Source organism: Myceligenerans indicum (genome assembly GCF_016742955.1).
Classification (GTDB): Bacteria; Actinomycetota; Actinomycetes; order Actinomycetales; family Cellulomonadaceae; genus Myceligenerans; species Myceligenerans indicum.
On sequence record NZ_JABBYC010000005.1, the window covers coordinates 57,672 to 173,014 of the forward strand.

100 protein-coding genes and 8 tRNA genes (2 of these 108 cut by a window edge) are annotated in these 115,343 nt (G+C 71.2%); 79 read left to right on the forward strand and 29 right to left on the reverse strand.

The features are described from left to right. Positions 1–818: the start of a glycogen debranching protein GlgX gene (gene glgX / locus HGK34_RS05205; RefSeq protein WP_201845516.1), read on the reverse strand. The gene continues 1,366 nt to the left of window position 1, outside the view; only the first 818 of its 2,184 coding nucleotides appear in the window; it begins with the start codon at positions 816–818; the stop codon falls past the left edge of the window. A 212-nt stretch (positions 819–1,030) separates the two neighbouring features. On the opposite strand from glgX, the gene HGK34_RS05210 reads away from it, so the two are divergent. The 9 genes from HGK34_RS05210 to HGK34_RS05250 all read left to right on the forward strand — a co-directional run bounded on the left by HGK34_RS05210 (position 1,031) and on the right by HGK34_RS05250 (position 11,276). Then, positions 1,031–1,309, forward strand: a complete 279-nt coding sequence (locus HGK34_RS05210; protein ID WP_201845517.1) for a hypothetical protein — start codon at positions 1,031–1,033, stop codon at positions 1,307–1,309. Between the two features lie 23 nt (positions 1,310–1,332). Continuing rightward, on the forward strand, positions 1,333–1,608 hold the full coding sequence (locus HGK34_RS05215; RefSeq protein ID WP_201845518.1) for a hypothetical protein: 276 nt from the start codon (positions 1,333–1,335) through the stop codon (positions 1,606–1,608). A gap of 66 nt (positions 1,609–1,674) precedes the next feature. Further along, positions 1,675–4,533: a VanW family protein gene (locus HGK34_RS05220; protein ID WP_201845519.1), complete on the forward strand. Its 2,859-nt coding sequence runs from the start codon at positions 1,675–1,677 to the stop codon at positions 4,531–4,533. Positions 4,534–4,727: 194 nt separating this feature from the next. After that, positions 4,728–6,227 carry a fumarylacetoacetate hydrolase family protein gene (locus HGK34_RS05225; RefSeq protein WP_201845520.1) on the forward strand — a complete coding sequence of 500 codons (1,500 nt, stop codon included), beginning with the start codon at positions 4,728–4,730 and terminating at the stop codon, positions 6,225–6,227. A 17-nt stretch (positions 6,228–6,244) separates the two neighbouring features. Further along, positions 6,245–6,910 (forward strand): GntR family transcriptional regulator, encoded by a 666-nt coding sequence (locus HGK34_RS05230; RefSeq protein ID WP_201845613.1) that lies wholly within the window; start codon positions 6,245–6,247, stop codon positions 6,908–6,910. A 20-nt stretch (positions 6,911–6,930) separates the two neighbouring features. Next, a complete protein-coding gene (gene hpaE, locus HGK34_RS05235) occupies positions 6,931–8,463 on the forward strand; it encodes a 5-carboxymethyl-2-hydroxymuconate semialdehyde dehydrogenase (protein ID WP_201845521.1) in 1,533 nt (510 codons plus the stop codon). A gap of 42 nt (positions 8,464–8,505) precedes the next feature. Further along, the gene (hpaD, locus tag HGK34_RS05240; RefSeq protein ID WP_201845522.1) at positions 8,506–9,666 is read left to right on the forward strand and encodes a 3,4-dihydroxyphenylacetate 2,3-dioxygenase; all 1,161 of its coding nucleotides are present in this window, start codon (positions 8,506–8,508) and stop codon (positions 9,664–9,666) included. A gap of 36 nt (positions 9,667–9,702) precedes the next feature. Continuing rightward, entirely contained in the window at positions 9,703–10,488 is a 786-nt protein-coding gene (locus tag HGK34_RS05245) for a fumarylacetoacetate hydrolase family protein (RefSeq protein WP_201845523.1), read from the forward strand. Continuing rightward, positions 10,473–11,276, forward strand: a complete 804-nt coding sequence (locus tag HGK34_RS05250) for an HpcH/HpaI aldolase family protein (RefSeq protein WP_201845524.1) — start codon at positions 10,473–10,475, stop codon at positions 11,274–11,276. Before HGK34_RS05245 ends, HGK34_RS05250 begins: the two co-directional genes overlap by 16 nt. 27 nt (positions 11,277–11,303) lie before the next feature. Here HGK34_RS05250 and HGK34_RS05255 read toward each other — a convergent pair whose 3' ends face one another. From HGK34_RS05255 to HGK34_RS05275, 5 genes are all read right to left on the reverse strand, one after another. Beyond that, positions 11,304–11,627, reverse strand: a complete 324-nt coding sequence (locus HGK34_RS05255; RefSeq protein WP_201845525.1) for a DUF2277 domain-containing protein — start codon at positions 11,625–11,627, stop codon at positions 11,304–11,306. A 326-nt stretch (positions 11,628–11,953) separates the two neighbouring features. Next, positions 11,954–12,025, reverse strand: a tRNA-Val gene (locus tag HGK34_RS05260). Position 12,026: 1 nt separating this feature from the next. After that, positions 12,027–12,097, reverse strand: a tRNA-Cys gene (locus tag HGK34_RS05265). A gap of 23 nt (positions 12,098–12,120) precedes the next feature. Then, positions 12,121–12,193, reverse strand: a tRNA-Gly gene (locus HGK34_RS05270). Between the two features lie 208 nt (positions 12,194–12,401). Further along, entirely contained in the window at positions 12,402–13,274 is an 873-nt protein-coding gene (locus HGK34_RS05275) for a S1 family peptidase (RefSeq protein WP_201845526.1), read from the reverse strand. 310 nt (positions 13,275–13,584) lie between these two features. Between HGK34_RS05275 and HGK34_RS05280 the strand changes: the two genes are divergently transcribed. From HGK34_RS05280 to HGK34_RS05300, 5 genes are all read left to right on the forward strand, one after another. Beyond that, positions 13,585–14,637: a LacI family DNA-binding transcriptional regulator gene (locus tag HGK34_RS05280; RefSeq protein ID WP_201845527.1), complete on the forward strand. Its 1,053-nt coding sequence runs from the start codon at positions 13,585–13,587 to the stop codon at positions 14,635–14,637. Positions 14,638–14,729: 92 nt separating this feature from the next. Beyond that, entirely contained in the window at positions 14,730–16,001 is a 1,272-nt protein-coding gene (locus tag HGK34_RS05285) for a sugar ABC transporter substrate-binding protein (protein ID WP_244666433.1), read from the forward strand. A gap of 66 nt (positions 16,002–16,067) precedes the next feature. After that, on the forward strand, positions 16,068–17,030 hold the full coding sequence (locus tag HGK34_RS05290) for a carbohydrate ABC transporter permease (RefSeq protein ID WP_372433072.1): 963 nt from the start codon (positions 16,068–16,070) through the stop codon (positions 17,028–17,030). A gap of 2 nt (positions 17,031–17,032) precedes the next feature. Beyond that, positions 17,033–17,962 carry a carbohydrate ABC transporter permease gene (locus HGK34_RS05295; RefSeq protein ID WP_372433073.1) on the forward strand — a complete coding sequence of 310 codons (930 nt, stop codon included), beginning with the start codon at positions 17,033–17,035 and terminating at the stop codon, positions 17,960–17,962. A 2-nt stretch (positions 17,963–17,964) separates the two neighbouring features. Then, positions 17,965–18,924, forward strand: a complete 960-nt coding sequence (locus HGK34_RS05300; RefSeq protein WP_201845529.1) for a glycoside hydrolase family 68 protein — start codon at positions 17,965–17,967, stop codon at positions 18,922–18,924. 340 nt (positions 18,925–19,264) lie between these two features. Here the strand turns inward: HGK34_RS05300 and HGK34_RS05305 are convergent. From HGK34_RS05305 to HGK34_RS05315, 3 genes are all read right to left on the reverse strand, one after another. Further along, a tRNA-Val gene (locus HGK34_RS05305) sits at positions 19,265–19,338 on the reverse strand. 54 nt (positions 19,339–19,392) lie between these two features. Further along, positions 19,393–20,247 (reverse strand): aminotransferase class IV, encoded by an 855-nt coding sequence (locus HGK34_RS05310; RefSeq protein WP_201845530.1) that lies wholly within the window; start codon positions 20,245–20,247, stop codon positions 19,393–19,395. Continuing rightward, positions 20,244–21,548: a chorismate-binding protein gene (locus HGK34_RS05315; RefSeq protein WP_201845531.1), complete on the reverse strand. Its 1,305-nt coding sequence runs from the start codon at positions 21,546–21,548 to the stop codon at positions 20,244–20,246. Before HGK34_RS05315 ends, HGK34_RS05310 begins: the two co-directional genes overlap by 4 nt. 105 nt (positions 21,549–21,653) lie before the next feature. Here HGK34_RS05315 and HGK34_RS05320 point away from each other — a divergent pair. The 5 genes from HGK34_RS05320 (at position 21,654) to HGK34_RS05340 (ending at position 22,760) form a co-directional block, all read left to right on the forward strand. Next, positions 21,654–21,726 (forward strand) — tRNA-Gly (locus HGK34_RS05320). 42 nt (positions 21,727–21,768) lie between these two features. Next, positions 21,769–21,839, forward strand: a tRNA-Cys gene (locus tag HGK34_RS05325). 11 nt (positions 21,840–21,850) lie between these two features. Next, positions 21,851–21,925 (forward strand) — tRNA-Val (locus HGK34_RS05330). 12 nt (positions 21,926–21,937) lie between these two features. Further along, positions 21,938–22,011, forward strand: a tRNA-Val gene (locus HGK34_RS05335). Between the two features lie 272 nt (positions 22,012–22,283). Next, positions 22,284–22,760, forward strand: coding sequence for a GNAT family N-acetyltransferase (locus HGK34_RS05340; protein ID WP_201845532.1), 477 nt, complete (start codon positions 22,284–22,286; stop codon positions 22,758–22,760). On the opposite strand, the gene HGK34_RS05345 is transcribed toward HGK34_RS05340, so the two are convergent. The 4 genes from HGK34_RS05345 to HGK34_RS05360 all read right to left on the reverse strand — a co-directional run bounded on the left by HGK34_RS05345 (position 22,733) and on the right by HGK34_RS05360 (position 26,492). Then, on the reverse strand, positions 22,733–23,680 hold the full coding sequence (locus tag HGK34_RS05345) for a bifunctional helix-turn-helix transcriptional regulator/GNAT family N-acetyltransferase (RefSeq protein ID WP_201845533.1): 948 nt from the start codon (positions 23,678–23,680) through the stop codon (positions 22,733–22,735). The two genes, HGK34_RS05340 and HGK34_RS05345, sit on opposite strands and share 28 nt — an antisense overlap. A gap of 98 nt (positions 23,681–23,778) precedes the next feature. Continuing rightward, complete coding sequence (locus HGK34_RS05350; protein WP_307815784.1) at positions 23,779–25,038, reverse strand: Dyp-type peroxidase; 1,260 nt, start codon at positions 25,036–25,038, stop codon at positions 23,779–23,781. Beyond that, on the reverse strand, positions 25,035–25,643 hold the full coding sequence (locus HGK34_RS05355; protein WP_201845534.1) for a copper chaperone PCu(A)C: 609 nt from the start codon (positions 25,641–25,643) through the stop codon (positions 25,035–25,037). Before HGK34_RS05355 ends, HGK34_RS05350 begins: the two co-directional genes overlap by 4 nt. A gap of 207 nt (positions 25,644–25,850) precedes the next feature. After that, a complete protein-coding gene (locus HGK34_RS05360; protein WP_201845535.1) occupies positions 25,851–26,492 on the reverse strand; it encodes a hypothetical protein in 642 nt (213 codons plus the stop codon). 227 nt (positions 26,493–26,719) lie between these two features. Here HGK34_RS05360 and HGK34_RS05365 point away from each other — a divergent pair, with 227 nt between their 5' ends. The 18 genes from HGK34_RS05365 (at position 26,720) to HGK34_RS05450 (ending at position 45,340) form a co-directional block, all read left to right on the forward strand. Continuing rightward, positions 26,720–27,544, forward strand: a complete 825-nt coding sequence (locus HGK34_RS05365) for a tyrosine-protein phosphatase (protein WP_201845536.1) — start codon at positions 26,720–26,722, stop codon at positions 27,542–27,544. 186 nt (positions 27,545–27,730) lie between these two features. Next, on the forward strand, positions 27,731–27,916 hold the full coding sequence (locus HGK34_RS05370) for a hypothetical protein (RefSeq protein ID WP_201845537.1): 186 nt from the start codon (positions 27,731–27,733) through the stop codon (positions 27,914–27,916). Positions 27,917–28,102: 186 nt separating this feature from the next. After that, a complete protein-coding gene (locus tag HGK34_RS05375) occupies positions 28,103–28,501 on the forward strand; it encodes a hypothetical protein (RefSeq protein WP_201845538.1) in 399 nt (132 codons plus the stop codon). Positions 28,502–28,631: 130 nt separating this feature from the next. Beyond that, positions 28,632–30,674: a threonine--tRNA ligase gene (gene thrS / locus HGK34_RS05380; protein WP_201845539.1), complete on the forward strand. Its 2,043-nt coding sequence runs from the start codon at positions 28,632–28,634 to the stop codon at positions 30,672–30,674. A 199-nt stretch (positions 30,675–30,873) separates the two neighbouring features. After that, positions 30,874–31,443, forward strand: a complete 570-nt coding sequence (locus HGK34_RS05385; protein ID WP_307815800.1) for an HIT family protein — start codon at positions 30,874–30,876, stop codon at positions 31,441–31,443. 34 nt (positions 31,444–31,477) lie between these two features. Continuing rightward, positions 31,478–32,098, forward strand: a complete 621-nt coding sequence (gene pgsA, locus HGK34_RS05390) for a phosphatidylinositol phosphate synthase (RefSeq protein WP_201845540.1) — start codon at positions 31,478–31,480, stop codon at positions 32,096–32,098. Next, positions 32,095–33,141, forward strand: coding sequence for a phosphatidylinositol mannoside acyltransferase (locus HGK34_RS05395; protein ID WP_307815785.1), 1,047 nt, complete (start codon positions 32,095–32,097; stop codon positions 33,139–33,141). The genes pgsA and HGK34_RS05395 overlap by 4 nt, the downstream gene beginning before the upstream one ends. 91 nt (positions 33,142–33,232) lie before the next feature. Then, the gene (locus tag HGK34_RS05400; RefSeq protein WP_307815801.1) at positions 33,233–34,426 is read left to right on the forward strand and encodes a glycosyltransferase family 4 protein; all 1,194 of its coding nucleotides are present in this window, start codon (positions 33,233–33,235) and stop codon (positions 34,424–34,426) included. Continuing rightward, positions 34,423–35,019: a hypothetical protein gene (locus HGK34_RS05405; protein WP_201845542.1), complete on the forward strand. Its 597-nt coding sequence runs from the start codon at positions 34,423–34,425 to the stop codon at positions 35,017–35,019. The genes HGK34_RS05400 and HGK34_RS05405 overlap by 4 nt, the downstream gene beginning before the upstream one ends. A 59-nt stretch (positions 35,020–35,078) precedes the next feature. Then, positions 35,079–35,993 carry a pyridoxal 5'-phosphate synthase lyase subunit PdxS gene (pdxS, locus tag HGK34_RS05410; protein WP_307815786.1) on the forward strand — a complete coding sequence of 305 codons (915 nt, stop codon included), beginning with the start codon at positions 35,079–35,081 and terminating at the stop codon, positions 35,991–35,993. A 197-nt stretch (positions 35,994–36,190) separates the two neighbouring features. After that, entirely contained in the window at positions 36,191–36,913 is a 723-nt protein-coding gene (locus HGK34_RS05415) for an NUDIX hydrolase (protein ID WP_307815787.1), read from the forward strand. A gap of 9 nt (positions 36,914–36,922) precedes the next feature. Next, complete coding sequence (locus HGK34_RS05420) at positions 36,923–38,077, forward strand: 5'-methylthioadenosine/S-adenosylhomocysteine nucleosidase family protein (RefSeq protein WP_201845543.1); 1,155 nt, start codon at positions 36,923–36,925, stop codon at positions 38,075–38,077. Further along, on the forward strand, positions 38,074–40,104 hold the full coding sequence (locus HGK34_RS05425; protein WP_201845544.1) for a hypothetical protein: 2,031 nt from the start codon (positions 38,074–38,076) through the stop codon (positions 40,102–40,104). Before HGK34_RS05420 ends, HGK34_RS05425 begins: the two co-directional genes overlap by 4 nt. Before the next feature lie 159 nt (positions 40,105–40,263). Continuing rightward, positions 40,264–40,971, forward strand: coding sequence for a hypothetical protein (locus HGK34_RS05430; protein WP_201845545.1), 708 nt, complete (start codon positions 40,264–40,266; stop codon positions 40,969–40,971). A gap of 214 nt (positions 40,972–41,185) precedes the next feature. Next, entirely contained in the window at positions 41,186–41,548 is a 363-nt protein-coding gene (locus HGK34_RS05435) for an excisionase family DNA-binding protein (RefSeq protein WP_201845546.1), read from the forward strand. A gap of 444 nt (positions 41,549–41,992) precedes the next feature. Then, positions 41,993–43,240 carry an ATP-binding protein gene (locus HGK34_RS05440; protein WP_201845547.1) on the forward strand — a complete coding sequence of 416 codons (1,248 nt, stop codon included), beginning with the start codon at positions 41,993–41,995 and terminating at the stop codon, positions 43,238–43,240. A 259-nt stretch (positions 43,241–43,499) separates the two neighbouring features. Next, positions 43,500–44,081: a Wadjet anti-phage system protein JetD domain-containing protein gene (locus tag HGK34_RS23725; protein WP_372433076.1), complete on the forward strand. Its 582-nt coding sequence runs from the start codon at positions 43,500–43,502 to the stop codon at positions 44,079–44,081. After that, complete coding sequence (locus HGK34_RS05450; protein WP_201845549.1) at positions 44,078–45,340, forward strand: ATP-binding protein; 1,263 nt, start codon at positions 44,078–44,080, stop codon at positions 45,338–45,340. Before HGK34_RS23725 ends, HGK34_RS05450 begins: the two co-directional genes overlap by 4 nt. Positions 45,341–45,431: 91 nt before the next feature. Here HGK34_RS05450 and HGK34_RS05455 read toward each other — a convergent pair whose 3' ends face one another. Next, on the reverse strand, positions 45,432–46,202 hold the full coding sequence (locus HGK34_RS05455; RefSeq protein ID WP_307815789.1) for a class I SAM-dependent methyltransferase: 771 nt from the start codon (positions 46,200–46,202) through the stop codon (positions 45,432–45,434). A 128-nt stretch (positions 46,203–46,330) separates the two neighbouring features. Further along, positions 46,331–47,584 (reverse strand): hypothetical protein, encoded by a 1,254-nt coding sequence (locus tag HGK34_RS05460; RefSeq protein WP_201845550.1) that lies wholly within the window; start codon positions 47,582–47,584, stop codon positions 46,331–46,333. Positions 47,585–47,764: 180 nt separating this feature from the next. On the opposite strand from HGK34_RS05460, the gene HGK34_RS05465 reads away from it, so the two are divergent. Further along, positions 47,765–48,394, forward strand: a complete 630-nt coding sequence (locus tag HGK34_RS05465; protein WP_201845551.1) for a MarC family protein — start codon at positions 47,765–47,767, stop codon at positions 48,392–48,394. A 350-nt stretch (positions 48,395–48,744) separates the two neighbouring features. Here HGK34_RS05465 and HGK34_RS05470 read toward each other — a convergent pair whose 3' ends face one another. Next, positions 48,745–49,443, reverse strand: coding sequence for a hypothetical protein (locus HGK34_RS05470; RefSeq protein ID WP_201845552.1), 699 nt, complete (start codon positions 49,441–49,443; stop codon positions 48,745–48,747). Further along, the gene (locus tag HGK34_RS22510) at positions 49,440–49,919 is read right to left on the reverse strand and encodes a hypothetical protein (protein ID WP_244666436.1); all 480 of its coding nucleotides are present in this window, start codon (positions 49,917–49,919) and stop codon (positions 49,440–49,442) included. The genes HGK34_RS05470 and HGK34_RS22510 overlap by 4 nt, the downstream gene beginning before the upstream one ends. A gap of 480 nt (positions 49,920–50,399) precedes the next feature. On the opposite strand from HGK34_RS22510, the gene hrpB reads away from it, so the two are divergent. After that, a complete protein-coding gene (gene hrpB / locus HGK34_RS05480; RefSeq protein WP_201845553.1) occupies positions 50,400–52,922 on the forward strand; it encodes an ATP-dependent helicase HrpB in 2,523 nt (840 codons plus the stop codon). Positions 52,923–52,946: 24 nt separating this feature from the next. Here hrpB and HGK34_RS05485 read toward each other — a convergent pair whose 3' ends face one another. Next, positions 52,947–53,591 carry a TetR/AcrR family transcriptional regulator gene (locus tag HGK34_RS05485; protein WP_201845554.1) on the reverse strand — a complete coding sequence of 215 codons (645 nt, stop codon included), beginning with the start codon at positions 53,589–53,591 and terminating at the stop codon, positions 52,947–52,949. 87 nt (positions 53,592–53,678) lie between these two features. On the opposite strand from HGK34_RS05485, the gene HGK34_RS05490 reads away from it, so the two are divergent. The 17 genes from HGK34_RS05490 to HGK34_RS05570 all read left to right on the forward strand — a co-directional run bounded on the left by HGK34_RS05490 (position 53,679) and on the right by HGK34_RS05570 (position 73,791). After that, entirely contained in the window at positions 53,679–54,305 is a 627-nt protein-coding gene (locus HGK34_RS05490) for an FMN-dependent NADH-azoreductase (protein ID WP_201845555.1), read from the forward strand. Between the two features lie 27 nt (positions 54,306–54,332). After that, a complete protein-coding gene (locus HGK34_RS05495; RefSeq protein WP_201845556.1) occupies positions 54,333–54,470 on the forward strand; it encodes a hypothetical protein in 138 nt (45 codons plus the stop codon). Between the two features lie 82 nt (positions 54,471–54,552). Further along, positions 54,553–55,176: an NUDIX hydrolase gene (locus tag HGK34_RS05500; RefSeq protein WP_201845557.1), complete on the forward strand. Its 624-nt coding sequence runs from the start codon at positions 54,553–54,555 to the stop codon at positions 55,174–55,176. A 170-nt stretch (positions 55,177–55,346) separates the two neighbouring features. Continuing rightward, the gene (locus HGK34_RS23460; RefSeq protein WP_201845558.1) at positions 55,347–57,935 is read left to right on the forward strand and encodes a tetratricopeptide repeat protein; all 2,589 of its coding nucleotides are present in this window, start codon (positions 55,347–55,349) and stop codon (positions 57,933–57,935) included. Positions 57,936–57,949: 14 nt separating this feature from the next. Next, a complete protein-coding gene (locus tag HGK34_RS05510; protein ID WP_201845559.1) occupies positions 57,950–60,490 on the forward strand; it encodes a DUF3856 domain-containing protein in 2,541 nt (846 codons plus the stop codon). A gap of 34 nt (positions 60,491–60,524) precedes the next feature. Then, positions 60,525–61,172, forward strand: coding sequence for a pyridoxal 5'-phosphate synthase glutaminase subunit PdxT (gene pdxT / locus HGK34_RS05515; protein ID WP_201845560.1), 648 nt, complete (start codon positions 60,525–60,527; stop codon positions 61,170–61,172). An 84-nt stretch (positions 61,173–61,256) separates the two neighbouring features. Beyond that, the gene (locus HGK34_RS05520; RefSeq protein ID WP_201845561.1) at positions 61,257–62,018 is read left to right on the forward strand and encodes a YebC/PmpR family DNA-binding transcriptional regulator; all 762 of its coding nucleotides are present in this window, start codon (positions 61,257–61,259) and stop codon (positions 62,016–62,018) included. Between the two features lie 53 nt (positions 62,019–62,071). After that, a complete protein-coding gene (gene ruvC, locus HGK34_RS05525; protein ID WP_201845562.1) occupies positions 62,072–62,632 on the forward strand; it encodes a crossover junction endodeoxyribonuclease RuvC in 561 nt (186 codons plus the stop codon). 216 nt (positions 62,633–62,848) lie between these two features. Then, positions 62,849–63,490, forward strand: coding sequence for a Holliday junction branch migration protein RuvA (gene ruvA, locus HGK34_RS05530; RefSeq protein WP_201845563.1), 642 nt, complete (start codon positions 62,849–62,851; stop codon positions 63,488–63,490). Positions 63,491–63,554: 64 nt separating this feature from the next. Next, positions 63,555–64,613, forward strand: a complete 1,059-nt coding sequence (gene ruvB / locus HGK34_RS05535; RefSeq protein WP_244666456.1) for a Holliday junction branch migration DNA helicase RuvB — start codon at positions 63,555–63,557, stop codon at positions 64,611–64,613. 42 nt (positions 64,614–64,655) lie between these two features. Next, positions 64,656–65,102: a preprotein translocase subunit YajC gene (gene yajC / locus HGK34_RS05540; RefSeq protein ID WP_307815791.1), complete on the forward strand. Its 447-nt coding sequence runs from the start codon at positions 64,656–64,658 to the stop codon at positions 65,100–65,102. A 132-nt stretch (positions 65,103–65,234) separates the two neighbouring features. After that, positions 65,235–67,112, forward strand: a complete 1,878-nt coding sequence (gene secD, locus HGK34_RS05545) for a protein translocase subunit SecD (RefSeq protein ID WP_201845565.1) — start codon at positions 65,235–65,237, stop codon at positions 67,110–67,112. Next, positions 67,112–68,206, forward strand: a complete 1,095-nt coding sequence (secF, locus tag HGK34_RS05550; RefSeq protein WP_201845566.1) for a protein translocase subunit SecF — start codon at positions 67,112–67,114, stop codon at positions 68,204–68,206. The genes secD and secF overlap by 1 nt, the downstream gene beginning before the upstream one ends. 114 nt (positions 68,207–68,320) lie before the next feature. Beyond that, positions 68,321–68,905, forward strand: coding sequence for an adenine phosphoribosyltransferase (locus HGK34_RS05555; protein ID WP_201845567.1), 585 nt, complete (start codon positions 68,321–68,323; stop codon positions 68,903–68,905). Positions 68,906–68,972: 67 nt separating this feature from the next. Further along, complete coding sequence (locus tag HGK34_RS05560) at positions 68,973–71,297, forward strand: RelA/SpoT family protein (protein ID WP_201845568.1); 2,325 nt, start codon at positions 68,973–68,975, stop codon at positions 71,295–71,297. A 109-nt stretch (positions 71,298–71,406) separates the two neighbouring features. Further along, the gene (locus HGK34_RS05565; protein ID WP_201845625.1) at positions 71,407–72,597 is read left to right on the forward strand and encodes an ATP-dependent DNA ligase; all 1,191 of its coding nucleotides are present in this window, start codon (positions 71,407–71,409) and stop codon (positions 72,595–72,597) included. A 93-nt stretch (positions 72,598–72,690) separates the two neighbouring features. Next, entirely contained in the window at positions 72,691–73,791 is a 1,101-nt protein-coding gene (locus HGK34_RS05570; RefSeq protein WP_201845569.1) for a DNA polymerase domain-containing protein, read from the forward strand. Between the two features lie 17 nt (positions 73,792–73,808). Here HGK34_RS05570 and HGK34_RS05575 read toward each other — a convergent pair whose 3' ends face one another. The 3 genes from HGK34_RS05575 to HGK34_RS05585 all read right to left on the reverse strand — a co-directional run bounded on the left by HGK34_RS05575 (position 73,809) and on the right by HGK34_RS05585 (position 77,309). Next, positions 73,809–74,522: a hypothetical protein gene (locus HGK34_RS05575; protein WP_201845570.1), complete on the reverse strand. Its 714-nt coding sequence runs from the start codon at positions 74,520–74,522 to the stop codon at positions 73,809–73,811. A 109-nt stretch (positions 74,523–74,631) separates the two neighbouring features. Then, a complete protein-coding gene (locus HGK34_RS05580; protein ID WP_201845571.1) occupies positions 74,632–76,533 on the reverse strand; it encodes a DUF349 domain-containing protein in 1,902 nt (633 codons plus the stop codon). Next, entirely contained in the window at positions 76,530–77,309 is a 780-nt protein-coding gene (locus tag HGK34_RS05585) for a peptidylprolyl isomerase (RefSeq protein ID WP_372433077.1), read from the reverse strand. The genes HGK34_RS05580 and HGK34_RS05585 overlap by 4 nt, the downstream gene beginning before the upstream one ends. 247 nt (positions 77,310–77,556) lie before the next feature. Between HGK34_RS05585 and hisS the strand changes: the two genes are divergently transcribed. From hisS to HGK34_RS05600, 3 genes are all read left to right on the forward strand, one after another. Next, positions 77,557–78,978 carry a histidine--tRNA ligase gene (hisS, locus tag HGK34_RS05590; RefSeq protein WP_201845573.1) on the forward strand — a complete coding sequence of 474 codons (1,422 nt, stop codon included), beginning with the start codon at positions 77,557–77,559 and terminating at the stop codon, positions 78,976–78,978. Between the two features lie 264 nt (positions 78,979–79,242). After that, a complete protein-coding gene (locus HGK34_RS05595) occupies positions 79,243–80,463 on the forward strand; it encodes a S8 family peptidase (protein ID WP_307815794.1) in 1,221 nt (406 codons plus the stop codon). A 126-nt stretch (positions 80,464–80,589) separates the two neighbouring features. Further along, positions 80,590–82,242 carry an Rv2578c family radical SAM protein gene (locus HGK34_RS05600; RefSeq protein ID WP_207193226.1) on the forward strand — a complete coding sequence of 551 codons (1,653 nt, stop codon included), beginning with the start codon at positions 80,590–80,592 and terminating at the stop codon, positions 82,240–82,242. A gap of 90 nt (positions 82,243–82,332) precedes the next feature. Here HGK34_RS05600 and HGK34_RS05605 read toward each other — a convergent pair whose 3' ends face one another. Continuing rightward, complete coding sequence (locus tag HGK34_RS05605; protein ID WP_201845574.1) at positions 82,333–82,692, reverse strand: DoxX family protein; 360 nt, start codon at positions 82,690–82,692, stop codon at positions 82,333–82,335. A 261-nt stretch (positions 82,693–82,953) separates the two neighbouring features. On the opposite strand from HGK34_RS05605, the gene HGK34_RS05610 reads away from it, so the two are divergent. Both HGK34_RS05610 and HGK34_RS05615 read left to right on the forward strand, forming a co-directional pair. Further along, positions 82,954–84,639: a discoidin domain-containing protein gene (locus HGK34_RS05610; RefSeq protein ID WP_201845575.1), complete on the forward strand. Its 1,686-nt coding sequence runs from the start codon at positions 82,954–82,956 to the stop codon at positions 84,637–84,639. A 214-nt stretch (positions 84,640–84,853) separates the two neighbouring features. After that, positions 84,854–85,930, forward strand: coding sequence for a LacI family DNA-binding transcriptional regulator (locus HGK34_RS05615; protein ID WP_201845576.1), 1,077 nt, complete (start codon positions 84,854–84,856; stop codon positions 85,928–85,930). 46 nt (positions 85,931–85,976) lie between these two features. Here the strand turns inward: HGK34_RS05615 and HGK34_RS05620 are convergent, their stop codons facing one another. Then, a complete protein-coding gene (locus HGK34_RS05620) occupies positions 85,977–87,017 on the reverse strand; it encodes a LacI family DNA-binding transcriptional regulator (protein WP_307815795.1) in 1,041 nt (346 codons plus the stop codon). Positions 87,018–87,320: 303 nt separating this feature from the next. Between HGK34_RS05620 and HGK34_RS05625 the strand changes: the two genes are divergently transcribed. Continuing rightward, positions 87,321–89,648, forward strand: a complete 2,328-nt coding sequence (locus HGK34_RS05625; RefSeq protein WP_201845578.1) for a discoidin domain-containing protein — start codon at positions 87,321–87,323, stop codon at positions 89,646–89,648. A gap of 122 nt (positions 89,649–89,770) precedes the next feature. Further along, entirely contained in the window at positions 89,771–91,117 is a 1,347-nt protein-coding gene (locus tag HGK34_RS05630; protein WP_201845579.1) for a DUF1996 domain-containing protein, read from the forward strand. Positions 91,118–91,206: 89 nt separating this feature from the next. Here the strand turns inward: HGK34_RS05630 and HGK34_RS05635 are convergent, their stop codons facing one another. Next, on the reverse strand, positions 91,207–91,836 hold the full coding sequence (locus HGK34_RS05635) for a TetR/AcrR family transcriptional regulator (RefSeq protein WP_201845580.1): 630 nt from the start codon (positions 91,834–91,836) through the stop codon (positions 91,207–91,209). A 181-nt stretch (positions 91,837–92,017) separates the two neighbouring features. On the opposite strand from HGK34_RS05635, the gene HGK34_RS05640 reads away from it, so the two are divergent. The 6 genes from HGK34_RS05640 (at position 92,018) to HGK34_RS05665 (ending at position 99,617) form a co-directional block, all read left to right on the forward strand. Next, positions 92,018–93,709, forward strand: coding sequence for an ABC transporter substrate-binding protein (locus tag HGK34_RS05640; RefSeq protein WP_307815796.1), 1,692 nt, complete (start codon positions 92,018–92,020; stop codon positions 93,707–93,709). 126 nt (positions 93,710–93,835) lie between these two features. Next, a complete protein-coding gene (locus HGK34_RS05645) occupies positions 93,836–94,690 on the forward strand; it encodes an ABC transporter ATP-binding protein (protein WP_201845581.1) in 855 nt (284 codons plus the stop codon). Continuing rightward, positions 94,687–95,499, forward strand: coding sequence for an ABC transporter ATP-binding protein (locus tag HGK34_RS05650; RefSeq protein WP_201845582.1), 813 nt, complete (start codon positions 94,687–94,689; stop codon positions 95,497–95,499). The genes HGK34_RS05645 and HGK34_RS05650 overlap by 4 nt, the downstream gene beginning before the upstream one ends. Further along, entirely contained in the window at positions 95,496–96,479 is a 984-nt protein-coding gene (locus tag HGK34_RS05655) for an ABC transporter permease (protein ID WP_201845583.1), read from the forward strand. Before HGK34_RS05650 ends, HGK34_RS05655 begins: the two co-directional genes overlap by 4 nt. Before the next feature lies 1 nt (position 96,480). Further along, complete coding sequence (locus HGK34_RS05660; RefSeq protein WP_201845584.1) at positions 96,481–97,359, forward strand: ABC transporter permease; 879 nt, start codon at positions 96,481–96,483, stop codon at positions 97,357–97,359. Next, positions 97,356–99,617, forward strand: coding sequence for an exo-beta-d-1,3/1,6-glucosidase (locus HGK34_RS05665; protein WP_307815797.1), 2,262 nt, complete (start codon positions 97,356–97,358; stop codon positions 99,615–99,617). The genes HGK34_RS05660 and HGK34_RS05665 overlap by 4 nt, the downstream gene beginning before the upstream one ends. Positions 99,618–99,729: 112 nt before the next feature. Here HGK34_RS05665 and HGK34_RS05670 read toward each other — a convergent pair whose 3' ends face one another. Together HGK34_RS05670 and HGK34_RS05675 are read right to left on the reverse strand one after the other, a co-directional pair. Then, positions 99,730–100,734 (reverse strand): DUF2332 domain-containing protein, encoded by a 1,005-nt coding sequence (locus tag HGK34_RS05670; protein ID WP_201845585.1) that lies wholly within the window; start codon positions 100,732–100,734, stop codon positions 99,730–99,732. A 12-nt stretch (positions 100,735–100,746) separates the two neighbouring features. After that, a complete protein-coding gene (locus HGK34_RS05675) occupies positions 100,747–101,217 on the reverse strand; it encodes a PPOX class F420-dependent oxidoreductase (RefSeq protein ID WP_201845586.1) in 471 nt (156 codons plus the stop codon). A gap of 368 nt (positions 101,218–101,585) precedes the next feature. On the opposite strand from HGK34_RS05675, the gene HGK34_RS05680 reads away from it, so the two are divergent. The 9 genes from HGK34_RS05680 to HGK34_RS05720 all read left to right on the forward strand — a co-directional run bounded on the left by HGK34_RS05680 (position 101,586) and on the right by HGK34_RS05720 (position 111,604). Beyond that, positions 101,586–102,539 carry a hypothetical protein gene (locus HGK34_RS05680; RefSeq protein ID WP_201845587.1) on the forward strand — a complete coding sequence of 318 codons (954 nt, stop codon included), beginning with the start codon at positions 101,586–101,588 and terminating at the stop codon, positions 102,537–102,539. Next, a complete protein-coding gene (locus HGK34_RS05685) occupies positions 102,536–104,326 on the forward strand; it encodes a M16 family metallopeptidase (RefSeq protein WP_201845588.1) in 1,791 nt (596 codons plus the stop codon). Before HGK34_RS05680 ends, HGK34_RS05685 begins: the two co-directional genes overlap by 4 nt. 157 nt (positions 104,327–104,483) lie before the next feature. After that, positions 104,484–106,286, forward strand: coding sequence for an aspartate--tRNA ligase (gene aspS / locus HGK34_RS05690; protein WP_201845589.1), 1,803 nt, complete (start codon positions 104,484–104,486; stop codon positions 106,284–106,286). Continuing rightward, positions 106,283–107,128: a GNAT family N-acetyltransferase gene (locus HGK34_RS23465; protein WP_201845590.1), complete on the forward strand. Its 846-nt coding sequence runs from the start codon at positions 106,283–106,285 to the stop codon at positions 107,126–107,128. Before aspS ends, HGK34_RS23465 begins: the two co-directional genes overlap by 4 nt. Positions 107,129–107,314: 186 nt before the next feature. Beyond that, positions 107,315–107,881 (forward strand): DUF4190 domain-containing protein, encoded by a 567-nt coding sequence (locus HGK34_RS05700; RefSeq protein WP_201845591.1) that lies wholly within the window; start codon positions 107,315–107,317, stop codon positions 107,879–107,881. A gap of 130 nt (positions 107,882–108,011) precedes the next feature. Further along, on the forward strand, positions 108,012–108,560 hold the full coding sequence (locus tag HGK34_RS05705) for a DUF4190 domain-containing protein (protein WP_201845592.1): 549 nt from the start codon (positions 108,012–108,014) through the stop codon (positions 108,558–108,560). Between the two features lie 18 nt (positions 108,561–108,578). After that, positions 108,579–109,112 (forward strand): DUF4190 domain-containing protein, encoded by a 534-nt coding sequence (locus tag HGK34_RS23150; RefSeq protein ID WP_201845593.1) that lies wholly within the window; start codon positions 108,579–108,581, stop codon positions 109,110–109,112. Positions 109,113–109,160: 48 nt separating this feature from the next. Next, the gene (locus tag HGK34_RS05715; RefSeq protein ID WP_201845594.1) at positions 109,161–110,618 is read left to right on the forward strand and encodes an FAD-dependent oxidoreductase; all 1,458 of its coding nucleotides are present in this window, start codon (positions 109,161–109,163) and stop codon (positions 110,616–110,618) included. A gap of 5 nt (positions 110,619–110,623) precedes the next feature. Then, positions 110,624–111,604, forward strand: coding sequence for a phosphotransferase family protein (locus HGK34_RS05720; protein ID WP_201845595.1), 981 nt, complete (start codon positions 110,624–110,626; stop codon positions 111,602–111,604). 46 nt (positions 111,605–111,650) lie between these two features. Here HGK34_RS05720 and HGK34_RS05725 read toward each other — a convergent pair whose 3' ends face one another. Next, on the reverse strand, positions 111,651–112,424 hold the full coding sequence (locus tag HGK34_RS05725; protein WP_201845596.1) for a CD225/dispanin family protein: 774 nt from the start codon (positions 112,422–112,424) through the stop codon (positions 111,651–111,653). Next, the gene (locus HGK34_RS05730; RefSeq protein WP_201845597.1) at positions 112,421–113,212 is read right to left on the reverse strand and encodes a septum formation family protein; all 792 of its coding nucleotides are present in this window, start codon (positions 113,210–113,212) and stop codon (positions 112,421–112,423) included. Before HGK34_RS05730 ends, HGK34_RS05725 begins: the two co-directional genes overlap by 4 nt. 414 nt (positions 113,213–113,626) lie before the next feature. On the opposite strand from HGK34_RS05730, the gene HGK34_RS05735 reads away from it, so the two are divergent. Next, positions 113,627–115,273, forward strand: coding sequence for an ATP-binding cassette domain-containing protein (locus HGK34_RS05735; protein WP_201845598.1), 1,647 nt, complete (start codon positions 113,627–113,629; stop codon positions 115,271–115,273). Here HGK34_RS05735 and HGK34_RS05740 read toward each other — a convergent pair. Beyond that, a protein-coding gene (locus tag HGK34_RS05740) for a DUF6314 family protein (protein WP_201845599.1) crosses the window boundary here: on the reverse strand, positions 115,260–115,343 show its final stretch. It continues 378 nt past the right edge of the window; the window shows 84 of its 462 coding nt (coding positions 379–462); the start codon falls outside the window, past its right edge; it ends in the stop codon at positions 115,260–115,262. The genes HGK34_RS05735 and HGK34_RS05740 overlap by 14 nt on opposite strands.

A 115,343-nucleotide genomic window follows, 5' to 3' on the forward strand; every position in this document is an offset into this window, starting at 1 on the left:
TCGAGCAGTACCTCGATCCCGGCCTCGTGCAGGGCCTTGACCATGGCCTTGAACTCCATGACCTGCTGGCCGCGGGTGCCGTAGCCGGCGTACCCGTTGTGCGGGGCGAAGTACCCGATCGTGTTGTAGCCCCAGTAGTTCGTCAGGCCCTTCGCCCGCAGGGACGGGTCGGTGACGAACTGGTGCACGGGCATGAGCTCGACGGCGGTCACGCCCAGGCCCACCAGGTGGTCGAGCACGGCTGGCTGGGCCAGGGCCGCGTAGGTGCCGCGCAGCTCGGGCGGCACGTCCGGGTGGCGCATCGTCATGCCGCGCACGTGGGCCTCGTAGATGACGCTGTCGTGGTAGTCCGTGGCCGGAGGCCGGTCGTGGCCCCAGTCGAAGAACGGGTTGACCACCACCGAGGCCATCGTGTGCCCGGCGGAGTCCGACGTCGTGGGCGATACGCCGCGCGACGTGGCCTCGGTGGGCCGGTCGAGCGGGTAGGAGAACAGGGAGGCGTCGCCGTCCAGGATCCCGTCCATCGCCTTGGCGTAGGGGTCCAGCAGGAGCTTGGCCGGGTTGCAGCGGTGGCCGCGGGCTGGATCGTACGGCCCGTGCACCCGGTAGCCGTAGCGCGTCCCGGGGCCGACGCCGGGCAGGTAGACGTGCCAGACGTGGGCGTCCACCTCGGTCACGTCGACACAGGTCTCGGAGCCGTCGTCCCACACGAGGCAGAGCTGCACGCGCTCGGCGACGCCGGAGTAGAGCGCGAAGTTGGTGCCGGTGCCGTCGAAGGTGGCCCCCAGGGGGTACGGACGGCCGGGCCAGGTCTGCATGTGCAGCATCATCACACCCTGCTGTCGCCGTGCCCAGCATGTTCGCCAGGTGTCGTGCGGAGGTTTCGTGCGCGCGCCGGTGCGGCGCCGGACGGCGTGTCGCCGTGTTGTTGCTGGTCAGAGTGCGGACACAGTGTGTCGAGGACGTGACGTGCCCGTGGGTGATCGCGGCAGGGTGGGCAGCGGGCGAGTCGGGCTGCGAGGATCGGACCATGGTGACCGAGGCGGGGGAGTCGCAGACGAACGGTTCGGATGCGGGAACCGAGACCGACTGGGGTGAGCTGACGGCGTCGAACGCGGAGCAGGGCGACGAGTCCTTGGCATCGTACGCCAGGATCGCGCCGCGTCCGCCGAAGCGGCGTCCTACCCGGCGAGAGGTGTTGGGTGGTGGCGATGCGACGAAGGCGCCGAAGCGTCTCGCGGCCGGCGAGCTCCACCCGATGACGGGGGACTCGAGCGGCGTCTCCTGGGACGACCCGGAGGAGCTGTAGCGCCACCCGCGTAACCTGTGCGGGTGGAAGACACCGCACCCGTCAGCGCCGCGATGCATCGCGCCAAGGCCGATGCCCGCGCCTCCCACGTCACCGTGGGAGAACTGCGGCACCTCACGGGCGGCCGCGTGGAGACCGACTGCTCCTGCGGGATGGTCCTGACCAACGGACCCGACTGGTCGCTCGACGAGCACATCCGCCTCCACCGTGCCGAGGCGCGCTATCTGGCCGTCAGCCGGGTGGCGCCACCTGGGATGCCGCGACTGATCGAGGTGGGTGCCGACCGGCGGCCTCGCTGACGAGCCCGTCGCCAGGTCTGCGACAATCTCCCCATTCTTCCCCAGTTGAACAGCGGAGATCGATCGATGGACCGACCCTCGGAGCGTCGCAGGACGCTTGACCCGACGACGTCGACGGAGCGGGAGCCCGCGTCACCGGCCCCGGAGAGACCGGACGAGACGGCTCGGGCCGAACCTCCCGGTGGGGACGATCCGGGAACCGGCAAGCGGGAACCCGACGCGGCCGACGACGGTGAGCGGGACGGCGGTTCCCGCGGGGACGCGGCGGGACGGGGCGAGGCGGACGACGCCGCAGCCGTCGCGGACGCCTCCGACGGCCTGGGGGACGGCCCGGCGAGCGACGGGACCCGAGCCGCCGCGGGGGATGATGCCACCGGTGACGACGCCGCGGGCGAGTCCGCGCCCGGCGACGACGCCTCGGGCGACGATGCCTCGGGCGGCGACACCACGGACGCCGCCGGCGCACCAGCCGCCTCTGCCGACGCGGCTGGTGACGGGGCCGCCGGACCGGCCGGCGACGGGCACGCTGAAGCGGGCGTCGACGTTCCTGCCGGAACGGCTGACGACGAAGCGGCCGACGACGGACCGGTTGCCGAACCGTCCGATAACGGACCAGTTGCCGAATCGGCTGCCGACGGACCGGCCGACGACGGACCGGCCGACGACGAAGGGGCCGACGACGAAGCGGCCGACGACGGACCGGCCGAAGCTGCCGGTGACACCCCGGCCGAAGCGGCGGACAATGTCGGTGAGGCGCCCGAAGGCGCGCCGGACGAGGCGCCCGGAACCCCGCACGGCGGCGGTGCTCCGGCACTGCCGCCGGAGGACGCCGAGCGGCCCGCGGCGGCGGACACGGGCGACGGGAACACCCGCGCGCCCGTCGATATGCAGATGGTTGCCCTCTCGCTGGTGGAGGCCGCGACGGAGGACGCCGCCGCGGCGAGCCCCGCGTCCACGTCGCAGGGCCCCGGCGGAGCGGTGTCCGCGGAGCCCGAGATCTCCGAGCCCGTTCCGCCCTTCCCGATGCCCGTCCGGCCCGCATCCTCGGCGCGGAATCCCTACGGGACCGCCCGGGCTGCCGTCGAACGGACCGTCCGTGACCTGCGCTCCTGGTGGACCGGTGGCGGGGCGGATGGTGGGCGGGCCGCCGAGGCCGCGACGCGGAACCGCCGGGTGGTGATCGGGACGGCGGCCGGTGTCGTCGGCCTGCTGACCGTGTACGCGGGCCTGGCTGCCGCGCAGGCCGACGTCGTGCCGGGTGGGACCACGGTCGCCGGAGTCGATGTCGGCGGGCAGCACACGGCCGAGGCGGCCGAGACGCTTGCCGGTGCGTTCGCGGGACCGGCGGCCGAGCCGGTGGAACTGGTCGCCGGAGAGGCGGCGACGACGCTCGACCCCGTTGCGGCCGGGCTCTCGGTGGACGCGCCCGCCACCGCGGAGTCGCTCACCGGTTTCAGCCTGAGTCCCGTGCGCATGTGGCGCCATCTGTTCGGTGCCGGGCCCGCGGGCCCGGTGGTCCACGTGAACGCCGAGGCGTTCGCGACCGCCCTCGACGGCCTGGAGGAAGCGACGGCGATCGCTCCGGTCGACGGCGCGATCGAGTTCACCGACGACCGGCCGGCCGCGACCCCGGCCCGCGACGGGGCGCAGCTCGACGCCGCAGCGGCCGGGCGGGTGATCACCTCCGCCTGGCTGGTCGTGGACGGGCCGGTGGAACTGCCGACGCTCCCGGTCTCACCCCAGATCACGCAGGAGGAGACTGATGCCGCGCTCGCACGGGCGGAGAAGATCGTCTCCGGTCCCGTCGAGGTGAGTGTCGGCGGCCAGCAGGCGCAGCTCCCGCCCGAGGTGCTGGCGTCGGCGGTGAGCTTCGTGGCGGACGACGGCGAGCTGGTCCCCCGGTTCGACGGAGCGACGCTGCGCCAGGCGATCGTCGAGCGGACCGACGACCTCCTCAGCTCGGCCGAGGGCGCCCAGTTCGGGTTCGAGTCCGGCACGCCTGAGGTGGTCGGGGGCGATCTCGGCACCACTCTCGCCGACGAGCCTCTGCGCGCCGCGATCCGGACCGCGGCTCTCGGGGACGACCGCGCGGCGGCGCTCGAGGTTGTGCGGCAGACTCCCGAGAACTCGACGCAGGCGCTGCGGGCGATGGGCATCGACGAGGTCGTCGCGGAGTTCTCCACCCCGCTGACCAGCGACTACGTGCGCACCAAGAACCTGGTCCGGGGTGCTCAGATGATCACCGGGGACCTCATCCGCCCCGGAGAGACGTACTCGCTGGTGTCGGCGTTGTCCCCGATCAGCCTGGCCAACGGGTACGTGAAGTCGGGGATGATCATCGGCGGCCACCACATCGACGGTGTCGGGGGCGGGCTGTCGCAGATGGCCACGACCACCTACAACGCGGCGATGATCGCGGGGTTCGAGGACGTGGAACATCACACGCACTCGTACTGGTTCGAGCGCTATCCCGCGGGGCGTGAGGCGACGATCGCCGTCGGCAGCAAGGACATGCGGGTCAAGAACAACACGCCGTACGGCGCCGTGCTGCAGTCGTGGGTGGCCGACAACCAGCTGCACGTGCGGATCTGGAGCACGAAGTACTACGAGAACACGTGGATCGAGGGCGCGAAGCGCAACATCGTGCCGCGCAGCGTGGTGCGCAGCACGGATCCAGGATGCATCGCCTACCCGGGCGGCCAGCCGGGCTTCACGATCACCGTCGGCCGCAAGGTCGAGCGGGTGGACGACGGCAAGGTGGTCATCGACCGGTCCTACACCACCACGTACGGGGCCGACAACGCGCTGGCCTGCGTGACGCCCGAGCCGCCGACGCCGCCGGAGGATCCGGGCGACCAGAGCTCTCCGACCCCGCCGGATCCGGGCGGCGACACGGCTCCGACTCCTCCGGGTCCGGACGCCTGACGCGGTGTCCGGGAGCGGTCCGTACGACGCTCCCGGACACCCGGACACCCGGACACCCGGACACCCGGACACCCGGACACCCGGACACCCGGACACGCGGGCCCGGGCCGCCCTCTCGTCGATCCCCTGGGTGATTTCCCGTCGTCGTCGCGATGATATACGATATGAAATATCGTTGGAGAGCGAGGGGGCTCATGACCACCGACCCACGTCAGGCGGACGCCGTCGATCCGCGCTTCGCCGTCCTGCCCGGCCGTCCGGGCAAGATCATCGCGGTGCATCTCAGCTACGCGTCGCGCGCGGAACAACGCGGCCGCCGGCCGGCACACCCGTCGTACTTCCTCAAGCCGTCGAGCTCGCTCGCCGCGTCGGGCAGCAGCGTCGAGCGTCCGGCGGGAACCGAACTGCTCGCCTTCGAGGGCGAGATCGCGCTGGTCATCGGGACCACGGCCCGGAACGTGGCGTGTGAGGACGCGTGGGCGCACGTCGGCTGGGTGAGCGCGGCCAACGACTTCGGCCTCTACGACCTGCGCGCGGGCGACCGCGGCTCGAACCTCCGCGCGAAGGGGCGCGACGGCTACACCCCGCTGGGCCCGTCGCTCGTCGAGGCGAGTTCTCTCGACCCCGCCGCCCTTCGCGTGCGCACCTGGGTGAACGGAGAGCTGGTCCAGGACGACACCACGGCCGGGCTCATCTTCCCGCTCTCCCAGATCGTCGCGGACCTGGCGCAGCACCTCACGCTGGAGGCAGGCGACGTCATCCTTGCCGGGACACCCGCGGGCTCCTCCGTCGTCGTCCCTGGAGACGTCGTCGAGGTGGAGGTCGACGCTCCGGACGTGGCAGGCCTGCCGACGTCGGGCCGGCTGGTCACGACCGTCACGCAGGGGGACAGGGGCTTCGACGAGGCACTGGGCTCCCTTCCGGCGGCGGACGACGTGCAGCGGGCAGAGGCCTGGGGCTCGCGTGAGGCCGCGGGTCTCGCGCCGGCCGGCCGCGAGGACCTGTCCCCGGCGCTGCGGGCCAAGCTCGAGGAGGCGCCCGTCGCGGGCCTGTCGCAGCAGCTGCGCAAACGGGGGATCGACAACGTCACGATCGACGGTGTCCGGGCGATGCACACCGAGGCGAAGGTCGTGGGGCGGGCCCGTACGCTGCGCTTCGTGCCGAACCGGGAGGATCTGTTCGCGAGCCACGGCGGCGGCTACAACGCCCAGAAGCGCGCGTTCGACGACGTCGGGGAGGGCGAGGTCCTCGTGATCGAGGCGCGGGGCGAGACCGGGTCCGGGACGCTCGGCGACATCCTCGCGATCCGTGCCCACGCACGCGGCGCGGCCGGCATCGTGACCGACGGCGGTGTCCGCGACCACGCCGCCGTCGCCGCGGTCGGCATCCCGGTCTACTCCGCCGGCCCTCACCCCGCCGTTCTCGGCCGCAAGCACGTGCCGTGGGACGCCGACCTCACCGTCGCGTGCGGCGGCACCACCGTTCAGCCCGGCGACATCATCGTCGGGGACGGCGACGGCGTGGTCGTGATCCCGCCGGGCCTCGCCGACGAGATCGCCGATGCCGCACTGGCACAGGAGGCCGAGGACGCCTGGATCGCCGAACAGGTCGAGGCGGGGCATCCGGTCGACGGTCTCTTCCCCATGAACGCCGAGTGGAAGGCGAGGTACCTCGCGTGGCGTACGAAGAGCTGACCTCGGCGCCGCCGGACATGAGCAAGTCGCAGCGCGCGTACCACTGGATCAAGGAGCGGATCGCCGGCCAGGACTTCACCCCCGGCTACCGGCTCGTCCTGCGCAGCATCGCCAAGGAGCTCGACATGAGTGTCGTGCCCGTCCGTGAGGCGATCCGCCAGCTCGAGGCCGAGGGGCTGGTGACCTTCGAGCGCAACGTCGGCGCCCAGGTGTCGATGGTCGACGACACCCGGTACCGCGCCAGCATGCAGGCTCTGTCGATCCTCGAGAGCGCGGCGACGGCCCTCGCGGCCCGCCGGCTCACCGCCGCGGACCTCCGGCACGCCCGCGAGGTCAACGCGCGCATGATCGAGTCGCTGTCCGACTTCGACCCGAGCGCGTTCACGCGGCTCAACCAGGAGTTCCACGCCGCGCTCTACCAGAAGTGCACCAACGCCCGCGTGCTGGAACTGGTCGAGTCGGAGTGGGCTCGGCTCGCGCACCTGCGCGAGTCCACCTTCAGCTTCGTCCCGGGCCGGGCGCGGCAGTCCGTGCAGGAGCACGAGCACATCGTCCGGCTCATAGAGAGCGGCGCGCCGCTCGGCGAGATCGAGGAGGCCGCCCGCCGGCACCGGTCGGCGACCCTCGACGCCTACCTGATCCACGAGCACCCCGACGAGACGCCCGGCCTTTCCGCACTCTGAACCGCACCGAGGAGAACCTGATGACCGACGCAGCCGAGCTCGCGACGCAGAGGCACGTCCCCGCCGACCTTCCCGAGCGCATCCAGCACTACATCGGCGGCGTGTTCACCGACTCCGTCGACGGCGCCACGTTCGACGTGCTGGACCCTGTCTCCAACGAGACCTACCTGCGGGCGGCCGCGGGCCGCCGGGCCGACGTCGATGCCGCCGTCGCTGCCGCACGCCGGGCCTTCGCCGACGGCCCGTGGCCCAGGATGCTTCCGCGTGAACGTTCGCGCGTGCTGCACCGGATCGCCGACATCGTCGAGTCGCGTGACGCACGGCTCGCCGAGCTGGAGTCGTTCGACTCCGGCCTGCCGATCACGCAGGCCCTCGGCCAGGCGCGCCGCGCGGCCGAGAACTTCCGGTTCTTCGCGGACCTGATCGTCGCCCAGTCCGACGACACCTACAAGGTGCCCGGGCGGCAGCTCAACTACGTCAACCGCAAGCCGATCGGCGTCGCCGGCCTGATCACTCCGTGGAACACGCCGTTCATGCTGGAGTCGTGGAAGCTCGCGCCCGCGATCGCCACCGGCAACACCGTCGTCCTCAAGCCGGCCGAGTTCACCCCGCTCTCGGCGTCCCTGTGGGCCGGGATCTTCGAGGAGGCGGGGCTGCCGCGCGGCGTGTTCAATCTCGTCAACGGCCTCGGTGAGGAAGCGGGCGACGCGCTGGTCAGGCACCCGGACGTCCCCCTGATCTCGTTCACCGGCGAGAGCCGGACCGGGCAGATCATCTTCGCGAACGCGGCCCCGTACCTCAAGGGCCTGTCGATGGAGCTCGGGGGCAAGTCCCCGGCCGTCGTCTTCGCCGACGCCGACCTGGACGCAGCGATCGACGCGACGATCTTCGGCGTCTTCTCCCTCAACGGCGAGCGCTGCACCGCCGGTTCACGCATCCTCGTCGAGCGCGCCGTCTACGACGAGTTCGTCGAGCGCTACGCCGCGCAGGCGAAGCGGGTCCGCGTCGGCCACCCGCACGACCCCGCCACCGAGGTGGGCGCGCTGGTGCACCCCGAGCACTTCGAGAAGGTGATGAGCTACATCGAGCTGGGCCGCACCGAGGGGCGGCTCGTCGCCGGAGGCGGCCGCCCCGAGGGCCTTGCGGAAGGCAACTTCGTGGCCCCCACGGTGTTCGCCGACGTGAAGCCCGAGGCCCGGATCTTCCAGGAGGAGATCTTCGGCCCCGTCGTCGCGATCACGCCGTTCGACACCGAGGCCGAGGCGCTCGAGCTCGCCAACGGCGTCAGGTACGGCCTGGCCGCCTACGTCTGGACGAACGACCTCAAGCGGGCGCACAACTTCTCGCAGGCCGTGGAGGCCGGGATGGTCTGGCTCAACTCCAACAACGTGCGGGACCTGCGTACCCCGTTCGGCGGCGTCAAGGCGTCCGGCCTGGGTCACGAGGGCGGCTACCGCTCGATCGACTTCTACACCGACCAGCAGGCCGTACACATCACGCTCGGCGCGGTCCACAGTCCCACCTTCGGCAGGGCGGACGGCCCCGGCCACTGACGGCCGGCAGCCCATCGACTCCCATACATGCGAGGACGCATCATGAGCATCGACAAGACCCGCACCTCCTCCGGCTTCCTGGTCTCGCAGGAAGCCCCGATCCACAGCGACAACCCCGTCCCGACACCGCAGGCGCCCGCGCCCGACATCGTGCGCTGCGCGTACATGGAGCTCGTGGTCACCGATCTGGCGGCGTCCCGGCAGTTCTACGTGGACGTGCTGGGGCTGGTGGTGACCGAGGAGGACGAGAACACCGTCTGTCTGCGGTCCATGGAGGAGTTCATCCACCACAACCTGGTGCTGCGCCAGGGGCCCGTGGCCGCGGTCGCGGCGTTCAGCTACCGGGTCCGCACACCGGAGGATCTCGACAAGGCGGTCGCGTTCTACACGGAGCTCGGCTGCCGCGTGGAGCGCCGGGCCGAGGGCTGGACCCGGGGCGTGGGGGACTCGGTGCGTGTCACAGACCCGCTGGGCTTCCCGCAGGAGTTCTTCCACGACGTCGAGCACGTCGAGCGGCTCGCGTGGCGCTACGACCTGTACGGCCCGGGAACGCTCGTGCGTCTCGACCACTTCAACCAGGTCACCCCGGACGTGCCGCGCGCCGTGAACTTCATGCAGTCGCTCGGCTTCCGTGTCACGGAGGACATCCAGGACGACGAGGGCACCGTCTACGCCGCCTGGATGCGTCGCAAGCCGACCGTGCACGACACGGCGATGACCGGCGGCGACGGACCTCGTATGCACCACGTCGCGTTCGCCACGCACGAGAAGCACAACATCCTGGCGATCTGCGACAAGCTCGGTGCGCTGCGCCGCTCGGACTGCATCGAGCGCGGCCCGGGCCGCCACGGTGTGTCGAACGCGTTCTACCTGTACCTGCGCGACCCGGACGGCCACCGGGTGGAGATCTACACGCAGGACTACTACACGGGCGACCCCGACAACCCGGTGGTCACCTGGGACGTGCACGACAACCAGCGCCGTGACTGGTGGGGCAACCCCGTGGTGCCGAGCTGGTACACGGAGGCGTCGACCGTGCTCGACCTGGACGGGAACCCGCAGCCGGTGGTCGCCCGCACCGACGACTCCGAGATGGCGGTCACGATCGGCGCCGACGGGTTCTCCTACACCCGGCAGGACGAGGCCGCGGACTCGTTGCCGGAGTACAAGCAGGGTGAGTACAAGCTCGGCCATCAGCTCTGAGCCCGTAGGCCACGAGGAGGATCGAGAGGAACCAGGATGCTCAGCAAGGACGTCGTCGCCGCCATCGCCGGGGAACTGGCCGAGGCCGACCGCACGCACGCCGTGATCCCACGGATCACCGCTCGTCACCCCGAGGCGACGATCGAGGACTCCTATGCGATCCAAGGTGTCTGGCGCGACCGGATGCTCGCGGCCGGACGCCGCCTCGTCGGCCGCAAGATCGGTCTCACCTCCAGGGCGATGCAGCAGGCCACGGGTATCAGTGAGCCCGACTACGGCGTGATGTTCGACGACACGGTGTACTCCAGCGGCGCCGAGATCCCGGTCGACCTGTTCTCGAACGTGCGCGTCGAGGTCGAGCTCGCCTTCGTGCTGGCCGCGCCCCTGGAGGGGCCCGGCGCCACGCTCAAGGACGTCCTCGCCGCCACCGACCACGTGGTGCCGGCACTCGAGGTGCTCAACTCGCACATCGAGCTCGAGGGCCGCACGATCGTCGACACGATCAGCGACAACGCCGCCTACGGCGCCATGGTGCTCGGCGAGACGCGCAGGCGCCCCGACGAGGTCGACCTGCGCTGGGTACCCGGGCTCCTGTACCGCAACGGGGAGATCGAGGAGACCGGCGTCGCAGCGGGCGTGCTCGGTCATCCAGCGCGTGGCGTGGCCTGGCTCGCCGACAAGTTCCACCACCATGGTGCCCGCCTGGAGGCGGGCGAGATCATTCTGGCAGGCTCGTTCACGCGGCCCCTGTGGGTCTCGCGTGGCGACGAGGTGCTGGCCGACTACGGACCGATGGGAACCGTCACATGTCGTTTCGTCTGACCCCGACCTTCCGCGACAGGCTCACCGGTTCCGGCCGCCCGCTGGCCGGAGTCTGGCTGTGTTCCGGTTCCCCGCTGGTGGCCGAGATCTGTGCGGGCTCCGGCCTGGACTGGACCCTCATCGACATGGAGCATGCCCCGAACGGGCTCGAGTCGGTGCTCGCGCAGCTACAGGCGGTGGCGGGCCACCCGATCACGCCGGTGGTGCGCGTGCCCGTGGGTGACGCGGTGATCATCAAGCAGGTTCTCGATCTCGGGGCGCAGAACGTGCTGGTACCGATGGTGAACTCCGCCGCGGACGCGGAGGCCGCGGTTGCGGCGGTGCGGTATCCGCCGCGCGGGCGCCGCGGCGTCGGGTCGGCGCTCGGCCGCTCCGCGCGGTGGAACCGCGTGGGCGGGTATCTCGCCGACGCGGATGACCACGTCTCGCTGTTCGTGCAGGTGGAGACCGCCGATGCCGTCGCGTCGGCCGCGGAGATCGCCGCGGTCGACGGCGTCGACGGCGTCTTCGTCGGCCCCAGCGATCTCGCGGCGTCGATGGGTGTGCTCGGAGAGCAGACCCATCCTGAGGTCGTCGCCGCCGTGCATGCGACGTTCGACGCCGTCCGCGCCGCCGGGAAGCCCGTCGGTGTGAACGCCTTCGACCCCGCGGTCGCGGACGCGTACCTGGAGGCGGGTGCCTCGTTCGTGCTGGTCGGTGCCGACGTCACGTTGCTCGCCCGGGGATCCGAGGCGCTTGCCGCGCGCTTCGTGCCCGGCCAGGCGTCACGCGGGCGCGGCTCCGCCTGACTTCGCCCTGGACGGCACAGGGACGGCTCAGTGCTGGTGGGCGATCCCGAGCTCGTGCATCCGCTCGTGCTCCTCACGGGCACGCTGTCGCGCGGCGATGCGTTCCTGCACCTCAGCGCGGCGCAGGGGTGGGACCGTGCGGGGTGGCTGCCGGCGGGCGGGCAGTTCGTCGAGCAGGCGCGTGACGATCGCGGCGATCTCCTCGGTGGCCTGTTCGACCGGCTCCCGCGTCGCGTCGCTGACCTTGGTCACTCCGGTCACCTTGCGGACGAACTGGAGTGCTGCGGCGGTGATCTCGTCGTCGGTGGCGGGCGGTTCGAGCCCGCGCAGGGTCGTGATGTTGCGGCACATGTTCCCGACGGTACGCCGGACCACCACCGGACAACAGGAGCGGACGGGGGCACGTTGACCGAGGGTGTCACGCCGTCTGGGGGTGCGGGGGCTTGGCCCCTGCAGGGAATGACGAGGCGGAGTGGTTCGGTTTCGCCGAACACGCTTCGTCCATCCGTCTGGGGGTGCGGGGGCTTGGCCCCTGCAGGAAATGACGAGGCGGAGTGGTTCGGTTTCGCCGAACACACTCCGTCCATCCGTCTGGGGGTGCGGGGGCTTGGCCCCTGCAGGAAATGACGAGGCGGAGTGGTTCGGTTTCGCCGAACACACTCCGCCCATCCGTCTCGTGCGCGATACTGGGATCGAACCAGTGACCTCTTCCGTGTCAGGGAAGCGCGCTACCGCTGCGCCAATCGCGCGAGGTGGGTACGGGATTCGAACCCGTGTATACGGCTTTGCAGGCCGCTGCCTCGCCTCTCGGCCAACCCACCGCGAGGGCTTTCACCCACGTCAGAGCGGACGACGAGACTCGAACTCGCGACCCTCACCATGGCAAGGTGATGCTCTACCAACTGAGCTACGTCCGCACGATTCCGGCTCGCTTCCCGCGAACCGGCGCTCCAGAAGATTACGGGACGCACCGGCCAAAGGTCCAATCGGAACCACGGTCCACGAGCAGGTTTACGTCACACGGGCCGTGCGGCCGGGGAATCCGGCCGCACGGCCCGTTCGACTGCTCGGGTCAGCTTCGCCCGGGCGCCGGTGGGTGGGGCTCACCCTGCCGGGGGCTGTGTGTCAGTAGACGTCGACCCCGTACTTGTCCAGCGCCTCGGTCACCGGCTGGAAGAACGTGGTGCCGCCGGTGCGGCAGTCACCGCTTCCGCCGGAGGTGAGGCCGATGGCCTTGCTGCCGTCGTACAGCGGGCCGCCGGAGTCGCCGGGCTCGGCGCAGACCGTGGTCTGGATCAGGCCGCGCACGGTGCCGCCACCCTGGTAGCGCACGGTGACGTTCAGGCCCGTGACGGTGCCGCTGTGCGTGCCGGTGGTGGAGCCGGTGCGGGTGACCCGCTCGCCCACGTAGGCGTCGGCGGCGGTGTAGCCGCCGGGGTGGCTCAGTGACGTGTTGTCGTAGCTCACGAGTGCGTAGTCGTTGCCGGGGAAGCTTGCGGAGACGGTGTCGCCGATCAGCGTGGACTGTGAGGAGTCGGCGTACCAGGTGCGCACGGCCTTGCCGCAGTGTCCCGCGGTGAGGAAGTAGTAGTCGCTGCCCGAGCGGACGTTGAAGCCGAGCGAGCAGCGGTAGCCCCCGCCGTAGATCGCGTCGCCGGCCGACAGCAGGGGAGTGAACTCGCCCTGTGTCCGCTCGACGGTGACCGCCTTCGCGTTGACGCCTGCCTCCTTCCGGATCGTGGCCAGGTCTGCCGCGCTGACGGTCGAGTCCGCGGTGACGACGACCTTGCCGCTCGTCCTGTCGGTGTACCAGGCGATGCCGTCGACGCCGGACCCCGCGACCGCGCTGTTCGCCGCGGCGAGCTGCGACGCCGTGGGCGGGAGGTCTGCGGGCTGCGCCGCCGCCGACGAGGCGACGGCGCCCGACATCGCCAGGCCGAGCCCGGCGGCGATCGCCACGATCCTGGCGCGGATTCCGGTTGGGGAGATGCTGGTCATGTTCCCTCCAGAAGGACAGGGGCGATGCGGTCTGCACGCCCGGTCGGTGAGCGGACGCACTCCGTTGTGCGTCGTGGCCGCTCAACGGGGAAGTGTGCAGGAACTGTGAGGCAGAGCACAAGGGTTTGTCCTGAATTGCACAAGGTTTGTCCATCCGTCGGTGCTGTCGCTCATGCCCGCCGCGGCCGGTTCGCCTCGGGCGAGCGCCAAGTGATGAGGGCGTCTGCCGAGGCGGGGGCTTGACGTCCGGGCGAGACGTGTGCAGACTGCAGTCAATCGATTTACCACGCCGTCGTGGGGAGGGTTAGGAATGGCACGGGTCCGGATCTCGGACGTCGCCGCAGCAGCCGGTGTCTCGACGAGCACCGTCTCGCTCGTCCTCAACGACCGCGCCACGCGGATCTCCCAGGAGACGCGGGAACGGGTGCGGGAGGCGGCGGCCGCCGTCGGCTACACGCCGAACCCGATAGCCCGGGGGCTGCGTACGCAGCGCACGCGGACCATCGGCCTCGTCTCCGACGAGATCGCGACGACGCCGTTCGCCGGGCGGATGCTCGCGGGCGCCCAGGACGCCGCTCGGGAGAACGCCCACCTGCTCTTCCTCGTGGACACCGGTGCGGACCGGGCGGTCGAGCAGGAGGCAATCCGGGCGCTCGTCGATCAGCAGGTCGACGCGATCATCTACGCGTGCATGTGGCACCGGGTCGTCGAGCCGCCCGCAGGGCTTCCGCCCCGGTCGGTGTTCCTCGACTGCCGGCCCGCGTCCGGCGGGCATCCCGCAGTGGTTCCGGACGAGCTCGCCGGCGGGCGTTCCGCCGTTCGTGAACTCGTCGCGGCCGGCCACCGGCGCATCGCCTGGGTCGACGTCGAGGAGCAGGATCCGCCGGTCGCGTCGGAACTGCGACACCGGGGATACCTGGACGTGCTGGACGAGGCCGGGATCGTGCCGGACCCCGCATGGCACGTGCGCGGGGTGGGCTCGGCGGCGGGAGGCCGTGGGGCCGCGGAGCGGCTCCTGGACCTGCCCGCGGATCGCAGGCCCACGGCATTCTTCTGCTTCAACGACAGGATGGCCGCCGGTGTGTACGTCGCCGCGCGCCATCGCGGGCTGGAGATCCCGCGCGACATCTCCGTCGTCGGCTACGACGACCAACAGCTGGTCGCCGGGGAGGTCGATCCTCCCCTCACGACCATCGCCCTGCCCCATGAAGAGATGGGCAGATGGGCGGTCGAGGTCGCTCTCGGCGTCCGGGAAGCCCCGGAGCCGGATCCGACCCACCTCATGCCGTGCCCGATGGTTCATCGGGACTCGGTGAGCTCGCCGCCGGCAGCAGCAGCCAACTCCGGCCGGCGACGAGCGTGAAACACCCATGACCGCCGAGCGGTCACAGAGCGGTGTCCCGACGTAGGGGTCGGGTCACCAGGAGAGGAATCACGATGTACCGCAGATCCCCCATGAAGATCGTAACCGTGTGCGCGGCCGGAGCCCTCGCGCTCACCGCGTGCGGCCAGGCCGGTCAGGGAGGTACCACCACCGAGGACGGTCGTGAGCAGCTGACCATGTGGACCCACTCCGCGGGCAACCCCGCGGAGCTGGAGGTGTACGAACAGATCATCGAGGACTTCAACGCCTCGCAGGACCAGTACGAGGTGGTCTCGGAGTCGTTCCCTCAGGGGGCGTACAACGACGCCATCGTCGCGGCCGCCGCCGCGGACGACCTGCCCTGCCTGCTCGACATGGACGGCCCCATCGTGGCGAACTGGGCCTGGGCCGGCTACCTCCAGCCGCTCGAGTTCCCCGCCGAGATCACCGGCTCCCTGCTGCCGACCGCCGTCGGCACCTATCAGGGTGACATCTACAGCGCCGGCTACTGGGACGCCGCGCTCGCGGTGTTCGCCCGCCAGTCGGTGCTGGAGAAGAACGACATCCGCATCCCCACCGTGGACGACCCGTGGACGGTCGACGAGTTCGACGACGCCCTGGAGACCCTCCAGGCTGCCGGGTACGAGACCCCGCTGGACATCGGCGCCGAGGACAAGGGCGAGTGGTGGTCCTACGCCTACTCCCCGATGCTGCAGAGCGCGGGCGGTGACGAGATCGACCGCGACACCTACCTGAGCGCGGACGGCGCCCTCAACGGGCCCGAGGCCGTCGACTTCTTCACCTGGTTCCAGGAGGCCTTCGACAAGGGCTGGGCCAGCGCCGACGGCACCATCGGGAACGAGGAGTTCAACGCGGACGAGGTGGCCCTGAGCTACACCGGCGTCTGGAACGCCATGGACTCGCTCGAGGCCGCGGGCGACGACCTGCTGATCCTGCCCCCGCCGGACTTCGGCACCGGTCCCAGGATCGGCGGCGGGTCGTGGCAGTGGGGTATCTCGTCGTCCTGCGCGTCTCCCGAGGGCGCGCGTGCGTACCTGGAGTTCAGCTTCAAGGACGAGTACATCGCCCAGTTCAGCGACAAGCAGGTGGTCATCCCGGCCACGGCAGGCGCGGAGATGCTCTCGGAGCACTTCGGTGAGGACGGTGACCTGCGCCCGTTCGTCGAGCTGTCCCAGAAGTTCGCACTGGCCAGGCCGGAGACGCCCGCCTACCCCGTGATCTCGTCGACCTTCGAGAAGGCGGCGAAAGACATCATGAACGGCGCGGACGTGGGTTCGACGCTCGACGGCGCGGTCCAGGAGATCGACGCCAACATCGCGTCCAACGACGGGTACGGCTTCTGAGCCGTTCGTCCTGACCGGCGTGGGGCGGCCGCGCGGCCGCCCCACGCCCCGGACGGAGCCACCATCATGACGACCACTTCTTCCCCCGCGCGATCCGGATCCTCCTCGGCCCTGTGGGCCGGGTTCCGGAGCGTCCGTCCCCGTCGCTCACCGGCGGGCAGGACCGAGGCCCGTGCAGGCCTGGCGATGGCCCTGCCCGCACTGACCCTGCTCGTGCTGTTCCTCGTCATCCCGGCGCTGCTCGCGTTCGGGCTGTCGTTCACCAACGCCCGACTGATCTCTCCCAACCCGCCGCGGTTCGTCGGGCTGGACAACTTCGTGCGCGCCTTCACGGCCGACCCCGTGTTCCTGCGCTCGACACTCAACACGTTCGTCTTCGCCGGGGTCGTCGTGCCCGTCCAGGCCGGCCTCGGTCTCGCGCTCGCGGTCCTCGTGAACCAGAAGATCCGAGGCGTCACCGCCTTCCGGGTGATCTTCTTCGTTCCGGTGGTCACGTCGATCGTCGTGGTGTCGATCCTCTGGAGGTTCCTCTACCAGGACGACGGGCTGATCAACTCGTTCATCGACACCGTCACGTTCGGCGCCTGGCACGGCATGGCCTGGCTGAACGACCCGAGCACGGCGCTCGGCGCCATCATCGTGCTGTCGATCTGGCAGGCCGTCGGATTCCACATGCTCATCTGGCTCTCCGGGCTCCAGACCATCCCCGAGGAACTGTACGAGGCCGCCCGGATGGACGGCGCCTCGCCCTGGCAGCAGTTCGCCCATGTCACCTGGCCAGGCCTGCGCTCGACGATGGTGTTCGTGCTGGTCACGATCACGATCGCGGCCCTCGGCCTGTTCGTCCAGATCGACGTGATGACCCAGGGCGGCCCCGTGAACTCCACCTCCACGCTCGTCTACCACGCGGTACGCAAGGGCTACCGGGAGCAGGAGACGGGGTACGGCGCCACGATCTCACTCATCTTCTTCGTGATCGTGCTGGTCATCGCCTTGATCCAGCGCTACCTGACCCGAGAGGAGGACTGACCGTGGCTCTTGGTCTCCCCGTTGCGCGCCCGCAGGCCGCGCCTTCGGCCAGCGAGCGGCAGGCGCGCCGGCGTCGCCGCGTGTGGTCCTACACGACCCTGACGGCGCTCGCCGTGTTCTTCCTGTTCCCGCTCGTGTTCATGTTCGTCTCCAGCCTCAAGCCGGACGGACAGATCCTGACCGACGTGACGTCCCTGCGAGCCTTCCTCCCCGTCGGCGACATCAGCCTCGACAACTACGCCGGCGTCTTCGACCGCGTGCCCGTGGGGCGGTTCCTGTTCAACTCGGTGCTCGTCACCGTGCTGACGGTCGGGCTGGGACTGATCCTCAACAGCATGGCGGGGTTCGCCCTGTCCCGGCTGCGGTGGCGTGGCCGCCACCTGGCGCTCGCCCTGGTCATCGCGACGCTCATCGTCCCCTTCGAGACGATCGCGGTGCCGATGGTCTACTGGGTGTCGCACCTGCCGACCCTCGTCTGGGAGGACGGTCTGCTCAAGTACGACTTCGGCTGGCTGAACACCTACCAGGTGCAGATCATCCCGTTCATCGCGAACGCGTTCTCGATCTTCCTGTTCACGCAGTACTTCTCGACGATCCCCAAGTCGCTCGACGAGGCGGCCCGCATCGACGGGGCCGGCTGGTTCACGATCTACCGCAAGATCGTCGCGCCGCTGGCCGGGCCCGCGTTCGCCACGGTCGCGATCGTGACGTTCCTGCCGGCCTGGAACCAGTACCTGTGGCCGCTGATGGTGGTCCAGCAGGAGGAGTTGCGCCCGGTGATGGTCGGCATGCAGTACTTCTTCCAGCTCGACCCGGCCTGGGGCGAGGTCATGGCGTACACCTCGCTCATCACGCTCCCGGTCCTGATCGTGTTCCTGTCCTTCCAGCGCGCGTTCGTCAGCAGCGTCGCCGCAAGTGGTGTGAAAGGTTGATGATGTTCGCTCTTCCCGAGGCCTGGGTCTGGGACTTCTGGTTCGCCGACGACGGCGAGCGCCACCACATGTTCTTCCTGTACGCCTCGCGTGCCCTGCACGACCCGGACGCCCGTCACTACCGCGCGTCGATCGGTCACGCCGTCTCCGAGGACCTGGTGCACTGGACACGCGTCACGGATGCCCTCGTGCGTGCCGACGCCCCGGCCTTCGACGATCTGGCCACCTGGACCGGGTCGGTGGTGCGGCACCCGGACGGGACCTGGTTCCTCTTCTACACCGGGTCGACCCTGACCGCGGCCGGGAACGTGCAGCGCATCGGGTACGCCACGTCGTCGGACCTGATGACCTGGCACCGGTCGCCGGACAACCCGGTCCTGGAGGCGGACCCGCGCTGGTACGAGACGCTGGCGGACGGCCAGTGGCACGACGAGGCGTTCCGGGACCCGTGGGTCTTCCGCGATCCCGACGGGGACGGCTGGCACATGCTGGTCACGGCGCGGGGCCGCACGGGACCGGCCGACGACCGCGGCGTCGTCGGTCACGCGTGGTCGCCGGACCTGCGGTCCTGGGAGCTGCGGCCGCCGCTGACGGAACCGGGGCAGGGTTTCGGGCAGCTCGAGGTCATGCAGGTGGAGAACGTCGACGGCGTGCCGGTCCTGCTGTTCTCGTGTCTGGCGCAGGACATGGCCCAGGAGCGCTCGCGGACGACGACGGGCGGCGTGTGGGCGGCGCCTGCCGCATCGGCGCTGGGACCGTTCGACGTGGGGGCTGCCCGGCAGCTCACCGACTCGTCCCGGTACAGCGGCCGGCTGGTGCGGCGCAGGGACGGGCAGTGGGTGCTGCTCGCGTTCGACCACGACGGCCCGGGCGGCGAGTTCGTCGGCACGATCGGTGATCCGATCCCCGTGGCGACGTCCGACGGGCTGCTGACCGCGGAGGCGGCCCACACCGCCTGCTGACGGGCCCATTCCGGTCTCACGCGACGGGCCGCCCGGACCGGCGGTCCGTCGCTGATCGAACCCACTCCAGGAGCAGGCCCCTGTCCACCGCACCACGGCCAGGGGCGCGGGGGCTGCGCCCCCGCCGGATATGACGAGACGGCGTGACCCAATCCTGGGCACACGCCGCCTGCTGTGGTGCGGGGCGCGGGGGCTGCGCCCCCGCCGGATATGACGAGACGGCGTGACCCAATCCTGGGCACACGCCGCCTGCTGTGGTGCGGGGCGCGGGGGCTGCGCCCCCGCCGGACATGACGAGACGGCGTGGCCCGTTCCTGGGCACACGCCGCCTGCTGTCGAGTGGGCGATACAGGACTCGAACCTGTGACCTCTTCGGTGTGAACGAAGCGCGCTAACCATCTGCGCCAATCGCCCCTGGTGGTGCGGACAGATCCTAGCAGCCGTGGACCGTCCGCAACGACCGTTGGCTCAGGGGTCGATCCGCTCGCGCCGCATCTTCTCGAAGAGGTCGCGCGCGGCCTCGGACAGTTCACCGGCGGGCAGGTCGACGCCGTCGAGCCAGGTGGTGGGCTGCACGTTGCGCACGGACCCGGTCAGGAGCATGTGTGCGCGTCCGGCCGTCACCTCGTCGAGCACGTCGAAGGTCAGTTCGCCCGCCCGGGCCTCCCGGACCGGCAGCCCTGACTCGGCGCCCCATTCCAGCAGCAGCTCTCGGGTGATCCCCGCGAGGCAACCCACGGACAGGGGAGGTGTCACGAGTTCGCCGTCGCGCTCCACGAAGACGTTGGACCCGGTTCCTTCGCACAGCTCGCCGCGGGTGTTGGCGAGCACTGCCTCGTCGCCGCCCTTGGCGGTGGCGTCGGCGAGTGCCACGACGTTCTCCGCGTAGGAAGTCGTCTTGAGCCCGGCCACGGCGGAGCGTTCGTTGCGCGTCCACGGAGAGCGTACGGCGCGTCCCTCGGCCCGGATCGTCGCCGGCCCGGCGGCCACCACGACGGTCTGGGGGCCGGCGGACCGCCCGGAGGCCAGCGGCCCGACGCCGTCGGTGACGGTGATCCGCAGGCGGCCGGAGGCGGGGCCTGCGCCGAGGACTGCGGCGACACCGTCGCGGATCCGCTGCTCGTCGGGTTCCGCGATGCCGAGGCCCGCGGCGGATCGCGCGAGCCGCTTCAGGTGGCGTGTGAGGGCGAACGCCTGGCCGTCGAACACGGCGCAGGTCTCGAACACGCCGTCGCCCACCGTGATGCCGTGGTCGATCGCGCTGATCACGCCTTCGTCGGGCGTCACGAGCCGCCCGTCCGTCCAGATCACCGTCTGCGTCATGGGCTCATCCTGCCTGTCGTCGTGGGGGTCTGCGAAACCGCCGGTCCTGGGCCCGACGAAGCCAGGCCCACGAGGCGTTCCGCCTTCAGCTCGGTCTCCCGCCACTCCGCGGCGGGGTCGCTGCCCCAGGTGATGCCGGCTCCGGTGCCGAAGTGGAGGGTGCCCGACCCGGTCTCGTCGGTCCCGCGCTGCCACCAGAACGTGCGGATGCCGACCGCGAGCGACGCCGTTCCGGCGTCGCCGTCCACCCAGCCGATGGCGCCGCAGTAGGGTCCGCGCGGCGTCGGTTCGAGGGCGTCGATGATCCGCAGCGCCGACGACTTCGGCGCGCCCGACACCGATCCTGGAGGAAAGGTCGCCGCCAGGAGGTGCCGCCAGACGTCAGGGGCTCTGCCGACGTCGTCGGACAGGACGCCGCGCACGCGCGAGACCAGGTGCACGAGCCCGGGGTGGTGCTCGACGGCGAGCAGGCCGCTCACCTCGACCGAGCCCGGACGGCAGACGTGCTGCAGGTCGTTGCGCACGAGGTCGGTGATCATGACGTTCTCGGCACGGTCCTTGTCGCCGAGGCCCTCCGGGGTGCGGGCGGTGCCCTTGATCGGCCCCGAGGTGACGACGGGCCCGTCCGGGCCGGGTGCCAGTGACAGGTACAGCTCCGGTGACGCGCTGACCACCCACACCGGATCGACGTCGTGGCCGTCCGTGCCGGGCGTGGCCGCCGGGACGTGGATCGCGCAGGCGTGGGGGGCGGGGTTGCCGGAGGCGAGCCGGGCGGCGAGAGCGCGCGCGTCGGGCTCGGTCTGCGCACCGTCGTCGGCACGCCGGGTGGACAGTGGCGCGGTCAGCACCCGGCAGAGGTTGGCCTGGTAGACGTCGCCCTCACGGATGTGTTCGCGGATCCGGCGTACCGCGGCCTCGTAGGTGCCGCGATCCATGGAACTGGTCCAGGCGTCCGGGTCCGGCCCGGTCCAGGCGCCCGACGCCGGTGCCGCGGAGGGCGTTCCCTGCGGGCCCGGCCCGGGCGTGGGGGACGGTGGCGCGGTCCCGTTCGTGACGGCCCCGGGAAGCGGGGTCACGTCCCGGAACTGCCATGCCCGGGCGCGGCCCTCGAAGTCCACGACCACGAACCAGGTGCCGGTCCTGAGCGCCTCCGGATCGGCGTGGACGTCCACGGAGCGGGTCACCTGGGTCGCGACACGCCCGTCGAAGGTGGCCCAGCCGGTGTTCCCGGTCACGCCAGGGGTGGCCAGGATCGTCGGACTGGTGCGGTTTCTCGCTGATCGGCGCAGGGTCGGGGGCACATCGTCCACGCTAGCGCCACGCAATCGATTGGACGGCCACGCCGATGTTCGATTAATGTTCAGACCACGCCGGAACGCACGGGGAAACCCGCCAGGTCCGGCTATGCGGACGTAGCTCAGTTGGTAGAGCATCACCTTGCCATGGTGAGGGTCGCGAGTTCGAGTCTCGTCGTCCGCTCGGAGGCCCGCTCCCGTGCTCATATCGCAGGAGCATCCTCACGGTGGGTTGGCCGAGAGGCGAGGCAGCGGCCTGCAAAGCCGTATACACGGGTTCGAATCCCGTACCCACCTCGCACGAACTCGAGCGATTGGCGCAGCGGTAGCGCGCTTCCCTGACACGGAAGAGGTCACTGGTTCGATCCCAGTATCGCTCACCACCACCCCACCAGGGGCGATTGGCGCAGATGGTTAGCGCGCTTCGTTCACACCGAAGAGGTCACAGGTTCGAGTCCTGTATCGCCCACTCGACAGCAGACGGCGTGTGCCCAGAAATGGGCCACGCCGTCTCGTCATATCCGACGGGGGCGCAGCCCCCGCGCCCCGCACCACAACAGGCGGCGTGTGCCCAGGAACGGGCCACGCCGTCTCGTCATGTCCGGCGGGGCGCAGCCCCCGGGCCCCGCTCGGGATGCCTCGCCCCGAACCCCGGCCGTGGTGTCGTGGGTCGGTACGTGCTCCGGGCAGATGGGTGGGGTCGCGTTGTCAGGTCCGGGGCGGTGTGGCACGCTGCGACCGATGAGCCTGCGAGACCTGACCGAGGACGACCTGGATGTTCTCTTCGAGATCCAGGCCGACAGCACGGCGCGGCACATGGCGGCGTTCATCGGCTCGGACCCGGGTGATCGGGAGTCCTATCGCGCCAGGTGGCGCACGATCATCGCGGACGACACGACGGTCACGAAGGCTGTCGTCCACGACGGCGAGATCGTTGGCAGTGTCGGCAGCTTCGTGGTCGACGGGGACACCGAGGTCACCTACTGGGTGCGGCGCGAGGTCTGGGGGCAGGGCGTCGCCTCCGCCGCGCTCGCCGAACTGCTCCGGCAGGTGACCGAACGCCCGCTCCACGCCCGGGTCGCGGCCGACAACGCGGCCTCGGCGCGCGTGCTCACGCGGAACGGATTCACGCGGGTCGGTGCGGAGGTCTCCTACGCCGAGGCGCGCCACGAAGAGATCGAGGAACACCTCTACCGGCTCGACACGACACCGCGGTAGGTCCCGGGATCCTCCGGCGCCGCGGCGCCGTCGGGCGCGCCGGCCAGACGCTTCTCGAAGAAGTGGGTCGCGTCCGGGTTCTCGTTGTAGCGGTCGACCTGCCGGTAGCCGGCTCGCTGGTACAGGGCGATCGCGGCCTCCAGGTGCTCGTTCGTGTCCAGCCGGACCCGTGTGTGCCCGGCCTCGGCGGCGAGCGTCTCCAGGTGCCGCAGCAGGCGCGTAGCCAGCCCGGCCCCGCGCCACCCGGGATGCACCCACATGCGTTTGATCTCGGCCACCCCGTCCCCGAGGTCCCGCAGGCCGCCGCACGCGACCGGCTCGCCGTCGTCCACGGCCAGCACGAACCGCCCCGACGGGGCGCGCAGCTCGGCCGCGTCCCGCTCGGAGGGCTCGCCAGGGGCGAACGGGAAGAGCGTCGCGAGCTCGGTGACATACCTCCCGACCGCGCTCCGGGCGCCGTCGGACAACGGATCCACCGTCTCGAAGTGCAGCAGCGCGGCGCGCACGAGGAGATCCGCCTCTGCCAGCGCGCGGGCCAGGCGACCGCGCTGGCGGTCGGTCAGAGGCTCCAGCAGCGCCTGTGCGCGCTCGGCGGAACGGGTCTCGAGCTCGTTCCAGCGCTCCCGGCCGAGCGCCGTGAGCTCCACGAGGCGTCGTCGCCGATCCGCCGGGTCGGTGCTGAGGACGACCAGGCCGTCCTCGGTGAGCCGTTTCAGCTGCCTGCTGACGTACCCGGCGTCGAGGCCTGTACGGGCACGCAGGTCGGTGACGGTTCCGCTCCGGAACCCGATCTCGAACAGGAGCCGCATCGTGCCGAGCGGGGCGCCCATGCCCAGGAACGAGTCCTCCAAGGCACCGATCCGCTGGGTGTAGCTGCGGTTGAAACGGCGCACGACGGCCGTCTGCAAGTCGATCGACATATCGTTGACCGTAGTCAAAGAAATTCGGGATGTCGAGCACGGGGCCGCCGTCGTGCACGACGGCGGCCCCCGCGCTCACCGGCTGTCCCGGCCCGGCCTCATCCCTCCAGCAGTGCCTGGCCCAGGTACTCGCCCGGACCCACACCGGGCGGTACGGCGAAGATCGCCGAGCCGATCGGCGTCGTCCACTCGTTGAGCAGGTCCAGCTCGTCGAGCCGGCGCTGGACCGGCAGGAACTGCCGGTCGATGTCCGCCTGGTAGCTCACGAACACGAGACCGGTGTCGCCCGGCCCGTCGTCGTAGCCGTAGGGGCGGCGCAGGAACCGCTCGTGCGGGTCCTGGGTCCTGGACCGGCGGATGTGAGCGGCCGCGTCGATCACACCGAAGCCGTTCGGCCCCTTGGCTTCCAGGTCCGGGGTGTCGTGCTCGTGGCGTCCGGTCAGGGGAGAGCCGTCGGACAGCCTCCGTCCGATCGTGTTCTCCCGCCCCGCGCGGTCGACCTCGTCCCACCTGTCCAGGTCCATCGCGATGCGCCGCACCACGGCGGACGTCCCGCCGGCCAGCCAGCCGGCCGAGCCGTCCGGGTGCCAGATCAGGTGCGGCTCGGCGGCGGGATCGATGTTCCCCGTACCGTCCACCTGCCCCATGGGATTGCGCCAGGTGGTACCCGGTGCCACCGTTCCGGGACTGTTGCGGAAGCCCCGCTGGAGCCAGCGTGGACGCGCGAACGTCCGCGCCTGTTTCACCAGTACGCGTGCCGCGTGCGAGACGGTGACCGGGTCATCGGCGCAAACCTGCAGGAGCAGGTCGCCGCCCGACCAGGCATCCGCGAGGCGGTCCACGCCGAACGAGGGCAGCGGGCGCAGCCATGCGGGCGCCCTTCCGGGCAGGTCCGCGGCCGCGAACACGCCCGGCCCGTACCCCACCGTGACCGTCAGCCGTGCCGGGACCGCCGCGAGCTCCGGCTCGGTGTCCGCCAGCCCGGGCCGTCCCGCCATGAGCCGTTCGGCGTCGTCGGTCCAGATCCGCATGAGCCGGACGAGGGACTCCCGGTCCGACCCGTCGACCAGGTCGAGCGCGAGCAGCGTCGCGAACGCCTGCGGTGTCGTGCCGACGCCGGGCTGGCGCGGCCCGCGAAACGCGACGGTGGCACGGCCTGCCTGATCCGGCGCTTCGGAGCTGCTCGACGACGGCCGTGTCGCACCCCAGGCGGCCGTGCCTCCGAAAGTGGCCGCGGCCCCGCCGATCGCACCTCCGAGGAATGTCGCCCCGCCACGGAGGAATCCCCGGCGCGACGGGCGGCCCGGCCCCGGGCCGTCCGCAGGGAGCTGCTCGGGTTGAACGGGATCCGCGGTCACATGTCCTCCCCGTGGTCGGAGCCGTCGCCGGCGTCCTGGTCGGAGTGGTCCATCGAGTCCATGGACCCGTCCTGAGCGTCGCCGTCCTGCCCGTAGCTCTCGTTCGCACCGTCGAACGACCGGACCGGTGCGGTGATCTCCAGCTCCGACCCGTCCTCCGCAGTGACGGCGACCGTGACCTCCTCACCCGGCTCGAGCGGGTCGGTCACACCCAGCAGCATCACGTGAGGACCGCCCGGCTCCAGAGTGAAGGACGTCTCCGCAGGGACCAGCAGCCCGTCGCCGGCCTCTTGCATGACGGGCGAGCCGCCCTCGTCGACGAACTCGTGCAGTTCCGTGGATCCCGCGGCGGCGGACTCGGCGGACACGAGCCGCACGTCGTGGCCGGACGTGTTCGTCAGGGTGCCGAACACCGCGGTCATCCCGTCGTCGACAGCCTTGGCCCACGGGTCCTCGACGGTCAGCGCCGCCGCGTCCGTGGCCGGCGCCGCGCCGTCCTCCGGCGCGGCCTCCGAGCCGGCGGTGCAGGCCGCGGGCAGCAGCGTCAGCCCCAGGACGGCCGTGGCGGCCAGGGTGCGGGCAGGGGAGATGGTGGAACGGTTCATGGTCTTCGTTGCCTTTCTCGCGGCACGCCAGGGAGCCCGGCGTCGGCGCGAAGGCTCCGAGACCGAGGTGGGACGTGCGGCATCAACTGGATGGTGGGCCGGGCGAGAGCGCGCGGTGGTGCACGCCGCCCGATAGGTGTCTCGCTGTGGCCGTGACCGAGCGCTCACCACCGCACGACCGCACCACGGCGGACGTGTGAGGAGAACTCAGGCGGGGACCACGGACGCCACGGGAGGCCCGCGGCGGGGCGTGCTCCGAGCCAGGAGCACGGACAGGGGAGTGGGCAGCACTGCCGGACGAGGGTGGACCCTGGGCCGGTCCGGTGTCGGCATGCGGGGCGCCGTGAGCTCTGGCACCACGTGCCGGAACACCTGGAGGGCGACGCGCGTGGTGGCCTCGCCCACCGCCATGAGCACGGCCGTGACCAGGATCGCGGCGAGATGGAGCACCACCATCCGGGGATTCGCCAGATGGCCCTGCGCGCCGGCGAGCGCCGTGTGCGAGGTGGGCGCGACGGCGGCCGTGACGGCTGCGCCGGAATGGTGCCCGGCATGGCCGAAGGGCTGCGCCGTGCCCAAACCGGAGGCGGTCGCGGTGGCCGACCACGCCATGGCGTGGTGCAGGAAGAACTGCACCGCGCCGAGGAACGGTACGAGGGTCCACACGCGCGGACGCGCCTGCGCGACGAGACACGACGCCGAGACCGTCAGGATCCCGAGGGCAACCATCGCGCCGAGGCCCGGTAGCTCCCCACCACCCAGGCCGTGGGCGAGAGCGGCGAGGCTCAGGGAGGTGGACGCGAGCAGGAGCGTGCGCACCACGCGCATCACCTGCCCGAGCTCACCCATGGCAGAAGACTCTACGTGGTGGGCCGGGCGTTCGGATCACCGTTGTCCACACCGCGCGCGAGACATCGTGTGCTATCGGAAGGTGCGAGTCCGCCGCCAGGGCGGGCGGATCCACGGGGACCCGCCGATCTCTGCGGTCGCGCCGCGGCGCGTGTCTCCCGGCGGGCAGCCTGCCGTCGTGTGCTCGCCCTCGGGTGATGTCGGTGACCCCGTCTACGCTCGGCCTCGTGACCTCCTACACACCCATGCACCTGGACTGGCCCGGCCTGCTCAACGCGCGTGACCTGGGTGGGATGCCGCTCGGGGACGAAGCGGTCGTCGCCGAGCGGACCCTGATCCGCTCGGAGGCGCTGAGCTGGCTGGAACCGGACGGTGTCCGGGCGGCTCGCGCCTACGGCACCGTGCGCGTCATCGACCTGCGGCGGCCGGTCGAGACCGTGGAGTACAGCCACCCGTTCCAGCGGTCCGAGGACGGCGAGGCGGACGATCCGGGCACGCCCGAGTACCTGAACCTCCCCGTGCAGGAACCGGGGGACCCGGAGGAAGGGCCCTGGGCGTCCCTGTACGCGGGCATGCTGGAGCGACGGCCCGCCTTGTTCGCCCGGGCCGTCGCTGCGATCGCCGATGCGCCCGAGGGGCCGGTGCTGGTGCACTGCGCGGCGGGCAAGGACCGTACGGGTCTGGTCGTGGCGTTCGTGCTGTCGCTGGCCGGCGCCGATGACGAGCTGATCGCCGACGACTACGAGCTGACGAACTCCCGGCTCGCCCCCCGCTGGGAGAAGCACGTGGCGGCGATGGAGCGCGCGCGGGCGGCGTTCGAGGAGCAGCGGGCGGCTCGGCATGCGGCAGGGGAGGCGGCGGACGACGCCGAGGCAGAGCTTCCGACCTGGCTGCACCGGTCGCGGCGTACGGCGGGGACCCGGGCGGTCATGCTGGAGACCTTGGCGGGCGTGCGTGCGCGACACGGGTCGGTCGCGGCCTACCTGGCGCACGGCGGGCTGACCCACGGGCAGCACGAGGCCCTGGTGAAGCGCATTCGTGCCGAACCGTGACATGGCCGGGCGTGGCGCCGGGACCCCGGGGCCCGTCCGGCGGGTCCCGCGGCCGGGCCCGAGGGGGGCTTCACCTGCGGTGGCGGGCGGTCGCCCGGAGGTCTACCTTCGGGGGCGGCAGCGGACCATCCGTTGCCCACAGGGGGCGTGGACACGCTCCTGTGCCACCGGCACAAGGAGGCAGGCATGGGACTCTTCGACAAGGCCAAGGAATTGGCGACGGACCCCGAGAACATCGAGAAGGCGAAGGAGCTGCTGACCGACGAGAACGTCGACGCGGCTGCTGACACGCTCAAGGACATCGCGCCGGATCAGGCCGACGGCGCCATCGACGGCCTGGCCGACAAGGCCAAGGAGTTCGGCGGCAACTGACCGCGGGTACTTCGCGCGCCGGCACAGGCCGCGCTGATCCCGAGACCGCGTCCCGGAGCCACTCCGTTGCTCTGGGATGCGGTCTTCGTCCGTTCTTGTGTACCTTCACGGCGGCGACGGAGGTTCTGTCGTCTGTAGGAGAATCACGCACTAGGACGTGTCTGCTACCAGCAGGAGGAGTGGGACATGGGATTTTTCGACGCGGCCAAGAACTTCGTCACCGATCCGGCGAACATCGCCCGGGCGAAGGCGCTTGCCACGGACGAGAACGTGGATCTGGCCGCGAGGAAGCTCAAGGAGCTCGCACCCGAGCAGGTCCGGGGTGCCGTCGACGGTCTTGCGGCCAAGGCCAAGGAGTGGGGCGGCCCCGACGAGGAGCCGGCCACGAGTTCAGGCGAGAAGGCGCCGGGCGACAAGCCGGACGAGAAGGCGCCGGAGGAGAAGCCGGACGAGAAGGCGCCGGAGGAGAAGGCGCCGGAGGAGAAGGCGGCCGAACCGGTTCGCGCGGCGGAGAGCGGCAGCGCTGACGAGGAGCCGTCCCGCGACGGCGACCAGGACAAGCCCGAGGACGCGAACCGCGACTGAGGTGCGGGACCGCGAACCGGTACCGAGTTCGCCCTGGGCACTCGGATCGGTACGATCGAGGGGCGTCGCCCGTCCGTGACGGCGCCCCTCGCGCGCGCGAGGGTCATCTGCTCGCTGAAGGAGTTCGTCCGTGTCCGATGTCGCATCGCCGCCCACCCACCAGGACCTCACCCCAGGTGACGTCACCGAGACGGAGGCGACGACGACGACCACGGTGCCCACCACCGGTGCTGATCTGTACGGCGACCGCAAGGACGTCGTCGTCGTCCGTGTCGACGGCACCCTGTGGGACCTGCATCGTGAGATCCCGACCGGCGCCGTCGTGGAACCGGTGACGCTCGACGAGCCGGACGGGCTCGACGTCCTGCGCCACTCGGCGGCGCACGTGCTCGCCCAGGCGGTGCAGCAGATCAACCCGGACGCCAAGCTCGGCATCGGCCCGCCCGTCACGGACGGCTTCTACTACGACTTCGACGTCGCCGAGCCGTTCACCCCGGAGGACCTCAAGGCCCTGGACAAGGCGATGGCCCGGATCATCAAGGAGGGCCAGACCTTCCGCCGCCGCGTCGTGACCGAGGAGGAGGCGCGCGCCGAGCTCGCCGACGAGCCGTACAAGCTCGAACTCATTGGCATCAAGGGGTCGAGCGACGACGCCGAGGACGCCGCGGAGGGCGCGAGCGTCGAGGTGGGCGGCGGCGAGCTGACCATCTACGAGAACGTGCGCGGTGCCGGGCGGGAGAGCGAGACGGTGGTCTGGAAGGACCTGTGCCGCGGTCCGCACCTGCCCAACACGAAGATCATCGGCAACGGCGTCAAGCTGATGCGCTCGGCCGCCGCCTACTGGCGTGGCAGCGAGAAGAACCCGATGCTGCAGCGCGTCTACGGCACCGCCTGGCCCAGCAAGGACGAGCTCAAGGCCTATCAGGAGCGCCTCGCGGAGGCGGAGCGCCGCGACCACCGCCGCATCGGCACGGAGATGGACCTGTTCTCCTTCCACGACGAGATCGGCTCGGGCCTGCCGCTCTTCCACCCGCGCGGCGGCGTGATCAAGCGCGTCATGGAGGACTACGTCCGCCAGCGGCACATCGAGGAGGGTTTCTCCTACGTCGGCACGCCGCACATCACCAAGGAAGACCTGTTCTACACCTCGGGGCACCTGCCGTACTACGCCGACACGATGTTCCCGGCGCTCGACCTCGAGGACGTGGGCGACCACGGGCGCTACCGCCTCAAGGCGATGAACTGCCCGATGCACAACCTGATCTTCTCCTCCCGCGGACGCTCCTACCGTGAACTGCCGCTGCGGCTGTTCGAGTTCGGGACCGTGTACCGGTACGAGAAGTCCGGCGTCGTGCAGGGCCTGACGCGCGTGCGCGGCCTGACGCAGGACGACTCGCACTCCTACGTCACCCCGGAGGAGGCGCCGAACGAGGTCAAGCACCTGCTGAACTTCGTGCTCAGCCTGCTCAAGGACTTCGGGCTCGACGACTTCTACCTGGAGCTGTCCACCCGGGACGACAAGAAGAAGGACAAGTTCGTCGGCTCGGAAGAGGACTGGGCCGTGGCGACCAAGGTGCTGGAGGACGTCGCCGCGGAGACCGGCCTGGAGCTCGTCCCGGACCCGGGCGGCGCCGCGTTCTACGGCCCGAAGATCTCCGTGCAGGCGAAGGACGCCATCGGCCGCACCTGGCAGATGTCGACCATCCAGTACGACTTCAACCAGCCCGAGCGGTTCGGCCTGGAGTACACCGCGGCGGACGGGACCAAGCAGCGGCCCGTGATGATCCACTCGGCGAAGTTCGGGTCGATCGAGCGCTTCTTCGGTGTCCTGGTCGAGCACTACGCCGGTGCGTTCCCCGCCTGGCTCGCGCCCGTCCAGGTGCTCGCGGTGCCCGTCGCCGAGGCGTTCGACGACTACCTGAAGGACGTCGTCGCGCAGCTCACGGCGCGCGGCATCCGTGCCGAGGTCGACCTGTCCGACGACCGCTTCGCCAAGAAGATCCGCAACGCGTCCAAGCAGAAGGTGCCCTTCACGCTCATCGCGGGCGGTGAGGACGCCGAATCCGGCGCCGTCTCGTTCCGGTTCCGGGACGGCACGCAGGAGAACGGGGTGCCCGTCGCCGAGGCGATCGAGAAGATCGTCGCGGCCGTGCGGGACCGCGTCCAAGTCTGACGCGGCCGGGAGCGTGGATGTGACCAGCACCGACGAGGGGCGCGGCACGGGGCGGCGGGGCGGCGACGTCCCCGCCCCGGGGCGTGGTACGACGCCCGGCGACGCCGTGGCACCGAGCGCGGAGCCGTCCGCCGGCCGAGCCGCGGAGCCGTCCGCCGGTTCGGCCGCGGGCCCGTCACCGGCGGGCCCGGTCGAACCCGTGGTCGTTGACGAGGCCGGCGCCTTCGGGGCACCGGAGGATCACTACCAGCGTCTGTGGAACCCGCACCGCATGGTCTACATCGGCGGCGAGGCCAAGCCCGCCGACGCGTCGGAACAGCAGTGCCCGTTCTGTCGCATCCCGCGAGGCGACGACGAGCAGGGGCTCGTCGTCGCCCGCGGGCAGCTCTGCTACGCGGTGCTCAACCTGTACCCGTACAACTCGGGGCACATGATGGTGCTGCCCTACCGTCACGTCTCGGACTACACGGACCTCGACGCCGCCGAGACCGTCGAACTGGCCACGATGACGCAGGAGGCGATGCGTGCCGCCCGTGCCGCCTACGCCCCGGGCGGGTTCAACCTGGGCCTCAACCAGGGCGTCGTGGCCGGCGCGGGCATCGCCGCGCATCTGCATCAGCACGTGGTGCCTCGCTGGTCCGGGGACTCGAACTTCCTGCCCGTCATCGCGCAGACGAAGTCCCTGCCCGAGCTGCTCGCAGACACCCGGCGCCGACTCGCCGAAGCATGGCCAAGACCCGATTCAGGGACCGCGCCCCGGCATACTTGACCAGCAGCGGGGGATCGCGGGATCGGAGGCGGAGATGTTCGGTCGGCTGCGCAGCCTGATGACGACTGTGCTCACCCCGGCGGCACGCGTGCTGCTGCGGCTCGGCGTCACGCCCGACGCCGTCACGATCGCCGGCACCGTCGTCGTGACGGCGCTCGCGCTCACCCTGCTGCCCCTCGGACACCTGCTCCTCGGCGGAGTGCTGATCGGCATCTTCGCCCTCCTGGACTCACTGGACGGTGTCCTGGCACGGCTCTCCGGCCGCACCAGCCAGTGGGGGGCGTTCCTGGACTCGACGCTCGACCGCGTCTCCGACGCGGCGGTGTTCACCGGCATCACCCTGTACTTCGTGCTCCACCCCGACGTCCCCTACGCCGCCTGGGGCGCCGTGGCGGCACTGGCCTGCCTGGCGCTCGGCGGCATCGTCCCGTACGCACGGGCCAGGGCCGAGGCGGTCGGAGCGACGGCGAGGAACGGTATCGCGGAACGTACCGACCGGCTCGTGATCGGGCTCGCGCCCATCGCGTTCACCGACGTCGGACTCCCGATGGTTGCCGCCACCACCGCACTCACCGTGCTCGCGGTGGCGAGCGGAGTCACCGTCGGGCAGCGCGTGACCACGGTCCGCCGACAGCTCGTGAAGGTGGCGCCGTGACGAACGCAGAGCCGGGGAACGCCGGGTCGAGGAACGCGGACGCGAAGGACACAGGGCCGTCCAGGACCGATGAGTCGGAACCCGACCTGGTCACGCGCGCCTACGTGCTCGCCTGGAAGCTCGCACCCCGAGTGCCCGAGGCCGTCCTCCGCGGCCTGTTCTCCGTGATCGCGGACATCACCTGGCTACGGCGGACCAAGGGCGTGCGCCGGCTCGAGGCAAACTACGCCCGCGTCCGGCCTGACCTGGACGCAGCCGGGATCCGCCGCCTGTCCCGCGCCGGCATGCGCTCCTACATGCGGTACTTCCGCGAGGCATTCACGCTGCACGCGCTGGACAGCCGGCAGATCGACGCCCGCGTCCGCACGCGCGGCTACGAGAAGAACCTGCGCCCGCACCTCGACCTCGACGGCCCCGGCACCCCGCCCGAACGCCGCGGCGCCGCCTCCCTCGCGCTCGGCCACCTGGGGAACTGGGACCTCGCCGGAGCGTGGGGCACCCCGCACATCGCGCCGGTCCTGACCGTCGCCGAGAAGCTCCGGCCCGCCGAGCTGTTCGACCTGTTCGTGGACTTCCGCCGGTCGATCGGCATCACCGCGCTCGGACTCGGCAACGACGGCGTCTTCGACGCGCTCGTCGCCGGAGCCAAGGAAGGCGATCGCATCGTGCCGCTGCTGTCCGACCGTGATCTCACCTCCCGTGGCGTCCAGGTGGACCTGCTCGGCCACTCCGCGCAGGTCGCCGCGGGCCCGGCCGCGCTCGCGCTGGACGCGAACGTGCCGCTCCTCCCCGTCGCCATCCACTACGAGCGCCTGCACGGTGCCCGCCGTCGTGCCGCCGGGAGCCCCTGGGGGATCGTCATCACGTTCCACGAGCCCGTCGCCGTCCCCGACCACACGCTGCCCCGCACGGAGCGCATACGGCGCCTCACCCAGGGCTGGGTCGACGCGCTCGGGCGCTCCATCGCCGAGCACACCGCGGACTGGCACATGCTGCAGCGGGTCTTCACCGAGGACCTCCACCACCGGAGCCCGCGTGCCTGACCGGCCTCACGCCGAGAGTCCTCGCCCCGGCGCACGCCGCCGCCTCGCGCCGCGGCGGGGCAGCCACAGCGGCCCGCAGCGCCCGCTCCGCGTGGGCATCGTCTGCCCGTACTCGTTCGACGCCCCCGGCGGCGTCCAGTTCCATGTGCGCGATCTCGCCCTGGCGCTCCGCGCCGCCGGACACGAGGTGTCCGTCCTCGCCCCGGCCTCGGAGAACACGCCGGTGCCCGAGTTCGTCGTACCCGCCGGCCGGGCCGTGCCCATCCGCTACAACGGGTCGGTCGCCCGCCTCACCTTCGGGCCCGTGACGGCCCGAAGGGTGCGCCGCTGGCTCGCGGAGGGGGAGTTCGACGTCGTCCACCTGCACGAACCACTCACGCCGTCGGTCGCCCTGCTGGCCCTCCGGTACGCCGAGGTGCCCATCGTGGCCACCTGCCACACGTCGATGCCCCGATCCCGCGCACTGCGCGCCGCGTTCCCGCTCGTCGGCCCCGTCGTGGAGAAGATCGCCGCCCGCATCGCCGTCTCCGAGGACGCCCGCCGCACCGTCGTGGACCACCTCGGCGGCGACGCCGTCGTGATCCCGAACGGCGTGTACGCCAGGGACTTCGCCACCGCGACCCCGCGCTCCGGGTGGCAGGGACGGCCGGACACACCCACGATCGCGTTCCTCGGACGGCTCGACGAACCCAGAAAGGGCCTGGACATCCTGCTGGCGGCCGCCGGAACGATCCTCGACCGGCTGCCCGGCACACGGTTCCTCGTGGCAGGCAGCGGCACGGGCGTCCCGGACAGGGTCCGGGCGGCACTCGGCGAGCGCGCCGGAGCGGTCGAGCTGCTCGGCCGCGTCAGCGACGAGGAGAAGGCCGCCCTGCTCGCCTCCGCCGACCTGTACGTCGCGCCGCAGACCGGCGGCGAGTCGTTCGGGATCGTGCTCGTGGAGGCGATGAGCGCCGGGGCCGTCGTCGTGGCCAGCGATCTGGGGGCGTTCCGGCGCGTGCTGGACGACGGCGCGGCCGGTGCCCTGTTCACCACCGGCGACCCGCAGGCGCTCGCGGCCCAGGTTCTCTCGCTGGCGGCGGATCCCGAGAGGTGCGAGCGCTACCGGGCCCGGGCCCGGGACGCCGTGCGGCAGTACGACTGGTCCGTGGTGACGGGGCAGGTCCTGGCCGTCTACGAGACCGTCCTGTCCGCGGGCGACGCGGTCGGGTCCGACGGCTCGTTCCCGGCCCTGAGCGACGGCGTGCGCGGCGTGCTCGGCCGGGCGCGGAGAGGATGGCGATGAGCTGGTCGGAGATCGCCTTCTGGTCCCTGGCGGCCGCCGTCGTGCTGGTGTGGCTGGCTTGGCGGGTGGCCTCACGCCTCGACGGGCTGCACCGCAAGGTCGCCGGGTCCCGGGGGGCGCTCGACGCGCAGCTCGTGCGCCGGGCCTGGGCCGCGGTGGACCTGGCGTCCTCGGGCGGGATGGACCCGGCGTCGGCCCTGGTCGTGGTCGACGCCGCGTACGTGGTGCTGGACACGGCCGACCCGGAGACGGGCGAGCACGTCCTCGCGATGGACGGACTGCCCACGGCACGGGAGGACGCCGAGAGCAACCTGAGCGCGGCACTGCGCGAGGCGCTCGGCGACTCGCGCGAGATCGCGAGCCTGCAGACCGGGCCGGCGGCCGAACCGGCCGGCGCCCTGGCCGCGGCCTGGTACCGGGCGACGCTCGCCCGCAGGTTCCACAACGAGGCCGTCACCCAGGCTCGCCGGATGCGTCGCCGCTGGTACGTGCGCGCCGCGCACCTGCCGGGGCGCGCACCCATGCCGCACACCGTCGAGTTCGACGACCGGATGCCGGAAGGGCTGGACCGGGGTGTCGGACCCGGCGCGTAGGATCGCATGTGAGGGCGCCGGACCGGCGTCCGGTACGGACCGGAACGAGCGAGGTAGTGGTGGCTGACGAGACGACGACGAGCGCTGGCGTGGGCCAGGTGGGTACCGCGCGCGTGAAGCGCGGCATGGCCGAGATGCTCAAGGGCGGCGTCATCATGGACGTCGTCACGCCGGAGCAGGCGAAGATCGCCGAGGACGCCGGCGCAGTGGCCGTGATGGCTCTCGAGCGGGTCCCGGCGGACATCCGGGCGCAGGGCGGCGTGAGCCGCATGAGCGACCCGGACATGATCGACGGCATCATCGAGGCCGTCTCCATCCCGGTGATGGCGAAGGCGCGCATCGGGCACTTCGTGGAGGCGCAGGTGCTGCAGTCGCTCGGCGTCGACTACATCGACGAGTCCGAGGTGCTGACCCCGGCGGACTACACGAACCACATCGACAAGTGGGGCTTCACCGTCCCCTTCGTGTGCGGCGCGACCAACCTGGGTGAGGCCCTGCGCCGCATCACCGAGGGAGCGGCGATGATCCGCTCCAAGGGCGAGGCCGGCACCGGCGACGTGTCGAACGCGACGACGCACATGCGCCAGATCCGCCAGCAGATCCGCAAGCTCTCCTCCCTGCCGGAGGACGAGCTGTACGTCGCGGCCAAGGAACTTCAGGCGCCCTACGAACTGGTCGCGGAGGTGGCGCGGGAGGGCAAGCTGCCCGTCGTGCTCTTCACCGCCGGCGGCATCGCCACGCCTGCCGACGCCGCGATGATGATGCAGCTCGGCGCCGAGGGCGTGTTCGTGGGCTCGGGCATCTTCAAGTCCGGCAACCCGGCCACGCGCGCCAAGGCGATCGTCCAGGCCACCACGTTCTTCGACGACGCGGACGTGATCGCCAAGGTCTCCCGAGGGCTGGGCGAGGCCATGGTGGGCATCAACGTCGAGGAGGAGCCGGAGCCGGTGCGGCTGGCCGAGCGGGGTTGGTGAGGTAGCGGCTCTGGGGCGTTGAAGCGTCCTGACCCAGTGGAAAGGCTCCGCGGACTGGTGTCCGCGGAGCCTTTCGCGTGCCGCAGTCCGGGTGCGACAGGTCGTCGGCGATTTGTACGGAAGAACGTCGTTAACCCCCTTGTGCGACATGCACTGGCTGAGTATCATTCTTGTCAGGTCTACAGAAAGGAATCGCCGTGCTGGGCGAGAGCGGCCCATGGGAGCCTCCGGAGATCAAGGTTGCGGTTGACCTTGTGATCTTGACGATGCGAGCTTCGGTGTTTCACGTGCTGCTGATCGAGCGGGGCGAGGACCCGCAAGCCGGGATGCAAGCGTTGCCTGGCGGCTTCCTCAGCAACGAAACGGAGGGAGTTCACGATGCCGCGTTGCGCGAGCTGAGAGAGGAGTCGGGTCTCGATGCGTCCGAGCTGCACATCGAACAACTGGCGGCCTACGGCGAAGTCGGGCGAGACCCGCGCGGGCGTGTGCTGTCGGTGGCCTACATGGCGGTCGCACCGGGCTTGCCGGAACCAATCGCCGGCACCGACGCATCTGATGCCTCATGGGTCCCGGTTGACGATGTTCTGTCAGGCAGGGTGTCGCTAGCCTTCGACCACTGGCAGATCGTGTGTGATGGGGTCGAGCGAGCGCGATCCAAGCTTGAGCGCACCTCCCTGGCGCTGGCGTTCTGCGACAGGACTTTCACGCTCACTGAACTGCAGCAGGTTTACGAGGGAGTCTGGGGATGCCAGCTCGACCCGCGCAATTTCTACCGCAAGGTTCAGAGCATTCCCCGGTTCGTCGAGCTGGTCGGAACGGTGCGCCGTGCCGCCGCAGGGCGGCCTGCCCGGCTGTTTCGGTCCGGAGGCGGGAAAGTGCTGTACCCACCGTTGGTGCGTCCTGTGTCATCCGAGCCGTGAGGAGCAGTAGTGTCTCATCTGGTCGTGGTGTTGACTGCGTTGAACCTGGAGTACGCGGCGGTCCGAGAGCATCTGGTCGATGTGGATCTGCGTCGTCATGATGCCGGAACCCGGTTCGAGATTGGACGGGTGCCGTCGTCGAGATGCCAGATCGTCCTCGGCCTGACCGGGGTCGGCAACCAGCCAGCGGCAGTGCTCGCAGAACGAGCGATCCAATCGTTTGAGCCTGCGGCGGTTCTCTTCACGGGCATCGCGGGAGCGCTGTGGGACGGGACCCCGTTGGGAGACGTCGTCGTCGCGGACCGGGTCTACGCCTATCACGGGGGGACGAGCGAGGACGACGGCTTCAAGGCGCGCCCTCGGATGTGGGAGACATCCCATGCACTGAGCCAGGTGGCGCATCATCTGGCGCGTCAGGGGCGCTGGACCGATCGGCTCGGTGATCGGGACTCCCGTCCCACGGTACGTTTCGGTGCTATTGCCGCCGGCGAGATCGTGCAGAACTCCAGGGTGTCGAAGGAGGCACATTGGATCCGCGAACACTTCAACGACGCCACCGCGATTGAGATGGAGGCTGCTGGCATCGCTCAGGCGGGCCATCTCAACAGTGCCCCGGTCGCAATCATCCGGGGAATCAGTGATTCCGCAGATGGGCGCAAGACGGCGGCGAACGACGAGAACTGGCAGCCGCGGGCTGCGGCGAACGCCGCGGCGTTCGCCGTGGAACTGGCGGTGGAACTCGTCGACGAGTCCAAGGAGGGCTACATGAAAGGGAGCATGCCCAGCGAGATCCCGATTGATGGAGGCGTCACCAATATGGTGGCCGGCGGAGTAGTCGGACAGATGGGTGGCGTGATCACGGGCGGCACGGTGCACCTGGTGACCGGGCCTCACCAGACGAGCGAGTCTTTCGACGTCGTGGCGGAGTTGCACACACTGCGGACGCTGATCGACGAGCGACACACCGCTGGGGTGACCGACGAAGAAACCCACAGGGACGCGGTCAAGGAAGTCGAAACGGCAGAACAGGCGCTGAATGCCGTCCCTCGTGCTTCGAAGCGGGCAGTGAACGCGCTCAAGCGACTGACTGGGTTGCTGGCAGACGTCTCCGATGTGGCCGCCCGGGCGAGAAGCCTCGCCGGAGCAGTGAAGGAGCTGGCATGAACTGGAACAACACGTGGCAGGGCGGAGCACCGGACGGGGTTCCCGGCAGGCCGCCGAACGGCACGTCGGCCACTGGCGAGGACAGTGTCCAGAACGTCGCAGCCGACGGATCGTCTGTCGGCATGATGGCCGGAGAGATTCATGACAGTACGGTGCACGTGCACAGCACGTTGTACCAGATCACCAGGGAGGACCCGCCCGCGAAGCAGTTCGAGGCGGGACGACTCCGCTTGCAGGGAAGGCTTCCGCGGGACGCGGAGCGGTACATCAGCAACGCACTGCTGGCAGGGCTCGACACGCCTGAGGTCCGGTACTTCTGGCTGCTCTCAATGTTCAGCATGCGTTCGAAGCGCGACCTGTCGCGAGAAGAACGAGACCGCGTCCTCGACGTGGCCGAGTCGGCAGCGCGTCCTCAGGGCGAAGCTGGTCCGTACACCGAGCCACTTCGTACTGTCTGCCTGTTGATCCGGCACACGTTGAAGGGCGAGGGGGATGCTGGGGCTCTAGGCACCAGTATCTCTGCTCTCCCGGAGGATCGTCGTGCCGAGATCGAGTATCACCTGGAGAACTTGTTGTCGGGCGTGGTCAAAGACCAGATCTGGCGTGACATGGTGGAACGGGCGGCGGAGGAGCGATACGCGAACGGTCGGGTCGATCGCGCCTGGGCCTACTTCCATGCAGTGCCGGAGCGTCCACGGATTGCGGAAGTGATCTCACCGGCCCGAGCCGCGAGGCGCACGGCGGCGATCGCCGGCTCGATCCCCGCCGCACTGACCGCGCTGTTCCTGGTGTTCGGGGCGCTGAGCAATCTGAATCTGACAGCAATCCTGGCGCTTTCCGTTCTCGGCGTCGGCAGTGTGATCGGCATCAAGGATGCCTTTGCCTGGAGATTGCTTCACAGTACGGCGGCGGTGCTGGCGCAGCGGCACCAGACAAACGAGCGTCAACCCACTACATGGTTCACTTGGAACCTGCGCAGGGACTTCAAGGCTGACTTCAAGAAGTACAGGCCCGAGGGGCTCGAGGTGCAGGCGTGGCTGGCCGAGACTCACGGTATGCGTCAGTTCCTCGAGCAGGACATGGCGTTTGCTTACGCGAACCATCCGTCGGTCTCGAACAGTTCGGTCCGGTGGATGGTTCGCTACTTTGCCAAGGATGCTGCTCGTCAATGGGCCCAGGGAACGTTTCGCACCCAGCAGGTAGCGCCATTCGACAGCACGGCGACAGCTCGTTGTATCGGATCGTTGGTCGCTGCTGCGATTGCGCTCCTGATTGCGGTTGTTGCTGAAGCCGACGTCCCGACGGTTTTGTTCTTCATTGTTTCCCTTTTTACCACACCGGGAGCGGTGCGCCGTTGGTATCAGGAATATGTTGCTCCGCGAATTGTGGACTCCCTTGAGGAGGATGCCAAGAAGCGCCTGAAACTTCTCGAATCCGAGTATGCGAGGTGGAGCACAAAGCTTGCATCCACGCGTCCTACCGACTTGGAGATGGAGTCCTGGCTGCGTGCCGATTCGACGCTCCTGGTGGAAGATGCGCTGAAGAAGTATCGCGTCTCATGGCGTGACGTCGTTGCACGCGTTGTATTGATGAGTCCGTACGGTGACTACCGGCGTGCCCGAATCACTGGAGGGCCGTGGTGGTACACGCAGATGAACATGCAACTGTATCTGATGACCGACCTTGGCGTGCGCGGGTTCGCTGTCACCTCGAACTTTCGACAAGGAAAGTTCGGCCCTCCGACCGAGGAGACGTTCAGCTACGATGCGCTTAGTTCCGCCAGGTTGGAGCCGCGGCCTGGTGGAAGCCGCAATCTGGTTCTCACGTTGAACTCAGGGCAGTCCAATGTCATAAACATCATTCCTGGTCTGGAGAACCCGGAGCACCTTCCTGAGAGTGATTTTCAGGAAAGGGAGAACGAGAATGTCCGGCTCAACACCGATGCGTCTGGAATCGAATACGCCCTGCAAGTGCTTCAGGGTGTAGCTGCGGAAAAACGGGAGTGGTTCGCCAACGCGAGCCGCTGATTCGGGCGAGGGCGCAGTGCTCGGCTCTGGCCGTGGTTGGGCGCCTGAACTCCCGGGGTCCCGCAGGCGTGAAGTCTGCGGGATCTTGGGTGATATTGGACAGTCCAGGCGCGGTGCGGCGCAGTAGCCGAGCCGCTGATACCAGGACCGGAGCGCGTGGTGCGCCACTCCATCGACGACGATGCCAGTGCTCTCGTCCATTTCGTGCGAGCCCGGATCTGTAGCGCGTTCCTTGCTGATTCAGCCACGGGCAAAAGGGTCTGGACCTGCGCGGATCGAGCAGGGAAGATCGAGGGCGTGGCAGAGCCAAAACATGGTATTAGTGTCGGGGAGTTGCTGCTTGCCGAGTACCAGAGCATCAAGGATGAGCAGAGGTCACGTATCGGGTTCCGGGACAATCTTCTCTACGCGACGCTTGCGGTGGTGGCGGCGATTACTGCCGCGGCTGCGCAAACGAAGGAACCGGTGATGCTACTTGCCCTGCCGCCGGCGTGCATCGTGCTGGGATGGACGTACATCGTGAACGATGAGAAGATCTCCGCGATCGGCCAATATATCCGCGAGGAACTCGGCCCTCGCCTGACCCAGCAGGCATTTCTCCGGAAAGGGTTCGTGCCCTTCGGGTGGGAGAAGGTCCATCGTATCGATGCGCGTCGTCGCTCCCGAAAATGGATTCAGTGCCTGATCGATCTGACGGCGTTCTGCGGACTTCCGATTGCTGTCCTGGCAGCGTTCTGGGTGAGTCAACAGAATGATCCACTTCCTGTTGCACTATCTGTGCTGGAGGGTCTCCTGGTGATCGGTCTTGGTATACAGATCGTGCTGTACGCCAAGCCGTCGCTGAAGGAACCCAGTTCTATCCGGTGAAGAGCTGACCATGCTCGCCGTCGTCGGCTAGCGGTGGTGGTCGACGACGCCGATTTCTCGAATGGTGAGTGATAGTAGAGATATCGCACTGAAGCGCGCCGAAGGCAGGACACGGGTTCTTCTCGATCGCTTCGTCAGGCCGGCGCGCCGCCCCTTTCCGAATCGGTCTGCCGCACCGTTCAGGCGTTGCGGTTGGTGCAGATGGGAGCCTGGGATGAGCGATCTTCTCGCGCGGGATGCCGCCGCAGTGCATCATGCGCTCGAACGGGGCGGTGACGACTTGTCACTGTCGATGCATCGGTCCACGGCCGAGCTTGTCGCGGCCCTTCTCGACGCGCGGGCCCACGGCGTGCCGGAGGAAGGGACCCCGACACGGGCCGCGGAGCTACTGGGAGTGTTTCGCCCGCACGTGCGGCGGCTCATGGACCGGGGCGAACTGCCGTTCCGGATGGTCGGCTCGCACCACCGGCTGCCTTTGGCTGCCGTCGAAGCGTTCCGGGAGCGTGAGCGCTCCCGGCGGGCCGAGGCGCTGGCCGATCTGGCCGAGCTCGAGAACGAGCTGGGTCTCACGGAGTGACTGCCCTGAACCGGCCGAGGGTGGTCCTGTCCGATTTGCGGCAGTCAGTGAGCTGAACCTGGAGGTGCGGCATCCCGATGAGGTGCTCGCGCGGCTGGTTCGCCCCCGTCCGATCGAGATGCTGGCCGTGCACCGGATCTGCGTCGAGCGGCTCAAGGGGGCGACCGACGAGTCAACAGTCGCGGCCCTGTGCCGTGCTGACGCGCCACGGACTGCCGATCTCATCAAGGCGCCTCTCATTGACGATGCGCGAAGCCACCAAGCAGCGGCCTCGCAGCGGTCCTGGCGACGCATGTGCTCCCATCACGCCGACGAGTTCCGGCAGAACGACCAGCAACTTAACGACGAAACAGCCAGCAACCATGCGACAGAACGACCGTGAAGCGTGCGGCAAAACGACGGCCGATGTGGGAGGCTCGTCCTGTGAACACCCGAGGAAGCTCCGTGAGCAGTGCGTTCGTACCCCGTCGTGCCGCTGAATCTGTGAGGGAGGCGCTCGCGGACACGCGCGTCGTCCTGGTGAACGGCGCGCGCCAGAGCGGTAAGAGCACACTCGTGCGCCGGATCGGGAAGGATCATGGCGCCGACTGGTACACCCTGGATGACGCCGACACCCAGGAGTTCGCCGCGAGAGACTCGCGGAGCTTTGTTCGGCTTGCTCAGCGGATGATCATCGACGATGTGCAGCGCATCCCGGCGCTCCTTCTTGCGATCAAGGCGCTGGTCGATGAAGAGCCGGATCCCGGGCGGTTCCTGCTCACCGGATCATCGCGCCTGCTGGCCATGCGGGACCTGCCCGACACGCTCGTGGGCCGGATGGAGACGATCGAGCTGTGGCCGCTGTCTCAGGGGGAGATCGATGCTACGCCGGACGGGTTCGTGGATGCCGCCTTCGCCCTGGGTCCCGAACTGCGCCACGAATCGTCAGTGGATCGCACCGGGTACATCGAGCGGATCGTGCGGGGCGGGTTCCCTGACGCCGTCCGCCGCGCGCCTGGCCGGCGGGAGCAGTACTTCGAGTCGTACGTCGCCGACATGATCGATCGGGATGTCATGCAGGTGTGGGACATCGAGCGTGGCCGCGAGATGCATGCGCTGGTCCGGCTCCTGGCCGCCAGGTCCGGCCAGATCATGGTTCCGGCGTCCTTGTCGAACGGGCTGGAGGTCTCGGCGCAGACCGTGCGTCGCTACCTCGCTCTGCTCGAAGAAGTGTTCCTGATCAAGCAGATCCCGGCCTGGACCCGGAACCTCAATACGCGCAGCATCGCGAAGTCGAAGCTTGCCTTCGTCGACTCGGGCGTCGCGGCGGCGTTGCTCGATCAGGACGCTTCTCGACTGCGTAAGCCTGGCAGTCCGCTGGGTGGCCTTCTCGAAGGGTTCGTGGCGATGGAGATCGCGCGCCAGCTCACCTGGTCCCGTACCCGCGCGGAGCTGTTCCACTACCGGACACGGGACCAGGTCGAAGTCGATATCGTTCTGGAGAATCGCCGGGGCGAGGTGATCGCGATCGAGGTGAAGTCCTCGGCCACGCCGTCGACGGAGGACTTCCGCGGGATCCGGCACCTGCATGAACGGGTCGGCGACGATCTCGTCGCGGGCTACGTCCTGCACGCGGGACCGCACACGCTTCCCTTCGGGAACAAGTATCGGGCGGTCCCCATCAGCGCGCTCTGGGAGACGGCACCCGCCTGATGCCGACGAGGCGCGTCAATCTTGGACCACGGCATCAACGTGGAGGAGGAACCGGAGCCGGTGCGGCTGGCCGAGCGGGGTTGGTGACGTTCCGTCCCGAGCGCGCCGAGGCGCCCTGACGGAGGTGGGGCGCCTCGGACCTCGTGTTTGCGGGGACTGTCCTCGCCTGTTTGCGGGTGATGTTTCACCTGACGTCGTTGATCTTCATGACCGTGACGGCTTCCAGTTCCTGGCGCGGCTGCGTGAGATCCATGACGACGTGCGCAGTGTCCTCATGGATGTGGAGACGCTGCTGCGCTTCCGAGAACTGTGGGTTCCTGACGTGGAGCCTGTATCGGTGAGGACGGAGCGGCTGGGCGCCGGTGAGCGCGCGGCGCTCGAACTGCTCCATACCGAGGGCGGTGTGCGGCTCGAGCAGGAACGCGTGCCGTGGGAGTACGCCTGGGGGGATGCTGCGGCGCGAGTTGGGATGATCGGCCGCCCGTGCCGCTGCGGGTCCTTCTGGGGGTCCTGCAATCCATCACGGCACTATCCGCCTCCAGCTGTCGATGCGGGCCTACGGCCAATGAGCAGGTACTTCGCCGGGATCGTGGGCGCGAGCTGGAATTGGCCGCTCAGGGCAGGCGGTGGTGGTCACGTCGGTGAACCGCGTTGGACGCAGGAGCTGGAGCGGGCCACGGTAGGCATGAGCGCGATGATGCACGTGGATCGAACGTTGTCACTGCGAGCCACATCGTGCGGAATCAGCGGCCTCGGCGCTGCAGAACAGCGACTTGGATGCTGCAGAACAGCGGCTTTGGGCTTGCAGAACAGCGGCTTACGAGGTGTCATGGTGCTGTGACCTCGAACGACATTCTCGCCCGACATGCCATCCCCTGGGCGAAGGAGCTCGTCGGCTCCTTCCCTGCCGTGGTCGTCGAAGGCGCGCGGCAGGTGGGGAAGAGCACACTTGCCACGATGCTCGTCGAGGGCTCGGAGCGCCAGGCCCGCTACCTCACCCTTGACGACGACGTGCAGCGGGCCGCCGCCCGGAACGATCCAGAGGCCTTCGTGAACCAGCTTCCCGACGGGCTGCTCGTCGTCGACGAGATCCAGCGCGCCCCGGAGCTGCTGCTGCCGATCAAGGCGTCCATCGACCGGCGCCGCGCGCCGGGCCGGTTCCTCCTCACCGGATCGGCCGACCTGCTGCGCCTCGAACGAACGCCTGACTCTCTCGCGGGCCGAGCCGTCACGCTGCCGCTGCGAACCCTGAGTCAGGGAGAGCTCAACGGTCGGCTCGACGACTTCGTGACCCGTTTCCTCGCGGGGGTAGATCCGTTCGACGTCCGTTCGACGGTCTCGCGTGAGGACTACGCGAACATCGTCGCAGCAGGTGGGTATCCGGAGGTCTTCCGGCGGTCGCCGCGACTTCGTGCGGCCTGGTTCGACGGGTACATCGACCGCATCGTCCAGCGCGACGCGCGTGACGTCCGGCGTCTCGTGGACGGCAACCGCCTGGCGAGCGTTCTGCGCCTGGTCGCGGCCAACCAAGCGGGCGAAGTGGTCCGCGCCCGCCTCTCGCGGGACGCGGACATCCCCGAGACCACCATGACGGCTTACCTCGATCTCGTCGAAACGTTGTACCTCGTCGAGAGGATCCGACCGTGGACGGGAAACCTCACGACCCGCCAGACCGGCAAGGCCAAAGGCCTCGTCACCGACTCCGCGCTCGCGATGTACCTCTCGGGCGTCACTGCCGCTCGTGCCGCCGCGCTCGTCGGCGGTGGCGAGCTGCTGGGTCCTCTGCTGGAAGGCCTCGTGGTCTCCGAGCTGCGCAAGCAGCAGACCTGGAGTGATACCCGGTTCTCCGTCTTCCACTATCGCGAGACGTCGGGCGTCGAGGTGGATGTTCTCCTTGAGCTCGACGATGGCCGGGTCCTCGGCCTCGAGGTGAAAGCGAAGCAGACCTATAAGCCCGAGCACTTCCGGGGTCTGCAGCGGCTCGCTGAGCGCCTGGGCGACAGGTTCCTTGGTGGAGTCGTGCTCGGCACTGCGGACCAGGGTGTGCGATTCGGCGAAAAGCTCGTCGGGTTGCCCATCTCGTCCCTGTGGGAGCTCTGACTCACTCCCTGGTGATCCCAGGTCTGCTCGGGTGCGCGACAGTCCTGGACCACGGCATCAATGTCGAGGGGGAGCCGTAGCGACCTCCCCGTCATTCGCAGACGCAGAGCTGTAGGGCGACGTCATCGGCAAACGGGCCACCGGACCAGTCACCGAAGCGCTCGACGAGCTCAAGACCGCCGAGCGAGAGGAGCAGCGGCAGCTCCTGCGGGAAGATGCTCCTGATGTCGAGCGGCGCGACGACGAAGTCGGGCTCGCCGGCGGTCGAGAGATACCACGTCCCGCGTGTCACCTGCGCGGGCGCATCGTAGGTCTCGGCGACATCGACGCTGACGCTGCCACGCTCGGGGTCGATGAACGACAGCGACTCGCGGGTGCGTCGCGCCCCATCGGCCTCGGCGAGCATCCGCACGCTCGGGTTGAACACGTCGAAGACGAACCTCGCTCCCGGTGCCATGTGCCTTCGCACCGACCGGAAGCAGCTCACCAGGTCCTCGGCTTCGTGCAGATGCAGCAGAGAATTGGCGGCGACGAACACGTAGTCGAAGGTGCGGCCCAGATCGAAGGACCGCATGTCGCCCTGGATCCACTCCACCGCGACACCGCGTTCGTCCGCCTTGCGTCGAGCCTCGGTCAGCATGTCTGCCGATAGGTCCAGACCCACGCAGTGCTGCCCACCGGACGCGATGGGGATCAGCTTCCGCCCGGTGCCGCACCCGAGTTCCAGGACGCTGCCGCCGTGCCGGGTGGCGTCGGCCCGGTAGAAGTCGCCCGACGGGCCACCGCCCGGGAACATCAGGTCGTACAGCCTGGGGTGCGAGTAGAACGCTTCACTCCGGTTCGGGGGCTGTCGGCGGCTCACGCCGCGAGCCTACTGACCACCTCCCAGCGGCCGCCCCGGATTTCGTGGCGGGCATGGGAGGTTTCGCCATGCAAGCATCCTTCCCGGACTGCATCCCGTACGTCTTGCGTGCGGTCGGGCAACAGGTCTCACTTGCCGAGGGAGGCGTTCATGAACGCGTGAATCTTGAGCCAGGTCGGCGCGATGTCGTCGACCTCGGTGAGCTGGTCCAGGTCCTCAGGCCGCCAGACGTTCATGCCGTCGGTGGTCGTCAGCTGCTCCAAGAGCTCGTCCAGGTCGCCGCCGACCGTGTCGTCGGGCGCGTCGGTGGTGGTGGCCAGGAAGTCCTGGACGACATCGGTCGCGGTCGCATCCCATGAGGGCGCCGCCGTCCGGCCGGAGCCATCGGGAAACAGATGCAGCCGTCCGGCGCCGGTCGCGACGACCAGCACACCACCGGTGCCACCGGCCAGGGCGGTGACCGGGGCGTTGCCGGGCAGCTCGTGGGTGGTGCCCTCGGAACGGGCGACGTCGAGGGCGACGAGGGTGCCGTGCGGGGTGCCGACCCACACCGTGCCGGGATCGCCGAACGCAATGTTGTGCCGGGACCACGAAGCCAGCTCGGAGAGCCACTCCGGAGGGTACGGAATGCCGGGGCTCTCGTCCATGAGAGTGGTGGACAGCACGAGCTGGAGGCCGGGCATCTCGAACACCTGCAACGTCTGGGCGTAGGCGTTGCCGCGGATCGCGAAGTACCGCCCGTCGGGGCTCACCACCGGCGTCTCGTACCCGTCGACATCCAGCAGCAGCGCCCTGTCCACAATGTTCCTCCGGCCGGTGGCGGGGTCGATCCGGGTGAACAGGCCGTGCGTCGCGCCTTGGTTGCTGACGTACGAGAGCGCCAGGCGCCCGCCGGGCCAGACCGCGGATCCCGTGTCCCACCCCGGCGCGGACCCTACAGCGCCCGTCGCGAGACAGATGGTCGTCGAGGCGTCGTAGCCGCTGACCAGAAGAGTGGCGCCGTCTGGCGTGAACGCGACGTCGCCACCGGCTGTATCGGCATCTGCTTCGGGCAGTGCCCAGCCTGGCGTCGTGACGCCGTCCGGTTCCCACAGCACCAAGCCGCCCGAGCCGTTCACCGCGAGCAGCGCCCTTTCCGGATGCCACGCCGCCGAGGGCACCAGCCGCATCCGGTCCCATCCGAACGTGTCCCCGTACCCGTCCGAGTCCCCGCCGACCGTCGCGACATGGGTCAGACCTGCGGACTCCCATCTCCACACGTGCACCGCAGGTCGCGCCGCGTCCACTCCCGCGACCAGCGGGAACCGCGGATGCGGCACGAGACGTTCCACCACGACGCCGTCGGGGAGCACCGCGCTGGCCAGAGGTTCGATCATCGTCACGGCACGAGACCCTAGCCTCCACCACTGACACCCAGAACGGCTCCGGGTGCTCGACGCTCGGCCCAGCATCAGCTCAGCGAGCGGCTCACCGCTCGACCGTGTCCGTGTGCCATACCGCCGCCCAAGGGTCTTGCCGGGCCACGAGGAGCGGGCCCGAACCCGCGCTGCTAAGTTGGCGAAATGGGCCTGTTGGACCTGACGATTCAGGCGACGATCTCCTTGATCGTCCTGGTCGATCCGTTCATCCGCGCCGTCTTCTTCCGCGTGCTCACGGAGAACGAGCCCCACCGCCGCCCGGAGTACGTGCGACGGCTGATGGTCGTCATCGCCGTCACACTGGTGGGTTCCGCACTGATCGGCAAGCTGCTCCTGGACCTCGTCGGTATCAACCTTGGGGCCTTCGGCGTCATCGGCGGGCTCGTGCTCGTCCTGATGGGCTTCGAGATGCTCTTCGCGGGAAAACCCAGCCGCGTGCAGGGCGGAGCCGCGGCCACCACGGAGCAACACGTGGAGTCCGCGGAGGACCAGATCGTCGTCCCGTACGCGATTCCGTTCATGGCCGGACCCGGGGCCATCACGACGGTCATCACGATCTCTTCCTCCGGCGAGGGATACCAGGGGACGATCGCTGCTGTCATCGCCTCGGCCGTCGTCGTCGCGCTGATCCCCGTCGGGCACCTGTTGCTGGCCAACAAAATGAACTTCTCCGACCAGGGGATGCAGCTCATGCAGAAGTTCGGAGGGCTGTTCGTGGCCACGATCGGCGCACAGCTGATGCTGGACGGAGTGCAGCGCTACTACGGGTTCTGACCTCGTCAGCGCTCTGCCGGGGAATCCGCACGGCGACGTTGCCCGTCGGCGCATGACAAGGACCTGCGAGGCGATTTCCCTTCGCCGGTATTGTCCGGATCAGGTAGTGGGGGTCGCCAGCTGGCAATTCCAACCCTCTGGCCTCTCAGCCTCTCGGCTCCCTCGCCTGTCTCGCAGGCCACTTCCCACGATGCCCCCACGCAGGCCACTTCGGTAGGGACTTTGGTCCTTCGTTCGAGCCTCAGGAACGAACACGTGCCCCGCACGGCAGGAACGCCTGCCCGTGCCTGTTCCGCCACGACTCCGAGGCGTCATTGAGGAGGCGCATCCGATCAGCCTGCGGGGCCCCATCAGCCCAGCGGGACGATCCCGGTCCGCCCTTCCCAGACGCCGTGCTCGGACAGCGGGCGGAAGCGGAACGTCGCGAACTCGTGGTGGAAGCCACGGCGCCGGTTCTCGACCATGGCGTCCGCGTGCCGTCGGGCCGCGGGACGGCCGGAGCCACCGTGCACCATCGCCTCCATCTCGCGCACGGTGCGCCACACGGAGAACGTGGAGATGGTGTGCGGCGGCCGAAAGGCGGCCAGGGCGAGCGTGGTGCCGGGGTGGTCGCGCACCTGGCGCTCGACAGGCTTGCCCCACCTCAGGAACCGGGGCACCTCGGGCAGGCGCATCCGTGCGACGGTCACCGCGACCACCGGTTCGTCCTGGTCCCAGCCGCCCGCGCGCGCCGGCAGGCCGGGCAGGGCCGCGAGCCGGGACCAGCGGCGCAGGTACTCCAGGCGGACGTGCCAGCCGGTCGCCAGGTGCCGGCCGAGGACGTCGTCGGACAGGAAGCGGTCCACCGCGTCCTCGTCGCGCCACTGCGCGAAGACCGCGATCCGTCGGAGCTGCAGCCGGTCCGTGGAGATGGTGGGCGCCCCCAGGCGCATGAGGGCCAGGCACTCGGCGTGGTCCAGTCCGGGCGTGGTGGCGCCCGACGAGCCTCGCAGCAGCGCGCGTGCCGTCACGGCGGGCGGAAGCTCCGCGAGGTGAAAGGTGTGGATCATCGGGCGCGCTCCATCTTGTAGTGCAGGCGCATCATCCAGGTGCGTCCCATCCGCAGTTCGTGGTCGGTACGGAGCACCCCGTACGGGTCGCGGTACAGGCGGAAGGTCTCGTGCAGCGGCACGCGCGCTGCGATGTCCTTTCCGCCGTCGTGCACGACGACGTACGCGCCATCCTGCCCGAACAGCCCCGGGGGCGACTCCAGGACGAGCCCGCCTCCGGGGCTGACGGCCGGGCGCAGGAACACCTGGACGTTGCCGGACTCGAGCGGGAACGCGACGTGCACGCTGGGCCGCGCCGCGCCGGGGAGCAGGCGTGCCGAGTAGCAGCCGCTGAACACGTATCGGCCCGACGGCCGGAGCGTCCGTAGCCAGGCGGCACCCACCTGCTGCCCGTCCCGGTCGCGGATCACGCGGACCCGGCTGTCCATGCCGTGCGCGACGTCGAGCGGGCGCATCGGGAGGGACAGCTGCTCCACCCGGCGTCCGAACAAATCGCGCGACCAGCTCGCCGGCCGGCCAGAACAGCGGCGACCATCCGGACCACACCTCCATGTGCCAGGCGGCGGTGTGCTCGTAGAAGTCCTGGATCAGCGGATCCAGCCGGGAGGAGTCGAAACCGGGACCGTCGAGGACCGCCATCGCGGGAAGCAGGCCGGGCGCCGGATCCGCCGCCGGACCCGTGGGCCCGGCGTCGTCGTCGACCGTGCCGCCGTGGTACGCGGCTTCGGCGGAGAGCCAGCCGTCCCCGACCGTGGAGGAAGGACTCACCGGCGCGCGCAACCACGAGTGCTCCCCGGCGAGGTCGACAGGCGCGCCGGCCAGTCGCCAGAACTTCCGGGACCCGAGGTCCAGCAACTGGTTCACGACAACGCATTCTTGCAGGTAGGTGAATGTGGGATGCTCCGGCGGGCGGATGAGGTGGTCCGCGGTGGGCACTGGTCGGATACCGTCGGGGCGTGTTGCTGCCTGACTCGTCCGTGCCCGGGGCGGACCTGCCGGTCCGTGCGGTCCTACCTGCCACGGTCGATGCCGTGCGGTCGAACGGTACCGCGGTGCTCGTGGCGCCGCCCGGGTCGGGGAAGACCTCGCTGTTGCCGCTGGCGCTGGCCGACGCGCTCGAGGGCACGATCATCGTCGCCGAGCCGCGACGGATGGCGACCCGCGCGGCGGCGGCCCGGCTGGCGGCGCTGGTCGGGGAACCGCTCGGGCAGCGGATCGGCTACGCGATGCGCGGCGAACGCAGCGGCGGCAGGGGACTTCGCGTCGAGGTGGTGACGACAGGGCTCCTCGTCCGGCGCCTGCAGCAGGACCCGGAGCTGGCGGGCGTCTCCGCCGTCGTGATCGACGAGTGCCACGAGCGTCACCTCGACGCCGATCTGCTGCTCGCGCTCTGCGTCGACATCCGCGCGAACCTTCGGGACGACCTGGCGATCGTCGCGACGTCGGCCACGGCGGACACCGTCCGGCTGAGCCGCGCCCTGGGCACCGGCGTCCCGGTGCCCGTGATCACCGCGTCCGCCGCGCAGTACGACGTGACGGTCGAGTGGGCCCCGCCGCCGTTGCCCGCGCCACTGCTTCCCGGCGGGCGCGTCGACCCGCGCCTGCTCGATCACGTCGCCGCCGTCGTCCGGCGCGCGATGACCGAGAACGACGGCGACATCCTCGTGTTCGTCCCGGGGGAGGGCGAGGTCAACGGCGTGACTCGCAGGCTGGCCGGGCAGAACGTCCTGCCGCTGTTCGGGCGCCAGTCCAGGGCCGACCAGGACCGCGCGCTGGCGCCGGCCGCCACGCGCCGGATCGTGGTCACGACGGCGGTCGCGGAGAGCTCACTGACCGTGCCCGGGGTCAGGGTCGTGGTCGACTCGGGGCTGGCCCGGGAGCCGCGGACCGATCAGTCCCGCGGCCTCGGCGCGTTGGTCACCTGCCGCGTCTCGAGGTCGTCGGCCGACCAGCGGGCGGGGCGTGCCGGGCGTGAGGCGCCCGACCGGGTCTACCGGTGCTGGTCCGCCACCGACCACGCGCGTCTCGACGACCACGCCGCGCCGGAGATCGCGATCGCCGACCTGGCGGCCTTCGCCCTCGACCTCGCGGCGTGGGGCGCACCTGCCGGTGAGGGCCTGACCCTGCTCGACGCGCCGCCGGCGCCGGCGATGACCGCGGCCACCGACCTGCTGCGCCGGCTCGACGCGATCGACGACGACGGCCGCATCACCGAGCGGGGCCGGCGGATGCGGGCCATCGGGGTGCATCCCCGGCTGGCCCGTGCGCTGCTCGACGGGGCGCCCCGGGTCGGCGCCGACCGGGCACGCGAGGTCGTCGCTCTGCTCTCGGACGACTCCGGCCGCGGGGCCGGCGATGATCTCCCGGCCCGCTGGCGGGCCCTGCGTCGCGGCACGGACCGCGGAGCCACGGCGCGCTGGCGAGAGGAGACGAAACGCATCGGCCGAGGCGCGACCGGCGACCCCTCGGCCACGCCGGCCGGCCGAGGGACGGGCGCAGTACCGGATGACCTCGCGGCGGGGATCGTGGTGGGGCTGGCGTATCCCGATCGCATCGCGCGGGTCCGGGGGACCGACTCGGCGACGTACCAGATGGCCGGTGGCACGGGTGCCGCGCTGGACACGCAGTCGCCGTTGCGGGCCACGACCTGGCTGGCGATCGCGGTCGCCGACCGAGCACCCGGCCGCGCCGACGCTCGCATCCGATCGGCGGCGCCGATCGACGAGGCCACGGCGCGAGACGTCGCGGGCGACCTCGTCTCGACCACCGACCGGATCCGCTGGGACGACGGCCGGATCGTGACGCGACACGTCGAGACGCTCGGCGCGATCGTGCTCACCGACGTTCCGCTGGCGAAGCCGGACCCGCTGCTCGTCCAGGCGGCCGTCCGCGACGGTATCCGGCGCGGGGGCCTGTCCGTGCTGCGCTGGTCGGAGGCGGCGCTCGCCGTGCGGGAGCGGCTCGCGTTCTGCCACGCCCACCTCGGCGCCCCGTGGCCCGCGGTCGACGACGAGGCGCTGCTGGCCGGTCTCGACGGATGGCTGGGCCCCGAGCTCGCCTCGGTGCGAGGCTCGCGCGACCTCGCCCGCATCGACGTGGCCTCCGCCCTCCGGCGCCTCCTGCCCTGGCCGGCGGCGGCCCGGTTCGGCGAACTCGCACCGGAACGGCTCCGAGTCCCCTCCGGCTCCGAGGTACGGCTCGCCTACGACGGTGTCGAGCCGCCGGTCCTGGCGGTGAAGCTGCAGGAGGTCTTCGGCTGGACCACCACCCCGGCCGTGGCGGACGGCCGTGTCCCCGTCGTCCTGCACCTCTTGTCGCCCGCACAGCGCCCCGTCGCGATCACGAGCGACCTCGTCTCGTTCTGGAAGCAGGGCTACCCCCAGGTCCGGGCCGACCTGCGGGCCCGCTACCCCCGCCATCCATGGCCGGAGGACCCGCTCACCGCCGTCCCGACAGGGCGGGTAAAACCTCGCAGGTGAACCGGACATCGCCGGCGGGAGTCCTCACCCCTGACCCGGCGAAGGCGTCGCCGGATCCGAGGCGAGCGAGCGGCTGAGGCCGGTCATCGCGCTCGTGATCTCGGCGACGTCCCTGTCCGGCTCGGACAGCCAGTGCCCGATCATCTCGCCCGACAGCGCCGCCAGGAGCGCATCCGCGCGCAACTCCGGGTCCGGTGCGCCGGCCAGGTCCAGGAGGTGGCGGCAGTGGGTGCGCCACAGGGCGTGCGCGCCGCTGCGGAAGCGGGCCCCCGGGCTCGCCGTCTGGGACAGCAGCACGAGCTCGAGCTGTTCGGCCACGAGTCCGACGTAGCCGGCCACGAAGGCAGCCAGACGCTCGGCCGGCTCGGCACCCGGGCCCAGCGGGGGCGGGCCGGAGAGCATCAGCTCCTGGAACTGGCGCTCGCGCTCGTCGAGAAGGGCGATCGCGAGACCGGCCTTGTCGGTGAACCCGCGGTAGAGGGTCCCCACTCCCACGCCCGCCTCCTTGGCCACGGCCTGCATCGTCACCCGCTCCACGCCGTCGCGGGCGAACAGCCGCTCGGCCGCGTCGAGGACCTTGCCCCTGTTGCGCACGGCGTCCGCGCGACGCGAGCCCGCCGCACGTGCCTCGCCCTGGCCGCGTGCGGGCGCGCGCGACCCGATTGACAAAGCGGAATCCGTTCCGCTAACTTCCCTCATGAAGCGGAACCTATTCCGTTTTCGTGTTGCTGTCCACCTGAGACACCGGAGCTGACCATGACACGACTGTTGCACATCAGCGCCTCCCCACGTGGTGAGGCGTCGGAGTCGCTGAAGATCGCCGCCACCTTCCTCGACACCTACGGCCAGAAGAACCCCGAGGCCGACATCGAGCACCACGACCTGTGGGACGGCACGCTGCCGGAGTTCGGGCCGGCCGCCGCGAACGCCAAGATGGACGTGTTCGCCGGCGTCGAGCCGAGCGGCGCCGGGGCGGAGGCGTGGGCGGCCGCGAAGGCCACCTTCGAGCGCTTCGACGCCGCCGACCACTACCTTTTCAGCGTGCCGATGTGGAACGCGGGCGTGCCCTACGTCCTCAAGCAGTTCATCGACGTGGTCTCCCAGCCCGGCATGCTCTTCGGCTTCGACCCCGAGACCGGTTACGAGGGCCTGCTCACCGGCAAGAAGGCCGCGGTGATCTACACGGGCGCGGTGTGGGGACCGGGCCTCGGCCCGGAGTTCGGCAGCGACTTCCAGCAGCCGTTCTTCGAGGACTGGCTGCGCTGGGCGGGGATCGGCGACGTGACCAGCATCCGCTTCCAGCCGAACCTCGTCGTGGCCGACGCCGACATCGCCCGCGAACGCGCGCACACCGAGGCCCGCGACGCGGCCGCATCGCTCTGACCCGCGACCATCACCGAGGAGACGACCATGACCACGATCATCGCGCGCGACGAGCTCGCGGAGGCCATCGACCGGACCGGCGTCAGCAGGTACGCGGACGGGATCGAGGACTGGACCGCCGCCGGGCTCCCCACGGAGAGCAACCTGCCCACCGGCGCGGCGTAACGCGCGGCCCGTCGGCCGCCCACGGAGACCGCCGCGATGCCCGATGACGGCCGGACCCCGGCGCGGACGTATTGTCGTCGGCATGACCTGGCGCAGCGACCGTTCCGATCGACGTCGAGGCGGAGCCGTGGCCCGTCCGCCGGCCCGGGCGGGGACCGTGAGCCCCGAGGGCGTGACGCGCTCGCTGGGTCCGGACTGGCGCAGGGCGCCGGACGGGCTCCGTGAGCGCGACGCGGCTCGTGTCGTCCTGCTGGACGACGCGGGTCGCGTGCTGCTGGTCCGCGGCCACGACCTGGACCAGCCGGAGCGGTCGTGGTGGTTCACGCTGGGCGGTGGGATCGACGCGGGGGAGAGCGCCGTCGAGGCCGCGTTGCGCGAGGTCCGCGAGGAGGCCGGGCTCGCACTGGCCGCCGGGGATCTGGTCGGTCCCGTGCTCACCCGCACCGGCATCTTCGACTTCTACGCGGAGACGTGCCGGCAGCACGAGGTCTTCTTCCTCGCCCACCTGCCGGGCGGGCACACCCCGGACTCGTCGGGCTGGACGGAGGTGGAGCGCGAGGTGCTCGACGGCATGGCGTGGCTGACTGCCGACGAACTGCGTGCCCAGCCGCTGGAGGTGTTCCCGAACGAACTGCCCGAGGTGGTCGACTCCCTCGTCACGGGCTGGGACGGCACGATCCGCCACCTCGGCGTCCAGAACGACTGAAACGACCGGCCTGCGGGCGGCGGAAAAGTCACAAAGGTGTCTCGACCGTCCGTTCGCGCCGAGTGTCCTGGTGTTGACTGCCGGGTTGCGGTTGACTTGTCCCCGTGCTGCGTGGGCGAGACGGCTGGAGCCATCGGGGGTCGGTCTCTCCGCTGCCCGGGGGCGGTCCCGTGGGCCTCCTCGAGCCCGCTCTGCGGGTGGTGCCGTTCTCCGGCCGTGACACCGAGATGGCCGACCTGACCACGTGGGCGGGCGGTGCCGAGACCATCCGGGCCAGGCTGCTGACCGGGCTCGGCGGCAGCGGCAAGTCGCGCATCGCCGTGGAGCTGAGCGCGCGGCTGAGTCGTCGTCGCTGGCGGTCGGTGTGGCTCGACCCGGCGGACGAGCCGGGCGACGTGGCCGAGGCGTGCCGCGGGCCCCGTGTCCTGGTGGTCGTGGACGACGCCGCGTCGTTCCCCCGCCTGGACCACCAGCTCGGTGCCATCCGGAAGGCGGACGCCGGCCGCGTCCGGGTGCTGCTCCTCGCGCGCACGGGCCGTGAGTGGTGGACGAGGCTGCGCTGGGCGAGCCCGCTCTGGGCGGACCCGGTGACGGTCCCGACCTCCATCGTGCACATCGGGCCGCCCGCGCTGACGCCGGACCGGATGGTCCGGAACGCGGTGGCGGCCTTCGCGCCCCGCCTCGGTGTCCCGGTCCCGGACCTCGTGGTCTGTGACCTGCCGGCCGACGCGGACCCGCCGCGCTTCGGCGACGTGCACGCCGCGGCCCTGGCGGTCCTGGCCGAGCGGGACGAGGCGGAGGCCGAGGCGGTGGTCGACGTCGCCCGAGGCCCGGCCGCGCTGCTGGACCAGGAGCGGAACCGCTGGGAGGACACGGACGCGGTCGTCGCGCGCGCCCTGCTCTGCGGCGACCGGCGCGATCTGCCGGACCGGCTCGCCGAGCTGCACGTCGCGCGGACCCTGCAGGCCGCACCCGGCATGACGGAGGTCTGCACTGCCCGGATCACCTCCGCCGAGGCCTTCGAGGCGGCGATGTTCGCGTTCCGCCTGGACGTGGACACCCCGGCGGTGACCGGAGCGGGACGCCTGACGGCCGCCCTGCTGGAACGCGTGATACCGCAGCTGTCGGACGACCCGGCACACCTGGAAGGCGTGCTGCGGCTTTTTCCCGCGCGTCCGGCGCCCACGGGGCAGGCCTCGGACGTGGCGTCTCGGCTCGTGACCGCGCTCGCCGCGGACGACGGCCAGGACACGACCACGCTCGCCGAGGCACTCGGCGCCTGGGCCCGCGCGCTGGAGGAGACCGGCCGCTCGGACGACGCGCTCGAACCGGCCGAGCGGGCCGAAGCGATGTGGCGGAGGATCACGGCGGCGGACCCGCTGCGCTACCGGGTCGCGCTCTGGCGTGCGATGCGCGACCTCGCCGTCGTCTCCTTCGGGAGCGGACGCGACGAGCAGTTCGAGGCGCTCGTCGACGAGACCGTGTCCGCGTGGAGCTCCGTCCCGGAGGCGGAGGCCGTGTGGACGGACCCGGAGCTCGCCTGGGGGCTGTACTCCCTCGAACTGACCACCCGGCCCGCCGACGTGGACGCGGCACGCTGGTACCACGAGCGTGCGGTCGCGATCCTGCGCGACCTGGTGGCCCAGGATCCCGTGGCCTACGAGGAGACACTCGCCCGGGTCCAGGCCAATCTGCTGCTCCTGGTGAATCGCGGCAGGCCCGCCGAGGCACTGGACGGGTTGCGCGAGTCGGTCGCGATCAGACGGCGTCTCGCCCGTGACCGTCCCGACGCGTTCGAGCGCCACCTGGCGTACAGCCTGTCGAACCTCAGCCACGCGCTCGCCGCGCTGGGCGCCGCCGCCGAGGCGCTCGCCGCGGGGCAGGAGGCACTGGCGCTGCGCCGGCGCGCCGTGCGGAAGGCCGCGGCGTCCGGTCGGGGTGGCGCACCCAGGTTGCGGTTCGAGCTGGCCTGGTCGCTGTCCGGTGTCGGCGTCCTGCTGTCGGAGCAGGGCAGGCCGCACGAGGCGCTGTCGCTGGAGGAGGAGGCGCTGACGATCCGGCGCGAGCTCGCCCGCGAGGCTCCCGACCGCTACCGGGAGATGCTCGCGACCTCGTGCTCCAACCTCGGCGTGACCTACTCCCGGCTCGGACGGTTCGGCGACGCGCTCTGCCTGGAGCAGGAGGCCGTCGGAATCCGGCGCGAGCTGGTGCGCAACTTCTCCGCCGGCCGCCACCGGCAGCACCTCGCCCGGTCCCTGTCGAACCTGGGCGTGCGGTACTCCGACATGGGGCGCACGGAGGACGCCGTGGAGCCCACCCGCGAGGCCGTGTCCCTCATGCGGCAGGTGGTTCGTGACGACCGCCGGCAGCACCTCCCGGACCTGGCCACGGCGCTGGCCAACCTGGGCGCGACGCTCACGGACCTGTCCCGGGCCCAGGAAGCGGTCGGGCCGCTGCACGAGGCCGTCGGGGCGTTGCGCGATCTGAGCAGGGAGTCCCCGCAGAAGCACCTGCCCGGCCTGGCATCCGCCCTGACCGCGCTCGCCGTGGCTCTGGGGGAGCAGCGCCGCTACGCTTCCGCGGCCGCGGCCGCGCGGGAGGCGGTGCGGATCCGCGATCGGCTCGCCGCGACGGACCAGCGTCGGTTCGGCGACGATCTTGCGCGGTCGGTGCGTGTGCTTGCGGGCATCGAGGCGTTGTTGCCGCAGCGTGGATCGCGCAACGGTCACTACATCGCTGCGCGATCGGAGCGTGTATGAGTTTGAATATGCCTATGTGGCGTCCCCCTCAACCCGACAGCCGCCTGCGCGCCTCGCGCGCGCACGTCTCCGCAGCCGGGCTGTTGGATCCGGCGCTTCGGGTCGTTCCGTTCACGGGCCGCGACGAGGAACTCGACGAGCTGCACACCTGGTGCCGGGAACGTCCCCGGGTGCAGGTCCGCTTCGTCACGGGGACGGGCGGCGTCGGGAAGTCCCGCCTCGCGCTGGAACTCGCCGCGCGGATGCGGCGACGGGGCTGGACGTGCGTGTGGCCCGAGCCGGACGACTCGCCGGACGAGGTCGCGGCCGCCTGCCGTGGCGGGCGGGTGCTGGTCGTGGTGGACGACGCCGCCGCTCACCCACGGCTCGCGGAGCAGCTCGGCGCGCTGAGGAACGCCGGGGACAGCCGGCTGCGCGTGATCCTGCTGGGCCGCACGGGGCGCGAATGGTGGTCCAGGCTGCGCTGGGCCTGCGACCTGTGGTCCGGCGCCGAGGCGGTGCCGACCTCACAGGTGCATCTCGCGCCGCCCCGTGTGCCCGCGACCACGATGGCATCGGTCGCGCGCCGCGCGTTCGCCCGGCGTGTGGCAGTCCGGCACAAGGCGGCCGGGACGTCGCCCGCCGTTCCCGAGGTGCGTGAGGGTCCCGAGCCGGCACCGGTCCTCGACATCCATGCGGCGGTCCTGGCAACACTCCTCCGAGGCGGTGTCGCCGACGTCTCACGTGGGGTCGGAGCACTGCTCGACCTGGAGCGAGAGAGCTGGTCCGCGCCCGACGAGGACGTCGCGGGAGCACTGCTGCGCGGCCAGGAACCCGGCGTCGGCCACGCGAGCACGAGCGCTTCCCGCGCCAGGTCCCCAGGCCGGCCGCGCCCGTCGCCGATGAGCGGTCCCGGGGGTCTGCCGAACCGGCTCGCCGAGCTCCACGTCGCGCGGACCCTGGCCGCGGACCCCGCGCGCGTGCGGGCGTGCACGGCCGGACTGGATGTGCCTCAGGCGTTCCGGGTCGCGCTGTTCGCCCTCCGGATCGACGTGGACGACCCGGGCGTGCCCGAGGCCGCACCGCTGGCGACCGTGCTGCTGGAACGGGTGGCGTCCGCGCTGCCCGACGAACCGGAGGCCCTCGCCCAGGTGCTGCGCCTGTTCGGCCGTCGGCCGCTGCCGCGCGACGTGGCGGTGGGGCTCGCGCAGCGCCTGGCCGCCGTCGTCGGCGAGTACCGGCCCGGAGGGCCGTTCCCCACGCCGGAACAGGCGGACGCCACCGCGACCCTCGCGCGGGCCCTCGGAGCCCCGGAGACGTACGACGACGTTCCGCCGTCGGCGCAGGCTGCCGTCGCCGCCTGGTGCGAGCTGGCCCGTGAGGCGCCGGACCGGTATCGAACACCGCTGCTGGAGGCCAGGACCGTGACGGCGGGTGTGCTGTTCGGCAAGGGCCGGTACAGCGAGTCGCTGCAGCTGTCGGACGAGGTTGCCGCGGCATGCCGGGCCGCCTCCGCCGAGGAGCGGGTGTGGACGGACCCGATGCTGGCGAACGCCCTGAACGGGATGGCCGTCACCTACGACTTCCTGGGACGCCCGGAACAGGTCGAGGTGTGCCACACGGCGTCCGTGGCCACCTTGCGGCGGCTCGTGACCAGAGACCCTGCGGCCCACGAAGCCGGTCTCGCGCTCGTGCTGGCGAACACCGTGGGGCAGGTCGAGCTCGGGAGGGCGGCGGACGTCATCGACGGGCTGCGCGAGTCCGTGGAGATCCGTCGGCGCCTCACGCTGCGGCGGCCCGGCGAGCACGAGCAGTACCTGGCCTTCGCGTTGTCGAACCTCAGCGACGCCGCCGCACAGCTCGACCGGCCGGCCGAGGCGGTCGCCGCCGCCCGTGAGGCGCTGGCGATCCGGCGCCGGTTCGCCCTGCAGGATCCCGTCGGGATGCGCTGGCTGGTCGCGTGGTCACTGGCCGGTCTCGGGGCGCTGCTGTCGGACCAGGGACGCGCCGCCGAGGCCGCCGGGCTGGAGGAGGAGTCCGTCCGGATCCGTCGTGACCTGGCCGGCGAGACCCCTCAGCGATACCGCGACATGCTCGCGACGTCGTGTTCGAACCTCGCACTCACCTACGGGCGCCTCGGCCGGTTCGCCGAGGCGCTGCCCCTGGAGGAGGAGGCCGTCGGTATCCGGCGTGAGCTCGCGGGGCGGGTCCCCGGCCGCTACGAGGAGGAGCTGGCCCGCTCCCTGTCGCGCCTCGGAGTCCGGCTGACGGAGGTGGGGCGGCCCCTCGACGCGGTCGCCCCGGCCACGGAGGCGGTGAGCATGCTGCGCGACCTCGCGCGCTCCAAGCGACCGCACCATCAGGACGGCCTCGCGGTCGCGTTGACGAACCTCGCCACCGTGCTGCGCAGCCTGGGCCGCGCGGAGGCCGCCACCGCCGCCGTGCGCGAGGCGTTCGCGCTGCGCGACGAGAACGTCGAGCTCGTCGCGCAGGAGCGAGGGCTGCGCGGGTCGCCGGCCCGGGCCATGGACGTGCTCGTGGACATCGAGGAGGGCGGGGCGTCGACGTCGTCGTAGGTCGTGGGCCGGGATCGGCATAGGATCGACTCCCGTGACACGCACTCTCACCGTCGGAGTCCTCGCCCTGCAGGGCGACGTCCGAGAACACGCCGCAGCGCTGGAGGCCGTGGGTACCCGCGCGGTCCCGGTGCGCCGCATCTCCGAGCTGGAGGCGGTCGACGGCCTGGTCGTCCCGGGCGGGGAGTCCACCACCATCGACAAGCTGCTGCACGTGTTCGGCCTGGTCGATCCACTGCGCGCGATGATCAAGGAGGGGCTGCCCGTCTACGGCTCGTGCGCGGGCATGATCCTGCTCGCGGATCGCATCACCGGCGGAACCGCGGACCAGCAGACGCTCGGCGGGATGGACGTCGTCGTGCGGCGCAACGCCTTCGGCCGGCAGGTCGACTCGTTCGAGACCGACCTGGAGATGGCCGGGCTCCCCGGAGGCCCCGTGCGCACCGCGTTCATCCGCGCCCCCTGGATCGAGGAGGCCGGCGACGACGTCGAGGTGCTCGCCCGCATCCCCGCCACCGACACGTCGGGCCGTGAGGTGGCCGCCGCCGGTAAGATCGTCGCAGCACGGCAGGGCCCACTGCTCGCCACCGCCTTCCACCCGGAGATCACGGGAGACGCGCGCGTGCACGGTCTGTTCGCCCGCATCATCGCCGGTGACGACGAAGGGCGCAGCGCAGGGTGAGGGCCGAGGAACGAGGCACTCGTCCGGAGCGGAGTCCGAGAAGTCACCGCGCTCCATCAGATTCGCGAAGGAGTTAACAGGTACATGTCAGGTCACTCCAAGTGGGCCACGACCAAGCACAAGAAGGCGGCGATCGACGCCAAGCGCGGCAAGCTCTTCGCGAAGCTCATCAAGAACATCGAGGTCGCGGCCCGCACCGGCGGCGGTGACCCCGCCGGCAACCCGACGCTGTTCGACGCCATCCAGAAGGCGAAGAAGTCCTCGGTCCCCAACGACAACATCGATCGTGCGGTCAAGCGCGGCTCCGGCGAGGGCGCCGACGCCGTCGACTACCAGACGATCATGTACGAGGGCTACGGCAACAACGGCATCGCCGTGCTGGTCGAGTGCCTCACCGACAACAAGAACCGCGCCGCGGCCGAGGTCCGCACCGCGTTCAACCGCAACGGCGGCTCGCTCGCCGACCCGGGCTCGGTCTCGTACCTGTTCTCGCGCAAGGGCCTGGTCGTCGTGCCCAAGTCCGACGGCGTGGGCGAGGACGAGGTCATGATGGCCGCCCTGGACGCCGGTGCCGAGGAGGTCACGGATCTGGGCGAGGTCATCGAGGTCATGTCCGAGGCCACCGACCTGGTCCCGGTCCGCAAGGCCATCCAGGACGCCGGCATCGACTACGACTCCGCGGACATCGTGTTCCACCCGTCCATGCAGGTGGAGGTCGACGTCGACGGCGCCAAGAAGATCACCCGCCTCATCGACGCCCTCGAGGACAGCGACGACGTGCAGAACGTCTACGCCAACTTCGACGCGAGCGACGAGGTCATGGAGGCGCTCGACGCCGAGGAGTGACACCCCCGCGCGGGCCGAGCGGAACGTCCCCGCCCTCGTGAGAGGGTGGGGACGTGCGCGTTCTCGGAGTGGATCCCGGCCTGACCAGGTGCGGCGTCGGAGTCGTGGACTCCCTGCCCGGACGCCGGGCACGCATGGCCGGAGTCGGCGTCATCCGGTCCGACGCCGACCTGTCCGTCGACCTGCGCCTCCTGCGGATCGCCGAGGGGCTCGACGAGTGGATCGAGGCACACGCACCCGACGTCGTCGCGGTCGAGCGGGTCTTCGCCCAGCACAACGTCGCCTCGGTGACCGGAACGGCCCAGGCCGCCGGCCTCGCGATGGTCGCCGCCGCCCGCCGCGGCATCCCGGTGGCCCTGCACACGCCGAGCGAGGTCAAGGCCGCGGTGACCGGCTCCGGCCGCGCCGACAAGGCCCAGGTCACAAAGATGATCAGCCGCATCCTGCGACTCGACACCCCGCCGAAGCCCGCCGACGCCGCCGACGCGCTGGCGCTCGCGGTCTGCCACCTGTGGCGCCCTGCGGGCGCGTTGCAGGGCGGGGAGCGGCACGAGCTGACCGCCGCTCAGCGGGCCTGGGCCGCCGCGGAGGCCGTCGCACGGCGCAAGGGCTGAACCGCCTTCCCGGCGCCCCGTGCGTTCAGGGTTCTCCCGTGCGGTGGCCGCCGTCCCCTGGTGACCTCGTCCCGCTCCTGCGCGTCGCCTCTCACGGGTGCCGGACGCCGCGTTAGGATCGCACGGACGTTCGAGAACCGCCGGGTCCGGCGACCCTGGCCGGAGCCTCGTGAACACCGATGTCGTGAACACCGCAGCCGCCAGAAGGAGTGCCCCATGATCGCCTCGCTGACGGGAACCGTGCAGCATGTGACGCTCGACCGGGTCGTGGTCGACGTCGGTGGTGTCGGCTACCTGGTGCACGCGACGCCGGGAACGCTCGCCGGGATGCGCGTGGGCGAGCAGGCGCAGGTGGCGACCAGCATGGTGGTGCGCGAGGACTCGATGACGCTGTACGGCTTCGCCGACGCCGACGAGCGCGACGTCTTCGAGATCGTCCAGACGGTCAGCGGCGTGGGCCCGCGCCTGGCGCTCGCGATGCTGGCCGTGTACCCGCCCGAGGGCTTGCGGCGGGCCGTGGCGGCCGAGGACACCGCGGCACTCACGCGCGTGCCGGGCATCGGCAAGAAGGGCGCGCAGCGCATCCTGCTGGAGCTCGGGGACCGGCTCGGACCGCCGTCAGGCGTCGTCGAACCCGTGCCCGACGGCGGTCCGGGGTCTGCCGGCATGCCCGTGGGCGATGCCGGGACCGGGAAGGTCGTCGAGGCGCTCACCGGTCTGGGCTGGCCCGACAAGGCGGCGCAGGACGCGGTCGCGAAGGTGCTCGCCGAGGCCGGGGCCGATGCCGTCGCGCCGGCGGACGTGGCCACCACGCTGCGTGCGGCGCTGCGCGTGCTGGGAGGTGCTGCTCGTGGCTGAGGACTTCGTGGAAGGCCTGGCCGGCGGATCGGGCGCGCCCGTCGGCGACTCCGGCGTCACCCGTCTGGTCGGTACGGCGTCCGACGACGTCGAACGGGCGGCGGAGGCGGCGCTGCGGCCCAAGCGGCTGGAGGAGTTCGTGGGCCAGCCCGTGGTGCGCGAGCAACTCTCGCTCATGCTCAGGGCGGCCGTCGCGCGGGGGAGCGCACCGGACCACGTCCTGCTGTCCGGGCCGCCCGGTCTGGGCAAGACGACGCTGGCGATGATCATCGCGGCCGAGATCGGCTCCAACCTGCGCATCACGTCGGGCCCGGCCATCCAGCACGCGGGAGACCTCGCGGCCGTGCTCTCCTCCCTGGAGGAGGGCGAGGTGCTGTTCATCGACGAGATCCATCGCCTCGCGCGCCCGGCCGAGGAGCTGCTGTACTCCGCGATGGAGGACTTCCGGGTCGACATCGTGGTCGGCAAGGGGCCGGGGGCGTCGGCGATCCCGCTGGCACTGCCACCGTTCACCGTGGTCGGGGCCACGACGCGCTCCGGGCTGCTGCCCGCGCCGCTGCGGGACCGCTTCGGGTTCACCGGGCACATGGACTTCTACTCGGCGGTCGAGCTGGAGCAGGTCATCCTGCGCTCGTCGAGGCTGCTGGGGACCGACGTCGGCCACGAGGCCGCCGCGGAGATCGCAGGGCGGTCGCGCGGCACTCCCCGTGTGGCGAACCGGCTGCTGCGCCGGGTGCGGGACTGGGCGCAGGTGCGCGGCGACGGGACGCTTGACCTGCACGCGGCCGAGTCCGCACTCCGTGTTTACGAGGTCGACGCGATCGGGCTGGACCGGCTGGACCGGTCGGTGCTGACGGCGCTGTGCACGCGGTTCGGCGGAGGCCCGGTCGGCCTCACCACGCTCGCGGCGACCGTCGGCGAGGAGTCGGACACGGTCGAGACGGTCGCCGAGCCGTACCTGGTGCGGGAGGGGCTGGTGGCCCGCACGCCTCGTGGCCGGGTGGCCACGCTCGCGGCCTGGGAGCACCTCGGCCTCACGCCACCGCAGGACCAGGGAGCCTCCCGCCAAGGAGGCAGCACGACGTCCACAGGGGCGACGACGGGCACGCTGTTCGGCGCATAGACTGGTCCGGCACCCCATACACCCGAACTTGACTGGATCATCGTGGACTTCACCTTCCTCCTTCTCATCGTCGCGCTGGCCGCGATGCTCTTCTTCACCACGAGCCGAAGCCGCAAGCAGCAGCGGGCCGCGGCTCAGTTCCGGGAGGGTTTGCAGCCCGGGGTCGAGGTCATGACCCAGTCCGGCATGGTCGGCGTCGTCGTCGCCGTCGACGCGGACCGCCAGATCGTGCGCATCGAGTCCTCGGACGGCCACATCACCGACTGGGTCATGCCCGCGGTCAAGGAGATCCCGGCTCAGTTCGCGACACCTGTCCCGGACGACTCGGACGACACGGATTCCTCCGAGTTGACGGAGCAGGAAGGTTCGGGCAGTACCATCGGGCCCGACGTGATCGACGTCCCGGACGACATCTCCGGTCTGGACTCCGCCGAGAGCGGTGGCCGTGACCAGGAGGCGCGCAAGGACGACGACACCGACGGCAAGTGACGACCGCGTCGCAGGGGGCGTGAGCCCGCGGCGGCGCCGAACCCGTGCCGCTCCGGCGGCGCGCAACCGAGAAGAGACGACAAGTTGGCGACTGACAACCGGCGCTCACGGCCGGTCCGGACGATCGTCCTGATGGCGATCTTCACGATGCTGCTGCCCTTCGCAGCGCTCGTGGCCGGATCACAGCTCGACGCGCGCTCCGATGAGAATCCTGACGGGGCGAGTCTCGCCCCGGGCCTTGCCCTTGACCTCCAGGGCGGCACGCAGATCGTGCTCCAGGCCGTCACCAGTGACGGTTCGGACATCACCCCCGACGCCATGGAAGAGGCGGTCGGAGTGATCCGCCAGCGGGTGGACGCGAACGGTGTCACCGAGGCGGACATCGCCGTCCAGGGCGATCGGCAGATCATCGTCGAGATCCCCGGCGAGGTGGACGACGCGACGATCGCGCTGATCTCCAAGGCCGCGCAGATGAAGTTCCGGCCGGTCCTGAGCGTCATGGCCCCCACAGCGACCCCCAGCTCCGATGCGCAGGACGGATCCGGCGACGGCGCCGACTCCGGCAACGCGGACTCGGGCAACGCGGACTCGGGCGACGGCGCATCCGCCACCTCGGACGAGGACCTGCTCAAGCAGATCGCGAAGGAGCAGGAGGGGATCGACCCGACGGACCCGAGCGACCTGGCGCAGATCACGCCGGCGGTCCAGCAGCTCGCCGACCAGCTCGACTGCACCGACCCCGCGAACCTCGAGGGCGGCGGAGGCGACGACGCGAACCTGCCGCTGGTCACCTGCGACCAGACGGGGACCGCCAAGTACATCCTCGGGCCCGTCGAGGTGGACGGTACGGACCTGAAGAACGCCAGCTCGGGCCTGATCACCGGTCAGAACGGCGTGGTGACCAACGAGTGGGGCGTGAACCTCGAGCTCAACGGTGACGGCGCGCAGAAGTTCCGGGAGGTGACCCAGCGCCTGTACACGCTCGAGGCACCGCGCGACCAGTTCGCGATCGCGCTGGACGGCCTGGTTGTCTCCGCCCCGTCCATCAACGAGCCGATCCCGAACGGGCGCGCGCAGATCTCGGGGACCTTCACCCGCGACTCGGCCGCTACCCTGGCGAACCAGCTCAGCTTCGGTTCGCTGCCGTTGACCTTCGACGTCCAGTCGCAGAACCAGGTCTCGGCCACGCTCGGGACCGAGCAGCTGCAGCGCGGCCTCTTCGCCGGACTGATCGGCCTGGTCCTCGTGGTCGTGTACTCGCTGTTCCAGTACCGCACCCTCGGTGGCCTGACGGTCGCCTCGCTGGTCGTGGCAGGAGCCATGACCTACGTCGTGATCGCGCTGCTGTCGTGGGGGATGGGGTACCGGCTGTCGCTGCCGGGTGTCGCGGGTCTGATCGTCGCGATCGGTTTCACCGCGGACTCGTTCATCGTGTACTTCGAACGCATCAGGGACGAGTTGCGCGACGGACGTTCGCTGCGCCTCGCGGTGCAGCGAGGCTGGGTCCGCGCGCGGCGCACGATCTACGCCGCGAAGTCCGTGAACCTGCTCTCGGCGGTCATCCTGTACTTCATGACCGTCGGAGGGGTTCGCGGCTTCGCGTTCACCCTGGGGCTGACCACGGTGATCGACATCCTCGTGGTCATCTGGTTCACGCACCCGATGATGGAGCTGCTGGCGAAGGTGCCGTTCTTCCGGGACGGTCACAAGGCGTCCGGTCTGTCGCCGGACCGGATGCGTGTCTCGTCCGGGCCGCGCTACAAGGGTGCCGGACGTGTCGAGTGGCAGCCCGCCGCCGCAGGGGCGTCCTCCGGTGACGCCGAGGAAGCGGACGAGGGCGCCGAACGCGCTCCGGCCTACGCGGGTGCACAGGCGCAGAGCGCCCCGAGCACGGCCGGTACGCCGGCCCCCGCACGGTCGGCCGACGGACGCAGGATGACGATCGCTGAGCGGCGCGCCGCGGAGCGCAAGGCCGCCTCGGAGGCCGCGAAGAACGAGGAGCAGCTCTGATGGCGTTCAACTTCGCCCGGTGGGGCAACGACCTGTACACCGGCCAGCGGTCCTACCCGATCATGCAGAAGCGCAGGATCTGGTTCTCGATCGTCGCGCTCTTCTCCGTGGCTTCGATCGCGGTCATCGCCCTTCAGGGGCTCAATCTCGGCATCGACTTCCGCGGCGGTTCGGAGTTCACCGTCTCCGGTGCGGCCACCACCGACGAGAACGCCGCGATCGACGCGGTGCACTCCGTGGCGCCCAGCCAGGAGGTGCTCGTCTCCCAGGTCGGGGACGGTGCCGTGCGCGTGCAGACCGCCGAGCTGACCGACGAGAGCGAGCTCAACGACGTCCGGGACGCGCTGGCAGAGGCGTACGACGTCCCGGCCACGGAGGTGACGACCGGGTTCATCGGTCCCACCTGGGGGGCGAGCGTCTCGAAGAAGGCGCTGTACGGCACGCTCGTGTTCGTCGGCGCCGTGGTGATCTTCATGGCGCTGTACTTCCGGGCGTGGCGGATGGCCCTGGCCGGAGTCGTGGCGGTCCTTCTGGACCTGGTGGTGTCAGCGGGCGTGTACGCGGCGGTGGGCTGGGAGGTCACGCCGTCGACGATCATCGGCTTCCTGACGATCCTCGGCTTCTCCCTCTACGACAAGGTCGTGGTCTTCGACAAGGTCCGGGAGAACACCGCCGCGGTGCTGGAGCAGTCGCGCAGCACCTACGAGGAGCGGGCCAACCTCGCGGTGAACCAGACGTTCGTGCGTTCGATCAACACGTCCGTGGTGGCGCTCCTGCCGGTGGCGGGCATCCTCTTCGTGGGTGCGTTCCTCCTCGGTGCTGGCACGCTGAAGGACCTGTCGCTGTCGCTGTTCGTCGGCATCGCCGTCGGCGCCGTGTCGTCGATCTTCCTCGCCCCGCCGCTGGACGTCGCGTTCCGGCAGAGTGACGTGAAGATCAAGGAACACACCGCCAAGGTGCTGGCAGCCCGCGAGGGCCTGGCGCAGGAGGGGGCCTCGGAGGCCGCGCTCGCCGCCGCGGCCTCGGGCGCGTCGCAGCTGATCCCCGGGAGCCACCAGGGAAACCAGTCGCAGCCTCGTCGCAAGGGCCGCTGACACGGCCCGCTGACCTCCGTCCCGAACGGCTCGGCCCCCGGTGGACACTGATCCGCCGGGGGCCTTGCCGTGTGGACATCGTTCTCCCCGAGGCGCCGGGTAGGCTCACCTTCCGTGACCGACGACATCGCTCTCTCCGCTCTTTCCGGCTTCACACCGGAACGGGCGGCCCGTGTGCGCTCCCTGATCCGTGACGTTCCTGACTACCCGGACGAGGGCATCCTCTTCCGGGACATCACACCGCTGCTGGCAGACGCGGCAGGACTGGCCGATGTCGTCGACGGGTTCGCGGCGATGGCCCAGGGGCTCGGCGAGATCGACGTGGTGGCCGGCATGGAGGCCCGCGGGTTCCTGTTCGGGGCTCCGCTGGCCACGAAGCTCGGTGTCGGCTTCCTGCCGCTGCGCAAGGCGGGCAAGCTCCCGCCCCCGGTCGAGCGGGTGGAGTACGACCTGGAGTACGGTTCGGCATCGATCGAGCTGCGCTTGGGAACACTCCAGCCGGGTTCGCGTGTTCTTCTCGTAGACGACGTCCTGGCCACCGGCGGCACGGCAGCCGCCGCGGCGGATCTCGTGCGACGCGGCGGCGGCGTGGTCGCAGGCCTGGCCTTCCTGCTCGAACTCGCCGCGCTTCACGGCCGCGAGAGGCTCGACGGCCACGAGGTGAGTACGCTCCTGCGAGTCGGGCCTGTGCAGGAGTGACATGAAGAACCGGGTCAGGCCGCACGGCCGCTAGACTGAGCCATCACCGGCGCGAAGGAGGCAGCACATGGCCGAGAACGACACCGCGCCCGCCTCCGCGCCGACATCGCCACCCGGGCTGCGCCACCGGCTCGCCCGGTTCGGCGCGCGGACCGCGTCGTCCACGCCCGCGGCCATCGAACCGCTGCTCCAGGTCATCCGCAGCAACCACCCGCGCTCCGACCTCGCGCTCGTCGAACGCGCCTACGTCACCGCGGAGAACGCGCACCGCGGGCAGATGCGCAAGAGCGGCGACCCGTACATCACACATCCGGTGGCGGTCTCCACGATCCTGGCAGAGCTCGGCTTCGAGGGCACGACCATCGCCGCCGCTCTGCTGCACGACACCGTGGAGGACACCGACTACGCCCTGGAGGAGCTCCGGGCCGATTTCGGTGACGACGTCGCTCTGCTCGTGGACGGGGTGACCAAGCTCGACAAGGTGAAGTACGGCGACGCCGCGCAGGCGGAGACCGTGCGCAAGATGGTCGTCGCGATGGCCAAGGACATCCGGGTCCTGGTCATCAAGCTCTCCGATCGCCTGCACAACGCGCGCACCTGGAAGTACGTGCCGCCGCACAAGGCGGAGAAGAAGGCGCGCGAGACCCTGGAGATCTACGCCCCGCTGGCGCATCGCCTGGGGATGAACACGATCAAGTGGGAGCTGGAGGATCTCTCCTTCCAGAACCTCTACCCCAAGGTGTACGACGAGATCGTGCACCTGGTGTCCGAACGCGCCCCGGCGCGCGAGGAGTACCTGAGCGTGGTCAAGGGCCAGATCGAGTCGGACCTGCGCTCGGCGAAGATCAAGGCGTCGGTGATGGGCCGGCCCAAGCACTACTACTCGATCTACCAGAAGATGATCGTCCGCGGCCACGACTTCGCGGAGATCTACGACCTGGTCGGCACACGCATCCTGGTGGACACGGTGCGGGACTGCTACGCGGCGCTCGGCGCCATGCACGCGCGATGGAACCCGGTCCCGGGGCGGTTCAAGGACTACATCGCGATGCCCAAGTTCAACATGTACCAGTCGCTGCACACGACGGTGATCGGCCCGGGCGGCAAGCCCGTGGAGATCCAGATCCGCACGCACGACATGCACCGCCGCGCGGAGTACGGCGTGGCCGCGCACTGGAAGTACAAGGACCGCAACGGCGGTGGGCAGCAGGGCAAGGAGGACACCCACGCCCAGGACATGGCCTGGCTGCGCCAGCTCGTGGACTGGCAGAAGGAGACGGCCGACCCGTCCGAGTTCCTCGACTCCCTGCGCTTCGAGATCGGCGGCGACGAGGTCTACGTCTTCACCCCGAAGGGCGACGTGATGCCCCTCCCGGCCGGTGCGACGCCCGTCGACTTCGCGTACGCCGTGCACACCGAGGTGGGGCACCGCACCATGGGTGCGCGCGTGAACGGCCGCCTGGTCCCGCTGGACTCCACGCTGGAGAACGGCGACGTCGTGGCGGTCCTGACCTCGAAGTCCGAGACCGCCGGTCCCAGTCACGACTGGCTGGCGTTCGTCAAGTCGCCGCGCGCCCGCAACAAGATCCGTGCCTGGTTCACCAAGGAACGTCGTGAGGAGGCGATCGAGACCGGCAAGGAGGGGATCGCCAAGGCCATGCGCAAGCAGGGCCTGCCGATCCAGCGCCTCATGACGCACGAGACGCTCGTGGGACTCGCGGACGAGATGCGTTACCCCGACGTGTCCGCCCTGTACGCGGCGGTGGGCGAGGGGCACGTGTCCGCGGCCCACGTCGTGGACAAGCTGGTCAAGGCTCTCGGGGGCGACGACGGCGCCACGGAGGACGTCGCCGAGGCTGCCCGCCCCGGCACCGGGAGCCGGACTCCGCGCCGCGTGCGCTCCGGCGACCCCGGCGTCGTCCTGAAGGGCTCGGACAGCACGGATGTGTGGGTCAAGCTCGCCAAGTGCTGCACCCCGGTGCCGGGCGACGAGATCGTCGGGTTCGTGACGCGCGGCCAGGGCGTGAGCGTGCACCGCTCGGACTGCGTCAACCTGGAGGGTCTGCGCAAGCAGCCCGAGCGACTGGTCGAGGTGGAGTGGACCGCCGGCGCGAACACGATGTTCCTGGTCCAGATCCAGGTGGAGGCGCTGGACCGGTCGCGTCTCCTGTCGGACGTGACGCGTGTCCTGTCGGACTACCACGTGAACATCCTGTCCGCGTTCGTCTCCACGTCCAGCGACCGGCTGGCCGTGTCTCGTTTCATCTTCGAGATGGCCGAGCCGGGACATCTCACCCAGGTGCTGGCGGCGGTACGCAAGGTCGAGGGTGTGTTCGACGTCCACCGCATCACCGGCACCAAGCCCGTGGAGCGCCCCCAGCTCCCGGTCTGACACCCGAGCGCTTCCCGCCGCCCGGCCCGGGCCGGACGGATGACGCCGGGTGGTGTTCTCGGCAGAGCGCCGCGCCGTGCGCGATGCTGGGTGCATGTCCGCCCAGACCCTGAACCTGCCGGTCCAGCCTCCGATCCGCCCCATGCTCGCGAGGAGCGTGGCGGCGGTGCCCGCCCAGAGCGGTGATCACGCCGCCGGCGGGGCAGGGCCGGACCTGGTCTACGAACCCAAGTGGGACGGTTTCCGCGCCATCGTCTACCGGGACGGGGACCGGGTGCACATCGGATCCCGCACCGGCAAGCCGATGGAGCGGTACTTCCCGGACGTGGTCGACGCCGTCCGTGACGCGCTGCCCGCACGGTGCGTGGTCGACGGCGAGATCGTCATCGCCCAGGTGCCCGGCGACGGTGCCGGCTCGCGGTCTCGTCTCAGCTTCGAGCTGTTGTCCCAGCGGATCCATCCGGCAGCCTCACGCGTGAACCTGCTCGCCGAGACGACGCCGGCGGCACTGGTCGTGTTCGACGTGCTGGCCGTCGGCGACGACGCCCTCATGGATCGCCCGCTCACCGACCGTCTGGAGGCGCTGGACCGACTTGCACTGACCGGTCCGCGCGTCTTCGCGACGCCGCGCACCCTCGACACGGCGGTCGCGAACGAGTGGTTCGACGTGTTCGAGGGCGCGGGCCTCGACGGCGTGATGGCCAAGCCGCTGGACGGCGCCTACCAGCCGAACAAGCGCGCGATGGTGAAGGTCAAGCACGCCCGCACGGCCGACGTCGTCCTCGCCGGATACCGGCTGCACAAGACCTCGACGCCCGGCCGTCCCCTGCTCGGTTCCCTCCTGCTCGGCCTGTACGACGACGACCGTGGCGGGGAGGGTGCCTATCTCCAGTTCGTGGGGGTGGCGGCGTCGTTCCCGGAGGCTCGCAGGGCGGCACTGATCACCGAACTCGCCGATCTCGTCGTGGTGCCTGGTACGCCGGAGGCGGACGCACATCCCTGGAGCGGCTGGGCCGACCCGGCGAAGGCACTCCCGGCCGCCGAGGCCAGGGACAGGCTCCCGGGTGCGGTCTCCCGGTGGACGGGTGGGAAGGACCTGTCGTTCACGCCGCTGCGGCCCGAGCGCGTGCTGGAGGTGGGGTACGACCACATGGAGGGGAGCAGGTTCCGGCACACCACCCAGTTCAAGCGCTGGCGCCCGGACCGGGAGCCGGCGTCGTGCACCTACGACCAGCTCGCCGAACCGGTGGGCTTCGACCTGGCCGAGCTGCTGCCCGGTGCTCCGGGCACCGCTGGTTGAGACCGGGGCTGTCGGGTGGGCCTGACGGCCGAGATCCGTCGGGCCCGGCGCGCACACGTCGTCCGTGTCGGTGACCCGGCGTACGTTGGGCGCATGGCTCCAGCGAAGAAGGCCAAGCCGGTCGAGCTCGACGTGGCCGGGCGGACCGTGCGCGTCTCCTCACCGGACCGGGTGGTGTTCCCTGCCTCGGACGCGGGCGCGGCGCTGACCAAGCTGGACGTCGTGCGGTACTTCGCCGACGTCGCCGAGGGCATCACCGGGGCGTTGCTGCACCGCCCCACCACGCTGGAGCGCTGGCCCAAGGGCTGGTCCCTGGACGCCGTGATGGCCACGCGCGCGGACGGCCACGGTGACGCGTTCTACCAGAAGCGGATCCCGAAGGGCGCCCCGGACTGGGTCGAGACCGCGCGGATCTCGTTCCCGTCGGGCCGGACGGCCGACGAGGTGTGCCCCACCGAGCCGGCCGTCGCCGTGTGGGCGGCGCAGATCGGCACCCTCACGTTCCACCCGTGGCCGGTGCGCCGTGGACCGGGTGATGACGCCACCGAGCGTGTCGACCAGCTCCGCATCGACCTCGACCCGCAGCCGGGAACCAGCTACGACGACGCCGCGGCGGTCGCGCCGCACCTGTGCAAGCTGCTCGCCGAGCTCGGCCTGACCGGCTACCCCAAGACCTCAGGCGGTCGCGGACTGCACGTGTTCGTGCCGCTCGCACCCGAGTGGACGTTCACCCAGGCACGTCGCGCCACGATCGCCGTCGGGCGCGAGCTCGAGCGACGGCTGCCGGATCGGGTCACCACCAAGTGGTGGAAGGAGGAACGCGGCGAGAAGGTCTTCGTCGACTACAACCAGATGGCGAGGGACCGGACGATCGCCTCGGCCTGGTCGATCCGCGCCAACGCACGGGCGACCGTCTCCATGCCGCTGGCCTGGGACGAGGTGGACCAGGTGCAGCCGGACGACTTCGACGTGCGCACGGCCCCGGGCCGGCTCGCCGAGGTGGGAGACCTGTACGCACCCCTGCGGGCGGACCGTGACCCCGGGCTCGACTGCGATCTGGGCCCGGCGCTCGACCTCGCCGACCAGGACGAGGCCGAAGGCCTCGGTGACCTCCCCTACCCGCCGGAGTACCCGAAGCAGCCGGGCGAGCCCAAGCGCGTCCAGCCCAGCCGCGCGCGGGATCGTTCACGCTGAGCACCGCCCGGCGCGGATCAGCGGACTCGGCCAGGCCACGGCACGGACGGATCCACCTCGTCGGCCCGTGCGGCGGCGAGGGCTCGCCGGGCCGCCGGACGCCCCACGACACGACCGCGTGTCTCCAGCGCCCGCTCCACCAGCCTCAGGTCCACCGGGGTGAGGTCCCTGCTCCCGGCCGCGAGGGTCCTCAGGACCGGGACGGCGTGCTCGAACGGCAGACGGCAGGCGACGTCCGCGGCGGTCCGCGCAGGTGAGGTGACGGCGACGCCCCCGATACCGATCGTGTCCCGCGTCAGCCCGGGGGAGCAGCGCAGGAGGACGCCTGCCGGGACGTCCGGGCGGCGCGCCCCGGCGTCGTGGGCGAGCTCCAGGACAACCGTGCCGGCGGTGAGGCACCGGGCCGCGGCGCCGTCGCACAGTCCGGTGTACACCCACGCCGCCGAGGCGCCGGCGACGACCGCACGCGGCGGGAGTGCGGGCAGCACGCCACCCGAGGGCCTGGAACCCAGGAACGAGGCGATCACGGCAAGCGCCCGATGCGCGGGCGTCACCCGCGTCCCCACCGGGACGGCCACCGCATCGGCGGCGCCCAGGAACGCGTCGCGCAGCAGCGTCAGCGCGCCCCGCCGCAGCAGGTCCTGCCAGGCCGCCAGACCACCCACGTGCGCCGGCATGACCACGGGCGACGGCGGAGCCGGCCACGGATCGAGCAGCTGGGCGAGTCGCACCGGCCCAGCCTAGGAACGTCCCGGCCCCGGCACCCGCTGTCCACAGGGTGCCGGGGCCGGGGCCCGGGTGGCGGGCCGGGGCTTCGTCAGCCCCTGGTGCCCGGCGTTCTCAGGCCGTGCTGTCCTCGGCCGCCCGGACGACCTGCTCCAGCCACGACTTGCGTGCGGCCAGGGAGCTCTCCAGCTCCGAGACCTTGCGCTCGTCGCCCTTGGCGCGGGCGGCCTCCAGGTCGGACTCCAGCCCTGCGATCGCCGACTCGAGCTGCGCGGCCGCGCCCTCCGCGCGCGCCTTCGTCTCAGGGTTGCTGCGACGCCACTGGTCCTGCTCCGCGTCACGGATCGCGTTCTCGACCGCACGCATCCGGTTCTCGACACGCTGGATGTCACGGCGCGGTACCTTGCCCGCCTCGTCCCAGCGTTCCTGGATGCCGCGCAGGGCCCGCTTGGCGGCCGCGAGGTCCTTGATCGGGACGAGCTTCTCCGCCTCGACGAGCAGCGCTTCCTTGACCTTGAGGTTCTCACCGTACTCGGCGTCGATCGCCGCGTTGGCGGCGTCACGGGCCTGGAAGAACGTGTCCTGCGCGGCGCGGAACCGCGCCCACAGGGCGTCGTCGTCCTTGCGGGACGCCCGGCCCGCAGCCTTCCACCGCGCCATGAGGTCGCGGTAGGCGCCCGCGGTATATCCCCAGTCCGTGCTGTCCGAGAGCGCCTCGGCCTCCGAGACCAGCAGCTCCTTGGCGGTCTTGGCGTCCTTGTTCCGCTGCTCGAGGTCCGCGAAGAAGTGCCGGCGCTCGCGATCGAATGCCGTGCGCGCGTGGCTGAACCGCTTCCAGAGCGACTCCTCCGTGCCACGGTCGATCCGCGGCCCCCCGCGCTGGGCGGACTTCCAGCGGTCCAGGAGGGATCGCAGTTCCTCTCCCGCGGGGCGCCACTGCATCTTCGCCGGGTCCGTCGTGGCGATCTTCTCGGCCGCCTCGACGATCGCCTCACGTGCCTTGACCGCCTCGGCCTTGGCCGCGGCACGCTCCGTCTCCAGCGCGGAGCGACGCTCGGCCGCGCGGCCCTTCAGGCTCTCCACGCGCGAGCGCAGGCCGTCCAGGTCGCCGACGGCGGCCGGTTCCACCGTCTCCTCCGTGAGCTTGGCCAGGGTCTGGTCGATCTCCTTGACCGACAGGTCCGCGCTGTCCAGCCGGGTCTCGAACAATGAGACCTTGGCGACCAGGTCGAGGTAGCGCCGCACGTAGAGGCTCAGGGCCTCGGTCGTGCCGACGCCCGGGAACTGGCCCACCTCGCGCTCTCCGGACTTCTCCACGACGTACACCGTGCCGTCCTCGGAGACGCGACCGTGCTTCTCGGCCTCCGCGGTGGCGGCCGCGTCGTCGACCACGGGAACGGGTGCCGGGGTGGCGGGCGCGGCCTGTGCCACCGGTGCCGCGGCCGCCGCGGGGCCGGACGGGCGCGGGGCGCCGGGCTTGGGAGGACGGGGCCTGGCCAGCGCCGCGGGCGAGGGGATCGCCGACGGCTTCGGCGCCGCGGGCCGGGGGGCCGGTGCGGGCGCCTTCTCCGCCGACTCGGCCTCCGGTCCGGCCGGCGTGCTCTCCGGCTCTGCCGGTGCCGGCGTGTCCTCCGGCTCTGCCGGTGCCGGCGTGTTCTGCTCCGCGGCCTCCGGTGCGTTCTGCTCGGCGGCTTCCGGCGAGGTCGCGCCCGGCTCCTGCTGCTCGGTGGTCGCCGCGTCCGGCTCCGTGGTGCCTTCCGGTGTCGTGGTGCCTTCCGGCTCCGTGTCGGGAGTCTCCGCCGAGGGGGCTTCCGCGGTGGGCGCCTCTGCGGGCGCCTCTTCCGCGGGCGCCTCCTCGGGTGCCTCTTCCGCAGGTGCCTCGGCCGCGCCCTCCTCGGATGCGGGCTCCGGGGCCGAGGCTTCCTCGGCCGCGGGCGTCTCGGGAGTTTCGGCCGCGGGCTCGGTGGCGGCCGCGTCCTCGGCGGGTCCGCTTCCCTGCTCGGTGCTCTCGCTCACTGGGTCTCAACTCCTTCGATGGTGACGGGGCCGGCAGGTGCGCCGTCAGTGGCGCCATCGGCCACGCCCTCGTCCGCGACTGCCTGGACGACGTCCAGGCCGGATGTGATCTCCCCGAAGACCGTGTATCCGCCGGCGTTGTCCGACGGGATCAGGGAGTCCTCGTACACGAGGAAGAACTGGGAGCCCATGGACTCGCCGTTGCCGCCCTGGCGCGCCATGGCGACCGTACCGGCGGGGTAGACGTCGTCCTCCGGGGCGTTCTCGATGGGCCCGAACGAGTAGCCCGGACCACCCGCACCCGTGAAGGTCGGGTCGCCGCACTGCAGCACGTAGATGCCGGATGTGGTGAGCCGGTGGCAGCCCGTGCCGTCGAAGTAGCCGTCCTGGGCGAGCGAGACGAAGCTCGCCACGGCCTGCGGTGCCGCCGCGCCGTCGAGCTCCAGCGTGATGTCGTGGTCACTGCCCGTGGCGCACGTGTGCAGCGTGACGGTCCAGGTGCGGTCCTCGGCGACGGCAGGGTCGGGCAGCTCGTGGTCCTCACGGGCATCGGTGGTCCCGGGCACGCATCCGCCGGCATCGGCGGCGGCGCCGTCCGGGCCCGTGTTCACCAGGACGGCCACCACGAACGTCGCCACCAGCGCCAGCGCGGCCAGGCCGCCGACCAGCGCGGCCAGACGCTGACGGCGCGCCCTCCGGGCGGCGCGGCGCTGCTCCTGCTTCGCCTGCTGCTTCCTGGCCTGCTGGGCACGCTGGCGCTGCTTGCTGCTCGACACCGTCGCCGGGCTCCTCTCCACTCGCTGCTGGTCCGGGGCGCCGGTCCGCACCGGGCTGGTCACCGTGGGACCTTGGGCCGTTGCAGTCCGTGCGGGGACAGTGTAGGCATCGCGGGCCAGGACATTCTGCCTGTGCCGCGCCGGACGGCGTGAACAGGTGGTGCGAACCGGACCTGTCGCCGTCCTCATCCGCCTCCCTGTGGAAAGCCCGGGCCTGGACTCCCACCGCCGTGGGAAGATCTGACGCATGGCCCGTATCGCACCACTCTCCGGATTCCCCGAATGGCTCCCGCAAGGCCGGATCGTCGAGCAGCACGTGCTCGACGTGCTGCGCCACACCTTCGAGCTGCACGGGTTCGCCGGGATCGAGACGCGGGCCGTGGAACCGCTGGAGCAGCTTCTGCGCAAGGGCGAGACCTCCAAGGAGGTCTACGTGCTCTCCCGCCTCCAGGAGCTCGACGAGCCCGGCCGGCCCGAGCGGGAGGACAAGCAGCTCGGCCTCCACTTCGACCTCACGGTGCCCTTCGCCCGCTACGTGCTGGAGAACGCGGGCAAGCTCTCCTTCCCGTTCAAGCGCTACCAGATCCAGAAGGTGTGGCGTGGCGAGCGTCCCCAGGACGGCAGGTTCCGGGAGTTCACGCAGGCCGACATCGACGTCGTCGGCTCCGGTGACCTTCCCTACCACTACGAGGTCGAGATCCCCCTCGTGATGGCCGAGGCGTTCGGCGCTCTGCGTGAGATCGGGATGCCACCCGTGCGCATCCTCGTCAACAACCGCAAGGTCGCCGAAGGCTTCTACCGCGGTATCGGCCTGGAAGACGTCGAAGGCGTGCTGCGGCAGATCGACAAGCTCGACAAGATCGGTCCGGAGAAGGTCGGCGCGCTCCTGGTGGACGAGTGCGGGGCCGACGAGGAGCAGGCCAAGGCGTGTCTCGCGCTCGCGGCCATCAGTGGGTCCGACGCGTCCGTGATCACCGAGGTGCGCGCGCTCGCCGAGTCGCACGGTGCCGTCACGGAGTTGCTGACCGCCGGGCTCGCCGAGCTGGAGGCGCTGGTCGTGGCCGCGGGGGAGCGGGCCCCCGGCGTCGTCGTCGCGGACCTGAAGATCGCGCGCGGGTTGGACTACTACACGGGTTCGGTGTACGAGACCGTTCTCGTGGGGCACGAACAGCTCGGGTCGGTCTGCTCGGGCGGCCGGTACGACACGCTTGCGTCCGACGGGAAGAACACCTACCCGGGGGTCGGGCTGTCGGTCGGTGTCAGCCGGCTCGTGTCGCGGCTGCTGTCAGGGGGCCTCGTCACCGCCACCCGCGCGGTGCCGACGGCGGTCCTCGTCGCGGTCTCGGCCGAGGAGACGCGGAGGGACTCCGATGCCGTCGCCGCGGTTCTGCGTGCCCGCGGCATTCCCTGCGAGGTGGCCCCGGCTGCGGCCAAGTTCGGCAAGCAGATCAAGTATGCGGACCGCCGCGGCATCCCGTTCGTCTGGTTCCCGGGCGAGGCCGGGCACGGAGCCGACGGCGGGGCACCCGGTGCCGAGCCCGCCGGCCCGGCGGGTTCCGTCAAGGACATCCGGTCCGGCGATCAGGTCGACGCCGATCCGGCGACGTGGGAGCCTCCGGCCGAGGACCTGCGCCCGCGCGTCGTGCCGGCCGCCTCACCTGTCCGGTAGCGGGGGAACTGTCCGCCGACCCTGTCCGTGGCGCGCCTGACGTCTGGTGCGGCGCCTCGACAGGGTCGGCCGTCGAGACCCGGGGCCCGGCTGAACAGCAGGCTTGGCGGGGGCATACATCACAATTGATGGAACTTTGGTATGCCCCGAAAGGGCATTGAGAACGTTTTTCACCCCATATGCTTCCCCGCAACCCAGCCCGGAACTCGGGGCCCCTGACCATCGGGTGCTTCGGGACCGGGCGTCACCCCGCTGGGAGGAAGAGTGACTCAGCTCGCCAGGAAGACCGCCGTGCGACGGCTCACCGCAGTCGCCGCCGGTCTCGCACTCACTGCGGTCTCCGCCGCGACGGCGCAGGCCGCAGTACCCGCACCCGAGGGCAGGATCGTGGGGGCGAACGCGCCCGGATCGGTCGAGAACTCGTACATCGTCGTTCTCGAGAACGGCGCGGTGGCCCGCACGGACGTCCCCGGAAAGGCCAAGGGGCTGGTCAAGAAGTTCGGCGGCACCGTGGAGAACACCTACTCCGACGCCGTCAAGGGCTTCGAGACCACCATGTCCGAGTCCGCCGCTCGACGGCTCGCCGCTGACCCGTCGGTCGCCTACGTGGAGCAGAACGCCGTCGTGCACGCGACCGGCACGCAGTCGCCCACGCCGTCCTGGGGGCTGGACCGCATCGACCAGCAGTCCCTGCCGCTGGACGACTCGTACACCTATCCGAACTCCGGGACCGGCGTCACCGCGTACATCGTCGACACCGGCATCCGCATGACGCACCAGGACTTCGGTGGTCGTGCGGTCAGCGGCATCGACACGGTCGACGGCGACAACGACGCTACGGACTGCAACGGGCACGGCACGCACGTGGCGGGGACCGTGGGCGGGTCGTCCTACGGCGTGGCCAAGAACGTGGACCTGGTCGCCGTGCGTGTCCTCGACTGCTCCGGCTCGGGCACCTACGCGGGCGTCATCGACGGCATCAACTGGGTGGCTTCCGACCACGCGGCCGGTGACCCCGCGGTGGCCAACATGTCGCTAGGTGGCGGGCTGTCCCAGGCGGTCAACGACGCGGTGGCGGCGGCGGTCGCGGACGGTGTGACGTTCGCCGTCGCGGCCGGCAACGAGCGTCGCAACGCCTGCCGGACCTCCCCGGCGAGCGAGCCGACGGCGATCACCGTCGGGGCGACCACGAGCAGCGACGACCGGGCGTCGTACTCGAACTACGGGGAGTGCCTGGACATCTTCGCGCCGGGCTCGTCGATCACCTCCGCCTGGTCCACGAGTGACACCGCGACCAACACGATCAGCGGCACCTCGATGGCCACCCCGCACGTGACCGGTGCGGCCGCGCTCGTGCTGGCTGCGCACCCGGGCTACACGCCGGCGCAGGTCGACGACGCGCTGGTGAACGGCGGCGTGGCCGGCGTCGTCGGCAACGCGCGGCGGGGCTCGCCGAACGTCCTGCTGAACGTCAGCTTCCTCTGACGCTCGCCCGGTCGGTACGCGGCAGCGGCGAGGTGCCCGGAGAGGGGGCCTCGCCGCTGCCGTCGTCCGTCCGGGCGAACCCTGCGCCATCCGTACCGCTGTGGACAACTTGCCACGGATGCGAACATGTGTTCGACTGTTGCCGTGCGATGGGAAGGCCAAGAACTCACCACCGACGACGGCGCGCTGCCGGGACTCGAACTCCCGGCACTGCGTACCGCCGGGCTGTTGCGTACCGTCCGCAGCCCGGAGTTCGACGGCGTCACGTTCCACGAAGTGATCGCCAGGAGTGCGCTGTCGAAGGTTCCCGCCGCGTCGCAGATGCCGTTCCGCTGGACCGTCAACCCCTACCGCGGGTGCAGCCATGCGTGCACCTACTGCCTGGACCCCGCCACCCCGGTCCTGCTCGGCGAGGGCGCATGGCGCGCCGTCGGCGACCTGGTGCCGGGCGATCGCGTGATCGGCACGCTGCCGGATGCCGGGCGCCGGGTGCTGGTGGAGACCGACGTCCGGGACGTGTGGCGCACGCGCAAGCGGGCGTACCGCATCACGACGGCGGACGGCACCACGCTGGTGGCGAGCGGGGACCACAGGTTCCTGACGGGCGACGGGTGGCGGTACGTGGCTCCCGGAGGCTCGGGCGTCCCGCGCGACGCCGCACCGCGCGCGGTCCTGCGGCCGGGTGACGGCCTGGTCGAGGCGGGGCCGAAGCCCGCTGACCCGACCGCCGGCGCCGGACGCGGCGCGGATGTCGTGGGACGCCTCGTGCGAACCTCGCCGGGCCGAGCCGTCGTGGCGGTGGAGGATCTCGGGCAGGAGCGTGAGCTGGTCGACATCAGCACGGGCACCGGCGACTTCGTCGCGAACGGCGTGATCAGCCACAACTGCTACGCGCGTGGCACGCACACCTACCTCGACCTGGACTCCGGGTCGGACTTCGACTCGCAGGTGGTCGTCAAGGTCAACGTGGACGAGGTGCTGCGCGCCGAGCTGGCGCGGCCGTCCTGGAGGCACGAGCAGGTCGCGCTGGGCACCAACACCGACCCGTACCAGCGCGCCGAGGGGCGGTACCGGCTCATGCCCGGGATCATCTCGGCCCTGGCGGATTCCGGCACGCCCTTCTCGATCCTCACCAAGGGCACGCTGTTGCGCCGCGACCTGCCGCTGCTGGCGGACGCCGCCGAACGGGTCGAGGTCGGGCTGGGCGTCTCCCTCGCCTTCGCCGACGAGGACCTGCAGCAGCGAGTCGAACCCGGCACGCCGACCCCGCGGGCCCGTCTCGCTCTCATCCGGGCCGTCCGGGACGCCGGCCTGCCGTGCGGGGTGATGGTGGCTCCTGTGCTGCCCTGGCTCACGGACTCCCGCGACCACCTCGCGCGCCTGCTCGACGCCGTCGCCGAGGCGGGTGCGACCGGCGCCACCGTGCTTCCGCTCCATCTGCGCCCGGGTGCCCGGGAGTGGTACCTGGAGTGGCTGGAGCGCGAGTTTCCCCGGTATGCGCCCGGGTATCGTCGCGTCTTCGGCAGCCGCGCCTACGCCGACCGCCGGTACCAGGAGTGGCTGCGGGCCCGGGCCGAGCCGCTTCTGGCGGAGCGTGGCCTGCGCCGCGCCGGCTTCCGGTTCGACGGCGCCGACCCGGCTGACGCCAACGGTTCGCCGGGTGACGGTTCGCCGGGTGACGGCGAGGGCTTCTATCCAGAAGGGGCACTGCCCGCCTCGGCGGGGTCACCACCCGGCGGTTCGTGCCCGCCCGGCCGTGGCCAGGACGTGCTGTTCTAGTCACTGCGTCCCTGGTTCGTGCGTCCCTGGTTCGTGCGTCTCTGGTTCGTGCGCCGTGGTCGATCGCCCGGCCTGGCGGCGGCACGGCTTTCACACGAGGAACGACCACCACAGCACGGCCGCGCAGATCCCGAACATCGCCACCGCACCCGCGAAGAAGACCCCGACGTTGCGGGTCCTGAGGTGGACCGTGATCGCCAGGGCGAAGTAGACGACGAGCGCTACCGTGGTCGCGGTCCCGAGGCCGGGCAGCCAGATCCCGGCGACCAGGCCGGTGGCTGCGGCAGTCTTGATCCAGGGGAGTACCCACCACCAGCGTTCCGGGAAGTCCACGCCGCGCAGGCACTGCCTGACCGGCCAGTCCACCGGTTTGATGCAGATCGCGGCGTCCAGGGCCTGCACGAGGGCCAGGAGGGCCACGGGCCAGACAGGATGGGGGAGCAGATCCATGTGCCGACGCTACGCAAGGCTTTCACCAGGGGCAATGTCCTGTGAGCCAGTCGACAGCGGTGCCCCGAGGCGCCCCTGGAGGTGGCGGCGGGACCGGCACCCGGACCTGACCGCACCGTGGCCGGGTGCGCGACCGAACAAGCTAACTGACTTGTCAGTTAATTTCTGGATCAGTCTTGACGCCCCCCGCTCACGTCCGTCAGAGTGGCGCGTGAGAGAGCGCTCTCTCCGTACTCACTCCGACGTTCGAAGGAGCACGTCATGCAGCGAACATCTCGTCTGCTCGCGGCCGCTGCGGCGGCCGCGGCCCTCATCACGGGGGCGATCACTGTGACACCCGCACTGGCAGCGGCCGAACCGCTCTCCCAGGGGCGTCCGGTGACCACGTCCAGCACGGAGTTCGACTGGAGCACAGGGGACAACGCGGTCGACGGAGACCCGGGAACCCGATGGTCCAGCGAGTGGTCCGACGGCCAGTGGATCAGCGTCGACCTCGGTAGCGTCCAGGAGATCGACGGCATCACGCTCGACTGGGAGGCCGCGTACGCGTCGGGCTACCTGATCGAGGTGTCCGACGACGGGTCCGGCTGGTCCCCGCTCTACTCGACCAGCGACTCGACCGGTGGGGACGAGACCCTCGCGGTGACCGGCTCCGGCCGGTTCGTGCGGCTCACGGTCACCGAGCGTGCCACCGCGTACGGCGTCTCCCTGTGGGAGTTCCAGGTGTTCGGACCGGGAGGCGTCACGCCCCCGGACCCGTCCGAGGCGTCCCTGCTGTCCTACGGCAGAACCGGTGCGGCCTCGTCCCAGCAGAACGACGGCAACTGCTGGGAGTGCTCGCCGGACAAGGCCTTCGACCTCGATCCGGCCAGCCGCTGGGCGTCCAGCCCGGAGACCGGCTGGACGGACGACGGCTGGATCTCCGTCGACCTCGGCGCGTCGGCGCACGTCACCTCCGTGGTCCTGCAGTGGGACCCGGCCTACGCCACGTCGTACAGCCTCGACGTGTCCGACGACGGCGAGGCCTGGACCACCGTCTACTCGACCACCACGGGTGCCGGCTTCAAGGAGACGATCCCGCTCGACGCGGACGGGCGGCACGTGCGCGTGCACATGACCGCTCGCAGCGGCGCGTACGGCTACTCGCTCTGGGAGTTCCAGGTGTACGGCACCGGCGGCGCTCCGCTGACCCCGCCGAGCGAGCCCGCGGATCCCGACTTCGCCGATCTCGACCTCGTGTGGAGCGACGACTTCGACGGCGCGGCGGGGACCCCGGCCGACTCCTCGAAGTGGACGATCGACCCCGGCCTGCCCGCGAACAACGAGCAGCAGTACTACACGCCGGAGGGCAACGGGTTCCACGACGGCCAGGGTCACTTCGTCATCGAGGCGCGTCGGGAGGCATACCAGGGACGGGAGTTCACCTCCCACCGGATGAACACTTCGAACCGGTTCCACGCGCAGTACGGACGCTTCGAGGCGCGCGTCAAGGTTCCCGAGGGCCGTGGGCTGTGGCCCGCGTTCTGGATGATGGGTGCCGACTTCCTGGACGGCCGCCCGTGGCCGTACAACGGTGAGGTGGACGTCATGGAGTTCATCGGCCAGGACCCCGACCAGGCGTACTCCACGCTGCACGCCCCGGCGTACAACGGTGCCGGCGGCTACGGCAGCGGCTACGGGCTGCCCGACGGCTCGAACCTGTCCGACGACTTCCACACCTACGCCGCGGAGTGGGACAGCCAGGGGATCCGCTACTTCCTCGACGACCAGGAGGTCTTCTACGCCGACAGGGCGACCGTGGAGTCCACCAGGGGCCCGTGGATCTACGACCACGAGTTCTACATGATCCTCAACCTCGCGGTGGGCGGAGACTGGCCAGGTCCGCCCGACGCCACCACACCGTTCCCGTCGCGCTACGTGATCGACTACGTCCACGTCTACCAGTAGCCCGGTCCACCGGTAGCCCGGTCCGCCGGTAGCCCGGTCCGCCGACGGCCGGGTCCACCGGCGGCCGGGTCCATCGGTAGCCCGGTCCACCAGTGGCCCGGTCCACCGGTGGACCGGTCCACCGGTGGACCGCCGGGCGGCCGGTCGCTCGCCGGCGGCCGGTCGTCGGGCGCGCCGGAGCCGGCCGGAGTGGGCCGGACGGTATAACTGGCGCATGGCGTCAGCAAGTTCCGGCCGGCCCACGCTGGAGGCCGTCGCGTCCGTGGCGGGGGTGTCGCGGGCGACGGTGTCGCGTGTGATCAACGGCGTTCCGACGGTCGACCCGGCCATCGTCGACGTCGTCCGGCGGGCGGTCGAGAAGACGGGCTACGTCCCGAACCTCGCCGCGAGGTCCCTCGTGACCCGGCGCTCCGGCTCGGTGGCGCTCGTCGTCTCCGAGCCGCCGGGGCACCGCTCACCGCTCCCGTTCCTGGAGCGTATCTTCACCGACCCGTACCTCGGCCGGGTGACCGCGGGTGCGCAGGAGGTCCTGCGGCCACGAGACATCCACCTGGCGATCGTGCCCGCCGACCCGCCCGCCCACGATCAGGTGGTGCGTTACGTCCGCCAGGGGCACGTCGACGGGGTCCTGCTCATCACGTCGAGCGCCGCCGATCCGCTCCCGGCCCGCCTGGTGGGGCTGGGGGCGCCGGTCGTGCTGTCCGCGCGCATCGCGGGCGGCGGCATGCCCGACGGCGTACCCGCGGTGGACCTCGACCAGGCGGCCGGGGGCAGGCTGGCCGCGGAGCACCTGCTGGCGACGGGGCGCAGGAACCTGGCCGTGGTGACGGGCCCGACGGACGCCCCGTTCATGCGCGCCCGGCTCGACGCGTTCGCCGCCACGGTGACCGCCGCCGGGCTCGGCAGCCCGGCCGTGGCCGGTGCCGACTTCACCCGCCCCGGTGGCGAGGCCGCGGCGCGCACGCTGCTGGCGGAAGTGCCCGCCGTGGACGGCATCTTCGCCGGGAACGACCTCATGGCCGACGGCGTCAGCACGGCGTTGCAGGCGGCAGGACGCCGCGTGCCCGACGACGTCGCGGTGGTGGGCTTCGACGACTCCAGCGCGGCGGCGCAGGCGCATCCGCCCCTGACCACGATCCGCCAGCCGGTCGCGGCCATGGCCCGGACCATGGCCGAGCTCCTCCTGGACGGTATCGACGCGCGCGAGGCCGGCGCGGGCGATACCACCGGGCCCGTACGGGACCGTGTGGTGACCTTCGCTCCGCGACTGGTCGTGCGGGAGTCCGCCTGACCGGTGTGCCACGGCGCGTGTCGCCTCGCCGGGCGGCGCGTCCGGCTCAGCCCGAGTCGCGAGCGACCAGGACCGGGTCGAAGATCACCGAACGCGGGGGGAGATCCGGGCTCTCGACCCGCTCGACGAGCAGGTCCGCCATCGTCGCGGCCATCTCCTCGGCCGGCTGGCGGATCGTGGTCAGGTGCGGTCGTGTCTGCGTCACGACGCTGGAGTCGTCGAACCCCACGACGGCGACGTCCTCCGGGACCCGTCGCCCCCGCGTGCGCAGCACGTGCAGCGCGCCCTGCGCCATGAGGTCGTTCCCGGCGAAGATGCCGTCCACCCCGGGCGTCTCGGCGAGCAGGAGCTCGGTGGCGGCCTCTCCGCCGGAGAAGGTGAGGTCACCGGCGACGCCGGGCACGTACGCGTGGCCGCGACGCGCTGCCAGGTCCCGGAACCCGTCGGCGCGGTCACGCGCGGCGGGGACGTCGAGCGGGCCCGAGATCAGTCCCGGTGACCGGCATCCGCGATCGAGCAGGCGCGCGGCGGCCAGGCGCCCGCCGTCGGTGTTGGCGAGGTCGACGTAGCTGACCGGGACCGGGCGGGCGGGGCGGGAGAACATCACGACGGGCCGCCCGGCGTCGGCCAGCCGGCCGGGCAGGGTGTCGTCGCCGTGCGTGGAGACCAGGAGGGTCCCGTCGACGTTCCCGAGGCGCTGGTAGTTCACGATCTGTTCCTCGGCCTCCGGGGTGTCGGCGAACAGGAGGACGGGATGCACGTCGTGGAGCCGGAGCGAGCGCACGAACCCGCCCACGACCCGGCCGAAGAACGGGTCCGAGAGCAGGCGTGAGGCGTCGGCCTCCTCACCGGGCGCGGCCGCGGAACCGGACACGACCACGGCGGCCATCCCGGTACGGCGCGTCACCAGTGACCGGGCCGCCCGGTTGGGGACGTAGCCGGTCGCCGCGATCGCGGCGAGAACCGTCTCCTGCACCGCCGGGGCGACCTTGCGCTTGCCGTTGACCACACGCGAGACCGTGGCGCGGGAAACTCCCGCGACCCGGGCGACGTCCTCGAGCGTCATCTGCCGTGGATCCTCCGTCACGTCTCGACGATAACAGGGTGAGAGCGTTTGCCCAAGTGCCGAACGAGGGTGCGCGTCCGAGCCCGGAGGCTGAATCACAAAAAGCATAAAGCGCGTCGTTACATGGCCAAAGGATGGCAAACGATAGTGAGCGTGGAGGCGATCCAGGCCTCGGGGCCCTTGACGTCCGCTCGTCCCTGAGGTCACACTCGGCATCGGTAAGAGCGCTCTCCCACCTGTCCGGCCATGTGGTGACGGCCGGGCGACGGCTCAACGACGAACCACGAACCCCGCGTACCGCGGGACCGAGGAGACGGAGCAACCATGACCATCCCACCTGCCGGCCCTGGTGCCGGCACCCGCGGACGCCGGGACTCCACGCGCCCACACGCGGCCGGCCACGGGGCGCATCGACACGGCGCGCATCGACACGGGGCGCGTCGGCACAGGGCGCGCACCGTCCGGTTCGCGGCGCTGCTGACCGGCCTGATCGCGGCAGCGTTCCTCGCGCCTGCCGGCCCGGCTCAGGCCGCGCCCGAGCTGCTCTCCGAGGGCATGCCGGCCACGGCGTCGTCCGAGGAGAACCCCGACTACACGCCGGCGGCGGCCGCCGTCGACGGCGATCCGGGAACGCGCTGGTCGAGCGAGTTCAGCGACCCGCAGTGGCTGCGGGTCGACCTGGGGCGGATCTCGACCCTGGACCGGGTGGAACTGGACTGGGAGTCGGCGTACTCGACGTCGTACTCGATCCAGGCCTCCGACGACGGGACCGACTGGCGGACGCTGGCCTCCACCGAGGCGGGGGACGGCGGCAGCGACGTCGTCGCGGTCCAGGGATCCGGCCGGTACGTGCGCCTGTACTCGACCGCGCGCAACGGCGGCTACGGCGTCTCCCTCTGGGAGATGCGGGTCTTCGGCACCTCCGACGGCGACCCGGGCGACCCCGGCGACCCGGGCGGCGGCTCGGACTTCGTCGACCCCGGCCACCCGAATGTCCCGGTCCCGGCGTCCGGCCCCAGCCACGTCGAGGTGACCGGCGGCGGCGGGAACTGGGAGCTGGCGGTGGACGGGCAGCCGTACACGGTGCGCGGCTTCACCTGGGGGCCGTCGTTCGACACCGCAGACCACTACCTGCCGCTGCTCACGGCGATGAACGCCAACACGATCCGCACCTGGGGAACAGGCGACGACACGCGGACGCTGCTCGACGCCGCGGCCGCGCACGGGGTACGCGTCGTGATGGGCTTCTGGCTGCTGCCCGGCGGTGGCCCGGGGTCCGGCGGCTGCATCGACTACCGGTCCGACGACGCGTACAAGTCCGAGACCAAGGCCGACATCCTGCACTGGGTCGACGTCTACAAGGACCACCCGGGCGTGCTGATGTGGAACATCGGGAACGAGTCGCTGCTCGGCCTGCAGAACTGCTACTCGGGGACCGAGCTGGAGGAGATCCGTGGCGCGTACGCCTCGTTCGTGAACGAGGTCAGCGTCGCGGTGCACCAGGCCGACTCGAACCACCCGACCACCAGCACCGACGCGTGGGTGGGCGCCTGGCCCTATATCGAGGCGAACGCACCGGACCTTGACCTGCTGTCCGTGAACGCCTACGGCGACCTGTGCAACGTCCCCGACGCCTGGCGGGACGGCGGCTACGACAGGCCGTACCTCATCACCGAGGGCGGCGCGGCCGGCGAGTGGGAGGTGCCCGACGACGCCAACGGCGTCCCGGACGAGCCCACGGACCTGGCCAAGGCCGACGCCTACGTGGACTCCTGGCAGTGCCTGCGTGAGCACGACGGGGTCGCGCTGGGCGCCACGTTCTTCCACTTCGGGATCGAGGGCGACTTCGGGGGCGTGTGGTTCAACGTGATCCCCGGCGACAACAGGCGGCTCGGGTACTACTCCATCGCCCGGACCTGGGGCGTGGACACCTCGGCGCTGAACACGCCGCCGGAGATCACCGCGATGGACGTGGCGGGCGCCGCGTCCGTCGAGGCCGGCGGGGAGTTCACGGTGTCGGTGGACATGACCGATCCCGACGGCGACGACATCACGCCTGTCGTGATGCTGAACAGCAAGTACGTCAACGGCGCGGGTGGGATCGCGCCCGCGGAGTTCACCGAGACGTCCCCGGGCACCTACCGGGTGACCGCCCCGGGCGCGCTCGGCGTCTGGAAGGTCTACGTGTTCGCCGAGGACGGCCAGGGCAACGTCGGCGTCGAGACGCGCTCGTTCCGCGTCGTGGCCCCGCGGGTGGACGGCGAGAACATCGCGCTGGGCGCCACGGCGACGGCGTCGTCGTTCGACCCGTACAACGGGAACTTCACGCCCGGCCAGGCCGTGGACGGTGACACGACCACGCGCTGGGCGAGCGAGTGGGGTCCGACCGCCTGGTACCAGGTGGACCTGGGCTCGGTCCGCTCGTTCCAGCACGTTCAGCTCGTGTGGGAGACCGCCTACGGCGTCTCCTACGACGTGCAGGTGTCCGACGACGGCGCCTCGTGGACCACGATCCGCACGGTGACCGGCGGCGACGGCGGGGTGGACGACCTCGACGTCGCCGGGACGGGCCGGTACGTCCGCCTGAACCTCACCGAGCGGGGCACCGACTGGGGCTACTCGCTGTACGAGGTCGGCATCTACCAGGAGTGAACACCGCCTGGTCACGGTGCCGGCCGCTGCCGCGCGCAGCGCCCGGCACCGCACCGGCGCGGGCACCTCTCGGTCCGGCGCCGGAGAACTGCTCCATCGCAACGAAGCACGGAGGAGAAACCATGAGATCACCTGTCAGAAGAACGCTCGCCGGGGCCGCCGTCGGCTCCCTCGTCGCGGCAGCCGCCGTGGTGGCCGCCGGGACCGGCGCGTCCGCCGAGCCAGGAACCCTGCTCTCGCAGGGCGCCCTCACCGCCGCCTCCAGCTCGGAGGCCGACAACCTGGGGCCGCGCTTCGCCGTCGACGGCGACCCCGGCACCCGCTGGGCCAGCGACCCGTCCGACGACGAGTGGCTGCGGGTCGACCTCGGCGCGTCCTACGCGCTGGACCGGATCGACCTGGACTGGGAGGCCGCCTACGCGAGCGTGTTCACGCTCCAGGTGTCCCAGGACGGCACCACCTGGACCACCGTGGCCGACGTCACGGGCGGCACCGGCGGGGACCAGTCCTACGACATCGCCGCCGACGGGCGGTACGTCCAGCTCGTGGGGAGCGAGCGGGGCACGGGGTACGGCTACTCGCTGTGGGAGTTCCAGGTGTTCGGCGACGGCGAGCCGGTCGGGCCCACCGACCCGCCCGAGTTTCCCGGCGACGAGGTCACCCACCACGAGTTCCAGGCGAACTGCACGTTCTCCCACTTCGGTCACGACGACCCGATCGTGTTCCCGGGGGAGCCGGGGCGCTCGCACCTGCACACGTTCATCGGCAACCGCTCGACGGACGCGTTCAGCACGCTCGAGACCCTGACGGCGAACCCCGAGACGTCCTGCACGGTGCCGCACGACCGCTCCGCGTACTGGTTCCCGACCCTGATGAAGGGCAGCGATCCGGTCGCGCCGGACATCGCGCTGACCGTGTACTACAAGTCGGGGATCGACGACTACACGAGGGTCGTGCCGTTCCCCGAGGGGCTGAAGTTCGTGGCCGGTGACCCGACCGCCACGCTCGAGGAGTTCCGTGACGGCCCCGGCGCGGTCGAGGGCTGGGAGTGCGGGGACAGCTCCAACAACTGGCAGATCCCCGACTACTGCGCACCGGGCACGGAGCTGAACATCCGTTACCAGGCACCGAGCTGCTGGGACGGCGAGCGTCTGTTCGCGCCCGGCTCGGAGCACATGGCCTACCCGGTGGCGGGGCAGTGCCCGCTGAGCCACCCGGTGGCGGTGCCGATGCTGGAGTTCAAGATCGCGTGGCCCGTGGACGGTGACATGACCGACCTGGCCCTGGTGAGCGGTCCGGACCAGTCGTGGCACTACGACTTCGTCAATGCCTGGGACCCGGAGGTGCTGCGCCGTCTGGTGGAGCACTGCATCAACGGCGGGCTGCAGTGCGACCCGCGCGGCTACGACCTGTACAAGCCGCACCGGGGTGCGGTCATGGACGAGGACTACGAGCTGATCGAACCCTGACGGCCAGGTCCCCTGCCGGCGTGCGTCGCGGCCCGGCCGTCACGGCCGGGCCGCGGTGCCCGTTCGGGGTCACCGGCGGCGCAGGCGCCTCAGAGGACGTCGCGGGGGTCCAGCACCTGGGCCATGATCGCCTCGATGGCGAACGCCGTCGACTCGGCGAGGTCGACCTGGTCGGGGTCCAGGAGCCACTGGACCTGCAGACCGTCCATGACGCCGAGGATCGAGGCGGCCGCGCGGTCCACGGTGGCCGGCTCGTCGATGCCGCGCTCGGCGCAGACCGCGCGGAACGCCTCGGTGACCTGGCCGCGCAGTGTGCGGTAGCGCTCCACGAACCAGTCGCGTGCCGGGTGGCCCTCGGTCACGGACTCGGCCGAGAGGACCGCGTACGCCTGCACGAGGCCCGCGCGCCGGGCGTTGAGCAGCGCGGTGCGCACCAGGTGCCGGAACAGGTCGAGCCCGCCCGGGATGTGCTGGCCCTCCAGGTCCTTCACGTCGCTCTCGTCGCGGTAGCGCAGCACTTCGATCAGGAGCCGGTCCTTGGACCCGAAATGGTGCAGGACGCCGGCGTGCGTCATGCCGACCTGGTCCGCGATCTCCGTCAGCGGGCCCTTGTTGTACCCGCGCGCGCCGAAGGTCGTCATGGCCGCTTCGAGGATCCGTTCCCGCCGGGCGAGGGTCTCCGGCCGTGAGCGTCGAGGCTGTCGCGTGGTGGGGTTCATCGGAGGTCGTTCACACCTTTGTCCTGCGTCTGTCCTGCGCTGTCGTGGTGTGTCGAGTGTAAGCCGCCCGGGCGCCCCGCCCCGCGTGTCCGACGCCGTCGTTCCCCGCATTTCACAAAATTACTTACCGGGTAGTAAGTTGCTCCCACGACAGCCCACTCGATGACGAGGAGTACCGAACGTGACACCGACGTCCCGTCCGAGGCGCACAGCCTCGCACTCCGCCGCGGCAGGCGCCGCGGCACTCGCAGCCGCGATGCTGCTCAGCGCCTGCGCGGGCGGCGCCTCCGGCGACGACCAGTCCGTCGCCCCCGGCGACGGCTCCCTGACGATCGCGAAGCCCGACGGCGCGATCACCACCGAATCCAACAACCCCTGGGTGGGCGACTCGTCGGCGCTCACGCTCGGCTACGTCAACGCCATCCTCGAACCGCTCGCGTTCGTCAACATGGTCGACCCGTCCGACGACGTCACACCCTGGCTCGCCTCCGAGCTCGAGTGGAACGAGGACTTCACCGAGCTGAACGTCACGGCCCGCGACGGCGTGACGTGGAACGACGGCGAGGAGTTCGGCGCCGACGACATCGCGTTCACCTTCGACCTGCTGGCCGAGAACCCCGAGCTGGACACCAGCGCCCTCGGCATCTCCGGCGTCTCCAGCGAGGGCGACCAGGTCACGATCGACTTCGAGTCGTCCATGTACGCCAAGCAGGACAAGGTGCTGCACCGGTACATCGTCCCCGAGCACATCTGGGCCGACGTCGACGACCCCACCACCTACGAGAACCCCGACCCGGTCGGCACCGGGCCCTACACGCTGACCCAGTTCACCTCGCAGTCGGTGGAGCTCTCCGCGCGCGACGACTACTGGGGCGGCGAGCTCGCCGTGCCGACCCTGTACTACGTCTCCTACAACGACAACACGGCGCTGACCACGGCCCTGGCCAACGGCGAGGCGGACTGGGCGCAGGCGTTCATCCCGAACGTGCAGTCGGCCTATGTGGACAAGGACGAGGACAACGTCTACTGGGCCGCCACCGGCCTGGGCATCGACGCCATGTTCGTCAACACCACCGAGAAGCCGTTCGACGACGTCGCCTTCCGCCGGGCGATGAACATGGTGATCGACCGCGACAAGCACGCGCAGATCGCCCGCGAGGGCGGGGTCACCGCCCTGACCTCCGTGACCGGTCTGCCGAGCCCGGCCGGTGACGAGTTCGTGGCCCCCGAGTACACCGGTCAGACCTACGCGGTCGACGTCGAGGGCGCCAAGGCGGTACTGGAGGACGCCGGCTACACGGGCGTGGGAGACGCGCTCGTGGACCCCGACGGCGACCCGGTCGAGTTCGTCCTCAGCGTCCCGCAGGGCTGGAGCGACTACGTGACGGGGATCAGCCTGATCGCGGACGCCGCCAAGGAGCTCGGCGCCACCACGACGCTGGACACGCCCGACGCCGACTCCTGGTGGGCAGCCAAGACCGAGGGCGACTTCCAGGCGATCCTGCACTGGACCGACACCGGCGCCACCCCGTACGACCTGTACAGCGACGCGATGGACGGCCGCTGGCTCAAGCCGGCCGGCGAGGCCGCGGACTACAACTTCGGCCGTTTCGACAGCCCGGAGGCCACCGAGGCGCTCGAGGCGTACAAGACCGCCACCGACGACGCCGCCCGCGCCGAGGCCCTGGCAGTGATCCAGAAGATCTTCGTCGACGAGGTGCCGATCATGCCGGTCGGCAACCGCCCGTTCATCGGCGAGTACAACACGCGCAGCTACGTCGGCTGGCCCGGTGAGGACGACCCCTACACCAGCCCCGACCCGACGCAGCCGTCGGCCGTGCTCATCCTGACCTCGCTCGAGGCCAAGGGCTGACCCTCACCACCGATCCCCTCCGGGACCGGTGGGCGGCGCGGCTCCTGCCGCGGCGGTGAGGAACCGCCGCGGCAGGAGCCGCGCCCACCACACCCGGGTGGTGGGCATGGAAACAGGAGTGTGTGCATGAATGGCGATCCCGTGCTGAGCGTGTCCGGGCTCAGCGTGACCTACGACGTCGACCCCCCGGTCCGGGCGGTGCGTGACGTCTCCCTCACCGTGGGGCAGGGCGAGGTCCTCGGCCTGGCCGGGGAGTCGGGCTGCGGCAAGTCCACCCTGGCCTACGCCGTGCAGCGGCTGCTCAAGCCCCCGGCGCAGATCACGGCCGGCCAGGTGGTGCTGCACGGTACGCCGGGAGCGGCCGGCGGCGACGACGTCGACCTCACCACGCTCTCGCCGGCCGAGATGGACCGGCTGCGCTGGGACCAGGTGGCGATGGTCTTCCAGGGAGCGATGAACTCGCTCAACCCCGTCCTGACGATCGGCGCGCAGCTCGCCGACGTGTTCGCACGGCACCGCCCCGGGATGCGCCGCGCCGAGCGCACCGAGACCTGCGGCGCGCTGCTCGACATGGTCGGCGTCGGCGCCGACCGGCTCCGGTCCTACCCCCACGAGCTGTCCGGCGGCATGCGCCAGCGCGTCATGATCGCGATGGCGCTGGCCCTGCGACCGCGGCTGCTGATCATGGACGAGCCGACGACGGCGCTCGACGTGCTGGTGCAGCGCGAGATCCTGCAGGAGATCTCCCGGCTGCGCGAGGAGCTCGGCTTCTCGGTCGTGTTCATCACCCACGACCTCCCCCTCCTGCTGGAGATCAGCCACCGCATCGCGGTGATGAAGGGCGGCCAGGTGGTCGAGGTCGGGACCGCCTCGCAGATCTACCACGACGCCCAGCACGAGTACACCAAGCGCCTGCTGGGCTCGTTCCCGAGCCTGACCGGCGAACGCGGCGACTTCGTCCGGAAGGGAGCGGCGGTATGACCACGCTCGAACTGCGCGGGCTGACCAAGCGCTACCGGGTGCGCGGCTCCGGTCACATGCTGGCCCTCGACGACGTCGATCTGTCCATCGCCTCCGGCCGCACCGTCGCGCTGGTGGGACAGTCCGGCTCCGGCAAGTCCACGATCGCGAAGATCATCACGCAGCTGGAGCGCGAGACCGCCGGCCAGGTGCTGCTCGACGGGCGTCCGGTCCCGCGCCGCGGCAAGGGGCTGCGCGCCTACCGCCAGCAGGTGCGGATGGTGTTCCAGGACCCGTTCGCGTCCCTGAACCCGTACCACACGGTGCGCCACCACATCGCGCGGCCGCTGCTGCTCGACCGCGTGGTGCCGCGCGAGGAGGTCGACGCGGAGGTGGCGCGGCTGCTGGAGCGGGTCCGTCTGGAGCCCGAGCTCGCCACGCGCCGACCCCACGAGCTGTCCGGCGGGCAGCGGCAGCGCATCGCCATCGCCCGCGCCCTCGCCTCCCGCCCCTCCCTGCTGGTGGCCGACGAGCCCGTGTCGATGCTCGACGTCTCGATCCGCCTCGGCGTTCTCAACCTCCTGGCCGACCTGCAGGAGGCCGACGGGCTCGGCGTCCTGTACATCACCCACGACCTGGCCACGGCCCGCCACTTCAGCGACGAGATCGTGGTCCTGCACCACGGCAGGGTCGTGGAGCGCGGCCCGTCCGACGACGTCATCCTCACCCCCTCGCACGAGTACACCCGTGCGCTACGGGACGCCTCCCCGGATCCGGACCGCCACTTCGGCGGCGGACGGACCCCCGACACCATCGGGAGCCCCTCATGAGACTCCTCCTGCGCCGCGCCGCGTTCTACCTCTTCACGGCCTGGGCGGCGATCACGATCAACTTCTTCCTCCCGCGGATGCTCAAGGGCGACCCCGTCTCCGCCTACCTGCAGAAGAACCAGGGAAAGGTCAGCCCGGAGGCGGCCGACGCCCTGCGGACCCTGTTCGGCCTGGACACCGGCAAGTCGCTCGCCGGGCAGTACCTCGACTACTGGAAGCTGCTGTTCTCCGGCGACCTGGGACGCTCGTTCTCCCACGGGCTGGCGCCCGTGGCCGACGTGATCGCCTCGGCACTGCCGTGGACCGTCGGCCTCGTGGGGATCGCGACGGTGCTGAGCTTCGTCCTCGGCACGACGCTCGGCACCCTCGTCGGCTGGTTCCGCGGCGGACGCGGCGACGTCATCGTCCCCGTGGCGACGTTCTTCTCCGCCGTCCCGTACTTCTGGATGGGCCTCATCGCCATCGCGGTGTTCGCCACGGGGCTCGGCTGGTTCCCCGCCTCGCACGCCTACGGCAAGGGCACCACCCCCGAGTTCAGCGCCCAGTTCATCGGGGAGGTGATCGCCCACGGCACCCTGCCCGCCCTGACCGTCGTGCTCGCCTCGCTCGGCGGCTGGGTGCTGGGCATGCGGAACATGATGATCACCGTCCTGGACGAGGACTACGTGACCGTCGCCCAGGCCAAGGGGCTGTCCCGGCGCCGCGTCGTGTTCGCCTACGCCGCCCGCAACGCCGTCCTGCCCCAGCTGTCGAGCTTCGCCCTCGCCCTCGGCTTCATCGTGGGCGGCACCCTCGTCATGGAGCTCGTCTTCTCCTACCCCGGCGTCGGGAAGCTGCTGCTCGACGCCACCAACGCCAAGGACTACCCCCTCATGCAGGGGCTGTTCCTCGTCATCACCCTGACCGTGCTCGTCGCCAACCTCCTGGCCGACGTCGCCTACGCCGCGCTCGACCCGCGCACCCGGCAGGGGGAGGTCTGACATGTTCACCAACCGCAAGTCGATCACCGGACTGGTGATCCTCGGCCTGTTCGCCCTGCTGGCGGCCCTCGCCGACGTCATCGCCCCGTTCGGGCCGCTGGAGAAGGACTACACCGCGCTCAAGCAGCCGCCGTCGGCCACCCACTGGCTCGGCACGACCCACCTGGGCGAGGACATCTTCAGCCAGATCGCCTACGGCACCCGCGGCGTGCTGCTCGTGGGGCTGACCGCGGGCGTGCTGGCCACGCTCGTGGCCGTGATCGTCGGCGTCAGCGCCGGGTTCCTGCCCGGCTGGCGCGGCGAGTCCCTGTCGGCCCTGTCCAACGTGTTCCTGGTGCTGCCCGCGATCCCGCTGATGATCATCGTGGCCTCCCAGTACGACGACCCGAGCCTGTTCCTCATCTCCGCCGTCCTCGCGATCACCGGCTGGGCCTGGGGCGCCCGCGTGCTGCGCGCCCAGACCATGTCGCTGCGCAGCAGGGACTTCGTGCAGGCGGCCCGCGCCAACGGCGAGCCGCTGTGGCGGATCATCACCGTGGAGATGCTGCCCAACCTCACCGCCGTGATCGCCTCCAGCTTCGTCGGCACGGTCACCGCGGCGGTGCTGGGACTGACGACCCTCGCGTTCATCGGGGTCATCCCGATCACCAACCTGAACTGGGGAACCATCCTGTACTGGGCCCAGCAGAACGGCGCGTTCCCCGAGTTCTGGTGGTGGTACGTGCCCGCGGGCCTCGCGATCGCGCTGCTCGGCGCCGCGCTCAGCCTGATCAGCTTCGGCATCGACGAGTACGTCAACCCCCGCCTGCGCTCGGCGGGTGAACGCGCCCGGTCCCGCAGGCGCCTGCAGAAGAAGCGAACGAAGAGGAGCCCCGTGTGACCAGCGTGATCGATCTGCCCTACCTCGACACCGCCCTGCCCGTGGCGGACCGGGTCACCGACCTGATCGCCCGCATGACCCCCGAGGAGAAGGTCGGGCAGATGCTGCAGCTCGACGCACGGGACGACCTCGCCGACCACGTGCTGCGACGGCACGCCGGCTCGATCCTGCACACCTCGCCCGAACGGGTGGTCGCCGCGCACGAGCTGACCGACCGCACCCGGCTGCGCATCCCGCTGCTCGTGGCCGAGGACGCCATCCACGGCCACTCCTTCTTCGAGGGGGCGACCATCTTCCCCACCCAGCTCGGCATGGCCGCGACCTGGGACCCGGAACTCGTCGAGCGCACGTCGCGGGTGACTGCCGTCGAGGCCAGCGCGACCGGCATCCACTGGACGTTCTCCCCGGTGCTGTGCATCGCGCGGGACCTGCGCTGGGGCCGCGTGAACGAGACCTTCGGCGAGGACCCGCACCTGATCGGGGAACTCGCGTCGGCATCCGTGCGCGGCTACCAGGGAGCCGGCCTGGGCGACCCGACGGCGATCCTCGCCGCGGCCAAGCACTTCGCCGGCTACTCCGAGACGCAGGGCGGCCGCGACGCGTCCGAGGCCGACCTGTCCGCGCGCAAGCTGCGCGCCTGGCACCTTCCCCCGTTCGAGCGGGTCGCACGCGAGGGCTGCGCCACGTTCATGCTCGGCTACCAGACCATCGACGGCGTACCCATCACCGTGAACGACTGGCTGCTCTCGGACGTCCTGCGCGGCGAGTGGGGCTACACCGGAACCCTCGTCACCGACTGGGACAACGTGGGCCGGATGGTCTGGGAACAGCGGGTGCAGCCGGACATCACCGCCGCGGCGACGGCGGCGGTCCGCGCCGGGAACGACATGGTGATGAACACGCCCCGGTTCTTCGACGGGGCGCTCGCGGCGATCGAGGAGGGGCGGCTGGCGTCGGCCGACCTGGACGACGCCGTGCGGCACATCCTCACCCTCAAGTTCGAGCTGGGCCTGTTCGAGGACCGTCGGCGCCCGGCCCCCGACCGCATCGAGGCCGTGGTGGGTGCCCCGGAGCACACGGCCGTCAACCTCGACGTCGCCCGGCGGTCCCTCGTGCTGCTGCGCAACGACGGGACGCTGCCGCTGCCGGCCGGCGAAGCCGCCGCGGCGCGGCGCATCGCCGTCGTCGGCCCCCTCGCCGACGACGCCCAGACCCAGCTCGGCGACTGGGCCGGGAACTCCGGCCAGGCCGGCTGGATCCCCGCCGGGCACCCGCGCCACCTGATCACCACGGTGCTGGACGGCCTGCGCGAGCAGGTACCCCAGGACTGGTCGGTCACGCACGCCCGCGGGGCGGAGATCCTCGAACTCACCCCGGACCCCGAGGGCGACACGTTCCCCGACGGGCAGCCACGCCCGCCCGTGGTCACGTCCGCACCCGTGGACCGCGCTCAGCTCGACGAGGCGGTCGCCGCCGCTCGGGACGCCGACTACGTCGTGGCGGTCGTGGGCGACCGCATCGAGCTGGTCGGCGAGGGCCGGTCAACCGCGACGCTGGAGCTGCTCGGCGGGCAGAACGCGCTCCTGGAGGCCGTCGCGGCGACCGGAACACCGTTGATCGTGGTCCTCGTGGCGTCCAAGCCGCAGGTGCTGCCCCCGGTCGTGGAGGACGCGGCCGGGCTGGTCTGGGCCGCGAACCCCGGCATGCTCGGTGGCCGGGCGGTCGCTGAGCTGCTGCTCGGTGCGATCGAGCCGGCCGGACGGCTGCCGATCTCCTTCGCCCGCCACGCCGGCCAGCAGCCCACCTACTACAACCAGGTGCGGGGCCAGCACGGCGACCGGTACGCGGACCTCACACAGCAGCCCGCGTACGCGTTCGGCGAGGGGATGAGCTACACGACCGTCGAGTACACCGGGCTGCACCTGGCCGAGTCGCGGGTGCGGCCCCACGGAGCGGTGCGTGCCCGGGTCACGCTGCGGAACACGGGCTCGCGGCCCGCGCTGGAGACGGTGCAGGCGTACGTGAGCGACCTGGTCACGTCCGCGAGCTGGGCGGACCAGGAACTCAAGGCGTTCCGTCAGGTCACCGTCGAGCCGGGGGAGGAGACCACCGTGGACCTGGAGCTCGCCGCCGCAGAGTGCAGCATCGTGGACGCGGCCGGGCTCCGGATCGTCGAACCGGGCGACTTCGAACTCCGCGTCGGCCGCTCCTCGAAGGCCGAGGACCAGCTCCGGGCGACGTTCACGATCGCGGACTGACCCGCCTGCCCCGACGGCCTCCGGTCCCGGGCCGCCGGGCGCGGGCCGCCGGGCGCGGGTCACCGGGCCGCCCGGCGCGAGCGGCCCGGGCCGGTCGGCCACGTGTGACCGCTCAGCCGAACCAGTGCATCGAGCGGCCGTGCGGGTGGGACCAGGCGACCGCGCGGCCGTCCACGGCGAGCGCGAAGGTCTTGCGGTCGGCGGGGTCGGGCGCGCCGTCCAGCACGCTCGGGATGACGTTCAGGCCCTCGTTGCTCACCCAGCGGCAGGCGCCGTCGGCCACGAGGCGGCGCATCATCGTGTCGAAGCGGGCCCGGTCGTCGGGCGGCAGGTAGGCGACGACGGCGCTGTGGAACACCACGACCTCGCCGTGCCGGGACGCGTCGGCGACCATGAGCGGCAGATCCGTCAGGATGTCGCCCCGTTCCAGGTGCGGCGGGTCCGCCCGGGCGATCTCGATCGCGTGCCGCAGCAGCGCGCGGCGGTCGTCGTGCTCGGGGTAGACCAGGACCTCCAGCCAGGCCGTCTGGTCCTTGTCCTGCACGTCCAGCGGGTTCAGGTCGAGGCCGCCGCGCCACGTGACCTCGGGCAGCGTGGTCGGCAGCGCGAGGTCACCGGTCACCGGGCAGGCCAGCCGCGGCTCGGGGCCGACGGTGATGGTCCGCGCGTTCCGGGCGGTCGTGGCGGTCCAGTCGTAGCCCCACCGGTCCGGGTAGAGACACAGCCCGGCGCTGGCTCCCGCCTCGACGAGCGCCAGCGGCCGGCGCCCCGCCTCGATGGACAGCCGGGCGAACACCGGGGTGAGGGTCGCGAGGCGGCCCGCCTCGTTGGTCTGGGTGGCGCGCTCCATGATCGTGGCGCGGATGCTGCCGTCGTCCTCCAGCAGGGCCGTACGCAGCGCCTCGTACGGGCCCGGCGCCGCGACGCCGTGGAACCGGGCGGCCGCGAACACGAGGTTGGGCTGCTTCTTGATGCCGGGCAGGTCCGAGATCCAGTCCAGCAGCTTCTGATCGGCGGCCACCGCGTGCCCCCACTCCTCGAAGCAGGGGGAGGCGGAGGCGCCGGCGTACTCGGCGAACTCGGTGTACTGGGCGGCGACGTCGGCGTACAGGTGCAATGCGAACTCCCGTCAGTCCTGGGCGAGGCGGGCCGGGAAGCCGCCGGTGGCGACCGGGCCCCAGCGGTCGATCGTGATACGGATGAGGGACTTCCCCTGCTTCACCATGGCGTCGCGGTACTCGTCCCAGTCGGGATGCTCCTTGCCGGCGGCGGCCCGGAAGTACTCGACGAGCGGCTCCACGGACTCGGGGATGTCCAGCACCTCGGCGGTGCCGTCCACCTGGACCCAGGCGTCGTCGAACGTGTCGCCGAGGGCGAGGAAGGAGGCCTCGGGGCGCCGGCGCAGGTTCACCGCCTTGGCGCGGTCCGGGTAGGTGGAGACGACGACGCGCCCCTCGGGGTCGACGCCGAACGCCACCGGCGACAACTGCGGCCTGCCGTCGGCGCGGGTGGTGGTGAGGACACCGTTGTGCCGCCCGCGCAGCACTTCCAGAAGCTCATCGCGGGTGACCTTGGTGTTCGTGGCGATGGTGCGAGGCATGGGTGCAGCGTACGCCGCAGGGACGTCCGTCCCGGCTCGTCACCGAGGTCGCGCCCACAGGGTGTGGGGGCGTGGTTCGGCCGGCGCGCTGTCCGGGGGAGGAATTCCGGTCCGATGCGGGTGAAAAGTGGTCGATACAGCTTCAAGGCGGCAGATCTGTCGGCGCGCCCTGTTAGGTTCTCCGGGTTCGGCGCGGCACACGGCCGCACCGCCAGGGACACGGATGGTGGAGAGATGGGTGTCAGGGAGCCCGAGCCGCAGGTGCGGGCCGTCGGGAACGTGGTGACGGCGCGGAAACGGTCCGGGGTGGAGACGGTCGGGCCGTGCGTCGGCCCGCAAGTGGCAGAGGCCGCCAGGGGCGGTGCGTCGTGAGTGCGCCCACGCAGTCCCGCCGGATGTTCGACCCGTGGGCGCGCGTGCCGCACCTGACGCACCTGCGGGACGCGGCGGTCTCCGGTGACATCGCGGGGCTGTCGGCGGCCCTGGACTCGCTGGAAGGCGACGAGCTGTCGTTCGCGATCCACGTCCTGGCGGACGTCGACGGCCTGGAGGCGCGGCTGACCTCGTACCTGGCGGCCGGGAACGAGCCTCCGGTCCTCGTGGCGCTGCTGGCGGCGCACCACCTCGTCGAGGGCGGGCGGATCCGTACCGCGGCCCGGGCCGACCACGTGTCCGCCGCCCAGTTCGAGGGGTTCCACGCCCGGCTGCGGCGCGCCGAGGGCCTGCTGCTGGAGCTGTGCGCGCGTCGTGGGGAGTTCCTGCCCGCCTGGGAGATCCGGGTCACCGTGGCCCGTGGCCTGGAGCTGGGGGCGTCCGAGGGGCGGCGCCGGTACGACCGGGTCCGCGCTCTGGACCCGTGGTACTACCCGGCGCAGGCCGCGTTCCTGCAACAGGTCTGTCCCAAGTGGGGTGGCTCCTGGCAGGCCGCCCACGCCTTCGTCGCCGAGTGCCGGGACGGGGCGCCCCCGGGGACGCTCAGCCCGGCGGTCGGCGTGGACCTCCACCTGGAGCAGTGGGTCGCCGCCGGCGGTGGGCGCTCCGGGATGCACTATCTCCGGCAGCCGGCGGTGCTGGAGGACCTGAGGACCACTGCCATGGCCACGGTCTGGCATCCCGACCACGTGCCCGGCCCGTCCACGGCGACCGTGCACACGGGCCTCGCGCAGGCCTTCGCGCTCGCCGGGATGCCCGCCCTGGCGGCGCCGCACTTCCGGGCGCTCGGGGACGCCCCGGCAGAGGGATCGTGGGGTTACACCGGAGATGCGGCGGGCGAGTACCAGAAGTATCGCGCCGTGGCGCTTGGAACCGAGGGGGGACGATGACCGGGACGACCGACGCACCCGTCACGACGGACGCGACGAGACCGGCGGACGCGGGCGGGAGTGTGGCATCGCCGGATGTGCCGGACCTGATCTCCACCGGCGAGGTGGACGGTATCCCCGTCCTGCACGCCCCGTGGCGGGAGAACCATGTGACCGGCGGGCTGGTGTTCCGCGTCGGCCAGGCGGACGAGACGCTCGCGACCCGTGGGATCACCCACCTCGTGGAGCATCTCGCCCTGTTCGGCCCGGATCTCGCCGAGACGCGCCACAACGGCGTCACGAGCGACATCACCACCGTGTTCCACGTCAGCGGCACGCTCGAAGAGGTGGTCGACCACCTCAACCAGGTGTGCGCCGCTCTTCGGGACCTTCCCGTGCACCGGATCGAGACCGAGAAGGAGATCCTGCGCACCGAGGAGGCAGGGCGGCACGGGGACGCCGCGCGGACCATGCGCATCGAGCGTTACGGCGCCTCGACCTACGGCCTGCCCGGGTACGCGGAGCTCGGGCTCGGCCGCATCGGCCCCTCGGAGGTGCGCGACTGGGCCCGCAGCAGGTTTACGCGCGACAACGCGGTGCTCTTCCTCACCACGGACGCCGTCCCCGAGGGTCTCGACCTGCGTCTCCCGCAGGGGCGGCGTCACCCGGCGCCGGTCCCGTCGTCGGCGCTCTCCGACGGGACTCCCGCGTTCTTCCGCGGTGCCGAGGGCGGGGCCGTGCTCGACGCCGTGGTCCCGCGGAGCGCAGCCGCGAGCCTGTTCGCCCAGGTCGCGGGCAGGGCGCTCTTCCGGGACCTGCGACAGGCCGGCGGCTACTCCTACCGGCCCGACGCCGAGTACGCACCGCGGGACGCGCACTCGGCGCTCATCACCCTGTCCGCCGACGCGCTGCCGGACAAGCAGGATGCCGTCGTCGGCGGACTGGTCGACACCCTCGCGCGGCTCCGGCTGGGGACCATCGAGCCCGCGGAGGTGGAGGCGGCCAAGGAGCGCGCACGCAAGACGTACGACGTTCCCGACCTCGGGGCGAGGATGCTTCCCCAGGCGTGCGTGGACGTCCTCCTGGGGGCGCCGGCCCTGGACCCGCAGCGGCATCTCGCCGAGGTGGAGGCGACGACCGTCGAGGACGTGCAGACGGTGGCGCGAGAGGTCTGGGAGGGGGCGCTGCTGCAGGTGCCCGCCCGCGACGCCGACTGGGCGGGGATGGTCCCCGCGCCCCGATGGTCGGGCGTGTCCGTCCCGGGCACGGCGTTCCCTGCGGAGGAGGGCCGGGTGACACTCCGTGTCGGGGCCGACGGCGTCTCGCTGGTGACGCCCGACGGTCCGGTCACCGTCCGGTTCGCCGAGACCGCCGTGATGATCGCATACGCGGACGGCGGCCGGGTGCTGACCGGTCTCGACGGGTTCCGCGTCGCGGTGGAGCCCACACTCTTCCGCGGGCTGACGCCCGAGGACGTGTTCCGGCTGGTGGATGCCCGGGTCCCGGCGCACCTGGTGGTTCCCCGGACCCGCGATCCGCAGCGTGTGCCGCAGCCGCAGCCGCAGCCGGTGTCCAGGCCTCAGCCCGACCTCGGCGCGAGACTGCTGCGCATCGGCAACGCCGCACTGAGCGTCGCCGGCTGGGTCATCCTCGCGTTCCTGGGCTTCTTCGTCGTGACGGTCGCGTTCGGACTCCTCGAGGGGGCGGTCGGCCGGAGCCTTACCGGGCTGTGGCTGGCGACGATGGTCCTGATCGCCGGGGGCGTGGTGGCGTGGCGCGTCATCCGGCGCCGTCGACGCCGGAGGTGAGGCGCGGGAACCGGCACGCCTGTGGGAATCAGGGGTTCTGGGTCTGCCGCAGCGACTAGACTCGCCTTCGCGTGCCGCGCGTACGCCCACCCGTCGTCGCCCACGGCTGATCCTCGGCGCGGCGGAATCACACCTTCCGTACGAAAGGACCTTCTCCGTGCTCCGCACTCACACGGCCGGCTCGCTGCGAGCCGAACACATCGGATCGACCGTCACCCTCACGGGCTGGGTCGATCGCCGTCGTGATCACGGGGGAGTGGCCTTCATCGACCTGCGGGACGCCTCCGGGATCGCCCAGGTCGTCATCCGTGACGAGGAGGTCGCGCACCCGCTGCGCTCCGAGTTCGTGCTCCAGGTGACCGGTGAGGTGGCCCGGCGGCCCGAAGGCAACACGAACCCGAACCTCGCCACCGGTGAGATCGAGGTCATCGCGAGCGAGGTCGTCACCCTCAACGAGTCGGCGCCGCTGCCGTTCCAGGTTTCCACGGCGATCGCGGACACCGAGCAGATCGGTGAGGAGGCGCGCCTCAAGCACCGCTACCTCGACATGCGCCGTCCGGCGCAGGCCCGGGCCCTGAAGCTGCGCTCCCAGCTCAGCCGGGCCGCCCGGAGCGTGCTGGAGGCGCACGACTTCACGGAGGTCGAGACACCCACCCTGACCAGGTCCACCCCGGAGGGCGCCCGCGACTTCCTGGTCCCCGCGCGCCTCGCCCCGGGCTCGTGGTACGCGCTGCCGCAGTCGCCTCAGCTGTTCAAGCAGCTCCTGATGGTCGGCGGTCTGGAGCGGTACTACCAGATCGCGCGCTGCTACCGGGACGAGGACTTCCGCGCCGACCGGCAGCCGGAGTTCACCCAGCTCGACGTCGAGATGAGCTTCGTTGACCAGGACGACGTCATCGCGCTGACCGAGGAGCTGCTCGCGGAGATCTGGAAGCTGATCGACGTGGAGGTGCCGCGCCCGATCGAGCGCATCACCTACGCCGACGCGATGCGCCTGTACGGCACGGACAAGCCGGACCTGCGCTTCGGCAACCCGATCGTCGAGCTCACCGCCTACTTCAGCGCCACCCCGTTCCGGGTGTTCCAGGCCGAGTACGTGGGCGCGGTGGTCATGAAGGGCGGCGCGAGCCAGCCCCGCCGCCAGTTCGACGCCTGGCAGGAGTGGGCCAAGCAGCACGGTGCCAAGGGCCTGGCGTACGTGACGTTCAACGACGAGGGCGAGCTCGGCGGCCCGGTCGCGAAGAACCTGTCGGACACCGAGCGGGAGCACCTCGCCAAGGTCACGGGGGCCGAGCCGGGTGACGCCGTGTTCTTCGCGGCCGGCAAGACCGCCGCGTCCCGCGCGCTGCTGGGCGCGGCCCGCCAGGAGATCGCGAAGAAGACAGGTGAGCTCGACGAGAACGCCTGGTCCTTCGTCTGGGTCGTGGACGCGCCGCTGTTCAAGCCGGCCGGCGAGGACGACGACATCGACGTCGGCCACTCCGCGTGGACCGCCGTGCACCACGCCTTCACGTCCCCCAAGCCCGAGTGGCTGGACCGGTTCGAGCAGGACCCGGGCAGCGCCCTCGCGTACGCGTACGACATCGTGTGCAACGGCAACGAGATCGGTGGCGGTTCCATCCGTATCCACCGCCGGGACGTGCAGGAGCGTGTCTTCGAGGTGATGGGTATCGGCCACGAGGAGGCGCAGGAGAAGTTCGGCTTCCTCCTGGAGGCGTTCAAGTTCGGTGCCCCGCCGCACGGCGGCATCGCCTTTGGCTGGGACCGCATCGCCGGCCTGCTGGCGGGCGTCCCGTCGATCCGCGACGTCATCGCGTTCCCGAAGTCCGGCGGCGGCTACGACCCGCTGACGGACGCGCCCGCGCCGATCACGCCGGAGCAGCGCAAGGAGGCCGGCGTGGACGCGCTGCCGGAGCCGCGCCACGGCGCCGCGGCAGAGCCGGTCGCAGCGGCGAAGTGATCCCGCCGTCCGACGGCGGTCGCGGCGGAGCGCGAAGCTCCGGTCGCGACCGCCTCGGGGCAGGGTCCGGGCCCACGCACCCGTTCCTGCGCTCCCTCGACAGCGGTCTGCCCGTGGTGGGTTGCTGGACGGAGTCGGGGCCGTCACCCCTGGTGGGCGATGCCCGCTGGGACCGTGACGGCGACGGCGACCCGGCCGTACCGGCCGTGCTCAAGCTGGAGGGAGACTCCGGCGGTTCGGTCCTGACCGCCGTGGGCGAGCCGGTCCGGTTGGCGAACGTGCTGCGCCACGTCGCCGAGACCCTGGAGACCGCGCCTCGCGGTGTGGTCGTCACCCGGGGGACGGGTGAGCATGCCGCCGCAACGCTGGCCTCCTGGGGACTGGCGAAGACCTCGGAGTGGGACCGGATGGCGACCACCGTGATGCCGGACGTCCCGGCCACGGTTCTGGTCGAGCGTCTCGAGCTGGACCACGATCACGACGCGATCGCCGAGCTGCTGGCGGTGGCCAGCCCCGCCACACAGCACGGCGTCGACGCACCCGGGCACGACTGGTACGGGGTGCGGGCACCTGACGGAACCCTGTCTGCGGTCGGCGCGTCCGTGCTGCGCGACGGGCCCGACGGGGAGTTCGCGCACCTGGGCGGTATCGCGACCCGGCCCGAGCTGCGCGGGCAGGGCCTCGCCACGGCGGTGACCGCTCACCTCACCGCCGGCGGTGTCGCGGCGCACGGCATGGTGACGCTCGGGATGTACGCCGACAACACCGTGGCGCGCCGCGTGTACGAACGGCTCGGCTTCCGAGTGATCCACGAGGTCGAGACCTGGCGGCCCGCCGGCTAGGAGCCGGCGGCCGGGCCGCCCGTCCGCGGACCCGCCGGCGTTCGGCCGCGGCCGTGCGCCGCTCGTGCGAACCAAGGGTGCGGGCGTGCCCGGCCGGCGCGCCCGGCGGCCGCCCGCCGGGCGGACTTCCCTGCTCCTGGCTAGGGTCGGAACTGCCGAAGCACTGCGAGCGAGAGGCTCTTGCACATGTCGACCAACGAGCCGGGAGCACAGAACCCGTACGACCCGCGGCCGGGTGAGGGGCAGCCGGGACCGGACCCCGAGCCGCCGGGCCAGGGCCCGCAGCCGTCCTGGGGACAGCAGCCGCCCGGAGGCACGCCCCAGCAGCCGGGCGTCCCGACGTCCCCGCCCGGGGTCCCGCAGCCCTCCCCGTACGCCGCGGGCGGAGTGCCGCCATCGGCATTCGCGTCGCCCTCGCCCGCCTCGGGCATGCCGTATCCCGGCCAGCCGTACCCCAAGAACAGCCTGGGTGTGTGGTCGCTGGTCCTGGGCATCCTGAGCTGGTTCGTCTGCCCGATCGTCGCGAGCATCGGTGCCATCGTGACCGGCCACCTGTCGCGCCGGGCGGTGCGGGAGGGCCAGGCCGACAACGGCGGGCTGGGGCTCGCGGGGATCATCCTGGGCTGGACGTCGATCGCCTTGTCGGTGATCGCGATCATCATCTTCGTCGTGGTCCTGGGCGCCGTCGTGACCGATCCGGCGTTCCGGGACTACATCGACGACCCCTCCATGTGGCCCACGATCAACGGCTGACCAACCGTCCGGCAGCGTCCGCCGCGGTAGGTGTGCACGGCCGAATACTGCCGTCGGCCCCGGACCGGTTCGGTAGGGTTGGGACCGGTTCACACAACTACCTTGGATTCTGAAAGAGGACATCACAACCATGTCGACGAACAACCCCGGCGGCTCGTCGCCGTCTCCGTACGACCCGTCGGGGAGCGGGCAGCAGCCCGCTTCGCCGTACGAGCCCGGGCAGGCACCGCAGCAGCCCGCGCCGCCGTACGGTTCCGGGCAGCAGCCGGCGTCGCCGTACGAGCCGGGGCAGGCCCCTGCTCAGCCGGCGTCTCCCTACCAGCAGTCGCCGTACCAGCAGCAGCCCGGTGCCACGCCCTACCCGGCCGCGCCCGGCTACCCCGCCCAGTACGGCGGGCAGCCGTTCCCCAAGAACGACCTGGGTGTCTGGGCGCTCGTGCTCGGCATCGTGAGCATCGTCATGTGCGGGTTCGTCGCCGGCATCCCGGCGGTCATCGTCGGCAACAAGGCGCGCCACGCCGTCCGCAACGGTGAGGCCGACAACGACGGCATGGCGCTCGCCGGCGTCATCACCGGCTGGATCGGCACGGCACTCAGCATCCTGGTGATCGTGTTCTACACGATCATCATCGCCATCGGCGTCAGCGGGGGCTTCGACTCCTCGCCGTCGGGCTACTAGTACCGAGGGACAGCACCCATGTCACAACCAGGTCCGGGTGATCCGTCATCGCAGGACGAGCCGTCGCAGGGCGGACCGCCCTCGATGCCCCCGCACGGTGAGCCCGGCCCGCACGGTGAGCCCGGCCCGCACGGTGAGCCCGGCCCGCACGGTGAGCCCGGCCCGCACGGCGGGTCCGCCCCGGCCTGGCAACCGGGCCCGGCGCCGGTGGGCGGCCCGCCCGCCGGCCAGGCGCCGGCGCCCTACAACCCCCAGCCCGCCTACCTCGTGCCGATGCCCCAGAACGAGCTCGGGGTCTGGTCCCTGGTGACCGGGATCCTCTCGTGGGTGCTGTGCCCGGTCGTGCTCGGGGTCATCGCGATCGTGACCGGCTACGCGAGCAGGAAGGCCGTTCGTGAGGGGACGGCCAACAACCCCGGCATGGCGACGGCGGGCCTGATCCTGGGCTGGCTGAACGTCGGGCTGTTCGTCGGCGGTCTGCTCCTCTGGCTGTTGTTCGGAGCGGCGATCATGGGGGTGGCCGGGATCGGATCGGTCCTGTCGGGCACCTGAGCGGCGATTGCCCTTCCGCTTGCCGTCCTCACCAGGCACGATGACGGCATGACCACGGATGCGGATGTCGTCGTCGTCGGAGCGGGACCTACCGGGCTCCTGCTGGCCGGGGATCTGGCCGCTGCCGGGGTGCGCACCATCCTCGTGGAGCGCCGGCCCCGGCAGATCAGCAACCTGTCACGGGCGTTCGCCGTGCACGCCCGCGCCCTGGAGCAGCTGGACGCGCGGGAGGTGGCCGAGCCCGTCATCGCCCGGGGGCAGGTGATCCAGGACCTGCGGCTGCTGAACCGGTTCTCGCTGGACCTGAGCGTCCTGCCCAGCCGGTTTCCGCAGGTCGTGGCCGTTCCGCAGTACGAGGTGGAGCGAGTGCTGCTGCAACGCGCCGAGGCCGCGGGGGTCGGTTTCGCCTATGACACGGAACTCCAGGGCCTCGACCAGGACAATGACGGCGTCACCCTGCGAGTTGGCGGACCGGACGGCCCGCGGACCCTCCGCGCCCGCTACGTCGTGGGCTGCGACGGTCACCACTCCGCGGTCCGCGGTCTCGTCGGGCTGCCCTTTCCCGGCAGCGCCGTCATCAGGTCGATGGTCCTGGCGGACGTGCGCCTCGGGGAACCGCCGTCGGACGTCCTCACGGTCGCCGTGCGCGACGAGTCCTTCTGCTTCATCGCGCCGTTCGGCGACGGGTATCACCGGGTCATCGGCTGGCGATACGGCCGTGACGTGCCTGAGGACACGCCGCTCGACCTGGACGAGGTGCGCGGGACCATTCGTGCGGCCTTCGGGACGGACTTCGGCATGGTCGACGCCCGCTGGACGTCCCGCTTCCACTCCGACGAGCGGCAGGCGCCCCACTACCGGGTGGGCAGGGTCTTCGTGGCCGGTGATGCCGCCCACGTGCATTCGCCCGCCGGCGGTCAGGGCATGAACACCGGGCTCCAGGACGCGGCGAACCTGTCGTGGAAGCTCGCGCAGGTGGCCACCGGTCAGGTGAGCGGTGAGGCCGCAGAGACCCTCCTGGACACCTACGAGTCCGAGCGCCACCCGGTGGGCACGATGGTGCTGCGCACCAGCGGCGCGCTGGTCCGGGCCGCACGAGGGAAGGGCTTCGTCTCCCGCGCCCTGGGCGTGCTCGTCGTCGGGGTCATCGGGCGCCTTCCGCCGGCCCGGGTCCGCGTGATGGGCATGATCTCCGGAATCGGGATCGCGTATCCCCGACCGCGGGGTGCGCATCGGCTGGTCGGCCGGCGAGCGCCGGACCTCCCGCTCGTGCCGGGCCGGTCCGGCGGCGCGACGCGCCTCTACGAGGCGCTGCGCGGCGGCGGCTTCGTCCTCGTCCGGGGATCCGGCGACGGCGCGGCGGGCGTGAGGCCTGCCCCGGCGGACCCGCCGCCGGGAAGCCGGTACGGGGTGTGGGCGCGGCATGCCGTGGAGGTGTGTCGTGCCGACGGTGAGGCCACCACTGTCCTGGTCCGCCCTGACGGCTACGTCGCCTGGGCGGGATGAGAACCATGAGCAGCAACATCAACCGGAGCCGGCTGGATCGCGCGGGAGTTGCCCGCGTGCTCGTGGCGGCCGGGTTCGACCCGGCACGGGTGGCCGCCTGCGAGGAGCTCGGGGCCGCGACCTACAACACGGCGTACCGGATCCGGCTGGACGACGGCACCGGGCTGGTGCTCAAGGTCGCTCCGGACCCGGCCGCCGAGGGGCTGCGCCATGAGCGGGACCTGATGCGGACGGAGACGACGTTCTACCGCACGGCGGCCCCCGCGCTCCCGGTGCCGGGCGTCGCGTACGCGGACTTCTCCCGTGAGGTGGTCCCGCGCGACTACCTGCTCATGACCGAGCTGCCCGGCCGGAACTGGCACGAGCTGGACTCCGGCGTCCGCGGTGCGGATCGGGGAAGGCTGCGCCGGGAGCTGGGCGCGCTCGTGGCCGGCCTGCACCGGATCACGGGGGACGGGTTCGGCTATCCGCAGCTGGGGCTGTCGGGCTCGTGGCGGGAGGCGTTCACCGGCATGACCGCCGTGCTGCTCGACGACGCCGTGCGGTGGAACGCACCCCTCCCGGTGCCCGTGTCCCGTCTCCGGTCGCTGTTCGACGGCAACGCGGACGCGCTCGACGAGGTGACCACGCCGGTGCTGGTGCACTTCGACCTCTGGCCCGGCAACGTGCTGCTCCACGAGGGCCGCATCACCGGCATCGTCGACGGGGAACGAGCCTTCTGGGGCGACCCGCTCGCCGAGATGGTCTCGCTCGCCCTGTTCGGCGGCATCGAGGACGACGAGGCGTTCCTCGCCGGCTACGGCGGCATCGTGTTCGACGACGGCGCACGGCGACGTCTCGCCCTGTACCGGGCGTACCTCTACCTCATCATGCTCACCGAGGGCGGTCCGCGCGGCTACACGGGCGCCGACCGCGACGCCGCCGTCGAGCACATCACGCGGCATCTCGGCACGGCGCTGTCCGAGCTGGAGCCGTCACCCCTGTGAGCGGCCCGTGACGGGCCCCGGTCGTGAACCCTTGAGGCCACCGGCGTCACTCGGCGCTGGCGCGCTCGGCGATCGCACCGGTGCTGGATCCGTCGCGTGCCTCCGCGAAACACCACATGGAGTAGTTCCCCGCGGCCCAGTCGCGCTCGCTGGGCACGATGTACCAGATGTCGAAGAGCCCGGGATCCGTCCGCAGCGCGACGAGTTTCTCCGTGCAGGCGCCGGTCGCGTGCCGGGCGAGTTCCGCCTCGCCCGGGAAGGCGATCGACCGTTCGGCGCCGAGCTCGCGGTAGTCGCCGTAGATCGACGTCTTGAAGTACATCTCCCCACCGTGCGGCTCGTCGCAGTCGACGACCTCGATCCGCGCGACGACGTCGGTCAGCCCGTCGGTCTCGTAGCAGTTGCCGATGAAGGCCAGCCGGACCGGTGTGCCGTCCTCGGGCCCGGAGCCGTCGGCCGGGGCGGGGGCCGGCGGAGCGTCCGCGACCGCGGCACCGATGAACGGCGCCGTCGCCGCCGTGGCCGCTACCAGGAGTCCGACCGAGGCCACCGAGGACAGGGACAGCCCCACGGCCAGTCCCCAGATCCCGAGCCTGCGCGCACGGGACCCCTCGGTGGCCGCGGTGCGCGTGTCACCGGCTCCGAGGGCTCGCGAGGCACGCAGCGTGTGGGGCAGCGCGGCCAGGGCGAACGGCCAGCAGAACAGGAGCGCGACGACCGTCCAACCGTGACCGGTCGACGGGGGCACCGGTGGTCGCGGCGGGACGTAGGGGTGGTACGGGCCGTACCGTGCCGGCCGCGGGGTCTGCGGGGTGCTCATGCGGACTCCGTCTCCAGGTCGAGCTTCACGAGGTCGGGGCGGTCGCTGAGCGAACCCCGCACGGGGTGCGAGGCCAGGAGCAGGCACGGGCTCGCTCGATCCCCGTACAGCCAGCTGTCCTGGCTGGGCATCCACGGCCACGCGTTCCCGTACTCCGGTGCGTCGGCACCCATGTAGCCCCAGTAGGCATCGACGCATGCCTCCCAGGCGTCGTTCTCGATGACGTCGTCACCCGGGTACGGCCCCCACTCGTGCTCGTGGACCCCGATGACCACGACGTCGTGCTCCTCGGCGCAGGGGACCAGCTCGATCTCGGTGAGCTCCGCCCAGCCCGCGTCGTCCGGCGGGGCGAGGAAGCAGTCGCCGGTGATGAGTTCCAGCGGATCCACCGTATCCGGCCGGGGCGCGGCGACCGCCTGCCGGACGGGAGGCTCGGGCCACCTGTCCGTCACCTGGTCGAGGAGGCCCGGACCGTGGCTGGTGAACGTCACGGCGAGAACCACCCAGGCCGTCGCCCGGAGCGCGAGGAGGCCGCCCCCGACGCCCACCGCGGTCCAGGAACGGCGGTGGGCGGACCGGCTCGCGTCCCGGGCCGCGCCTGCCAGGCCGGCTCCGTCGGCACGAGCCGCTCGGGCCGCCGCGGACAACGCGGCGAGACCGACCGGCCAGAACAACAGCAGGGCGGCCGCGACGAGACCGGTGCGGGGGCGCCTGGGGCCGGGGCCGGCGGGCGGGTCCGGATCCGGGCCTGGGCCCGGGCCGTGGGACTGAGGAGAGGGGGATGCCACGAGCGGCCTTTCTAGCACATCGGGCGTCCCGCTCCTCCGGATCTGCGAGGATTTCACCCCACCGGCCAGTGCACCCACCCGCCATGCGAGGCCGCGGGAAGGGCAAGCACAGGCCGGGCGGCGCGAGGCGGCGGCATCCTGCTGGGGACGGCCGGCCCGCGCGTGGCGACCGGTGTCGGCAGGGAGAGAAAGAACTCGCGACGTCCGTGGCGGTGTGCGAGAGTGCGGGCGGTCCCGGCGGGCAGGTCCGCGTGTGAGACGGGATGAGCAGAAGGATCGTGAATGAGGACTTCCCCGGTCGTCGCCCACCTGCGCTGACACCGAACGTTCCCGTCCCGGACGGCCCCTGGCGGCCGCAGCCGGGCCGGTGGAGCACCGGCGTCGGCGCGTCATGCCACCCCGGGAGTCCTCACCATGCCCTTGTCCGCCTCACATCCTGCCGTCGTCCTCGACGACCTCACCTTCGCCTGGCCCGACGGAAGCGTCGCTCTCCAAGGCATCTCCGGCGCCTTCGGCCGCGGCCGCACCGGGCTCACCGGAGTCAACGGCGCCGGAAAGTCCACCCTGCTCCAGCTGATCGCCCGGCGGCTGCGCCCCGGGTCGGGAACCGCCTACGTCTCCGGAACCGTCGACTACCTGCCGCAGCGGCTTACGCTCGACGTCGGCGCCACCGTGGCCGACCTCCTGGGTGTCCGGCCCGTCGTGGACGCCGTCCGCGCCATCACCGACGGCGACGTGCGTGCCGAGCTGTTCGACGTCGTCGGCGACGACTGGGACGCCGAACGGCGCTGCGTCGCGGCGCTCGCCGCGGCCGGGCTGCCCGCCGATGTCGACCGGACGGTCGCCGCGTTGTCGGGCGGCGAGGCGATGCTCACCGCCGTCGTCGGGCTGCGGCTGCGCGGGGCCGACGTCGCGCTGCTGGACGAACCCACCAACAATCTCGACCGCGACGCCCGCGAGCGCCTCCACGAGCTGGTGCGGGGCTGGCGTGGCGCGCTCGTGGTGGTGTCGCACGATCTGGAACTGCTCGACCTCATGGACGAGACCGCCGAGTTGCGTGCCGGTTCGCTGGCGACGTTCGGCGGGCCCTACAGCGAGTACCGCGCCTGGCTGGAGGTGCAGCAGGAGGCGGCCGAGCAGGCGCTGCGGACGGCGGAGCAGACGCTGCGGCGTGAGCGGCGCCATCGGATCGCCCTGGAGGAGAAGGTCGCGCACAGTGAACGGCAGGGGCGCAAGGACCGTACGAACCGCCGGTACGTCCCGGCGGCGGTCCGGGATCGGAAGAACAAGGCCGAGCGGTCGCAGGGAGCCCGCCGCGGCCTGGCCGACGACCGCGTCGTGGCGGCACGGGCGGCCGTGGAGGCGGCCGAGCGGGCCGTGCGGGACGACGACCGGATCGTCGTCGACCTGCCCGACCCGGATGTGCCGGCCGGTCGCTGGATCGCGCTGCTGACGGGGGCCGACGGCGGGCAGCACCTGCTGCGGGGGCCGGAGCGAGTGGCACTGACCGGGCCGAACGGGGCGGGCAAGACGACGCTGCTGGAGCGCCTTCTGCACGGTGGGGAGATGATCCGCCCACCGGCCGGGCAGGCGGGTGGCGGCACGGCCCCTGAGGTGCCGGCCGCGGCGTCGGGCACGCTGCTGACGGATCGCGTGGGCTATCTGCCCCAGCGGATCGATGTGCTGCCCGACGCCGCCACGGTGCTGGAGGCGGTGCGCGAGGGCGCGCCGGACGTTCCTCCGGGGGAGCTGCGCAACCGGCTCGCGCGCCTCCTCGTGCGGGGTGATGCCGTGCACCGCCCGGTGGCGACGCTCTCGGGAGGTGAGCGTTTCCGGGTGGCGATCGCCCGCCTGCTGCTGGCGGACCCGCCGGCGCAGCTCCTGATCCTGGACGAGCCGACGAACAGCCTCGACGTCGCGGGCACGGAGCGTCTGCTGGAGGCGTTGGCGTCCTACCGGGGCGCCCTGCTCGTGGTCAGCCACGACCAGGCGTTCCTGGACCGGCTGGGCCCGGACCGGGAGCTGCGCCTGGATCCCGGCGGGGTGCTCACGGAGCGGTGAGGTCGTGGGCCGAGTATCGGGAGACCATCGTGTAGTCCTTGGCGGGCCCGGTGACATGCCAGCGGACCGT

Bases quoted from the DNA above. Each gene is read 5' to 3' on its own strand.
- hpaD (WP_201845522.1), top strand. From the start codon at position 8,506: ATGAGCATCGACAAGACCCGCACCTCCTCCGGCTTCCTGGTCTCGCAG.
- HGK34_RS05510 (WP_201845559.1), top strand. From the start codon at position 57,950: ATGTGGCGTCCCCCTCAACCCGACAGCCGCCTGCGCGCCTCGCGCGCG.
- HGK34_RS05405 (WP_201845542.1), top strand. From the start codon at position 34,423: ATGAGCTGGTCGGAGATCGCCTTCTGGTCCCTGGCGGCCGCCGTCGTG.
- HGK34_RS05250 (WP_201845524.1), top strand. From the start codon at position 10,473: ATGTCGTTTCGTCTGACCCCGACCTTCCGCGACAGGCTCACCGGTTCC.
- HGK34_RS05285 (WP_244666433.1), top strand. From the start codon at position 14,730: ATGAAGATCGTAACCGTGTGCGCGGCCGGAGCCCTCGCGCTCACCGCG.
- HGK34_RS05470 (WP_201845552.1), bottom strand. From the start codon at position 49,443: ATGATCCACACCTTTCACCTCGCGGAGCTTCCGCCCGCCGTGACGGCA.
- HGK34_RS05625 (WP_201845578.1), top strand. From the start codon at position 87,321: ATGACCATCCCACCTGCCGGCCCTGGTGCCGGCACCCGCGGACGCCGG.
- HGK34_RS23150 (WP_201845593.1), top strand. From the start codon at position 108,579: ATGTCACAACCAGGTCCGGGTGATCCGTCATCGCAGGACGAGCCGTCG.
- HGK34_RS05655 (WP_201845583.1), top strand. From the start codon at position 95,496: ATGAGACTCCTCCTGCGCCGCGCCGCGTTCTACCTCTTCACGGCCTGG.
- HGK34_RS05225 (WP_201845520.1), top strand. From the start codon at position 4,728: ATGACCACCGACCCACGTCAGGCGGACGCCGTCGATCCGCGCTTCGCC.
- ruvA (WP_201845563.1), top strand. From the start codon at position 62,849: ATGATCGCCTCGCTGACGGGAACCGTGCAGCATGTGACGCTCGACCGG.
- HGK34_RS05635 (WP_201845580.1), bottom strand. From the start codon at position 91,836: ATGAACCCCACCACGCGACAGCCTCGACGCTCACGGCCGGAGACCCTC.
- HGK34_RS05290 (WP_372433072.1), top strand. From the start codon at position 16,068: ATGACGACCACTTCTTCCCCCGCGCGATCCGGATCCTCCTCGGCCCTG.
- HGK34_RS05520 (WP_201845561.1), top strand. From the start codon at position 61,257: ATGTCAGGTCACTCCAAGTGGGCCACGACCAAGCACAAGAAGGCGGCG.
- HGK34_RS05310 (WP_201845530.1), bottom strand. From the start codon at position 20,247: ATGACGCAGACGGTGATCTGGACGGACGGGCGGCTCGTGACGCCCGAC.
- hpaE (WP_201845521.1), top strand. From the start codon at position 6,931: ATGACCGACGCAGCCGAGCTCGCGACGCAGAGGCACGTCCCCGCCGAC.
- HGK34_RS05570 (WP_201845569.1), top strand. From the start codon at position 72,691: ATGGCTCCAGCGAAGAAGGCCAAGCCGGTCGAGCTCGACGTGGCCGGG.
- HGK34_RS05375 (WP_201845538.1), top strand. From the start codon at position 28,103: ATGGGATTTTTCGACGCGGCCAAGAACTTCGTCACCGATCCGGCGAAC.
- HGK34_RS05230 (WP_201845613.1), top strand. From the start codon at position 6,245: ATGAGCAAGTCGCAGCGCGCGTACCACTGGATCAAGGAGCGGATCGCC.
- HGK34_RS05560 (WP_201845568.1), top strand. From the start codon at position 68,973: ATGGCCGAGAACGACACCGCGCCCGCCTCCGCGCCGACATCGCCACCC.
- HGK34_RS05705 (WP_201845592.1), top strand. From the start codon at position 108,012: ATGTCGACGAACAACCCCGGCGGCTCGTCGCCGTCTCCGTACGACCCG.
- HGK34_RS05210 (WP_201845517.1), top strand. From the start codon at position 1,031: ATGGTGACCGAGGCGGGGGAGTCGCAGACGAACGGTTCGGATGCGGGA.
- HGK34_RS05645 (WP_201845581.1), top strand. From the start codon at position 93,836: ATGAATGGCGATCCCGTGCTGAGCGTGTCCGGGCTCAGCGTGACCTAC.
- HGK34_RS05345 (WP_201845533.1), bottom strand. From the start codon at position 23,680: ATGTCGATCGACTTGCAGACGGCCGTCGTGCGCCGTTTCAACCGCAGC.
- HGK34_RS05600 (WP_207193226.1), top strand. From the start codon at position 80,590: ATGTGTTCGACTGTTGCCGTGCGATGGGAAGGCCAAGAACTCACCACC.
- HGK34_RS05735 (WP_201845598.1), top strand. From the start codon at position 113,627: ATGCCCTTGTCCGCCTCACATCCTGCCGTCGTCCTCGACGACCTCACC.
- HGK34_RS05465 (WP_201845551.1), top strand. From the start codon at position 47,765: ATGGGCCTGTTGGACCTGACGATTCAGGCGACGATCTCCTTGATCGTC.
- HGK34_RS05490 (WP_201845555.1), top strand. From the start codon at position 53,679: ATGACACGACTGTTGCACATCAGCGCCTCCCCACGTGGTGAGGCGTCG.
- HGK34_RS05685 (WP_201845588.1), top strand. From the start codon at position 102,536: ATGACCGGGACGACCGACGCACCCGTCACGACGGACGCGACGAGACCG.
- HGK34_RS05370 (WP_201845537.1), top strand. From the start codon at position 27,731: ATGGGACTCTTCGACAAGGCCAAGGAATTGGCGACGGACCCCGAGAAC.
- HGK34_RS05610 (WP_201845575.1), top strand. From the start codon at position 82,954: ATGCAGCGAACATCTCGTCTGCTCGCGGCCGCTGCGGCGGCCGCGGCC.
- HGK34_RS05495 (WP_201845556.1), top strand. From the start codon at position 54,333: ATGACCACGATCATCGCGCGCGACGAGCTCGCGGAGGCCATCGACCGG.
- HGK34_RS05340 (WP_201845532.1), top strand. From the start codon at position 22,284: ATGAGCCTGCGAGACCTGACCGAGGACGACCTGGATGTTCTCTTCGAG.
- secD (WP_201845565.1), top strand. From the start codon at position 65,235: ATGGCGATCTTCACGATGCTGCTGCCCTTCGCAGCGCTCGTGGCCGGA.
- HGK34_RS05220 (WP_201845519.1), top strand. From the start codon at position 1,675: ATGGACCGACCCTCGGAGCGTCGCAGGACGCTTGACCCGACGACGTCG.
- HGK34_RS05245 (WP_201845523.1), top strand. From the start codon at position 9,703: ATGCTCAGCAAGGACGTCGTCGCCGCCATCGCCGGGGAACTGGCCGAG.
- HGK34_RS05725 (WP_201845596.1), bottom strand. From the start codon at position 112,424: ATGAGCACCCCGCAGACCCCGCGGCCGGCACGGTACGGCCCGTACCAC.
- HGK34_RS05500 (WP_201845557.1), top strand. From the start codon at position 54,553: ATGACCTGGCGCAGCGACCGTTCCGATCGACGTCGAGGCGGAGCCGTG.
- HGK34_RS05300 (WP_201845529.1), top strand. From the start codon at position 17,965: ATGTTCGCTCTTCCCGAGGCCTGGGTCTGGGACTTCTGGTTCGCCGAC.
- HGK34_RS05355 (WP_201845534.1), bottom strand. From the start codon at position 25,643: ATGAACCGTTCCACCATCTCCCCTGCCCGCACCCTGGCCGCCACGGCC.
- HGK34_RS05255 (WP_201845525.1), bottom strand. From the start codon at position 11,627: ATGTGCCGCAACATCACGACCCTGCGCGGGCTCGAACCGCCCGCCACC.
- HGK34_RS05630 (WP_201845579.1), top strand. From the start codon at position 89,771: ATGAGATCACCTGTCAGAAGAACGCTCGCCGGGGCCGCCGTCGGCTCC.
- HGK34_RS05675 (WP_201845586.1), bottom strand. From the start codon at position 101,217: ATGCCTCGCACCATCGCCACGAACACCAAGGTCACCCGCGATGAGCTT.
- HGK34_RS05615 (WP_201845576.1), top strand. From the start codon at position 84,854: ATGGCGTCAGCAAGTTCCGGCCGGCCCACGCTGGAGGCCGTCGCGTCC.
- HGK34_RS05715 (WP_201845594.1), top strand. From the start codon at position 109,161: ATGACCACGGATGCGGATGTCGTCGTCGTCGGAGCGGGACCTACCGGG.
- HGK34_RS05360 (WP_201845535.1), bottom strand. From the start codon at position 26,492: ATGGGTGAGCTCGGGCAGGTGATGCGCGTGGTGCGCACGCTCCTGCTC.
- HGK34_RS05650 (WP_201845582.1), top strand. From the start codon at position 94,687: ATGACCACGCTCGAACTGCGCGGGCTGACCAAGCGCTACCGGGTGCGC.
- HGK34_RS05275 (WP_201845526.1), bottom strand. From the start codon at position 13,274: ATGACCAGCATCTCCCCAACCGGAATCCGCGCCAGGATCGTGGCGATC.
- pgsA (WP_201845540.1), top strand. From the start codon at position 31,478: ATGTTCGGTCGGCTGCGCAGCCTGATGACGACTGTGCTCACCCCGGCG.
- HGK34_RS05435 (WP_201845546.1), top strand. From the start codon at position 41,186: ATGAGCGATCTTCTCGCGCGGGATGCCGCCGCAGTGCATCATGCGCTC.
- HGK34_RS05425 (WP_201845544.1), top strand. From the start codon at position 38,074: ATGAACTGGAACAACACGTGGCAGGGCGGAGCACCGGACGGGGTTCCC.
- secF (WP_201845566.1), top strand. From the start codon at position 67,112: ATGGCGTTCAACTTCGCCCGGTGGGGCAACGACCTGTACACCGGCCAG.
- HGK34_RS05280 (WP_201845527.1), top strand. From the start codon at position 13,585: ATGGCACGGGTCCGGATCTCGGACGTCGCCGCAGCAGCCGGTGTCTCG.
- HGK34_RS05700 (WP_201845591.1), top strand. From the start codon at position 107,315: ATGTCGACCAACGAGCCGGGAGCACAGAACCCGTACGACCCGCGGCCG.
- HGK34_RS05660 (WP_201845584.1), top strand. From the start codon at position 96,481: ATGTTCACCAACCGCAAGTCGATCACCGGACTGGTGATCCTCGGCCTG.
- hisS (WP_201845573.1), top strand. From the start codon at position 77,557: ATGGCCCGTATCGCACCACTCTCCGGATTCCCCGAATGGCTCCCGCAA.
- HGK34_RS05720 (WP_201845595.1), top strand. From the start codon at position 110,624: ATGAGCAGCAACATCAACCGGAGCCGGCTGGATCGCGCGGGAGTTGCC.
- HGK34_RS05605 (WP_201845574.1), bottom strand. From the start codon at position 82,692: ATGGATCTGCTCCCCCATCCTGTCTGGCCCGTGGCCCTCCTGGCCCTC.